Source organism: Paenibacillus phocaeensis, assembly GCF_900021165.1.
Taxonomy (GTDB): Bacteria; Bacillota; Bacilli; order Paenibacillales; family Paenibacillaceae; genus Fontibacillus; species Fontibacillus phocaensis.
The window spans coordinates 115,344-202,288 of the sequence record NZ_FCOQ01000038.1 but is presented as its reverse complement, the minus strand read 5'-3'; the positions used below and the strand labels follow the sequence as shown (position 1 = coordinate 202,288).

The window sequence follows — 86,945 nt, the reverse complement described above, 5'->3', positions numbered from 1 at the left end:
GCCAGCGCCGCGGGGCGCGCGGACGACGGGGCTGCCGTCGTCGTGCGGCCGACGCTCGGCATGGCCGAGCCTTGGCGCTACCGCAACAAGGCGCAGGTGCCGATCGGCGTCACCGACGGCGCGCTGGTCGGCGGCTTCTACGCGCGGGGCAGTCACCGCATCGTCGATATGGAGACGTGTCTGATTCAGCACGAACATAACGACGATGTCGTATCCCGCGTCAAAGCGATCGGCCGTCAGCTCGGCGTCACCGCCTACAACGAGGAGACCGGGCGCGGTTTGTTGCGCCATGTCGTGGTGAAGAAGGCGTTCCGCACGGGCGAGATGATGCTGGTTCTCGTCACCAACGGGCGTGAGATTCCGCATGCCGATGCCTGGATCGGCCTCATTCGGGAGCAAATCCCGCAGGTGGTTAGCATCTGCCAAAACGTAAACACGAAGCAAACCAACGTTATCTTCGGGGACGAAACGCGCGTCCTGTGGGGGCGTGACGTGATATATGATTATATCGGCGAGGTGCAGTTTGCGATCTCGGCGCGATCTTTTTACCAGGTGAATCCGGTGCAAACGGAAGTGCTGTACGGCAAAACGGTGGAGTACGCCGGTCTGACCGGCCAAGAGACGGTCATCGACGCTTATTGCGGCATCGGTACCATTTCCCTGTTTCTGGCGCAACATGCCAAGCGCGTGTACGGCGTGGAGATTGTCAAAGAGGCGATCGAAGACGCCCGCGTTAACGCTGAATTGAATGGGATGAATCATGTCACCTTTGAGGTTGGCGCTTCCGAAGACGTCATCCCGGCCTGGAAAGAACAGGGCATCGAAGCCGATGTCATCGTCGTCGACCCGCCCCGCAAAGGCTGCGACCCGCGCCTGCTGGACACCATCCTCGAAATGAAGCCGGAGCGCGTGGTGTACGTATCGTGCAACCCCGCCACTCTAGCCCGCGATCTGCGTATTCTGGAGGATGGCGGGTACCGGACAGTTGAGGTCACTCCGGTCGATATGTTCCCGCATACGGTGCACGTTGAGACGATAATTATGATGACGAAATGTGGTCGAGACAAGTAATAATGGGGTACGACCACAATATGTTGTGGTTTTTCAGCCCAATTTTTTGGGGTGTTTTATAGATGACATTGTATATGTAGTGCAAGTGCAAGCCAAGAGTGGTCAATGTCCACCATATATCCGTATTACTTATAACCGAAGCAACCTTCTGGGAATGGTACCAGTTGATGTATTCTATTCATGAAAAAGCCCGTGATGAATGGAAAAAAGGAGATAAGCATAATGTTTGAAAATAAGACGCTAGAATATTTGGGTTGTTCTATTTTCTATCGTATAGAAATAAAAGAAAATGCGGATAAATGGGTCGTTTTCTTGCATGGTGCGGGAGTTGACCACAGAATGTTTGACGAACAAGTAAAAATAGTGCCTAAAGAGTATAATATACTCATGTGGGATGCCCGTTCACATGGGAAATCTGTGCCGAATACAGGGAAATTCTCAATGAAGCAGCTGCTGGATGATTTGCTTAAGATAATGGATGCAGAAAAAATCAATAAAGCAGTGTTTATCGGGCAGTCCATGGGCGGTAATCTTGCTCAGGATATTGCCTACTATTATCCGGAAAAAGTTCTTGGTCTTGTGTTGATAGATTGTACGAATAATACAGCAAAATTGAGCCGAACAGAAAAACTAATGCTCTCTTTTACTAAACCAATGTTTACGCTTTATCCATGGAAGACACTGGTCAAACAGAGTGCAGATGCATGCGGTCTACGACAGGAAGTAAAAGAATACGTTGCAGAATGCTTTTTAAAGGTTGGAAAGAAAGCTTTGATTGAGATATTAATTGAGGTTACAAAATGCTTACACGAGGATGCTGCATATAAAATTAAAGTTCCATTTCTGTTGCTGTGCGGTGATAAAGACGCATCTGGAAATATACGTAAGATAGCAAAACCATGGGCAGATTCAGAACTAAACTGTACATTTTATATGATATCAAATGCAGGTCATAATTCAAATCAAGATAATCCGGATGAAGTAAATGCACATATAAATAACTATTTAAACAACCAGTAGTTATTTTTATTGACATGTAGTCTAATTAGACTATAAATCTCAAGTTATAAGCAGTTCCTATTGAGTTCGTGTAATTGCTTAGAATGGAGCGTACGATGATAAAATCTTTTTTGATGATAGGGCAATCCAATATGGCCGGTAGAGGCTTTTTGCACGACGTACCCCCTATTATAAACGAACGGATACAAATGTTGCGCAATGGCAGATGGCAAATGATGATGGAACCTGTGAACTATGATCGGCCTGTTTCTGGCGTAAGTTTGGCGGCTTCATTTGCAGATGCATGGTGTTCAAAGTATCCGGAAGGTACGATTGGCCTAATACCATGTGCCGAAGGTGGAAGCTCGCTAGATGACTGGTCTGTTGACGGTGAGCTTTTTCAGCATGCCATCAGCGAAGCCAAATTCGCCATGAAACATAGCACCTTGACAGGTATTCTGTGGCATCAAGGAGAAAGTGACAGTTCAGATGCCAAATACAAAGTGTATTATGACAAGTTATTGGTAATCGTACAAGCGCTTAGAGATATTCTTAATGTTCCGGAAATCCCCTTCATCATTGGCGGCTTAGGGGACTTTTTAGGTAAAACAGGATTTGGGCAGTACTGCGTCGAGTATGATCGTATAAACGATTGCCTTCAAAAATTTGCTTTTGAGCAAGAACATTGTTATTTTGTGTCTGCGCAGGGGTTGACAGCGAACCCAGATGGTATTCATGTGAATGCATTATCTCAAAGATATTTTGGTCTGCGCTATTTTGAAGCGTTCGATAAAAAAACTCACATTTTAGCACCACTAAGTCACGAGGCTGAGCTTTTGGATAGACTTATTGCAAGAAAGCATACACCAAATGAATTGATGTTTGTGAAACAGATGGACTTTGCGCTTGGGAAACTTTCTTTCGAAAAACTTATCAGCGAATAGTGAGGCATAGAATGATTCCATTACTGATTTTAGGACTATTAATGCAAAATCCGGGATCCCATGGATACGAGCTCCTGACACAAATGGAAGAAAGGCACTACAAATATATTGTAAATTTCACGAAGGGGTCATTTTACTATAATCTTCAGCAGTTGGAAGAGAAAAATTTAATTAAGCAGGTTCTTCAGTCGGAACAAAGCCGGGAAAGTCACCATTATGTTATCACAGAACTTGGGAAAGCCGAGTTTCAAAAATTGATGTACCAGTACGGCGCAAAAACGGAGTATGTTAACCTGTCCTTTTATGCAGCACTTTTATTTGCTAAGGAATACAAAAGCGATAATATGGTCAAGCTTATTAAAATTCAAATTGAGCAGACTGAAGCGAAAATTCAATTATTAAAGAATGCCTTGGAAGGTGAACATCAACACCCACTATATTTTAGAAAGATGCTAGAGAACTCGGTTTCACACCATTTGGTAAATTTAGAATGGTTTACTTCACTCTTAGAGGATATGGATTGTACCCAGTAATTTTAACCTGAGTGTTTACTAGGGATTTCTAAAGTGATACCAATGTTTGATAATAGTGAAACAGAGATTTGAAGGGAATTATGGCATACTCGAGGGTCGCTCCGCTTGGCGCGGCGCAAGCGATTCAAGAGAAAGGCCTGCAAGGCCAAGTGGCGCTCGTCGGCGCCCGCCGACCGAATTTACGAAGGAAAACGTCGAACAATTTAATTTCTAATGAGCAAGCAGAAGCGGATCGCCTGACAGTTGGCGGTCCGCTTTTTAACATTTTAGTCTGAGGCGTTATCCGCTTCCTCGATGATCGAATTTTCACGAATCATTAACCTTTTGTCGATATAAGTCGATAAAATAATCAGGGCCTATATACATAAATTCCTATATTAGAACATACCTGGCAGTGAATTTGAGCCCTGGCGTAAAATCCTTATCTAAAAAACAAAATTCATTACGGGAGGTAAGCAGTGGTGAGAAAGAGAACAGGCATTAGATTTTTAGTTGTAATTATGGTGGTTTATGTATTTACTTTTCATCTGGGTGGGGAAACTGTAAAGGCAAATTCCGTATATTATGTTTCTACAACGGGGAATGACATCACTGGAACGGGTACATTATCAAATCCATGGAGAACCCTACAAAAGGCAGCGGATACCCTGACAGCCGGAGATACCTGCATCATACGAGGCGGTACATACCGGGAAACAGTAACACTTCATACTTCCGGGACTTCTGCAAATCCCATAAACTTTAAGGCTTATCCAGGAGAGGACGTAACGGTATCCGGTGCTGATCCGGTTACGGGGTGGAAAAATTACTCCGGATCCATCTATTATGCAGAAATGGCGGATTCCCTTGGAACAAAGGATCAGATATTTGTTAATAAGCAAATGCAATTTGAAGCCAGATGGCCCAATTCACCAACACTTGATCCCTTAAATTCAACATATGCAACGGTTGATTCCGGTTCCACTACAACCATCAAGGATGGGGACTTAACTCAGGCACCTGGATACTGGGTTGGCAAGATGGTTTGGAGTGTTCCGGGAACAGGCTACAAATCTTATAAAAGTACTATCACCGGCTCAAGTAATGGCTCAATAACCTTTGATCAAATGGCTACTGCAGCGACAGGCGGTAACAGCTATTATATTACTGGTAATCTTGAAGATCTTGACAGTGCGGGAGAATGGTATTATGACAGCACGACCGGCAGACTTTACTTATGGGCACCTGGTGGAGTTGATCCGAATACTTTGACAGTAGAAGCAAAGAAGCGGATTTATGCATTTGATTTAAGTTCCCGCTCTTACATAAATATTACCGGAATTAATATCTTTGCCTCCAGCATTAAAATGGCCGATTCTAATTACTGTAAAGTTTCTAATATGATTGCGGAATATGTCAGTCATGATACGGATGTCACCAGCCAATACAGTACAGGAATATTTATGTCCGGTACCCATAATGAGCTTAGAGATAGTACTTTGACCTACAGTTCCGGTAATCTGGTAAGTATACAAGGAACAGGAAATAAGGTAATTAATAATCTTATTCATGAAGCCAATTATTCGGCAGCGGATATTCCGGCAATCTATCTTTTGGGGGCAAACCATCTAATCAGTCATAATACGGTGTATAACGCTGGACGTCATCTGATCTTTATGCCTACCCAAAACAGCCGGATACAATATAATAATCTGTACAATGCGGGAAAGCTGACAAAAGACTGTGGAATACTCTATGAATTTGCCTGGGATGGGCAAGGGACGGTAATTCATCATAATTACATCCATGATAATCTAGCAAAGAATTATTCCGGTACTGGGATCTATCTGGATAACGGGAGCAAGGGCTATATTGTGCATCATAATGTTGTATGGGGAAACTATACAGGGATAAGATTGAATACGCCCAGTAATTTTAACCTGATTTATAACAATACCACCTACAGTAACGGTAATGTAGGGCATTGGGGAAGTCATTTTCAGTCGGATATGTATGGCGACCGAATTTTCAACAATATCTTTACTACAGACTTTACACTGCCTGGTACTCATATCGAGGGAAATAATATGACGTCAGAAACCAATCCGTTATTTGTGAATCCGAAAGCATATGATTTCAGATTGAAGTCTGCTTCTCCAGCTATTAATGCAGGGATTGTAATCTCAGGAATCACGGATGATTATGTTGGTGCGGCACCGGATATTGGAGCATATGAGTTCGGTGGAACGGACTGGACTGCCGGTCACAATTTTTCTTCACCTCCGGACCCGGTTTTTGAAACCGTCAGCTTACTTTATGTTAATAAAGTAAGGCAATCTGATTTTGAGAAAGGAGTAGTCTCACCATGGGCAGCAACACATTCGGAAACTGCCGCCAGTGTATCGGTACCAAGAAGCGGCTCTAAGAGTGCTAGATTGGGACCCGGAGAAGATGGGATCGAGCAGGTCCTTACGGGGCTAAGTTCTAATACCAGCTATGTGTGTACCGCTTGGGTCAAGGCAGACATAGGCGAGCAGATTCAGATTGGCGTTAAGGACTTTGAAGGAACGGATGCATCTGTAACTTCCGACAGCACAACCTGGACAATGGTAAACATTCCTTTTACAACCGGAGCAGACGCGACCAGGGCAACGGTGTATGCTTACAAGAATCCTGGTACAGCATATGTTTATGTGGATGATTTTGGGGTAGTTGAGCAATAAATTATTTTACTGGTTTTATGTTTGCCCAAGTGAGCCCGTGAGGGGTTGAATTGAGGGACTATACAAAAAAATTGGCGACTATACAGCATTGAACAATCTTTCGCTTTTCTCTTATTTAGACGTTCAAAAATGAGCGTCTTTTTTTAACCCTGAAATTTGGTATAGAAATGATTCTATATTAGGAAATTCTTAATAATTTCTCATGCTAAAAATGATAAATAGGAAAGACTACTTTGATACAATAATAGGATACCTTGGGTCTATTTGAAAGGAGGAACCTATGATGAGTGATCACATTCTTGTTGTAGATGATGAACACGATATAGCGGATTTGATAGAAGTCTATTTGCAAAATGAAAATTATACAGTATTTAAGTTTTATTCTGCAAGTGAAGCCCTTGCTTGCCTAGAAACCACAGAGCTTGACCTTGCGATTCTGGATATTATGATGCCCGAAGAAAATGGATTTGCCCTTTGTCGCAAAATTAGGGAGAAGTATACTTTTCCCATAATTATGCTGACTGCCAAAGATGAAGAAACAGATAAAATCACGGGATTAACTTTAGGGGCTGACGATTATGTGACAAAGCCATTTCGACCACTTGAATTAATTGCCAGAGTAAAAGCACAGTTACGTCGGTATCAGAAATACAATACTTCTAAGCAGGAAACAGAAACAAGAACAGTTTGGTCTTACAGGGGATTAGAAGTAAACACGGAAACATATGAATGTCTATTAAATGAAAAGCCGATCTCATTAACACCCACGGAATTTGCTATACTTCGTATTCTGTTGGAGAACAAAGGAATTGTTGTAAGCTCCGAGAAGTTGTTCCATGAAATATGGCAGGACGAATATTACAATAAAAGTAACAATACGATTACTGTACATATCCGGCATTTGCGTGAAAAAATAGGCGATACCGCAGACGAAGCCAAATATATAAAAACAATATGGGGCGTGGGATATAAAATTTAGTTTAGGCGGTAACAGATGGAGGGCTGTGTGGCTGTTATTCAATTAAAATCCTGTAAGGATAGAGATGATAACTTTGAAGAAAAACGATATAGAAAAGAAATTGAGGATGAAACTTTACATCACCTTAATTCTTTATACCTTGATTGGTTATATCTTGGCAATGATATTCGACTATGGATTTAGTCAATTTTCAAATACATTTTTTCCGTGGCTTCATCTTAGAATTGAGGTTATCTATTTTTTATATTTGGTCGTTGGCCTGTGCTGTATCTTTCATCATTACTGGAAAAAACCTTGGGGATATTTACAGGAGGTCATCAATGCGACTAAAACCATATATCAGCCAAACGACAGCACCATTGAATTGTCGGAACCGCTCAAAGATATGGAAAAACAGATGAACCAAATTAAAATGGCTGTCCTGCTTAGCCAGCAAGCCGTAAATGAAGCAGAAAACAAAAAGAACGAATGGGTCATGTATCTTGCACACGATATTCGTACGCCGCTTACCTCCGTAATCGGCTATTTGAGCTTACTTGATGAAGCGCCGGATATGCCCGTAGAACAGAAAGAAAAATATATCAGAATCGCTTTGAAAAAATCTATGCGGCTGGAGAAGCTGATTAACGAATTTTTTGAAATCACAAGATACAATACGCAGCAAATTAAACTGACAAAATCAAAGGTTGACTTGTATTATATGCTTGTGCAGCTCATTGATGAATTTTATCCTGCCTTATCTGCTAAGGGGAATTCCGCTATCCTTAACGCAGATGATAACCTGACAGTCTACGCCGATTCTGAAAAGCTGGCAAGAGTGTTTAATAACATTCTCAAAAATGCGGTTGCATATAGCTACCCCAATACCGAAATTATGATTTCTGCAAAAGCGGACAAAGATACAACTACGGTTACATTTGAAAATCACGGTCCAACGATCCCGTCTGTTCAACTATCCTCTATTTTTGATAAATTTAACCGTTTGGACGATGCACGTAAATCAGACACCGGCGGAGCAGGACTTGGGTTGTCTATCGCAGATGAAATCATCCGTCTACACGGTGGCGAAATTTCCGCTCAAAGTGAAAATGATACCATTACATTTACTGTAGCATTGCCGGCATTATCATAGGAAAACCTCAATTGGATCTTAGGATTTCTTAGGAAATTATCCTGTTCCTATTAAAGTTTAAAACGTCCTTGTTCAGTACACTAAAACTGAACAAGGACGTTTGTCGTTGTAGTTTAGAAAAAGGAGAAGTGACATGGAACTGACCATTACAAACCTTAAGAAAAAGTTTAAGGATAAAACCGCAGTCGATGATGTTTCCTTCAGCCTTACACCAGGCGTATGGGGATTGCTTGGAGCAAACGGAGCGGGTAAGACAACACTCATGCGTATGATTGCGGATATTCTAAATCCAACCAGCGGAACCATTTCTTATGATGGCAAGGACATTCATATGATGGGGGAAGCCTATAGAACTCGATTTGGATTTTTACCGCAGGACTTTGGCTTCTTTCAAGACTTTACGGTAAAAGATTACTTGGAGTATGTTGCTGCACTGAAAGATGTTCCGGCAAGGGAAACCAGAAAAAAGATAGATGGCTTGCTGGATACCCTCACCCTTTCCAATGTGAAGAGTAAAAAAATAGTTAAGCTGTCGGGTGGAATGAAACGGAGGGTAGGAATTGCACAAGCAATGCTGAATGATCCTGAAATTCTGATGATGGACGAACCGACGGCGGGTCTTGACCCCGGGGAACGGGTGCGCTTTCGCAACTTTATTTCCGAATTTTCACAGGGGAGGATTGTACTCATTTCAACACATATCGTGTCAGACATTGAGTATATCTCTACCCAAAATGCCATTATGAAAGCCGGAAAGATTCTTGATGTAGGCACAACCGATGAATTGGTAAAACAAGTTGTGGGAAAAGTTTGGACTTGCGTGGTTCCTGCCGAAAAAATGCCCATGTATGAAATGCAACTGAGGATTATCAATCAACGCAGCGAGGGGGATCATCAGGTATCTATCCGCTATCTGGCAGAGGAAGCGAAAACAAGTGATTCTGTAATGGCTCCTCCCCGTTTGGAGGATTTATATTTATGGTTGTTCCCCCAAGAGGAAACCCGTGAGGAGGGAAAATAATCCATGCGTATTTATTTGCTTGAAGTAAAGCGCGTGCTTAAATCACGTCGTTCCATCATTTTATTGCTTATCGCACTGGTAATATCTGCGGTCATGGCATGGCTGCCCGTTATGTACGAGGACATCAATCAATATGACCCCAATGGCAACAAAGTCGCCGAATTAAATGGTTTGGATGCGATCGCTTATAAGAAGTCGCTACGCTCTGCGAATAACGGAGTGGTTACCCCGGATAAGCTCAAAGAAGCTTTAACCCTCTATCAAAGTGCTGTTCAGCCTTATGGAGAAGACAGTATTTACAGCGGAGAATTTCCGATAAAGCTTTACATGGAAAAAGTATTTCCGGTAGAAGCGCTTTTAGGCAGACTGCCCGAAGCCTATTCTGACCCCAAAACGGGTCAGGGAACGAGTTTAATGAAGATTTCTCCCGACAAATTAGACGGTTTCTATGAACAAACCGTACAGCACTTGAAAGACATTATGCAGATGGAGCAAAAAGGACACCCTGCTGCACAGAAAGCATCCCTGCAAAAATATACGGAGATAAAAACGCCCTTTCAGTTTTATCCCGGGTATTCAAGGGACGCCTTTGACTATATTGTTCTTTTAATTTTTATCCTTGTTATTCTATGTACCGCTGCCGCTACCCCGACGTTTTCCAATGAATATCAAACGGGTTCGGATAGTATCCTGCGCTGCACCAAGTATGGGCGTTCCCGATTGGCAACTGTAAAAATAATGGCTGCGCTGACCATTTTCACTGCAACGTTTATCATATGTATTTCGCTGCATTTGCTCATTTCAAATCTTGCATTTGGAACAGAATGCATGAAAACATCGATGCAGATGTTGTTTTCCGTTATCAGCCTGCCTGCATTTAATTTAGGACAACTTCAAATTGCCTTGGCAATCGGAGGACTTATTTCTTTGCTGGCAACCCTTAGTTTTACACTATTTCTATCAGCCCAATTCAAGGATCCCCTTTCGGTTATCCTGATTGCTATTGTAATGTGCCTGCTCCCAATATTTACCTACTCAGCCGGAGCCAATTGGCTTACCTTTCTCTTACCCTCAGGGGGAATCGGTATGCAGAACAGTTTGCTTTATCAATTGACAGGTTTTACTTACCTGCATCTGGGTCAGGCAAGTATATGGTCGCCTTATGTGACATTGGCAGCAGCAATAATTGAAATTCCTGTTTTTCTGTTCCTTGCTGTACGTACTTACTGCAAGCATCAAGCTCTATAAAAATAAAGGTGGACCGCCCTATGCGTTGGATCGAGCAGCCGTCCATTTGGGCGGCTCTTTTGGTCTAGCGGATTTCACGAGAAGCCAGCGGTTAATGACGGAGGATCCCCTCATCCTATTTTTCTTAAAATAGCGACATTTTGAATTTTAAATGATAGAATTGATCCAAAATCCGAGTCATAATTGCTCGAGTCAAGGAACAATTTATCCCAAATCAGTCTGATTCAGAGAGGGGTCATCCGGTTTGTACCAAAGAAGAATGAGAAAGTTAGGGTTAGGGCTTTTGATACTAGGACTGTTGTTGCCTTGGAGCCTAACCTCTAGAGCTTATGCCGCTTCGATAACGGCCACGATTGAACTTACGAAGAGCAGTTTGAAGCGTGGCGATCTTGCCACGGTGACAGTCAGATTCTCGGAACCTGTAACGGGACTTTCGATTAGCAACCTGTCAGCGACAAACGCTGACCTGAGGGACTTAGCTACCGATGACAACACGGAATATACCGCAACCTTAATCCCACATCCCAACACCTACGCCCCCACGAATAACATTACCCTGAACCATGCGGGAGTTGAACCTGCCCAATCCAACAACTATATCGTCGATACGGTTCAGCCAACGGTGCTGAGTGTGTCTGTTCCTGCCGCTGGCACCTACGCTGCAGGACAGGTCTTGACTTTTGCCGTGCACATGAGTGAGTCTGTAGACGTTACAGGGACTCCGAGTATGGGGTTGATTATTGGAGCAACGACTGTTAAAGCCCCCTATGCAGGCGGTTCGGGGAGCGATGAGTTGCTCTTCAGCTATACGGTGCAAGCAGGTGAAATGGATGCAAACGGGATCGCTGTTGGAGCCCTGTCACTGGATGGTGGGGCTATCACGGATGGCGTAGGAAATGACGCGGATCCAACGTTAAACAACATGAACAGTACCTCGGGCGTATTGATCGATGCTGTTGCCCCGACCATTACCGGTTACACTTTAGGGGCGAATAATGCCTATTTAGATTTAGGGTTTAGTAAAGGGATCTATACCGAGAGGAACGGCGCAGGTCCGGTGACTCCGAGCGACTTTCGGTTGAACTTCCAGCGGAATGAAGGAAGTGCTTCCGCCGTTTCGATCGGTTCCATCAAAAGAATGGATGACGGAGAGTTGACCGGAGGGGAAAATACCATTCGAATTACCCTGGATGTAACCGGTATTCCGGATGGGAATGAGACCTTTGAAATCCTGCCGGCAGACGGTGCATCCCTGTATGACCAGGTAGGGAATGCCGTCGATGCTTCACAATCGTCCGGAACGGTAACGCTAATCGATCAGCGTGTGCTAAATCCGACAAGCACAAGCTTTGACAAATTCGCCGGAGCCGCAGCGAATCGTGAGGTTACAACAACCATTATGCTGGTCGGCAACGCGTTGACCCGCATTGCTAACGGCACAGTGGCGCTAACGGAAGGAACAGACTATAACGTCGCGGGGAATGTGGTGACGATCCAAAAGTCTTATTTGGCGGAACAGCCGACGGGAACAACGAATTTAACGTTTACTTTCAGCGGCGGGGTGACGCACACGCTCGCGATCACCGTGATCGATTCCACACCGGCGCCAACACCAACACCGACACCGACACCAACACCGACACCAACACCAACACCAACACCAACACCAACACCAACACCAACGACGTCACCACCAACTACAACAACAGCAACTCCAGCGGCATCACCGCCTGACGTACCGATGATTGATCGGAACGGCGTGTTGATGGACCCGGCTTCCATCGATCTTACGAAGCCGTCTGTCGAGATTGCGATGACGCCAAGGGACGGCGTGGTTTATATGAGCATACCGGCCAGCGTTTTAAGGAGCTTTGAAGCGAAGAACGCGACATTTTTCTTTGAGATCCATGCGCCGTACGGCAGCTATCATATCCCGGTAAATTTGGCCTCCTTGATTCCGGGACTGCAGGATATCTTGGTCAAGAACAACTTGAACACTGCGGACATAAGCTTCAAAATCACTTTGACGGACAAGTCCGGCGACAAGAACATGCAATCGGCGCTTGCAACGGGGCTGCCTAACGGCAAGATGATGGGGGCGATGGTCGATTATCACATCGATATCCTAAGGACCCAAACAGGCCAATCGATTGGAACCGCAGAGAAGTTCAGCCAGGCGCTGACTCGGGTGATCCCAATGCCTAAAGACATCGTGGACATGCCGGAGCAATGGGGGGCCTTCCGCTTCAACGAAGCGGCGAAACGGTTCGAGTTTGTCCCTGCCAAGTCAGTACAGATCGAAGGCGTGTGGTACACGTGGATCCGTTCGTTCTCCAACAGCCCCTATGTTGTAGTTGAGAATAAGATGAGCTTTACCGATATGCAGAAGCATTGGGCGAAATCCTCCGTTGAACTTGCCGCGGCCAAGGGGCTTATAGATGGAGTCGGCGGAGCTAAGTACGATCCTGACCAAACGGTGACAAGGGCAGAGTTTGCCGCCATGCTGGTTCGCTTGCTTGGCCAAGGTGCACCATCCGGCAGTACGTCACCTTATGTCGATGTGAAGCCTGGCGCTTGGTACTTCGACGAGATCGCCAAAGCGAAGGAGCTTGGCTTACTGGACTTTGTTCCTAACGAGAGTTTCAAGCCGGACCAGGCGCTGACTCGTGAGGAAATGGCCAGCATGCTGGCGGGAGTGGTTGAACATGAGAAGTTGCCGATGACCCGGGAATGGGTTAGTCTGGATGGCTATAAGGATCTCGGGAACGTGGATGCGGCCCGTCTGGAGGACGTTCGCTTGATGGTCAAGCTGCAAATCTTGACCGGAACCGATCCCCATTTATTAAGCCCGAAAGCCGAAACGACGCGGGCACAGACGGCGGTTGTGCTCATTCGGATGCTGCAAGCCTTAGGCATGACGGATGAATCATGAACGGCATCCTGTCATGATCAATTCGTGAAAGTTGGCAGGCCCCCGGAATCTTCGCGGGGGCTTTCTTCAATGTGCTCCCTTAGAACCTGCCGGAAACTGGGGATGCTTAAGCAAGAGGGAGCCATTATAATAGAATGAGGTACAACAAGAGGATTGGAGTTTGAAAATGAACCATAATTTTTGGCGTGAGTTGCCACGACCTTTTTTTATACTTGCCCCGATGGAAGATGTGACGCATGTCGTGTTTCGTCATGTCGTCAGTAAAGCCGGAAGACCGGATGTCTTCTTTACGGAGTTCGCCAATACGGAGAGCTATTGTCACCCGGAGGGGAATCACAGCGTACGGGGGCGTTTGCTCTTTACCGAAGACGAACAACCCATAGTGGCCCATATCTGGGGCGATAAACCGGAGTATTTTGCCAAGATGAGTATGGATATGGCGAAGATGGGATTCCAGGGGATCGACATCAATATGGGATGCCCGGTCCCTAATGTGGCCATCAACGGGAAGGGGAGCGGCTTAATACTTCGCCCGGAGGTGGCCGCTGAAATCATCCAAGCCGCAAAGGCGGGGGGATTGCCCGTAAGCGTCAAGACGAGACTGGGGTTCCATCGGGTTGAGGAATGGCGGGACTGGTTAACCCATATTTTGAAGCAAGACATTGTGAATCTGTCGATCCATTTGCGTACGCGGGAAGAAATGAGCCAAGTGGATGCGCACTGGGAATTGATTCCTGAAATTAAAGCGCTTCGCGATCAGGTGGCGCCGCAGACGCTGCTTACGATAAATGGCGACATCCCGGACCGGCAGACAGGCCTGAAGCTGGCTGAACAATATGGGGTGGATGGAATCATGATCGGACGGGGGATTTTCAAGAATCCGTTTGCCTTTGAGAAAGAGCCGAGAGAACATAGCAGCGAGGAACATCTGGATCTGTTAAGATTGCAGTTGGATCTTCATGACCGGTATTCCGAACAACTGGAGGCGCGTCCGTTCAAGGCGCTCCATCGTTTCTTTAAGATCTATGTCAAAGGGTTTCGAGGGGCAAGTGAATTAAGAAATCGGTTGATGAGCACCACGTCTACTGATGAGGTGCATGGGCTTCTGGATGAATTTACCCAGCAGATGGATGAGGCATCAGAGTGTTAAATAAGGCCGCTTGTTCGATATCTTCGTGAAACGAGTTTCGGTATTGTACCGGGGCTCGTTTTTTCGATCTTTTCTCTATCCAAAAGTTCAAAAAAACGTCAAAAAAAGTAGGACCAAGGCACTATTGGAATTTTTTTCATGCTTCTGTATCATTTAAATTGTAATATTTTGTTTTATTCATCAATATATGAGAGGGTTGGGATTTGATGCGGTTACAAACTGCGGTTGGTCTAAGGACGAGTCGCAGTCAATAATTCAAAGGAGGCATAATAATGATGAGTAGAAAGGTCTCTTTTAAAGCCACAGCCTTGATGGTAGTTTTAGCCGTAATCCTGTCCACATTTAGCGCAGTTCTTCCGGCGAGCGCAGCGGCAAGAGGAGCATGGGCGCCTAATACCGCCTATGCAGTAAATGACACGGTCACCTATAGCGGAAGCACGTACACCTGTCTTCAAGCACACACTTCCCTCGTAGGTTGGGAGCCGTCCAATGCACCTGCTTTATGGCAGAAAGGCGGCGGCGGAACGACACCCCCCACACCGCCAGCTACAAACGGAGTCACCTTTTATGCAGATATAAACTATGGCGGAAAAGCAGTCACCCTTGGAGTTGGAAATTATACATTGTCTCAGTTGAATGCCAAAGGAATTCCGAATGACTGGATGTCGTCGCTTAAGGTTCCGAGCGGTTGGACAGTTGAAGTTTATCAGAATGATAACTTTGGAGGCACCAAATGGACTTATACTTCAAGTTCCTCCTGGGTTGGCGATGCCGCTAATGACAAAATGTCATCCGTCAAGATTTACACGGGTTCCCCTTCTACAGTAACGAAACCTGGCGAAGTTCCCAGCCATATCTGGAACTATGTGATGAATGTGGACAAAAAATTTAATAAAGGCGGAGATTTTGCCTTATTGCTAAGTGCCGTGATCAAGAAGGAAAGCAGCTTTGGAGCAGGCTTGCCAGGCAGTCCGTCAGCCGGGGATGGTTTGATGCAGGTAGAACCCAACACACGTAATGCTTATTTATCTCAATTCAGCTCAACCTATGGCCGCGCATATAATCACAGCAGTGAACAAGACCAGGTATGCATGGGTGCCATGATTTTAAATGAAAAGATTGCTAGATTCGGCAGCATCTATAACGGCTTACTCCACTATAACGGAGGGGACAACTGGTACCCGGGAGCCACGGACTCCTATGGCCGTCCGATCCTGGCCGATCAATACGCCAATCAAGTTTACGCTCAGTATAAGAGCTATGGCGGCAGAAACTAAAGAGTGGATGATAAGCAAGACCCATCAACGTCAGGTTGGTGGGTCTTGTTTTTTTCTTTTTTTCTTATTTTGTTGCAAGCCAGATCGTCCAAGCGTCCTTCTCTACGATTGGCGGCTTTACGTTCACTTCTGCTTCAACAGCGGTAAAACAATCTCATCCACGATCAAATGACAGGCCAGAATCAAATCCATACCCAAGCGGCGCTGAATACGGCTTATAATCATACCTTTATGTGGTCGGTGGGCTTCACGATTGTATCCCTTTTGTTTATTGCTTTCTTGCCTCATAAGAAAAGAGCTTAATCGCTAAGAAGATACCCGGAATCTCCCGTTTGAGAGTTTTTTGAGAGAGATGTGTGATATTTTGATAGTCGAAATAGGAACTATCTATCAAAATGTGGTGGTCACTAAATGACAGACGGGAGAGGCTAATGAAGAAAAAAATCATTTCAATGGCAGTGGCGTTCATGTTAACGATCACGAGCATGCCCATGGCGAACGCATTATCGTCGGTAGCGGAGGTTTATTACAATAACGGAACGAGTCCTTATGAGTCCGTTAATTTTGAAAGCAAGCTGAACGACGCAATCAAAGCCAAACTGGAAGCGGAAGGGATCAACCCCAAATATGTATCGATTATGGATGCGAGCGCGGATCCCGCTTCTGTAACGGATACGACGTACAATTACGTTCATTCCGGTTATGACAGCTGGTACATTGGAATCACGCCGGAAGTGGAAACGGCCGATTATAACCACGTTCAAATTTCCAACAACGGAAAGGCGTTAACCTTCTACGGTTATACCGCGCCGGGGTACAAGGATTTCATGCTCACGGAGGGAAGCCCTTCCGGCAAGAAGGTGATCACCTTTGACATGGATGAATCCAAGGTGAATTATCACAGTATGGAAGGCGGAGGCTTTCTATTCAATACCCGTATCGATAGGGATAATCAGCTGAGCGGTTACGCGATTTTGTACGTTTCGGGAGCCGTCAAGGTTTATGAGCTTAATCATGTTGACGTAACAACGCTTCACGATGACAGCGATTTTTACTTGCAAGATATCTCCGGCGTTTCCTTGATCAGTTCTTTTTCAAAGGGATCTGCCCAACAGCACAGCATCAAAATCGTCGCCACGGACACAACGTTAAATATGTGGGATAACGGGGAGCAATTGATCACCGATTTAGTCCTCGCGAATGTTTATGGGGATGAATTTGGTCCTATTGTCAGCCATATCAGCCACGGCTGTCAGATTATTTCCATTTTTGCTTATGATAACATGAAGCTGTTCTCGACTTCGGAGAAGAAATTGGATCGGGCGGTAAATGAAATTGTTTGGGAACCGCATGCTCCGCTCCGTTATCTGGTGAACCTTAATAATGAAGACCCTAGCGACATTTTGGTTCAACCTGAAGTAAGGCAGTTGTTTAGTGACAGAGATGTTCAATATGTCGGGGTAACTGACGCAACGTACAAGGAAATCGATGAAAGCTTCATTGAAGACCTCGGAAACGGCGGACTTCACATTGATTCCGGCGGATCGGTTGACGATATTGTGGAGCAAATTGCCAATCGTATCGTAGAGAACGTTAAGCTTTATAAGAATGACATCGAAGCAGTTGAAAGAGCCGAGGCAGAAGTTCAAATCGACTATGCTTCCGGTGAAACCAAAAGCGCGGTAAAAACGGATGTCTCGCTGATTCCAAATGATGACTCCGATGTGGTGTGGTCCTCCGATCAGCCATCGATTATCGCGGCAGATGGAACCGTGACGAGACCGGTTATAGATCAACAAGGAACCTACGTTAACTTGACGGCGACAATTACTAAAGGCGAACTGACCAGCGAGAAGACATTTACCGTGTATGTTCTTGCGGCGGATCCTGCTCCGTTGACGACGTTGTCGGCCGCGCCGGGGAATAGTCAAGTGACCTTGAGTTTCCCGCCATTGAGAGGCGCAGTAACCGGTGATATTGGAGTCGAGATATCGACGGATGGAGAAACTTTTGCGGCTGTCAGCCCGGCAGAAACTTTGGATGCGACCTCTACGAGTGCGACCGTAACCGGCCTAACGAATGGCACCAAGTACTATTTCCGTTTAAATATCGGATCGGGAAAATACCCTGGCATCTCCAATGTGGTTTCGGCAACGCCGATCGCCCCTGTTGTGCCGACTCCATCAACACCATCGACTCCATCAACACCATCAACATCGGAGCCTTCTGCACCATCGACACCGGCAGTAGAACAGCCAACCCTGAAGACGGACGTCATCGTTTCCGATCCAGCGAACGGGGGGAAAGTCGTTCAGGACAAGATTACGAAGCTCGTTGGAGACCAATTGAAGGTATCCGGAAGAATCAAATCGGCTGACGGTAAAGAATTGAATCTTCCGACGATCGTTATGAACCCGGATGGAAGCTTTAATTTACCGAAGGTTCCGCCAGGCGAATACAAACTGGCGCTGAACGTAATCGCGCCTAACGGAGAGAAGCTGGCTGGCCCCGCTGGTAAGCTTGTCGTTGACAACACAGGAAAAGCCAAATTGTCGGCAGATTTGGTCGATCCCTACGGAACGATCCTGGACACCGTAACTGGACAACCTGTTTCGGGTGTCAATATGCAATTGTATTGGGCGGATACGCAGCTGAATCGTTCCAAAGGCAGAACGCCGGGAACCGTCGTCGAGCTGCCTGAGCTGCCGGACTTCGCGCCGAACAAGAACCACAACCCGCAAACTAGTACGGACAGCGGTCAATACGGCTGGATGGTTTATCCGAACGGGGATTATTACTTCCTGGGCGAGAAAGACGGTTACGTTGTATTCGACAGCCGTAAAGACTCGCGTGAAGAACGTTTTGGAGATGACAGCTACATTAAAGACGGAATGATCCATGTGGGAGATACGATAGTAAAATTCAGTTTCTCCGCACAGCCGGAAGTTAAAGATGCAGGCGACCATGGCGCCTATATGGTAGGGTATCCGGACGGAACTTTCAAAGCAGGCCGAGGGATAACGAGAGCGGAAGTTGCTGCGATTTTGTCCCGACTATATCAACCCGAAGCGAGCGCCAATAAAGTAACGTATTCGGATGTGAGTGCCGAGTCCTGGGCCGCAAATGCGATTGCGATGGCAACGAGCAACCAATGGATGGTTGGTTTCGGCAATCAGAAGTTCAAGCCGCAAAACCAAATTACCCGCGCAGAATTCGCACAGATTCTCATGAATTTGTACAAGTGGGAAGCCGCAACGGGAAGCAATTACTCGGACGTAGCCGGACATTGGGCCGAGAAGGCGATTACTGCGGCTGAGAAGCAAGGCGTGCTTTCTGACTTCACGGAGCAGGCGTTTCATCCGAACCAGCCCATTACGAGATTGGAAGTTGTGCGTATCTTCAACGAACTGCTAGGCCGCAAACCTTGGGATATCAAGATTGCGCCGAAGTGGACCGATGTTCCGGAAAATCACCTGAATTATTCGGACATTATGGAAGCCTCGACTCCGCATTCATTTGAACAATATGAGACCGGAATTGAAGATTGGAAATAATCGGATAGATCCTTGACGAAAACCCGCTCCTGGAGCGGGTTTTTGCTTTAAATAAAATTTTATTAAAACGCTTCTTTTTGTACCTGAGGAGAGAAGGAGCATGCTATAATGACTTTGTCGTATTTTGTCGTTATTTAACCTTGTTGTGGGGAGAAAGCAGAGGGGCCGACGTTGATCAAGAATCGCAATCGCAACATCTTCATGATATTACTTGGGGTTGGAGTGATTGCTTTTCTCGCTCTTTATTATACTGGCCAAGCTAATATCTCCCGCAGTCATAACCCCAAGGTACAACAAGGCGTCATAGATTTGACCGGGTGGGATTTCACTAAAGACGGATCCGTCAAATTGCAGGGTTCATGGGAATTTTATTGGGATCAGCTTCTTTCGTCCGGTATGGAAGGGAAGTTGACGGGTTATATGGATGTTCCCGGACAGTGGAACAAGCGGCACTTCCCGGTTTTCGGCACAGCAACCTATCGTTTAGTTATTAAAGTTAATCCTTCCTCAATGATGTACGGGATACGCATCTCCAATGTGCAAATGGCCAGCGCTGTATATGTGGATGGCGTGAAGCTGGGGCACAGCGGCCGGCCTGCGATGACCAGGGAGGCATACGTTCCGGAGAATGCGCCCTATACCTTCTATTTTCCTATCCACGGAAATACGGCGGAGATCACGCTTCAAGCTGCCAATTTTGATTTTATCAACGGGGGCATCACGAACAATATTCATTTCGGAAGCATGAAGTCGATCGGCAACCTGGACAGAACGATTACAGGCATGGACATTGTGGTTGTTGTGGCGCTGGGAATGGTCGGTTTGTATCACTTGGGGGTATTCTTGAAGCGGAGACAAGATCAAAGCCTGCTTTATTTCGGTGCCTATTGCATCGTGGCGGGTTTTTCCTTTATGAGTCTAAGCGAACGGCTGTTCACGCAGCTGTTTTATACGCTGCCTTTCGAGCTTTCCCACAAGCTCCAACTGGCGGCGATCTACGGCTCCATGATTATCATTACATTATTTATTAAAACGATATGCTCCGGCCTATTTCCGGCATGGTTTTTCAGGATCGTATTTATGCTTTTCGGTTCCTTCATCCTGTTCGGCTTGATCTATCCTTTCTATACTTATTCTCACCTTACTTTCATCTTTAGCACGCTGCAGGTCCTTGTATATCTGGTTGTCGTTTGGAAATTATCCGTCTCCAAGGAAGAAAGTTACGGGAATTTTAGCAGACAAAGCATCATTATTTTGATTCTGGCCTTTTACTCCCTATTGATTTGTCTGATCGACAACTCCTTCTATGTTTTGGGACAGCTGCCCAACAATTATTTAGGCATCGTCAGTATGATGCTGTTTGCAATCCTGATTTCTTTGATGTTGTCTTTTCGCTTCTCCGATGCCTATAGAACGATTGAGTTGATGTCCCTGAGATTATTGGAGTCGGATCGGCTAAAAGACGAGTTCCTGATAAGAACCTCGCATGAGTTACAGACACCGTTAAACGGCATTCTCAATATATCTCAGTCCATGCTGGAGGGGGCGCCGGATCCTGTTCATGCCAGCGACAAGCAGCGGATGAATCTGATGGTGATTCAGGAGATGGCGAGAAGGTTATCGTCGCTGGTGGGCGATATCCTGGACATGGAGAGAATTAAAAGAAATGATTTGCCCTTGCATTTAACCGCCGTCGACCTCAAGGTAACGGTATCGATCGTCCTGGAGGTGTTGGACTATCTAGCTTCCGGCAAAGAGATTGAGATCATGAACCGGATTCCGAACGGGCTTCCACCGATTTATGCAGATGAGAACCGTCTGAGTCAGGTCCTGATGAATTTAATAGAAAATGCCATCAAGTATACGGAGCGTGGAAGGATCGAGATCCGAGCCGAACAAGCCGCCGACCAAATCAAGGTGGTTGTTGAAGATACCGGTATTGGCATTGATCCTTTCGACTGGCAGCGAATCTTCGAACCCTTCACTCAAGCAAATGGAGAAAGGGCGCAAGGATATGGCGGCGTCGGCCTGGGCTTGAGCATTTCCAGCCGGCTCGTCCAAATGATGAAGGGTCGCCTATTTATTGAAGAGTCCACGCCGGGACGGGGAACGAGAATGGCATTTACATTACCCGGCGCCCGTGAATCGAAGGAGCTATCCGCGAATATGCGGATGTCCCGTAGACAGGGGGCACTTGTCCAGGACTACGCGAGAACCGAAGCCGCGAACTCGAAATCCCCTGGGCCGTTAGGATTCACGCTGCTCGCCGTCGATGATGAACCCGCGAATTTGCAAGTGCTGCAGAATCTGTTTCCAAGAGGGAAGTACAACCTCCTTACCGCGACTCATGGCCGTCAGGCCCTCCGCCTGTTAGAGGAGAATCCCGATATTGACCTGGTTCTGCTGGATGTTATGATGCCGCAGTTATCGGGGTATGAGATCTGCCGGGAAATCCGCAGTCGCTATACGTTATTTGATTTGCCCGTCGTGATGTTAACGGTGCGAAATACGCCGCAGGATATCGCGGCCGGCTTCGCGGCCGGAGCCAACGACTTTATTGCCAAACCCTTTCATACGCTGGAGGTTAAGGCAAGAGTGAAAACCCTGCTTGAGCTGAGAAGATCCGTTCGCGAAGCGCTGGATGCGGAGACGGCTTTCCTGCACTCCCAGATCAAGCCTCATTTTTTGTTTAATGCCTTGAATGCCATTCTTTCAGTGGGGTATACCGACAGCCATAGGGCGGCGCAGTTGATTAACCATTTGAGTCAATATTTAAGAAGCAGCTTTGATTTCTCAAGCCATGACCGGTTTGTCAGCATTCGTGATGAGCTTAAGCTGGTGAAATCCTACGTGGAAATCGAGAAGGCTCGGTTCGATGAGCGGTTGGAAGTTGAGTATGACATCGACGAGACGCTGCTGGAGAGCCGGATACTGCCCTTAACGATTCAGCCATTGGTGGAGAACGCGATCCGCCATGGCATTATGCAAAGAAAGCAGGGGGGCAAGCTCCAACTGATCATCCGCAAGGGCACCCCGCACTCCTTAGCCAGCTCCAATCCGGCAGAGAAGATGATCAGCGTAGAGATCCGGGACAACGGGATCGGCATGAGTGAGAAGAAAATCGCGGAACTGCTCGATCTTCATCAGTACCGGGCGAAGCGCGGAGTCGGATTGATGAACGTCCATCGACGGCTGCTGTTGTTTTACAGGGAAGGCCTGCGCATTGAGAGCCTCGATGGGGAGTGGACGAGTGTGCAGTTTCAATATCGAGCTTCAACGTCAAGCGAGTCAGTTTCTTAGTGGGGTGTGGGATGCGCGATGCTAAAAGTAGTATTGCTGGATGACGAAAAACCGGCATTGAGGGTGCTTGGCCAATACATCGGGGACCGGAACGATGTGCAGGTTGTCGGTGCTTACACCGACCCTACGGAGCTGCTGAATGAGGTGAAGCATCTAATGCCGGATCTCGTTTTTCTGGATATTGAAATGCCTGAAATGAATGGGCTGGAGATGGCTGCCCGCCTCAGGGAGCTTCATGATGACATCGATATCGTATTTGTTACAGCCTATCAGCAGTATGCGTTGGAGGCCTTCCGGGTCAATGCGGTGGATTACTTGCTGAAGCCGGTAGACTTGGATAGGCTGCATCGTACCCTTGATCGGATATGGAAACGGAGGGAGCGGCGTACTCCTGAGCCGGAAGTCCGTTCTAAATCCGGGATCGTTTGCTTTGGGGGGTTTGAAATTTTCAAGGAACAGCGAAGCCCCATTCGTTTTCCGACCGCCAAAGCCGAAGAGCTCTTCGCTTATATGCTGTTACACCGGAATACTACGATTTCCAAATGGACGATTTGCGATCGCCTTTGGCCGGACATTCTCTCCCCGGAGAACGTGAAGCATAAATTGCATGTGACCATGCATCGAATGAAGAAAACCCTGCACGAGGGAGGGATTCAAGTCCGTATCTCTTCTCTAAAAGGATACTATCGGATGGAATGTGACGAATCCTGCGATTATATCCGGTTTGAACAAGCCGTTGCCGAGGCATTGAACGCCGATCAAGGGAACCCCGAAGCTTTAATGAAGGCGCTGGCTCTCTATAAAGGCCCGCTTTTTGCCAATAGGGATTATCCTTGGTGCGAGGAGGAGCGGGAAAGAATGTTCCGGTACTTTGCCGCAGCCTCCAAAAGATCAGCCCGATGGAATCTGGAAAGAAACCGATATCAGCAGGCATCCGAAGTTCTGCATTCCCTGATCTTTTACGATCCGGTGGATGAAGAAGCCCATGAGATGCTCTTGCGAATTTATCAGGAGCTTCAAGATAAGACCTCGTTCCTCATGCACTATGAGAAAGTGAAAAAAGTTTTCAGGGAAGAGCTGGACACCGTCCCTCCTGAAGCCTTAAGACGCTTGGCTGAGCACCTGCGTTAAATGCGGTGTTCATTTTGTTGGTGAAAAATGTCATATCCCTATTTGCTGACATTTTATTTATAATAATAAGATGTATAAAAAAACTGGGGGATCAACATGAAAACAACGCAAAATAATCTGGGCCAAGGCCGGAATGAAAGGTTTTCTTCTGCCGGTTTTATCTTGGCCGCCATCGGCAGTTCCGTGGGACTGGGGAATATGTGGAAGTTCCCATATATTACGGGGGAACACGGCGGGGCTGCTTTCTTCCTGCTATTCATCATCTGTTTAATCCTGATCGGATTGCCTCTGCTGTTAGCGGAGTTGGCCATTGGGCGGGCGGGCCGAGGCAGTGCGTCGACGTCCTTTGTGAAGGCCGGCGGGCCAAAAGTATTTGGCCGCCTCGGGTTGCTGCAAGTGATCGCACCTTTTCTAATCCTGAGCTTCTATGTCATCGTCGCCGGTTGGACGCTGCACTATGCTGTACAGTCCTTCGGTGGAGATCTGTATGCCAATTCCGACTACAGCGGGCAATTCGCCACGTTTACCCAAGGCTACCTGCCGCTCGTATGGCAAGCGGTCGCCGTGCTGATTACCGGCCTCGTGGTGGGGAAAGGGATCTCCGGCGGCATCGAGAAGTTCAACAAGGTGCTGATACCGGGGCTGGTTGTTCTGCTGATCATTTTGATGATTCGGGCTTTAACACTACCTGGTGCCGGAGCGGGCGTATCCTTCTTCCTTCAACCCGATTTCTCGAAACTCAGTCCGGAAGCGGCCTTGGTTGCCTTGGGACATGCCTTTTTCTCGCTGTCGCTGGGGATGGGGATTTTGCTGACCTACGGTGCTTATGTGGACAAGCGCCAATCCCTTGGCACGGCTACCCTGGCCATCGGGGCAGGGGACCTGATCTATGCGTTTATCGCGGGGCTTATCATCTTCCCGACAACCGCTTCGTTCGGGTTGGAGCCGGATGCGGGACCGTCTCTGGTTTTCATCGCGCTTCCTGCCGCGTTCTCGGCGATGCCGTTCGGGGCGTTCTTCGGCGGGTTATTCTTCATTCTGCTGGCGATAGCGGCTTTGACCTCCGCGGTTTCGTTGCTGGAAGTTCCGGTCTCCTACGTCATGGACCGCTGGGGATGGGGCCGCGGAACATCCGTGACGATCGTCAGCGTACTGGTCCTGTTGGTCGGGTTGCCTTCGGTCTTGTCCTTTGGTGTCGTACCGGCATTCACGGATATGGGCGGAAAGAACTTCTTCGACTGGCTCGATTTCATCACCTCGAATATTTTGCTGCCGCTGGGCGGCCTGATTACTACCGTCTTTGCGGGATACTTCTGGAAGAATGCCGCGGATGCCGCGGGCCTCAAGTCCGGATGGTTCCGGATCTGGCTGTTTATGGTACGGTATATCGCTCCGGTACTTGTCGTGCTCGTGCTTCTGCACACTACTGGGGTCATCAAGTTTTAAGAACGAGAAAACACCTGAGTTGCCTCAGGTGTTTTCTTTTTGCCCAAGCGGGATAAGCGATACGAACGGGAGAACAAAAGTTAAAATTTGAACATTTGCAAGCCAGCCCCTGCATAAAATGAATGCGAAGCGCTTACATATATTGGGTGATCTTCAAAGTTCATCATTTGGAGGGTGAAGTATGGGTGCGAAAGCCGCGAAAGGTGCAAAAACGGTGAAGGCTGCGAAAGGGAGGAGCTACACCGAGGTGTGGCATTCCGCCAAGTTCAAGACGTTGATCTCTCACAAGAAAAGGTTCATTATCCCGTCGACCGTGTTTTTTCTGCTGTTTTACTTTGCGCTTCCGATCATGACTTCGTATTCGGAGGTGCTGAATCGGCCGGCGATCGGCCCGATTTCCTGGGCATGGGTGTTTGCGTTTGCCCAATTTGTCATGACATGGGCGCTCTGCATCCTGTACTCGCGTGTGGCGAGACGGTTTGACCGCTTGGTCGATGAAATTCGACGGGAAATGGGGGCGTAACGATCATGGCGTTCACCTTATTTTGCGCGATTGTGTTGCTGACGTTGGTCATTACTTTTTTTGCCGCGAAAAAAACGAACAACACCAGCGAATTCTACACCGCCGGCGGCGGGCTGAAGGGCTGGCAGAACGGGACCGCCATCGCCGGCGACTATATGTCGGCCGCGTCGTTTCTCGGCATCGCCGGGTCGATTGCCTTGGTTGGCTTCGACGGCTTCTTCTACAGCATCGGGTTTCTCGTCGCTTACCTCGTGGTGCTGTATCTCGTCGCCGAGCCGCTCCGCAACCTGGGTAAATATACGGTCGCCGATATGATTGCCGCCCGCTTTGCGAACAAGGAAGTGCGTGGCTTCGCGGCGCTGAATACGATTGCGATCTCAATCTTCTACATGATTGCGCAGCTCGTTGGCGCGGGGGCGCTGATCAAGCTCTTGCTGGGGCTCGATTACGTCACCTCGGTGTTGATCGTCGGAGTGCTCATGACCATCTATGTCGTCTTTGGCGGGATGCACGCCACGAGTTGGGTGCAGATCACCAAAGCGGTGTTGTTGATGGGCGGCACCTTCGTCATTTCCGTAATGGTCTTCGCGAAGTTTGATTTCAGTTTGACCGGCATGTTCGAGCAGATGAAGACGGCAACGCCCTTGATGGAAAACTACTTGAACCCGGGCAACAAGTACAAGGTTCCGCTGGAGACGATATCGCTTAACTTGGCGCTGGTACTGGGCACCGCCGGGCTGCCGCATATTTTAACCCGTTTCTTTACGGTCAAGGATGCTCGTACGGCCCGCAGCTCCGTTGTCTACGCCACCTGGATCATCGGCATCTTCTACGTCATGACCATCTTCCTCGGATTTGGAGCCGCCGCGTTTGTGGGCACCGGGGAGATCACCGCCGTTGACAAGGCCGGCAATATGGCCGCTCCGCTGCTGGCCAAGGCGCTTGGCGGCGACTTCCTGTTTGCGTTCATCTCGGCGGTGGCGTTCGCGACGATCCTGGCCGTCGTCACCGGTCTCGTTCTGTCTGCCGCGTCGGCCTTCGCGCACGACTTCTATGGACAGATCGTTCGCCGAGGCAACGCGACCGAACGGGAGCAGCTGCGCATGGCTCGCTGGGCTTCAATCGGTGTATCCATCATCTCGATTCTGCTCGCCTTGTTCGCCCAGAAGATGAATGTGGCCTTCCTCGTTTCCTTGGCTTTTGCCGTCGCGGCAAGTGCCAACCTGCCGATCATCCTGTTCACCGTCTTCTGGCGAAGATTCAACCGCACGGGGGCGATCTCCGGCATGCTGGTCGGCTTGTTCAGCACGGTCCTTCTCGTAGCCTTAAGTCCGAACGTATGGGACCCGGAACCGGGCAAGGCGATTCTGACCGGAACGGCGCTCTTCCCGATGACGAATCCGGGCATTATCTCGATTCCGCTCGGCTTCCTCGCCGCATTTGTCGGGACCCTGCTGTCCCGCGATAAAGATGAAGCGAAATACGCCGAGGTGCTCGTCAAGGCGAATACCGGGGTGTAATGGCGGCCCCCCTCATAAGAATACCAACCAATCAGACGACTCCGCTGGGGTCGTTTTTTATTTTTTTCCCTCATGATTCTATTATTCTATGAAAAAAACAAGATAAATCCTTTAATTTGCGAAGTGAATTGTATGCGCTTTCCTTCTATAATTTTCTAACAAAGGGGGTGATAGTTAAATGTTTCTAGTTTATGACACAGGGTAGGTGATGCCCCGCAAAAACAAAAGTCGCATCTCGGTAAGAAGCAGAAGCAGGGAGAAGAAACGAAAGACGATTCTAAAAAAAGTGTTCTGAGGAGGAATTGGTCATGAAGTTGAAAAAGAAAATGTTTACAATACTCCTGGCGGCTTCGATGAGTTTCGGTTTGTTTGGGGCAACCTCAAATGCAGCAACGGATTATTGGCAAAATTGGACGGATGGCGGCGGGACGGTGAATGCGGTCAACGGATCCGGAGGCAATTACAGCGTCAATTGGTACAATACCGGCAACTTCGTAGTTGGCAAAGGCTGGACCGTCGGTTCTCCCAATCGGACGATCAATTATAATGCCGGCGTATGGGCTCCTTCGGGGAATGGGTATTTAACGCTCTACGGATGGACAAGAAACTCGCTGATCGAATATTATGTCGTCGACAGCTGGGGCACGTACCGGCCGACCGGTACCTATAAGGGTTCGGTGAATAGTGACGGAGGTACCTACGACATCTATACGACGATGCGCTACAATGCGCCTTCGATCGACGGCACACAAACGTTCCAACAGTTCTGGAGCGTTCGTCAATCGAAAAGACCAACCGGCAGCAATGTCGCGATTACCTTCAGCAATCACGTGAACGCGTGGAAGAGCAAAGGCATGAATTTGGGAAGCAGCTGGGCTTACCAGGTCCTGGCGACGGAAGGTTATCAAAGCAGCGGCAGCTCCAACGTAACGGTATGGTAATCGGTTAATCGCTGAACATTGTGACTGGGGCCGTTCGGTACACTGCCGGCGGCCCGACTGATCCTTCATTAAAAGGAGAGCTAACCATGAGGAAGCGATTCATGTTACTGTTTATCCCCATGCTGTTGCTGGTCTCGGCCTGCTCGCAGGTTGCTACGGGGAAGTCGGAGCGGCTGAACGATCACTTCGTGCTGGTTCAAGGCGGGAGTGTAGTGAACACCCTGTCCAATTACTACGGCTCGAATATCACGCTGGCTGATTTTTATATCGGAAAATATGAAGTCACCCAGAAGGAATGGGTGGAAGTGATGGGAAGCAACCCATCCCAGTTCCAAGGCAGCGATTTGCCGGTGGAAATGGTAAGCTGGTACGACGTCATTGCGTATTGCAATCAGCGGAGCATAAAAGAGGGTTTGGAGCCCTTTTACAATATAGATCAGAGTAAAATCGACCCGAATAATCAAAGCGAACACGATCAAATGAAATGGCTTGTCTCGATTAATCCGGAGGCGAACGGGTACCGTCTGCCAACGGAGGCGGAGTGGGAGTATGCAGCTGGCGGCGGCCAACAGAGCAAGAGCCACAAATACAGCGGAAGCTCCCGCGCGGATGATGTAGCTTGGTATTGGCGGAACGTTGGGGATAAGTATCTGACAGGAGATTGGAACTGGCCGATCATCGAAAGCAATCATGGTCAACCTAAGCCCGTCGGCGGCAAGAAGCCCAACGAGTTGGGGATTTACGATATGTCCGGCAATGTGAGGGAATGGTGCTGGGACTGGTACGGGGACGATGTGAATCAGGAGCAGGAACGCGGGGCGTTTCGGGTGGTGAAAGGCGGCGGCTGGATCGGCGATATCAGCAGCAGCGAGGTGGCGTTTCGCGGCAAGTTTGAAGCGAACGGCTTTGGTCCGGATCAAGGATTCCGCTTGGCACGAAGCAAGTGAAAGGCGGGCAGGGGCTTGACCGGATTGGAATTTGAATCAAACCCTTCAGACGTAGTAAGCTAGACGATAGAAACCAAGCGGGATGAAGGGAGCGGCTTATGATGGAGCTGGAAACGGTAATGCAGGAGCTTGAGGCACTCGGCAAAGAACGGCTGAAGAAGATGTATCTTGGAAACGGTGCGCGGGAACCGCTGTTTGGCGTAGCGACAGGGGAAATGAAGCCGTTGTTCCGGCAGATCCGGATCAACCAGCCTTTAGCCGAAGAGCTGTATGCGACGGGGAATTACGATGCCATGTACTTTGCGGGGATCATTGCCGATCCGAAAGCGATGACGCATGCGGATTTCGAGCGTTGGATCGAAGGGGCTTATTTCTACATGCTGTCGGACTATGTGGTGGCCGTCACCCTGGCGGAGACGGACATCGCCCAAGAGGTTGCCGACAAGTGGATCGCCAGCGGGGACGAGCTCCGAATGTCGGCGGGCTGGAGCTGTTATTGCTGGCTATTGGGGAGCCGGCCGGACAGCGAATTTGACGAAGGCAAGCTCGCCGGCATGCTGGAAACGGTGAAGGACTCGATCCATCATGCGCCCGAACGAACGAAGTCCGCGATGAACAACTTTGTTTACACCGTCGCGGTTTCTTACAAGCCGCTCCACGTCCAGGCGGTGGAAACCGCCGAGGCGATCGGTCCGGTCGAGATGAAGCGGGAGAACAAGAAGAGCACCTTCCTGAACGCTTCGGGAAATATTCAAAAAGCCCTGGATCGAGGACAATTGGGCTTTAAGCGGAAATACGTGCGGTGTTGACGCGTCTCGCGGATCGTTGGGCAATGCGCCTTATCGGGGGATTCCGGGGATTCCGGCAACATGTATTCGAAAAATCATACAGAATTGGGCCCGTTGCGGCTGAAATCGAGCAATGTGTATGAAAAATCGAATACAATGCGCCGAATCCGGGGATTCCGGCCATATGTATTCGAAAAATCATACAGAATTGGGCCCGTTGCGGCTGGAATCGAGCAATGTGTATGAAAAAACGAATATAATGCGCCGATTCCAGGTGATTCCGGCGATGTGTATTCGAAAAATCATACAGAATTGGGCCCGCTGCAGCTGAAATCGAGCAATGTGTATGGAAAATCGAATACAATGCGCCCAATCCAGGTGATTCCGGCCACATGTATTCGAAAAATCATACTTTTTCGCAGCTACATCGGCTTCCCATTCAACGTCGGCGGAGCCTCCGGTCTCATCTCCGGACCGAATTCATCCTTCGCTGCGGCGGGGTTGCCGTCCTGGTTCCAGGCGTCTTTCGTCAAGAAGGCGCCTTTTCGACCTTCATCGGTGGAATCCTTGGCTTTGGCCTGTTCCAACCGTTGCTTTGTGTTGTTCTCCTGATCGCTCATGTAGGAGCACACCTCCCTTGGGCTTCTTATGTGGTTGCTTTTCAGTATTTCCCAAAGTCCTCTCATTCATAGGCGGCAAAAGAAAACCCGCCAAAGCTCAAACTCCCTGGAGTCCAAGCCCTGACGGGTCCTTACATAGCGGTCGTCCGCTTATTGCCCCTTCACGAACTCGGCCGCCTTAACGCCGGCTTGGCGGCCGAAAATGATGATGTCGGCTACGGAGTTGCCGCCGATCCGGTTGTCCCCGTGCAACCCGCCGGTCACTTCGCCCGCAGCGAACAAGCCGGGGATCGGGTTGCCGTCTTTATTCAACACCTCCGTGTTGGTGTTGATTTTTACGCCGCCCATGGTGTAGTGGATGCCGGGAGCGATTTTGATGGCATAGTACGGCGCGCCGGACAAATCGTGATCCATCCCGGTCGTTCTGCCGAATTCGGCGTCATTTTTATTCTGAACGGCTCCGTTCCAGGTTTCCAACGTCTTCGCCAAAGCCTCTGCCGGTACGCCCATCGCCTCGGCCAAAGCTTCGATCGTGTCGCCTTGAAGCACGAAGCCCATCTTCTCGTATTGCTGGATCGCCTTCGCCCGGGATTTCACGCCGGAATCAAAAACAAGGTAAGCCGACTTCTCGGGAAGGGCATTGATCGCGGCGGTCACCTTATCCCGCGTATCCATTTCATTATGGAAACGATGGCCTTCACTAGAGACGAGGATCGCCCCTTCGCCGCGCACGGCTTCGCCGATCAGATACGATTTCTCTTGTTGAACCGTCGGGTGAACCTGGATCTTATCCATATCAACCGTAACGCCGCCCAATTTCTCAATCATCGTAATGCCGTCGCCGGTGCTGCCCGCTTGGTTCGTCGTGACGTATCCTTTTAAGTCCGGTCTAAACTGGGTGATCATCTCCGGATTAGCTCCGTAACCGCCTGTTGCCACGATGACGGCTTTGCCGGTAATCGTCTTTTCTTCGGTGTCGTTCAGGACGACCTTCACGCCGTGAACCTTGCCGTCTTGCTGAATAATCTCCTTGACATTGGCGTTGACGAACAACGGAATGCCTTGCTCTTCAACGTTTCGGACCAGACCGTCCACCAGGTATTGCCCCACGGCGGAGCCGTCTTCCGGACGATGCGTGCGTTTTTCGCTCATGCCGCCCGTGATTGTAAGGTTATTCAACCGGATTCCGATGGAATCGAGCCAATCGATCGCACCAGCGGAATGGTCAACGAAGAAACGCAGCAGGTCGGGATCATTGGTATTGTGGCCGCCTTTGAACGTTTCTTCATAGAATTTGTCGTTGCTGTCTTCAATACCTTGTTCCTTTTGAAATTTCGTCTGTGAGGCATTCATCCCTGAGGAGGATTTCGTTGTATTACCGCCGGCTACCGGCATTTTCTCGAAAATCACCGGGTCCATGCCGTTGGCTTTCGCTTCAAGCGCCGCGGTCATGCCGGCTCCCCCTGCACCGATGATAAGGATATCGTAGCTGTCCTTTAATTGATCATAAGGCGTATAGCTTTTTGCGGATGCGCCGGATACGGCTTCGTTCTCTGGGGACTTGTCCGTCTGTTCGCTAGCTTGCGTCTGGTTCTGACCTTGCGCCTGGTTCTGAGGCGCATTCCCGTTGTTACCGCATCCCGCAATGACGAGCATCAGGGATAAGACGAGAATCAGTGCTGCTGTTGCTTTCTTGTACATGATTTACCCTCCACTAATAACTTTATAGGGGAGCGATTTCTCTTTTTTTTGTTCCCCCTCTGAGAGGATAACATAGGTTCTCATTAGAATAAGTGAATCATTTCACAAAAGGACTAAGGATTTCCAGTGGAAAAGAACAGCATTTTCTAGATAAATGACATGAAGCCTGTTTTTTAGTCTATAATGGAGTTATAGGTACATCCCTAGGGTGATATATAACAAACGGCGAAGTTATCCGGCACCGTTTCACTCCAATCGAGTGAGCGGTGCTTTTTGGTTGTAGTGTCCAGGTTAGAGGCTCTCACGAGCACCACAGTACAAGGGAGGAAGGCACATGTTTGCGGTAAATGAGTATGTGATCTACGGAAGCAACGGGGTTTGCCAAATCAAGGACATTTGCACACCGCCGGGCGTCGAGGGGGACCGTAAGTATTATCTGCTCAACCCGGTTTATCTGAAAGGGACTACCATTTACACGCCGGTGGACAATCTTAAAGTGATCATGCGGAGCATTCTGTCGCGGGAAGAATCCGAGCGTCTGATCTCGCGGATTCCGAGTATTGATGCGACCTGGATCAGCAATGATAAGGCACGGGAAGCCAGTTGCAAGCAAGCGATCAACACAGGGGATCATGTAGAATGGATCAAGGTGATCAAGACGATGCGGCAGCGCAAAACAGAACAAAATAGCCTGGGCAAAAAACTGCGCCAATCGGATGAGCGCTTGCTATGTTCAGCCGCCGAGAATCTGCACGGCGAGTTGGCTGTCTCCCTAAACATCCCCAAAGAAGAGGTTGAAGAATACATCCAGAACCGGATCGGCCCAAGCAAATAACGGACGGAAGACCATACGCCGAAACGTTCACCAATAACCAAAAGGCAATTCCAGAGTCATGCAGCATGACTTTGGAATTGCCTTTTGTGTTTTTTTGCTAAACGGCTTCCATCTTCTGTGCGGTATACAAGCGGTAGTACAGACCGCGTTTAGCTATCAGCTCGTCATGCGAGCCGGACTCGGCGATCCCTTTGTCCGAGACGTACATGATACGGTCGCAGTTCTTCACGGTGGACAGGCGATGCGCGATGATAAACGAGGTACGGCCTTTCAGCAGCTCGTTCAAGCCTTGCTGGAGTAAGCGCTCCGTCTTGGCGTCGATGGAGGAGGTCGCTTCGTCCAGAATCAGGATGCGCGGATCGGCCAGCAAGGTCCGGGCGAACGAGATGAGCTGCCGCTGGCCTTGGGACAGCTTGGAGCCGCGTTCGTTCACCTCGGTGTGGTACCCTTGCTCGAACTCGCGGATGAATTCGTCGGCGCAGACGGTTTTCGCTGCGGCGATGATCTCCTCTTCCGTCGCGTCCAGCTTGCCGTAACGGATATTGTCCATAATCGTGCCCGAGAAAATAAAGCTGTCCTGCAGCATAATGCCCATCTGGCTGCGCAGCGACTTCAGCGTCACCTGGGAGATATCGTGACCATCGATCAGAATCGCGCCATCGCTCACATTGTAGAAGCGCGAGATCAGGTTGACCACCGTCGTCTTGCCCGCGCCTGTCGGTCCGACGAGCGCGATGCTTTCCCCGGCTTTCACGTCGAAGTTCAGATGCTCCAGAATATTAAGCCCTGGATCATAGGCAAACGTGACATCGTCGAACTTGACGTTACCTTTCACCGACGGCAGTTGCGTTGCATCCAGCACATCGCTGACCGTTACCGGCTCATCCAGCGTTTCGAAGATCCGCTCGAGATAAGCGACGGCGTTAATAAAGTTATTATACAGTTGCGACAGGTTGAGAATCGGCTGCCAGAACCGCGCCGCGTAACTGCTCATTGCGAGGATAACCCCGAAGGTCACGCCTTCCGGACCCATCGCCAGCAAGCCGACCAGGTAGATGAGCGTTGTCACGATCGTCGCCAGGTTGTCAACCGTGAACGGGATCAGGGCGTTGTAGCGCAGCGCCCGCATCCACTCCTTGCGGTAATTGCCGGCCAGGCGGGTAAAGATCCCTTCGTTATGCTTCTCGCGGGAGAAGATCTGCGTCACGCCGATCCCGCTGATGCTCTCCTGCAAATAGGCGTTCATGTTGGAGCTTTTGTTCGATACAGCCTGCCAGGCTCGGCGCTGCCGGGTTTTGATGAGCAGCATGACGCCGAGGAATACCGGCAACCCGGCCAAGGTGACCAGCGACAGCCGGACATCGACCGCAAACATAAAGGCGGCGATAAAGAGCAAGTTGACGATCTCGAGAATGAAGTTGATAATCCCGTTGGACAAGACATCCGATACGGCGTTGACATAGTTGACGACGCGGATCAGGATTTTCCCTTGCGGGCGGTCATCATAATATTTAAAAGGCAGCTCCTGCAGATGCTTGAACAAGTCCGTGCGGATATCGAAGATGATATCCTGCCCGACCCGGGTCATGATCCGGGAGCGGATGGTCGCCAGCACGACGCTGGCCACGATCGTGATCAGCATGAGCGCGGACCACCCGATCAGGGCTCCGAAAGCCTTCTCCGGAATCGTCACGTCGACGACGTGTTGAATGATGAGCGGTGCCGACAGCGCGATCGCTGCCGACAAGGCGCTTAATACGAAGGCGACGATCATCGGCTTCTTCTGTTTCTTGATGTACACCATGGCACGTCTAAAGTGCTTAATGTCAAAAGGCGATTCCAGGTTCTCGTCGACATCGAATTTATTCCTGGCCATGAGCGCTCACCGTCCTTCCGATCCCTTCGTTCTGAAGCATAAATACTTCGTAATAATAGCCGCGTTTGGCCAATAATTCGGCATGAGTGCCTTCCTCGATCAGACGGCCGCCGTCGAGAATCAGAATGCGGTCAGCTTCAGCTGTCGTGGACACACGCTGGGCAATAATCAGCTTCGTGCACGGGAAGTCCAGCTCCCGTAAGCTCTTCTGAATATGCTCCTCCGTTTCGAGATCCACCGCGGACGTCGTATCGTCGAGAATCAAGATCGGGCGGCGTACCGCCAGGGCCCGGGCCAACGCGATCCGCTGCTTCTGACCGCCGGATAAGCCGACGCCGCGTTCCCCGACGATGGTGTCATACCCTTCGGGCATTTTCGTAATAAAATCATGCGCCGCGGCCAACCGGGCATACTCGACCGTCTGTTCTTCCGGCAGCTCGGGATCGCCGTAAGCGATGTTCCCGTCGATCGTATCGGAGAACAGCAGTACGTCCTGGGTCGCGATGCCGATGTTGCCTCGGAGCTCGTCGAGCTCCAGCTTGCGTACATCGACGCCGTCAACCCGTACTTGCCCGCCGGAGACGTCGTAGAAGCGCGGGATCAGGTTGACGAGGGACGTCTTGCCTGAACCCGTCGAGCCCATGATCGCAACGGTTTCCCCGGGGCTAACCGAGAAGCTGATATCATGCAGCACTTCGCCGCCATCGTATTTGAAGCTGACGTGGTCGAATTCGATCCGTCCTTCGTAACGGCGTTTATCGCCCGCGTTGTGCTCGTTTACGATACGGGGTTTGGCATAGTAAATTTCTACGATTTTACTTAAGCTGGCGAAGAAACGCTGAATATCGTTAATGATAATCCCGATGTTGCGCATAGGGTTGGATACGGCCCAGATAAGCGCGGAGAACGCGGAGAATTCCCCGAACGTAATCCGTCCCTGCATGACGAAATAACCGCCGGCCAGCATCAGGATCACGTTAAACGCCTGCGCGAACGTCTCCAGATACGGGAAGTAGTCCAGCCACACGAGCGCCGCCTTTTTGTTGGCTTGGGAGAAGTGGATGTTCTTGTCCGTGAACTTCTCGATTTCAAATTCCTCGCGGGCAAAGGCTTTAACGACGCGGTTCCCCGAGATATTCTCCTGGGTGATCGTGTTCAGTTGGGAGAGCCGCTCGCGCAGGTCGATGTACATGGGACGGACCTTTTTCGCAAAAATAAAAGCTACGACGAAAATCGGCGGCGCCAGAACCAGCAGCCACAACGTCAATACGGCATCAATCGTGAAGAAGTAAACGACGGCCGCAATGAAGATCGTCACCGATTCGATGATCGTCTTGATAATCCACGCCATCGAGTGCCGCACCATGTCCAGGTCCCCGGTCATTTTGGTCATTAAGTCCCCGGTCCGGTTATGGTCGTAATATTCCATATCCTGGCCTTGGATCTTGTTGTACAGATAGATGCGGACCTTGTACAACATATTTTGCGAAGCCTGCTCGTATTGCATCGTTGTCAGATAAGCAAGCCCCGTGCGCAGCAAGGAGAAGCCGATCATGCCGAGACAGAGCATGATGAGCAGCCCTCGTTCCTGCGTTAAATTTTGCACCGCATTCTCACCCGTGATAAACGTGTCGACAATGCGTTGGCCTATGTACGGATTGATAATCATGAGCGAAGAGCCCACGACGGAGAGCACTAGCGCCGTAATGTACCTGGCCCGGTTGCCCTCCAAATTCTGCCATAGCCATTTGAGTTCGAACATCTGATCACCCGTTTCCGTTTGTTCTTGCATGCAAAGCTGCTGGATGGACCTCTTTTTCGCAAATCATCGTGATTATACCACAACCACCCACAGGTAAAACCCGCGTATTCCAGCTTGTTGTGACGTATGTTTGCGTTTTCTCGGAGGGATCGCCCCTTTGCTTTTATTTCGGTAAAATCTTTAGAATATGAAGTGAATATCTCGGCTTTTGCAGTAAGACTCGCAAAAATGTGAAGGAGGATTGCAATGGTTGAAGATATCGTCATCGTTCCCTTAGTTCACGCAGATCGGGAGGGGGCGTGCCGGGTGTTCGAGCGGACTATCCCGGAGGCGTTCGCCGGGGAAGGGCTTGAACATTTAATAGAAGAAATCCGCGAAGAAATCGAAGGGAAGAAGAGGCTAGTGGACGCGGCGCTTCGGATCGCCGCAGGCTTGGATCCGCCCCAGCCTTGGCATCAAGCGGCGGAAGAAGCCGTCTTTTTCCTGGTTGCGAGGTCGGTTCGGGAGGTGGTTGGCACGATCTCCTTTGGTCCTTGCGGGAAGGAAATCGCCGAATGTACCCGGCACGCTCTGGACGACGTTGGCGAACTGGGAAGCTTGTACGTGCTGCCTGCTTATCAAGGTCAAGGCATCGGGGCGGCTTTGATCCAGGCGTTGGCGGAAGAGCTGAAGGGGCGGGGCATCGAGCGGTTTTGCCTCGACAGCGGCTATAAGAGGGCACAGCAGAAGTGGCTTCGCAAGTTCGGCGAGCCATATGCCGTGGCCAAGAACTACTGGGGGCCGGGGCAGGACCATATGGTTTGGCTGTGCAGCGTGGGGGATTACCTGGGTGGGCACGGATTGATGAACGTTAAGTGGTCCCCGGTCCCCGGTCCCCGGCCGCACTCGGCGGATATAAGGGTAAAAAGTGTCCTTATTTCTCGAAAAAGCCACGTGTTGCGGTAAATAGGGACATAAAATGGCCTTATTTGATTCGGAATCGGGTAGAAGCAGGACATTTTAGTCCCTCAACCTAAAAATAAGACCCTAAAATGGCCTTATTTTCTGCATGGAGGGCAGCAAGGTGGAAAATAAGGCCAAAAAACGGCCTTATCGGAATGTCTAGTCCGCTCCCGATTTGCCGGGGCATCCGCGCCGTGTTATATTGATATGATCGGTGACCGTATACGATGGCCGCCGAAATTAGCGATTTTCGGCAAGGAGTTATCATGTTATTTAAAGAGTTGAATTTGATCCCCTCGATCTTAAAAGCATTGGAACAGGAAAACTATACGGCACCCACGCCGATTCAACAGCAAGCGATCCCGCCCATTCTGAGCGGCAAGGACCTGCTGGGCTGCGCGCAGACCGGTACGGGGAAGACTGCGGCGTTCGCGATTCCTACGTTGCAACTGTTAAATAAGGATTATCCCGCTCAGTCCGGGCGGCGCAACATCCGGGCGTTGGTGATCACGCCTACCCGCGAGCTGGCGCTGCAAATTCACGAGAACTTTTGCGCTTACGGCAAATATTTGCCCCTGAAATGCGCCGTCATTTTCGGAGGAGTCTCGCAGAGACCTCAGGAGATTGCGCTGCAAAAAGGCGTAGACATCCTGGTGGCCACGCCCGGCCGGCTGAATGATTTAATCCAACAGAAGCTGGTGGACTTGAAGGACGTGAAACTGCTGATTCTGGATGAAGCGGATCGCATGCTGGATATGGGCTTTATCCACGACGTCAAGAAGATCATCGCCAAGACGCCGTCCCAGCGGCAAACCCTGCTCTTCTCTGCAACCATGCCCGGGGCGATCGCCCAGATGGCCGATTCCATCCTGAGGAACCCCGTCAAGGTGGCGATTACGCCGGTATCCTCCACGGTGGATGCGATTGGTCAGCAGTTGTATTACGTGGACAAGGGGAATAAAAAGGATCTGCTGCTCCATCTCCTGAAGGACAAGTCGATTGAATCCGTCATCGTCTTTACGCGGACCAAGCATGGGGCCGACCGGTTGGTCCGCCACTTGACGAAAGCGCAGGTCAGCGCCAAAGCCATCCATGGCGACAAGTCGCAGGGGGCTCGGCAAACAGCCTTGCAAAACTTTAAGAATCGCACGTTGCGCGTCCTGGTTGCAACCGATATTGCGGCGCGGGGCATTGACATCGATGAATTGTCCCACGTCATCAACTATGAACTCCCGAACATTCCCGAAACGTACGTTCATCGAATCGGACGAACCGGCCGGGCGGGACAGAGCGGCGTCGCTATTTCGTTCTGCGATTTCGATGAGAAGGAATACGTTGCAGCGATCGAGAAGTTGACGGGAAAACGGATGAAGGTCGTCAAGGATCACCCTTATCCGATGCAACAAACGGCCCCGGCTCCTAAAGTGGCGCCTCCGGCAAGGGAGCCTCGAAATCGGCCGAAGGTAAAGAAAATATGACACCGTAGGATAACGAGAAATTCATCCGGAAGCAGTCCAATGCTTCCGGATTTTTTTGCATTTCACAAAAATATCTTTCCCATCATTTAGGAGATGGAAGGCATGGTTTTACACAGGGCTAACAGTGAGGACGGAGGTGACACGAGACTTACGCCAGCTGTAAGGGAGAATTTGTGAAAGCGATTAACACCAATGCGGTTACGAAAAGAGAAGTCTGAAAATCCAATCTCCCGCCTTGCTCAAAACATCCATATACACCCATTTGATTACAAATAAAAGGAGAAGTGGGATTATTAAGATGTTGTTAATCTGCTCCTCGATCGGAAGGTCCGGACAAGCGTTCGGGACATTTACAGAAATTTAATTTTCCCTTAACGGTAGATGAATTGAAGGAAACACGGACAAATCGTATGATGTCCTACAATGTCAACACTTCATAATCCAGAGGAGGGACCTAGGGAGTGAAAAGAAAGATTGCACCGGCAAGACGAGTGCTTGCGGCGGTGATGTTGTTGTCCATGCTGTTTTCGGCGGGATACGTACCGATCCAGCCCGCGAAAGCGGAGCCGACGGCGGATATCAACGTATTTGCCGCACCGGGGGTAACGGCAACGGCCATTGGGGAAATCGCGGGCGGTTTCGTCCCGTCCCAAGCGGTTGACGGCAATGCCGCAAACAGCAAATGGGCATATGAAGGGAATACGCAACCGCCGGATGCCCAGAACCCTTATTGGTTAAAGATTGACGCGGGCGCCGAAGCGACGGTGCACAAGTTTGTGCTGGCCCATGCGGGTTCGGCAGGCGAGGCGGATGCATGGAACACCCGTGCATTTTCCATCGAGACAAGCCAGGATGACGTGACCTGGACGCCCGTTGCAACGGTGACGGACAATACGTACGGCGTCACGACGCATGAATTGGCCGAGCCGGTAACGGCCCNAGATGGTTATAAGAGACAGGTGCACAAGTTTGTGCTGGCCCATGCGGGTTCGGCAGGCGAGGCGGATGCATGGAACACCCGTGCATTTTCCATCGAGACAAGCCAGGATGACGTGACCTGGACGCCCGTTGCAACGGTGACGGACAATACGTACGGCGTCACGACGCATGAATTGGCCGAGCCGGTAACGGCCCGTTATTTTAAGCTGAACATCACCGATCCGGGAGACATTAACGATAACGGGAACTATCAGGCGAACATTTATGAGTTTGAGGCCTACGGTACGATGGCGGCCCCATCGGAATCCGATCCGGAGACCCACCCGGAGCTCGTTCCGGTCACCGGCATCACGCTGGACCAGTCCAGCCTGGAGCTGGCTGTCGGGGAAACGGCGCAATTGAGCGCTGCTGTATTGCCGGAGAATGCGACGGATGCAACCTATGCCTGGACAAGCGATGACTCCGGGGTGGCAACGGTCAGCCCGGACGGTTTGGTCACGGCCATTGGATCCGGCACGACGGGCATTACGGCAACAACGACGGACGGCGGCTACAAAACCTCGGCGCTGGTCACGGTCGTTGATCCCGCTGCGGCCGCGGCGCTGGCCGACCCATCGGCGTTGATTCCGCGAGGCAGCGAATGGAAGTATCTGGACAACGGTTCGGATCAAGGAACGGCTTGGCGGAACAACGGTTTTGACGACAGCGGCTGGAATCGAGGGGTTGCCTCGCTGGGTTATGCCGGCAGTACCAAACCTCAGCCGACGTCCGTGATCGGCTATGGGCCGGATGACCGCAATAAATATATTACGACCTACTTCCGTAAGGAATTTGAAGTATCGGACGCTTCGGCGATTCGAGAATTGGCGGCGACGCTGATCCGCGACGACGGCGCGGTGGTTTACTTGAACGGGGAGGAAGTCTTCCGGACGAATATGCCGGGCGGTTCGATCACTTATACGACCCGGGCTTCCGGCAACGTCGCAGACCAGCGGGAGGAGTATCCGTTTGCGATCGACCCGTCTCTTCTGGTCAACGGGGCCAATGTACTGGCGGTCGAAGTGCATCAGGATAGCGTCACCAGCTCCGACTTGTACTTTGACCTGGATCTCAAAGGCGAAGCAGCAGGGCCGCCGGTGAGCGGCAGCGAACAGGGTTTGCTCGCGCAATACTACACGGGGAACAGCGATTTCAGCTTTGGCGAACTCCAATCGACCACGGTGGATACGCAAATCAACTTTTCGAACCTCGATCCGGTCCTGCAAACTTGGACCGGCGGGCAAGATCACGCCAACGTGCGCTGGACCGGCCAAATCCTGGCGCCGGAAACCGGCGACTACACGTTTTACATGACGGGCGACAACGGCTTCAAAGTGTGGATTGACGATCAAGTAGTGATCGACCACTGGGTGAACGATTGGGACGTAGAGCAGACCAGCGCTCCGATCTCGCTGCAGGGCGGGGTGAAATACAGCTTCAAGGTCGAATATTTCGAGGACTTCGGCGGTTCGAACCTCTATTTGCGCTGGGAGACACCGAGCCGGACTAAGGAAATCGTACCGTCGTCCGCCTTTTTCCTGCCGCCAAACTACAACGGGCCGGTCGCGGGAACGGTAGCGGCGAGCGGCCTGGAAGTGACACTGAAGCTTAAAGCTGAATTGGCTGACGCACCTATCGGGCTAAAGGATCATCTGCGCGTTCAATCCGGGGGAAGACGACTTGCTGTGGCGAGTACGGCGATCGGCGCGGACCGCTCCGTATTGGCGTTGACCTTAGCAGAAACAGTCAAATCGAATGAAATCGTCAACGTGACGTACGACGGCCAAGGAGGTTTGGCCTATGCCACGGGCGGAGCGGTTTTGAACGGCTTCACGTTCAGTCCGGCGAATCGAGCGGGAAAATATGCGCCGATCGCGATCGCGATGTCTTTTTATAAGGACCCCAAAACGAAACGCTCTTTCGCCTGGTACACGAATTACGACAAACCGGAGAACGCTCCGGCGAACGCGACGGACAGCATTGTGGAAATCGTTCCGGCTGGACAAGCCTTCGGCTCTCCGGGCGTCATGCGCTTTGTGGGCAAACCGGAAGATACGCGAATCTTGAACCTGAAAATCACGAACTCCACCAACGGCTCGTTCATCAGCCATAAGGTGCTGGCGGAGGGCCTCATGCCAGGCACTTCCTACCAGTTTCGGGTTGGCAGCGACGGGAACTGGAGTCAAACGGGGACGTTTACGACCGAGGGGAACCAGGAGAATTCTTTCGAATTTCTGTATTTGACGGATTCGCAAGGTGCGAATACGCATGACTACGAGGTCTGGGCGGATACGCTCGGCCAGGCGATCAACCATTACCCGAAGTCTAAATTCATGATTATGACCGGCGACCAGGTCGATGCCGGCGCGCTGGAAAGCCAGTGGCTCGATTACTTCGGCAAACCGCAGGATATGCTGATGCACCTACCGATCATGGCCGCCGTCGGCAACCATGAAGGGCCATATAACGATAACTATTATTATCATTTCTATTATCCGAACGATTCCATCGACGATCCGCTCCCGCCGGGCAGCGTATACTCGTTCGATTACGGCGATGCCCATTTCATGGTCATGAACACGATGGACATGGGTTGGGACAACCGGCAACGGGAATCGTTCAAGCAGCAGATCGAGTGGCTGAAGCGGGAAGTAGCCCAGACGGACAAAAAATGGAAAGTCGTCGCTTTCCACAAAGCGATCTACTCCGTCGGCGGTCATTCCGCAGAAAATGAAATTTATGAGCTTCGGGACATGTTGGTTCCGGTGTTCGACGAGCTTGGCATCGACGTCGTCTTGCAAGGTCACGACCACACTTACATGCGGTCGTATCAGATGTACAACGACACGCCGATCAAGGATCCAAAACGCGACGAGAACGGCAACTCGCTCAATCCCGACGGCACGATGTACATCGTCAACAACGCGGCGGGCACGAAGTATTACGACGTAAATAATAATATTGACAAATATTATGCGGCGTATTTTGAGCAAAAGAAAACCCCAATCTACTCCGGTATCCGGATGACGGAAAACAGTTTTACGATCGATTCGTACCGCTCGGGCGAGCAAAACCCCTTCGATACGTATACGATCGTGCGGACGGACACGAAACCGAATCCGGTAAAAGGCCTAAGCGCCGGCAAGACCGGAAACGGGAAATGGGCGCTGACCTGGACGAAGCCGGAGAGCGGCAACGCGGACGACGAAGTCCGGGGCTTCCGGATCTACGAAACGAGCGGCAAGCTGGGCATGAACTGGAGCGTCTACGTTTCGGCGGAAAAAGGCAAGGACATGTACCAGTATGTCGTTGAGAAAGCCGATCCTTCGTCCGTATATGAATTTGCCGTCAAAGCCGTAGATAAACGGGACAACTCGGAGGCTGTGACCGTGAAAGCGGAAGGCAATGCGGCGGCGTCGCCATTGAACCCGATTGTGGATGATGCAGCGAATACGTTTGGTTGGACGAATGCGCCAGGCTTCACCGCCCCTTCCGATTACGAGTACAGCGTGGACGGCGGGGCAACTTGGCAAGCGGTCGAGGCGAATCCGCAACTGATCGGGGCGGGCGAATATCCGGCCGGAACGGTCAGCGTGCGCGTGAAAGCGAATGCCGTTCCGGGCATCGAAGCGGGGGTACCGCTGCCGTCGGACCATGCCTTTACCAACGACACGTATTCGCTTTCCGGCAAGCTGACCCGCGACGGCAAATTGAAAGTCGATGTCACGGTGAAGCAACTGGACGATTTCAGCGGCGAGGCGAACGTTGTGTTCCAATTGCTGCAAGGCAATACCCCAGTGTTGATCAACGCGATTCCGATCAAGCCAAATCAATTGCAGGTCTCCCAATATTTCAACGTGAGCGGAGACAATTACAAAGTGAAGGTGTTTGTCTTCGACCGGTTTGACAGCGATCCGAACGTGCCTGCCGGCCTGGCCAGACCGTTGGTGCTTGAGTAATGGATAGAAAGAAGGGACATCACTCCGTGAAAAAAACTTTGGCAGCCTTGCTGGTGTTGTGGTTCGCGCTTGGGCCGGCATCCGTCTTCGCGGCGGATACCTTTACGCTGAGGTTAAGCGCGAAAGAAGTTCGCCGCGGCGGGGAGCTGACGCTGTCCGGCACGATCCCGGGCGAGACGGGCGGAAATGTGACCGTCAAAATCGTCAGCCCGGCGCAAACGGTCTTGTACGTGGATGCAATTCCTGCGGTGAGCGGCAGCTATTCCGCAACGGTCGGCATTCCGGCGAGCGAGGATCTTGCTCCGTTGGGCCGATACACCGTTGTTGCCGGGAGCGGGAGCGAAACGAAAACCGATACGTTCTCCATCGTAACGGGCGGGGGAACCTCGGGAGGCGGCTCGATCGTGAGTCCGACGCCGACGCCTCAGGCGCCTCCGACCGATGCGAGCGACATCCCGGCGGGAGCAGGACGGGCCAGCGGTTCCATTGCCCGGCCGGAGCTTGCCGCGGACGGGCGGTACATCGTCGGCCGTGACACGCTGGCGGAGGCCGCGCAGCAAACCGAGAGCGGCGAGGCCGTAACGATCGAGCTCCCGGCGGCGGCCGGGGAAGCAGGTACCGCTATGGAGCTGCCGGGACAAGCTTTAAGCAAGCTTACGGAAGAGGGCAAGGGCCTGATCATTACAACCGGTACCCGGACGGTGGAGTTTCCGGCAGGCGCTTTTGCGTTATCGGGCGAAGCCTCGTCGAGAGTACGAATCGTGCTCAACGCGGCATGGTCCGCGGAAGCGAAATCGACGGTGGAGCAGTCCATTCGCGCCGATGCCGATTATAAGCCGACCGGTGTCGTTCTTTCGGTGATCGTCCAAGTCATCGTAGGCGACCAAGTAAAGGAAATCCATCAGCTCGATCGGCCGGCTACGGTGAGTATTCGACTGACGCCAGAGCAGGCGAAGCTGATTTCGAATGAGCTGGCCGGCGTATATTACGTGAACGGCCAGGGGGCTAGATACGTGCCGGGCAAACTGGAAGGCGGCGTATTCACTTTTACGGCGGAGCATTTTTCCTACTACGCGATTTTGGAATATAACAAGACGTTCCTGGACTTGGCCGGGCATTGGGCGGAACAAGCCGTGAAGGCGCTGGCGGCGAAGCATATCGTCACCGGCGTGGATCCCAAGCATTATGCGCCGAACCGTAGCATTACCCGCGCGGAATTCGTGACGCTGGTTATGCAGACGGTCGCTGAGGTTCAAACCGCAAACGGAGAAGGCAATCCGCCGAGCGTCGGGTCCGAGAGCCCGTTTAAGGACGTGGCTCCGGGGTGTTATTACGCTGAGCCGGTCGCTCAAGCCGCTCGGCTTGGGATCGTGTCGGGCTACAACGGAGCGTTCCGGCCGAACGACCCGATTACGCGCGAGGAAGCCGTCGTTTCGCTAGTAAGAGCGGCGGAAACGATGAACACGGCAGCGGCCGCAGACGAGCAGAAGCCGCCGGCTTTTGCCGATGCGCAAGACATTTCGGCATGGGCCGCGAAAGCGGTGGATCAGGCTTGGTCGCAGGGCTGGATCCAGGGCGACGGCAGCCGCTTTAATCCGCGTCACGACTTGACCCGGGCGGAAGTGGCCGTCATGCTCCGGCGGTTGTTATGACCAAAGCGGATGGTTCATGGACTAGACGAAAGCGAGGGGGACAAAAAGCGATGGGGAAGAGGATTGTCTCGGTATTCATGACTGCGATGCTGCTTTATGGTTTGGTGGAATCGCTGTTTGCCGGCGGCGCCGTTTCGGCTGCGGACCTGCGGGCGATTTCCGCCGCGGCGGGGGGAGGATCGCCGACCCGGAACGTGGCGTTAAACGCCAAGGTAACGGCTTCGGGCCAATGCAACAGCAGCGAAAGCGCCAAATTTGCCGTGGACGGCAAAACCGATACCAAATGGTGTGACAACTCGGCGGCCAAGATCAAATGGATGAAGCTCGATTTGGGCAAGCCGTATACCATTAACGAGTGGGTCGTCCTAAACGCCGGCATCAACGAAACCAACAGCAGCCCGTTTTGGAACACGAAAAATTTTCGTTTGCAAAAAAGCGCCGATGGCGTGACCTGGATGGACGTGGACGTCGTGCAAAACAACGCGCAGACGATCGTCGACCGTTATTTGCCGGAACCGTTTACCGCTCAGTACGTTCGGTTTTACGTCAGCCAGGGCGCTTACGATTCCAATACGGTGCGTCTTTACGAGCTTGAACTCTACGGGGTGGATGCGGGGCAAACGCCGGCTTATCCGCCGGTGAACCTGGATCCGGTTGATTACGTCGATCCGTTCATCAACACGCTGGGCGACAACGGCCAGACGAATCCCGGGCCAACCATGCCGTTCGGGCTCGTCTCGCTCGGACCGGACAGCGACGGTGGGGCCTTCAGCGGGTATTATTATCAGGACAAGAACCTGAAGGGATTTTCCCATCTGCGGTTTAGCGGCGTCGGCTGCAGCGGGGCGGGCGGCAGCATCTTGATGATGCCGGAGACCCGCGACTTCACGAACAACAGCAACGAATACAAGCAGCCTTACGACAAAAGCAGCGAGCAGGCGTCCGCCGGCTATTACGCGGTAACGCTGAACTCGGGCGTAGGAGTTGAGTTGACCGCGTCAGATAACGTGGGCTTCCACCGGTATACTTTCCCGGAGAACGCCTCAACTACATCTGTTCTGGTCGATCTAAGCAATAACTACAACGGGGCTCCGCTGGATACGAGCCTAACGGTGGAGAACAACCGCGAAATCTCCGGCATGGTCAAAGCGCAAAACGTGTGCGGTAACGGATACTACGTCATGTATTATTCCATCCAGTTCGACCATGATTTCAACTCGTATACGTCTTGGCAGGGCGATGCAACAGGAACCGTGGCTACGCGGACCGGCCCGAAGACCGGCGTATGGGTCAACTTCGAGAACGCCGCGGGCCAAGCCGTGCAAGCGAAGGTCGGTTTGTCTCCGATCAGCGTCGAGCAGGCGAAATACGAACGCGACCACGATATCGCCGGATGGGATTTCGATGCGCAGCACGCGAAAATCCGCGGGGCCTGGAGCGATTTGCTCGGCAAAGTGGAAGTGACGGATGCGGACGAAGAGAACAAGAAGATCTTTTACACCCAGCTGTACCATACGTTTCTCCACCCGAAAAATGTGACCAGCTCCGTCGGTACCTTCAAGGCGGGACGGGACGAAAATACGATCCGCCAGGCTTTGGAGCTCGGCAACGACTTCGAGTATTACAACGGCTGGACGACCTGGGACGATTTCCGTAAATACGCCCTGTTTTCCGTGCTGACGCCAAAGGAATACAACAACATGGTCAAATCGTTGGCCGATTTGTACAAAACAAGAGGCACTTATACGCAGTGGGGCAGCGGGTACTGGCCAAGCCCGACGGTACGGAACGAATTTAACGGGGCGGTTGTTCTGGACGCCTATGCGAAAGGGTTCAAGGACTTCGACGTGTACACGGCGCTGCAAGGGATGGGCGTCGACGCGGACAATTTCGGAGATCAGGACAAAGTATCCGGCCAACTGGAAAAAGCGCGAAGCGGCTATTTCCCGATGAAATTAGCCGAACTGGTCGGGGATAAAGCAACGTACGAGAGATACAAGCAGGTGGCATTGTCCTACCAAAATTTGTGGAATCCGAAACAGGCCGACGAGAAAGGCCGGAAGATCGGCTTCTTTACGCCGAACGGGATGGACGTGAGCGGAGCGGACGTCACGGCGGTGGACCGATACGCTTACCAAGGCAACCTGTGGCAATATCGCTGGTCCGCGATGCAGGACATGGAAGGACTGGCCGAACTGATGGGCGGCAAAACGGAAATGGCCAAGCAACTGCTGGACTTTTTCGAGCGGGACGAATATATGGCCATCAACGAAACGGACCTGGATGCCCCGTATCTGTTCAATTACCTGGGGTACCCTTATCTGACCCAATATTACGCCCGGGAGTTCACGACGGAAGTGGTTACGCAAAAATATCACAACCACGGGGCTTACTCCTATCCGCTCAAATCGCGCGTGTACCGGGCAGACCCGGAAGGATACTTGCCATCGATGGATGACGATGCGGGCGCGATGGCTTCCTGGTTCGTCTATAGCGCATTAGGCTTGTTCCCGGCCAATCCGGGCGATGCCGCTTTCCTGATCGGATCGCCGATCTTCTCGGAAGTCAAGCTGCACTTGGACGGCGGGAAGACCTTGACGATCAAGGCGAACAACGTTTCCAGCCAAAATCGCTTCATCCAATCGGCGCAGTTGAACGGCAAGAAATTCGACCAGGCCTGGATCAGCTACGAAGCGATCATGGCCGGCGGCACGCTGGAGTTCGACATGGGTTCCCAGCCGAATATGGCATGGGGGGCTATGGCCAAATCGGCTCCGCCGATGACCGATTTCGGCGCCGGGGTCGACGATGCGCTGAGCCGCCAGGAGCTGATCGCCCTCGGCTCGGAGTGGAAGTATTTCGATAAAGGACAACCTCCGGGCGGCAGCTGGCAGGGCGCCGGATTCGACGACAGCGCCTGGAATACGGGAGCGGCTCCGCTCGGCTACGACAATAAGGGGTACGCCAAAACGGTCGTCAGCTATGGACCGGACGGCAACAACAAGTATCCGACGACCTATTTCCGCAAAACGTTCGAAGTCTCGAACAAGAAGGATATGCTGGAGCTGGACGCCAAGCTGGTTCGCGACGACGGGGCCATCGTGTATTTGAACGGGCAAGAGATCTTCCGTACCAACATGCCGGCCGGCCCGGTGAGCTATAACACGTACGCCAACGCGACCGTCGGCGACGAGCGGGACCGGGTCTCTTTCCGGATCGATCCGTCGCTGCTGGTTGCAGGAACCAACGTGCTGACGGCGGAGGTTCACCAGGTGAATGCCACCAGTTCGGACATCGCCTTCGATTTCGGCCTGGAGGCCGTGATGCGGATGACGGTTCCCCCTGCGCCGACCGTACCGGTCGTCGATGACAAAGCCAACACCTTCGGCTGGACCTTTGTTCCGGGATTCGAAAGTGCGACGGACTATGAATTCACGACCGACGGCGGGAAAAACTGGTCCGCAGCCAGCGCCAATCCGCAAATCGTCGGACCTGGCGCGTACGAAACGGGCCAGGTGCAGGTACGGGTTAAAAGCGACGCAAGCTTAGGGAGAGCTCCCGGCGAGCGATTAGTCTCGAAGCAAACCTATACCTCCGATATCGTGTGGGACGTGTTCGATCTGAAGGCGGACGTGAATCGAAAAGGCAATATGGTTGTAAGCATCGACGGTAACTTGAAAGGCACCTACGTCGATGAGGCGGTTGCCGTCATCCAACTGATGAACGGCAGCGGCCAGGCGATGTTGTCCAGCGCCGTGCCCGTGGAGACGGGAGCGTTCGATTTGTCGCAGACGTTTAACGTCAATTCGAGTCGTTATCAGGTGAATATCTACCTTGTGGACGATTATAACGGCAATATCTACGAATCGGTTTGGCTGGCTGAACCGATTATCTCCCAAGCTGAGCCTGCCCCGGAACCTCCGGAACAGCCGGGTGATGATGGACTGCCCGAACCGATTCCGGTTCCGGTCAAAACGCCTGACGTGCCGGAGCCTGCCGTGGAACCGGAACCGCCGGCAGTTGATCCGAAAACGATCGAATTCGAGAGTTATACGGCTATGTCCCCGGACGTGAATACCTTTAACAACAAACCGCTTGGAACAGAAGATGGAAACAATGGAATCGTGGTGAAAAATACGTTTAACGGCGCGTGGTTGTCGTATAAGGACGTGGATTTCGGTACGGAGGGAGCCAATCGGGTCACTGTGGAGTATACGGCACCATCGGATAAGGCTCCGACCGATGCGGCGTTGGAATTCCGTCTAGACGGTACAACTGGAGAGCTTGTTGGCGCGGTGACGTTACTAGACACCGGAAACGGCTGGGATAACTATGCGACCGTCACGACCGCGTTCACCAAAACGGTCACCGGCAAACACGATCTTTACGTCGTGATGAAAGGGAGCACGACCAGCAGCCGGCCTTATATCGGGAACTTCGACCGCTTCACATGGGGGTATCAGAAGACGAGGAACGATTTTGCTCCTCTGGAACTTGAAAAATTCGATGCATGGTCAACGGATCCCCACCCAGTGAAAGGAACCCCGTTAAAGGTCGAGGGGGCATCGGGAGGGATCAACAGCCAGCAAGTCGCCAATACGTTTAACGGGGCCTGGTTAGCTTATAAAGGGATGGATTTCGGCGTGGTTGGCGTAAACCAAATCTCCATCACATACGCGGGGAATACCGGAAACACGGCCGCAGACGCAAAGGTAGAAATCCGGCTCGGCGGGGTGAATGGGGCTTTGGTCGGCACGGTGGAAACACCGCCTACAGGAAACGGCTGGGGGACCTACAAGACCGTAACGGCCGACTTGAACCAAACGATTACGGGAGTCCAAGATCTTTACTTCGTTTTAAAGGGAACTATAGACGGAACGTACAGTTACATTGGCAATTTCGAAAAGGCTGCATTTTCCATGAAGCCTCAAACGCCGAATTTCGAGCCGGTCGACGGAAAGCTGTCGATCGATTTCGAAGCCAGAACCGAATGGACCTCCGCCTTGAATACGTTTAATCAAGGCGGGCTCGGTACGGAGCCGGGCAATGGAGGAACTGTCGTCAAGAACACCTTTGACGGGGCTTGGCTCCTGTACCGCAACGTCAATTTCGGGACGGCGGGCATGAACCGAATCGAAATAGTTTACGATGCGCCTGCAAATCGGGTTCCGGCCGGGGCAAGGGCAGAGATCCGACTGGGTGAGGCGGACGGCACTCTGGTCGGGACCGTGGCGCTTCCGAACACCGCCAGTAGCGGATGGGGGACTTACCGCACAGCTGCGGTCAACCTGGATACCACGGTGACTGGTTTGCAGAACGTGTATATCGTTCTGAAAGGAGCCACGACCAGCTCATTGCTTTACATCGGCAACTTCGACAAATTCGCGTTCAGCAAAACCCGAAGCGATTATGGCAAATTAGAGCTGGAGACCTTCGATGCCTGGTCGACGGCCAACAACCCGGCCAAAGGTACGCCGCTTAAGACGGAAACCAGCAATGGTCGAACTCAGGTCGCAAACACATTCCAGGGCGCCTGGCTCGCTTATAAAGGGTTGGATTTTGGCAGCGACGGCGTTAACCAGTTGTCAATTGAATATTCCGGTAATAGCAACAGCTGTCCGCCGGATGCCGCCATTGAGGTACGCCTGGGCGGGGGCGACGGTACGCTGGTTGGCACGATTCCGGTTCCACCGACGGCCGCTTCCTGGACCACTTATAGGATCGCATCCGGCGATCTGAACCAGAACTTGACCGGAGTTCAGGACGTATATTTTGTTCTGACCGGTACGTCGGACGTGAAGTATATCTACATCGGCAATTTCGATAATGCTTCCTTCACCAAAAAGTAAGACAATAGAAAGAGACGTCCTGGCAGACGTCATATCTTACGACATGGGTGTATATTCTTGAAGGTGTTTTAATTTGTCTCACGCTAGGGGGTCAGTCCCCAGAACTAGGACGGCTCATTGTTTACGTTTTGGGTCATTCCCCGCCCGACAGCAACTTCAGCAGATTCTGCGGGATGTTGAACTTCTGGTTATCGATGAGCAATTGGAATTCCTCGGAGGCTTCGGCTTGGTGCGCGTGCTTGATCTCCTCCATTTCCTGCTGGAGCTGCTCCATTTTCAAATCCAGCTCGTAGGCGGTGTCTGCGGCGTTCTTGAGATCTTGCAGCAGCCGATCCGGTACCGACTCGTTATATTTGTAGAAAATTTTGTGCTCCAGGCTGGCCCAGAAATCCATGGCGATCGTGCGGATTTGGATTTCGACACAGACCAGCTCCTCGCCGTCCGACATGAACACCGGGACCTCGACCAGCATGTGCAGGCTTTTGTACCCATTGGGCTTGGGATGTTTGATGTAATCCTTCACCGTGAGGATGTTCAGGTCCTTCTGGGCTTGCAGCATTTCGCTGATCCGGTAAATGTCCGAGATGAACGAGCAGGTGATGCGAATGCCGGCGATGTCTTGGATATTTTGCTTGATGTCCTCGAGCGAAGTGGCTCCGCCCTTACGATACAGCTTCTTCATAATGCTTTCCGGAGATTTGATTCTCGATTTCGTGTGCTCGATCGGATTATACTCATGCAGAAGCTGGAATTCCTCCTGCAAGATTTCGATTTTGGTCTCCACCTCGTGGAGCGCAAATTTGTACATCATAATGAACCGCGTCAGCTTTTTTTGCAACGCCTTCATCTGCTCCAGAGGGTTAACATAGGAATTATCGATCATAGGGATGGGTTCCGTCCTTTATCTTTAGATGTGAATAGAGTTGCCTACTCTATTATACCTTAGGGGGAACCGGGGATGCCAGAAACGGGCGCCGAGCCGCTCAGACACTCTTCTGCAGCAGAGGCAGCGCGAGGCGGTCCCGAGCTGAACCAAGAATTGGCAGCATTGTATTCGATTTTTCGCATATATCTGTGGCGTGCCCCAAAAGAGCAAAAAAGCAAAAAGCTTCCCGCATCCGTTAAGATTGCGAGGAAGCTTTTTCGCGTGCAATCGCCGGTGAGATCCTCAGCTGCCGAGCTGCGACTTCACTTGTTGCACTTCCTGGTCTTGTGCCATCATCGCAGGCTGGTAGAAGCCTTTGGACTCGGCCAGCCTGAACAACTCGTATTGGGATTTCTCGCAGTTATCCCGGATTTGCTGAACGGTTGATCTCAATTGGAGATTGGCGCATTCCGAAATGACGCTGCTGTACGTGTTCAGGCTGCTTTTGACCATGGACAACGCGTCGTTCACCATTTCTTTATCCTGCATCATCGTGTAGAGAACCTCCCTAATTTAAAAATGACATCAGCTGTTGCTTGGTGTTCTGCGCGTCCTGGGCCGATTTTTGGAAATAGGCTTTGACTTGCGGGTCGACGGACTGTTGCGCGTAGGCGAGCATTTTCTGATGTGCGGTTTCGTGGGCGCCGATCAGGTGCCGCAGGCTTTGCAACTCCTGTTGGTTGATTTGGGCCATGCCATCTGCTCCTTTCATCTGGTATTCACTGGTTATTGTTTGCGGAACCGGGACAAATATGCGGCAGATTCCACTTCCCCCAGAGATTGGGGCGGATTGGTGAAGGAATTGTGACTTGGATAACCCGTGTCCGGCGTTTTGGGGGTTGTACTTAATGTCATTAGGACGAAGGGACTCTCTTCCACCTTATGTAAACTATTAAAATAGTCACTGTGATATTTTTGATTTTAGATAAAATAGGAAGGCAGCTTCATTTGTATTTATTGACAATGAACATGTGCTGCCGCAGTGCTTCAATAGGTGAAAATTCATTCAAAAGGTGGAATACTTATGCCCAGGCTAGGCAATCCCTTCCGAAGGATTAAGAGACGCAGATTCCGTTCGCTTACCGGCAAGCTGGTGGGATTGATCGTGTTGTTGATCTCGTTATGCGCCGTTTCGTTTACGCTGATCTCCTATTACGAAGTGCAGCGATCGATGACCAGCCAGATGAAGAGCGACGGGACTACCCTGGTGACGAATATCAAACGCGAGATCGTGAGCAGCGAGCTGATGGACATCAGCCAACTGCAGAAGGCGTTCCAGACGATTAAAGAGGAAGGGGAAGGCAATATCGTTTACATCTCCCTCTCCGATGCGCAAGGCAATTTGATTGTGGCCGACGATAGCCAACTCGGCGAGGACAGCCAAAAGGAGGCCACCGACGCTACCGCTTCTGCTTCAGTCGCAGCGACGAACCTGGATTTGAGCACCGTCATTGCCAATCAGGAAACCCAAGGCAGCATCCTGGAAACGGCAGGTGGTGAGCGAGTCTATAACGTCTCGACGGATTTTGCTTACAGCCAGGAGCTGTCCGGCGCATTGAATGTCGGGATCTCGCTGGAGAGCATGCACGATCAGATCGGGGAGGCTCTGATCGAGACAATCGTCATTTCGCTCGTCATTCTGCTGCTTGCGGTTGCTTTGGGCTTGCTTATGGGACACCGGATCATCCGTCCGATTACGATGATGTCCAAACGCATCAAGAGCTATGCTGGCGGGGATTTCACGGGGGAATTCAGCCATAACAGCCAGGATGAAATCGGCAAGATGGCGGAGGATCTCGCCCAGATGCGCAGCAAGCTGGGCGGGATGATGGAGAACATCCAGCTTCGCGCCGGTCAGGTCACCTCCGGTTCGCAGCAGCTGTCGCTCATGATCGGGGAGAGCTCGCAGGCGGCCAAGGAAATTTCGACAGCAACGGATGCATTGGCGGCGGGGTCGGGAGACCTTGCGGGAAATGCACAGGAAGGGCTGGAACGGCTCCAGAGCTTGGCGAAGGAGATCCTTACGCTAACCGCGCGGGCGGATCAGATGAAAGCCAGCATCGAAGAATCGCAGGAAGCGAACCGTACAACGATGAGCAGTATGAAAGAGCTGCAGAAGGCGATCCGCGAGAACGCGGAAGTGAGCATCCATATCGAGCAGCAAGTTAATGATCTCAGCGACAAATCGGAAGCCATTACTCAGGTCACAACAGTCATTAAAGCTATCGCCGAGCAAACCCATCTGCTGGCCCTGAACGCTATGATTGAAAGTGCGAGAGCCGGCGAACAAGGAAGGGGCTTCGCGGTGGTGGCGGAGCAGATCCGCAAACTGTCGGAGCAAACGACAGGCTCGGTTCAGGGCATTGAGGATATGGCGCGGGAAGTGGCTGTCGCCGTGGCGAAGACCCGGGAGTACATGCAGCAAGGAGCCGAGGTAATCACTCGAACGAGTGAGGTGTCACGGGAGACCGGCCAAGCGTTTCGCTTAATCGATCAGACGATTCACCACATGATCTCGGGAATGCAGGAGCTGATTCACGGCATCACCCAAATCAACCAGGACAAAAATGAGGTGATCGGCGCCATCGAAAACATCTCCTCGATCGCCCAGGAATCCACGGCTTCGACCGAGGAAATCTCCGCTTCGACCGAGCAGCAGCTGGCCAGCATGGAGCAGGTGTCTGCCTCGGCGGTTGAGATGAAGGGGATTGCCGACGATTTGAATCGGATGGTGGGGCAATTCAAATTTTAGGTATATCCAATACACGACACCCCGTTTTCCCTGCGAGAGCGCGGTTCCGTTCGCGGAGGCGGAGATGCGGGAAATAACGCCCAAATAGGGCGCTATTTTCAAGAACGAAGGGGACTCGGCCGAAATAGAGGAACTTTTGGGCGTTATTTTCGTCGGAAGGGCGTAAAAAGCCGGGTTTTGTGGGAGCAGCGGACAAATAAGACCATAAATTACCGCTATCTTCGCGATAGAGGGGATGATTTCCGAAATAACGCCATTTTGTACCGCTATTTCCGCCAAGGAGGCAGAGGTTTGCCAAAGAAACCGCCAGAAACTTCTTCTTCTGGCGGTTTCTTTCTTTTAGTCGATAAAGCCTGCTTCTTGCAGCAAACGTTGTACCAATACAGCGCTCTCTCCTCGAGTGAGGGAGTTCCGCGGCTGAAGGCCTGACGCCGAGCCTTGCAGAATGCCGAGCTTCAGCAAGGCTAACGCGGCGGGTTTGGCCCATTCGGCCAATTGGTCCTGATCCTTAAATTTCGCCAAAACCTCGCCGGATTCCGCAGCATTCAAATCGCCTTCGATGTGCAGCAACGTCAACGTACGGGTGAGCATCGCAAGGGCTTCTTGGCGCGAGACGACCTCGTTCGGCCGGAAAGTCCCGTCCGCATAACCTTGCAGGATGCCGAATTGCTTGGCTGTGGCTGCCGCGTCGGCGTACCATTCCCCAGGGACCGTGTCGGCAAAGGCCGCCTCCGGCTTCGAGGCCCCTCCGCCAAGACCTAAAGCGCGAACCAGCAGCACGGCCAATTGAGCCCGGGTCACGCGGTCATTCGGACGGAACTCGCTCGCGTTGTCCGCCTCCCCGGCCGGGGGCGCGGTGTCGCCGGCAAATCCGCCGAGCATCAGCCGTCCGGCTAAATCTTCGACAGCTTGTGCGGCGAAATGATCGGCAGGAATGTCGGCAAAGGCCGACGGCTTGCGGATTAACACCAAGTTTCCTCCGGCCATGCTGCGGAGGACGGCGACGAATTTCCCCTCGGCCTCCCCAATCCGCATCGCAACCGGCACGAAAGAACCGTCATCCAGGATGGCCACCGCTCCCGTAATGTCGGACGGTGCGATTCCCTGATCCAAAGGGATATTCCGCTCCACGTACGACTTGAACCCGTCCAGCAGTTGGATCTTGCCGGCATCGTAACTTGCGGTAATCCGGAAATCGACGGGGGGCTGGACCAGCTCGAACCGTTGTTCGAGCGCCGCCGCCTCTGCCTTCCGAAGGGCTTCAGCCGTGTTTCTGGCAATCTCCACGATCATCGTCAGCCGTCCTTCGGCAACGTTGGCAGGCGGCTCTTGTCCGTTCATCGCGGCTGCTTGCCGCCAACCGATTTCCTTCGCCGGCAGTTTGATACTTCCGGCAGTCGAACGGATCTCAACCCATCCCCCAAGATCCTCCAACGCCTGAATAGTGCTTCCCGGCAACTCAACGGAGACATCGTCCGCCTCTTGTTGCAGGGTAATTGCGAGGACAGGCGGCTCTGCCGTCGCACCTAACAACCCCGTCAATTGTTTCGTATCCAGCTTCACTTCGATCCGTCGCCGTCCGTCCATTTCCCGAACCAGCGCGGTTCCCGCTTGCTCGAGGGCCTGTCCGCCAAGCTCCACCTTGACCGCGGTTGTTGCCGGACGGTTTGGACTAGGGGGCGGAGCGGATCCTCCGGCAGTCGAACTAGCTTCACGATCCAGCGGTTCCGGTGTCACAGGAGGTTCTGCAGGGGGATTGGGATCTTCCGCGGTTTTACGCTGAATCATCACCGTGTACTTGTGCGGGGCCCCGTTCTCCGCAATAACTTCGAGCTCGATCCGGTTGCTGCCCGTCTGCAGCGGGAGAGCGGGCCCCGCTTCGCCTGGAACGAGCGGGACCGGGCCAAACGTCAAACGGGGGCTTGCGCCTGCATCGTCGTATACGCTGGCCGTTACCGTTGCCCCGCTTTGGTAGACTTCCGCGGTTACAGTCACCGCCGCCGCAGCATGGGGAACGACGGCCGAATAGCCGAATTTGTCCCTGGAGAAAGCGGGGGTTAAGGCAACCGGCGCTCCAGACTCGGAATAGACGGAGAGGCTGCTTAATGTGGTATCCGGTGCAGTGGGCTCGTCGATGCTCATCCACTTGGCGTACAGTACCCGATTCTCCGCATCAAAGGTCAGGAAGCTGCCCGCCGGATAATCCGTCCCGCTGCCGTCCGGTGCCGTATTCCAGCCGGCGAAGACATTCCCTTCGCGGCTTAAGCCCGTCCCGTCCAGGACAAGGGCCGTATCTCCGGGCGCATAGAGCGCCGGGTCCACCGGCGCTTGCCCGTCGGTTTGGCCGTTGCCGTCATACGTCAAAGTATAAATCGCCGGCCATTTGGTAGTGGCGGACTGCATGGCATACGCGCTTTTATTGCCTGCCCCGTCTTGAACGATCACGTTAAAATAGTAGGTCGTTCCTTCGGTTAATCCCGTGACGAGCTGGGTACTCTTGTCCGGTTCGAAGCCCCCGTACGGTATCCCGTTCTTCTCAATCCGGGAAACCGTACCCAGATCCCCCACCTCGGACACATAGAGCAGGTACGTCAACGCTTCCGAAGCCAGCAAGTTATCGCTTGCCTTGGTCCAACGGACCGTTGCTTCCGTGGCGGTGATACCGTTGATGCTCAGCTTGCCGTCCGTGATCTGCGGAGGGGTCGTGTCCAGAACCGCCTTTGTGATTACGGGAACGGTTTTACTTTGCCTCGTACCGTCCCCCAGCTCGCCGTAGCCGTTGTAGCCCCAGCCCCAGACCGTCCCGTCCTTCTTCATGACGTGGCTGCTATATCCACCTGCCGTGATTTGCATAACGTCATGGAGGCCGTCTACTTTCAGCGGCGTGTTGGTGGAGGAGATGCCCTCCAGGCCTAACTGCCCTTGGCTGTTGTACCCCCAGCTCCACACCTCTCCGTTATCATCGAGGGCAAGGCTGTGGTAGCCGCCTCCGGCGATCGCCACAACCTTCGCCGGAATGGCAACTTGCACCGGCGTGTTCCGGCTTGTTCGCGTTCCGTCACCCAAAGCGCCGTATCGATTATCGCCCCAGGCCCAGACGGTGCCGTCTTCCCGGATGGCAAAAGCCTGGGAACCGCCGACTGCGATGGCCGTCACCTCGCTCAATCCGGCGACTTGAACGGGCGTTGTTCGCCGCGTATGGGTGCCGTCCCCGAGTTCCCCGGTTCCGTTGTAGCCCCAGGCCCAGACGGTTCCGTCGTTTTTGAGCGCCAGGCTGAAATAGCCGCCTGCCGCAATTGCCTTAACCTCCTCCAGCCCGACAACCTGCACGGGAAGAGTTTGCTGCATCGTCGTTCCGTCGCCCAATTCGCCGTCATCGTTTTTTCCCCAAGTCCAGACGGTTCCATCTTGACGCAACGCCATACTATGGTAGCTTAGTCTGCCGGACACGGCCGTGACGCCGGTCAAGCCGGGAACTTGTCCGGGCGTTGAGGAATTGCTGGTAGATCCATTTCCCAGTTGACCGTTGCTGTTGCTTCCCCAAGTCCAGACGGTCCCGTCTTGCTTGATGGCGATGGAGCCTCGGACCCCGGCGTCGATATCAACCACATCACTTAGGTTCTTGCCCTTCACGGGGTAATACCTGTAAGCCGTCGATTCGTTGCCTAACTGACCGTGGTCGCCCCTTCCCCAGGACCAAACTTCTCCGCTGCTGGTGAGCGAAACGGTGTGGTAATAACCGGAGACAAGCTTGGGTGCAACTGCGGGATCGGGACCGCTATCCGCATATGCTGGCTTAGCTTGCATGATGGGCGATGCCAATTGGATCGCCATCATCAGGCAAAGTACGGCTTTGCCGAAACTTCTCATCGTTTATCCCCCTTCGATACACCGGACTGCCGCTGAGCTTCCCGCGTGCTTGAATAACAACGACATCCTATCAAAGGACCAGGCGGAATACGATTGACAAACGTTAACTTTCCAAGCACTTTTTCGACGAATTTTATATAATGGAATTTAAATAGTTTGCTAATGCGAGAGGATTATCGGATGAAGATGATAGAAAGCTCCGCCGATTCGTATATTCTGAAAATGAAAATCACCCGCCCCTTGCCCAAAGAGAATTGGGTGGCGCGGGACAGGCTGATCGAGGCGATTCAGGAGGGAACCCAAGGGAAGGTGACCGTCGTCAGCGCCCCCGCCGGTTTCGGGAAAACCACGCTTCTCGTCCAATGGGCTCACGTCAGCGGAAGAGCGTGCTCCTGGATTGCGCTTGATGAGAGGGATAACGATCCCGTCCGTTTTTGGCGTTATGTTGCACATGCTTTGGCTCTCGGTTGCCGCAGGCCGCAGGCGGAGCGTTTGCAGCGGCTGGCCGCCTTGATGCCGGGCTTGTCGCGGGACTCGTTCTTGGATGCGCTGCTTAACGAGCTATTCGAGCTGCCGGAAGATTTGACTCTGGTTATGGATGATCTGCATCTCATCACGGATGAAGGGATTCATGACGGACTTGTGTATTTCATCGATTATTTGCCGCCGCAAGTCCATGTGGTGATCGCTACCCGCACGGAGCTTCCCTTCTCCGTGATCAAATGGAAAGCCCGGGAGGAGAGCCGCAACATTTCCGCAGCCGATTTGCAGTTTACGGGCGAGGAAGCCTTGGCCTATTTCGGCCAGGTTGATAACGCAGCGGCGGCGGTGTTGCCGTTAGCGGCGGAAGCCCGAACCCGGCGGCTGGCGGAGGCGGCGGAAGGGTGGATTGCGGGGATGCAGCTCATCGCTATCTCGCTGCGTTCGGGAACGCCGGATGAATCGTGGCTGCTGGAGCCGGTTCAAGCCGGAAGTTCCGCCAATGTGACCGAATATTTGCTTCATGAGGTCGTCTCCAGGCTTCCGAAGGAGATTTATCGTTTTTTGCAGAGCAGTGCGGTATTATCCCGGATGAATGCCACGGTTTGCGATGCCGTCACCGGCAGAGGGGACAGTGCGGAGAGGCTGGAGCAGCTCCAGCAGTTAAATTTGTTCCTGGTTCCCCTGGATGCAAGCCGGGAGTGGTTCAGATATCATCATCTGTTTGCCCGGTTTCTGCAGGAGCGGCTGCGTAATGACCTTCCGGAGGAGTGGATTCGGCTGCACCAAAAAGCGGCGGAATATTTCACTCGGCAGGGAGATCTGGAGGAAGCGATCTTTCATGCTTTGGCTGCAGGCGACTTCGCACGGGTCGAATCCGGCCTGCGAACACAGGCACCCCTTCTGCTGGAGCGGGGCGAATTTGCGACGCTGCTGGGCTGGTTCGAAGGGTTCCCCGCAGATTACCCGTTGTCCTTGGAATTAGCCTTGATTCATGCGTTTGTACGCGTATTGTCGGGGGAGTTGCCGCAGGCCGAACGGATGCTGGCGCGAGTCGAGGCGGCGTGCGGCGAGGTGGCGGACCCGGTGAGGCGGGGGCAACTGCAAAGCGGCTTATTGTTCGTACGCTCCAACTTGGTGTTTCTAAACGGCGATTTCGCTCAGTGGTTTAGGTTCAGCGAAGGCATCCTGCAGGATATTCTTCCGGACGATCCGTTGTACTACAATTTCGATTACAATTGGCAGGAAGCCTGGGTTCGGCGTACCCCGTTCGGCATGCAAGGAGTACTGTCCAAGGAGACGGAAATGATCGGCCGCCGCTTTACCGAAGTGCTGGAAGCCCACGGCTGGAAGGGTTCGCTGATTCATTTGTATGTGAAGCAATCGCTTTGCGAGGGATATTACGAATGGAACCGCCTGGAGGATTGCCGCCGTCTCCATGACGAGATCGGACAGGCACCGGCAAGCGCCCGGGTTCCGGGCCTTCTGATTCCGCACCGGCTGGTGGCCGTTCGGCTGGATGTGGCGGAGGGGAAGCTCCCGCTCGCGCTCGATCGGGTGGAGGAGGCGATGGCGGAGGTCGAAGCGATCCGTGCGGAGGAATGGCTTCCGGCGTTATGGGCGATGCGGTGCCGCATTTATATCCGGGAAGGCAAGCTGGCGGAAGCGAAAAAAGACATTGCCCGCCTGGGCGTTACCGTAAAGGATCGGCCCATGTACAACCGGGAGTTCCCTTATCTGTCCCTGGTGCGCTTGCTGGCCCGGCAGCGGAAGGAGGAGGAGGCGATGCGCCTGCTTGAGCTGCTGAAGCCGCAAGCCCGGCGGGAGGGGCAGTTGTCCAGCATCGTCGAACTGTCGCTGCTGCAGGCGATGCTCGAATTCAAACGGGGCCGGCGTTCCGCGGCGCTCGGGTTCCTTCACGAGGCGCTGGTGCTGGCCGAGCCCAACGGCTACATCCGCAGCTTCCTGGATGAAGGGCCGGAAATGGCGAAGCTGCTGCAGGCCTACCGCACCGGCCTGAAGGAAGGCGCTCTGCCCAAGGAAGCCGAGTTCGGTTCGGTATCCGAGGTTTACCTGGCGAAGCTGCTGGCATTGTTTCCACCCGGCAACGGTGTAACGAACCGGCATGCCGGTTCGCAGCAGGCTGGCAGCGGCAGGGATTTGGCCGAGCCGCTGAACCGCCAGGAGGTGGAACTGCTTGAGCAGCTTCGGCAGGGAGCGACCAACAAACAAATCGCCCAAGCGATGGCCTTGTCGGAAGGCACCGTGCGGATTTACCTCTCCCGGCTGTATGGAAAGCTGCAGGTGTCTTCCCGCACGCAGGCTTTAATCGCCGCGCAGGAAATGGGATTGTTTAACGAATAAGCGAAGAAGGCGGTAATGGAGCTTCAAATGAAAATAAGCAACCTCGAGTCTGAACAGACCCAAGGTTGCTTCTTCGTGCCGTATCGTCCTTGCGGTTACGGCAAAATATTGCCCGCCGCACGGTAAATTTCATACCATTCCTCACGGGTCAAGCGGATTTCGCCGGCCCCGATGCAGTCCTTCAAGCGATCGATATTCATCGTGCCGATCACCGGCTGCATTTGGGCCGGGTGACGCAGCAGCCACGCGACGGCGATGGTGGTGTTGGTGACGTTGTATTTTGCAGCGATTTCGTCGATCTTCTGATTCAACTCCGGGAATTTCTCGTTGCCGAGGAAGACGCCTTCGAAAAATCCGTATTGGAACGGCGACCACGGTTGGACCGTGATGTCGTTCAAACGGCAGAAATCGAGCACGCTGCCGTCGCGGTTGACGGCCGCTTCATTTTCCATATTTACATTAATGCCGGCTGAAATCATCGTGGCGTTCATAATGCTTAATTGCAGCTGATTCGCAACGATCGGTTGTTTGACGTATTTTTGCAGCAGTTGGATTTGCATCGGATTCTGGTTGGAGACGCCAAAGTGACGTACTTTGCCCGCGGAATGCAACTGATCGAACGCTTCAGCCACCTCTTCGGGTTCCACCAGGGCATCCGGCCGGTGCAGCAGAAGCACATCGAGATATTCGGTTCTCAGACGTTTCAAAATGCCGTCCACCGAAGCTAAAATATGCTCTTTCGAGAAGTCGAAGGAGCCTTGGCGAATGCCGCATTTCGATTGAAGAATGATCTTCTCCCGAATCTCCGGGTTCATGTGGATCGCATCGGCGAAAATCTCCTCGCAGGAGCCGCCTCCATATATATCCGCGTGGTCAAAGAAGTTAGCGCCTTCTTCCAGAGCGGTTTGTACGAAACGTTCCGCACCGGCTTTGTCCAGCGAATTGATTCGCATGCAGCCGACGGCGATGACAGGGACTTCCAGCGTGCTCGTTCCAAGCTTGATGGTCTTCATTAGTCGGATCCTCCTCAGTCGAATAGGAATAGATGAATGGTCACCCGGGCCGCTATGTAAATGGAGCCCCCATCATTGTGACATAGAAGGACAACGGTTTCAAGAGCAGTGCGGGAACTGGGGGACGAGTTTGTCATGCGGGGGAAAAGTCACTTGTGCAACCGGACCCTGAGCGTATAATAGTTACTGTGATTTTGATAGCCCTAAATTCTAACGAAAAGGACTGCGAGCGAACATGAATCTGATTGAGAAGAAACGCGCCGAGGATTGGCTGAATGCTTTTGTCGGATCGGACGTGTACCTGCATAGTGAAGCCACATCCTATCTGTTTGTCCGCAACTTCAAGGTGAAGTTGACCCATGCCTTTATTGCCGGAGAAGGACCGTATCGCGCGGCCTTGCGGTTTGACGGCCAGGGGTGGCTGCGGATCGAAGGGCTGACACATATGGAGCTTGATACGCAAGGACGTCTCCTGCTGGAGGGCTTTGACGATCGGGGACGTATGGAAGTCGCCTTGCATTTGGGAAAGGAGCCGTTTCCAGAATGAATAAATTAAATGCACAAACAACGACGGGGCGCAAGCTGCTGGCGGTATTCGCCCACCCTGACGACGAGTCGTTTATCTGCGGGGGCACGCTGGCCAAATATGCGGCCGAAGGTGTGGAGGTCACGGTGGTGAGCGCTACCCGCGGCGAAATGGGGCGGCGGATGGGCAATCCGCCCTATTTGAACCGGGAGACGATTGCGGCCGCCCGAGAGGTCGAGCTGCGTCAAGCGTGCGAGGCTTTAGGGGTGCATGACTTGAAGTTTCTCGATATCCGCGACAAAACGGTGGAGTTCATTGACGAGACGCTCCTGATCGGACGGATTGAAGCATTGATGCGAGAAATTCAGCCCGATGTGGTGCTCACGTTCCACGAGACGTTGGGAGGACACCCGGACCACTGCGCGATCGGCCAAGCAACCACTGCCGCCTTTCGCCGGTATGGGGAAGGTTTGCTGTATTTTGTCTCCTTCGGCGACATGATGCTGCAGCCGGACGAGTACGGCTATACTGCGGACGACATCGCTCGTGTGGACGTCCAAGAGCATCTGAAGGCCAAGCTGGCCGCCTTCCGCGCTCACCGCTGCCAATCGGAGCTGATGGAGTGGGTATGGCAACGGGATGATAAGGCGATGCGGAGCCTCGGACGTTATGAGTATTTCATCCGGGGCAGCCAGTCGCAGTCGGGGACGGATTCTTTGTTTGCTTAAGAACAAAACAGCAATCCGGCTATATTTTCGATAATAATGATTTTCATTCTCAATTAGATATGGTACGATGGTTCCATCTTAGTGAAAATTCACTTCTTCAGCGCGATGCGGATGATAAAGGAGAGGTTGCGACGATGGAACAAAGGGTATATGATGTCACGATTATCGGAGGGGGACCTGCCGGATTGTATTCCGCCTTCTACAGCGGCTTGCGGGAGATGAAGACGAAGCTGATCGAGTATCAGCCGTTTCTTGGCGGCAAGGTGAATGTCTATCCGGAGAAAATGATCTGGGACATCGGCGGTCTGACGCCGGTTACCGGGGAGCAGCTGATTCGGCAGTTGATCGAGCAGGGGCTGACTTTTCAGCCGGAAGTCGTGCTTGGGGAGAAGGTGACTTCGATTTCCCAAAATGAGGACCGTATTTTTACATTGCATACGGCTTCGGGAGCCCGACACTTTTCCAAAACGATCATTCTCGCCATTGGCGGCGGGATCCTCAAACCCACGAAGCTCGACATCGAGGGAGCGGAACGGTTTGAAGTGACCAACCTTCACTATACGGTGAAATCGCTGGGGCGGTTCAAAGGGAAAACCGTGTTGATCTCCGGCGGGGGGAACACGGCCATCGATTGGGCCAACGAATTGGCGCCGATTGCGAAGAAGGTGTATTTAACCTATCGCAAAGAAATGCTGAAGGGCCACGAAGCGGAAATCTCGAAGCTGATAAAGAGCCGGGTGGACTGCCTGCTGAATACCTCGATTGTGAAATTGACCGGGGCGAAAGGCGGGGAGGCCATCCGGAGCGTATGGCTGCAAAATCTGGAGGACGGCGCCATCGTCGAACTGGAAGTTGATGAGGTCGTCGTCAGCCACGGGTATGAACGGGATAAAGCTCTGCTGGAGAACAGCGAAGTGCCAATCGTGATGGCGAACGAATACGGCATCGCCGGCACGGCCCTGAGCGAGACCTCGGTGGCGGGGATCTTCGCGGCGGGGGATATTTTAGCGTACGAAGGCAAGCTCCATTTGATCGCCGGGGCTTTCCAGGATGCGGCCAACGCGGTGAATCGGGCCAAACAATACATCACGCCTGAAGCGGAGGCTTACGGAATGGTCTCTTCGCATAATGATCTGTTTATCGAGAGGAATCGTGAATTGAAGAAGCAACTGTTCGCGGCAATGGTAGACTAGAAACCAAACCTCTCAAATGGATACGCTTACCTTATATGGGTGGGCGTATTTTTTTTATCCTATTTATTCTTTCTTACCATGAAAATGGGAATATATCGAAACCTCACCAATAGATATAAAGGTATCAGCTTGTATAGGCTCCTTGAAAACGATGAATGGTGAGGGAGATGAGAGTTTGAGCAAGAGAGTCGTCGCAGGAATCTTAAGCTTCATCCTGGCGTTTACGCTGCTTCTGCCGGTGGCAGGAGCAGAAGGCAACGCTTTGGCTGAATCCGATGGAAGGAGGGACGGCGTTCCCCGGTTGAATCAGGATGCGGTTACGCAGGACACGCTGCGTACAAGTGTATCGGACGTTCAACTGAATGGTAGAGAGAAACGGGAAGCATCGGGTCAAGCCTCACCCGTGGACAATGGGCTCACCCTGGAGCGCCGGGACGCCGAGGCGGCTGCGGTTCAGCCGCAGAACTTCGTTCCGCTTACGGATGGCAGCGAACCCACAACGGTGATCGTCGAGCTGCAGGAAGCGCCTGTCAAGGTGTTTGAAGCATCGCAGAGCAAGAACCGGGTGAGCTCGTCGCTGAGCTCCCACAGAAAGGCGATCGATTTGCAGCAGCAAACGTTCAAGATGCAAGCGGTCGACAAGTTGAAAGCGAAAATTCATCGCGAGTACGAAAATATTTTCAATGGATATTCGCTGACGATTCCGGCAAACGAAGTAGAAGACCTGCTGAAGCTTCCGGGCGTCAAGGCGGTTTATCCGAACGAAACGGTCTATGCCACGGAAGAGGAAGAAGCTCCGGCAGCGCCGCAGGACAGCGTGTCGTTTATCGGCAGCGGACAGTTCTGGGAGAACGGGGTGAAGGGCCAGGGGATTAAGGTCGGCGTGATTGATACCGGCGCGGCCAAGGACCATCCCGATCTGGCGGGAGCAATTCCTGACGGATATTGGGGTTATGACTTCGTCAATGAAGATCAGGAGCCGTATGAAACCACGTACGATGATTTCTTGAAGTCCGGACAACCCGAATTCAACTCGGACGGCAGACCTTACTATACCTCGCACGGCAGCCATGTGTCGGGCATTGTGGCCGGACGCGGGATCGGGAAGGACGAACTGGCGGGTGTCAAAGGGGTTGCGCCTGAAGCGGAGGTTTACGCTTATAAGGTATTAGGACCTTACGGCAGCGGTTCGACAGAGGACGTCATCGCCGGGATCGAGCGGGCGGTTGAGGACGGCATGGACGTCATTAACCTGTCGCTCGGTTCCGAGACGAATAACCAACGCTCCGCCGATTCGATTGCGGTGAACAATGCGATGAAAGCAGGCGTTGTGGCTGTTGTATCGAGCGGTAACTCCGGTCCTGGAGGAGCCACCGTCACCGATCCGGGCAGCTCGGAGCTGGCGATTACCGTTGGCGCTTCCAAGCCGCCGCTGATCACGCCGATCCTGCAGATTGCGGAATTGGGCGAGGAAGGCTTCTTTATGGATACGTTCGACAGGTCAGCCGGGATCGAGGATCTGACCGCGTCTTACCCGTTGATTGATGTTGGACTCGGCAAGCCGGGGGATTATACGGGGAAGGATTTGACCGGTAAAATCGCCTTGATCAAGCGCGGCGAAATCTCCTTCGCGGAGAAGGCACAAAATGCCCAAGCTTCAGGGGCGGTGGCCGCCATCGTGTTCAACAATGCACCGGAAGCATTGGAAAGCGGCACGTTGGGGGATGCGGAGGTGAACATCCCGGTTTACGCGTTGTCCGGCGCTTATGGTGAACGAATTCGGGCCGCTTTGCAGAGTCAGGAGTTGACTGCCGAATTCAGCTCGACGCTGGAAGAGGATATTATGGCAGGTTTTAGCTCGCGGGGGCCAGCCAAACCGGGATATGACCTCAAACCAGACATCTCCGCGCCGGGGATGAGCATCCGCTCCAGCGTTCCGGAGTATGAGGGCTGGTATGAAGCCCAGAACGGCACCAGCATGGCCGCGCCGCATGTTGCGGGGGCAGCGGCACTTGTCGTGCAGAAGTATCCGAACCTGACGCCTTATGAAATCAAGTCCTTACTCATGAATAATACCGTGAAATTGAGCGATCGAAACGGCGACCGCTATACGCACATGGATCAGGGAGCCGGTCGGATTGCGTTGGATCAGGTGATCGAGGCCAAAGCGGTAGCGATGACGGAGGATTCGACGACTTACGTTGATGGAGAGGTTCCAGAAACTTTTTACACGGGCAGCCTATCGTTTGGGTATGTCGGTAACGGCTTCTCCGCCGAACAGCAAGTCATCGTGAAGGACATCGCAGGAGCGTCCTCGAACTACACCATCCGCTCGCAGTGGTACGGGAATTCGCCGATTGATCTGAACCTGTCAGCGGCTGAGGTGGCGGTAAGCGCCGGCGGGGAAACCAGCTTCGACGTTGAAGTTGAGGTGCCGGAAGAAGCGGCAAACCAGCGGTACGAAGGCGAAGTGATCCTGACTGAAACGGCGACCGGGCATGTGATCAACCTGCCGGTTTCGGTCTATGTCGGCGATACACCGCAGTTGAATGTGGTGACGGACGTGAAGTTGTCGAGTAATCCGCTTTCGCCGAATGGCGACGAACTTTTCGATACCACAGCTATCGCGTTTACGGTGAACGAATACACGGAATATCTCTCGCTGGAAGTACATGATATGAACGGGAATTGGCGGGGCGTGGTCTTTGAAACGGAGGAGGGGGTTGATCCGGGCAGCTATACTTTGGACGGATGGGATGGAAGTATTGGCGAGGTAGCGGCTCTTCCCGATGGCGCATACCTGCTTGTCCCTTATTCCGGTCCGTCCATGTTCGAATCAGTTCCTTCGGAAGACTCGGCTTACGTCTTCTTCATCGACACTTCGGCGCCGGTCTCCAAGCTCGCCGAACCGGCACTCAAAGTGAAGAGTTCCGGCCAGACCGGGGTGATCTCCGGGGAAGTGACGGAGGATATGCTGATCAATTATCTGGTGACCTTCGGCGGGCTGGAGATGAGCGAGGTGATCGGCGTCGAGGCGTTGTTTGAGAACGCGGCCGGCGATGTCGAATTAAGTCAGGGGACCCTCGATAACGAGGGGAACTTCAAAATTGACGTTCCTGTCGTACCTGGAGATAACTATTATGAAGTTTACATTTACGACTTGGCCGGGAATGGATATATGGAACCGGCTCATGTTGTAGAGTACAATCACGTTGCGCAGGCGGAACTGCGGGTGAACCCGGAAACGCTGACGCTTCAAGCCGGCGAGAGCCAGACGCTGGCTGTGACCTATAAAGCGGTAGACGGCACGGAAAGCGATGTAACGGCAGCGGCGGAATACCGCGTAGCGGACCCAACCGTCGCGACCGTTGACCAAGGCAACGTGACGGGGGCAGCCGAAGGGATAACGACGATTGAGGCGGTGTACGGGGGTCTCGCGAAACTCGTTAACGTCACGGTCATCGTCAACGTCCCTGAAGAACCGGGAGAGCCGGGAGAACCGTCGTTAACCGTCACACCGGCTTCCCTTTCCTTAAAGGCCGGGAACCATGCGCAGTTAACGGTTATTTATAAGGATGCGGAAGGCAGCGAAACAAGCGTGACGGATGCGGTTTACGAATCGCAGAATCCGCAGGTTGCTGCCGTTACAAATACGGGCTTGGTCACAGCAGTGAAAGCAGGCTCTACTGCGATCAACGTGACCTACCAAGATGTGACGGAGCGCGTGCCCGTCACGGTCATTCCGGCAGACCCGCCTAACAACGGCGGCGGTGGTGGGAATGGCGGCGGCAGCAGCGGTGGTGGCGGCTCTAGCTCATCGTCAACACCTGCGCCAACGCCGCCTGCTCCGCCGGCAATACCTAAAGATGCCGTGGCTATCAAGGCAGGCGAGCCTACAGAGGTGAAGCTGCCGGACGGATTTACGTTGACGATTCCCGCAGGCGCAATTACAACGCCGGAGGCTGCCTATGTTCAGGTCGCGCCGGCCACCGAGGAAGAGACGAAGAAACTGCTGGAAAGCTTGAAGCTGGCGGCGGGGATCCAACCGTTTGGAGTCTACTATGATATTCGTATTTTGACGAAGGACGCGAAACCGCTGGACAATATCACGCTGAGCAAGCCAGCTGAAGCAGCGATTCCGCTTAAAGCCTTGAAACCCGGGGCGATCAACGGGGAGAAAATCAGCTTCTTCAAGCTCGGGGACAAAGGGGAACTAACCCAGTTCTTCGGACGATTGAAGGAAGGGAAAGTGGTCGCTAGTTTGTACGGCTTTAGCCGGTATATGTATCTGGCCCAAAACGTAACCTTCTCTGATGTAACCCCGGCGAAGTTCCCGTGGGCAGTGGATGCCATCGAAGTCCTGGCGTCGAAGGACATTCTCGCCGGATCAGTTGGGAACAGCTTCCAACCTGAATCGCAGGTGACCCGCGCCGAGTTCGTCTCCATGCTTGTACGAGCGCTGGAATTGAAGGCTGATCCGGGTGCAGCCGGCGCGGTAACTTTCAGTGACGTTTCTGCGGGAAGCTGGTACGAGGAGGCGGTGAAGATTGCGACATCGAAAGGCCTCATCAGCGGCTATGCCGACGGTGTTTTTGCACCGGATCGACCGATTACCCGCGGTGAAATGGCGGTTGTGTTGTCCAAAGCGCTGAAAGTTTTGGGCCAATCCGTATCCGCAGGGGCAGCCGGGGAGTCGGTCGCCTTCGCCGACCATGCTCGTATTCCAGCCTGGGCCACCGAGGCGGTAGCCAATGTTACGGGGCTTGGCATTATGAAAGGCAAGGCGGGGAACCGCTTCGAGGCCAACCTGCCAACAACCCGGGCTGAAGCCGCTGTCGTAGTATACCGGGTCTTCAAGGATTTGACCGAATAAGATTTTGATCCAACCGCTGTCGGTGCGCATGATGCCGACGGCGGTTTTCATATACATCAGGTAAGGTTTTGATCTTACCGAAGGAGTGTGGCCCAATGGAACAGAAGGTGCGTCGTTATCACGAACTGAAGCAGATGCAGAAAGAAACGGAGCAGGAGTTAGCTGCTTTGCGCGAAGATATTTTGGAACATCTTAGGGAACAGGGCATTTCCGAGCTGGACGTGGAGGGCTACCGGGTAAGAACCATCCATCAGGAACGGAAAGAATATGATGACCATAAGCTTTACGAAGCGCTCCCCGATCCCGGCGTGTGGCGGCTGATTTCCAAGACGGATGCCCAGAAGGTAGCCGGACTCGTCAAGCTGAACGTGATTCCCGAGGACAAACTGAGGGATACATTCACAGTCAAGAGCATTACGCTGCTTCAGGTGGATAAGAAGTAGAGGCAGACGCCAAGCCGCTCAGCAAGCCGCCCAGCAACCCGCTACAATAGGAATGTGGGTTGGCAAGGTGTTGACAATCAACGGCTTTGAAATTATATTGAGTATACAGTCATTGAGTAATAACTCAATGGAATGAAATTAGTTTTGCAATCCGGAGAATGAAGTCGGGTTGCGAGACGAGGGAAAGGGAGAAGGCGGCGAATGAACAAACTAACCGATTCAAAGAAAAGGACCGAGCCCGGTGAAGGCGCCGCCTTGATACGCGAGGACAACGGGCAGCCGGCCAGGACGCAACGGCAGCAGCAAAAAGAGCAAACGCGGTTGCGGCTGATTGAAACGGCGCTGTCGCTGTATGCCCGGAACGGGCTGCTGGCGACCCGGACTGCGGATGTCGCCCGGGAGGCGGGCGTATCGCACGGGACCGTGTTTGCCCACTTCGCCACACAGGAGGCGCTGTTGGACGCGGTCATCGGGGAGTTTGGCGCACGGGTGACCGTCAGGCTGCATGAGCTTGCTTACCGAGGGGGCAGCTTGCGCGAAGTGCTGCAAGCCCATTTGGCCGGGCTTCGAGAAGCGGAGCCCTTCTACGCCCGGCTGGTCAAGGAAAGCCGGCTGCTGCCGGACGGTGCGCGGTATGTCTTGACCGCGATTCAATCGGTCGTCTCCCATCATCTTTGCGAGGCTGCCGTACGGGAGATGGAGGCCGGCACGATCCGGCCGGTGCCGCTGCATTTGCTGTTCAACACCTGGGTCGGATTGCTTCATTATTACCTGGCCAACGATGATCTTTTTGCCCCGGAGGGCTCCGTACTGGAGCGTTGCGGGGAGGAACTGCTGGAGCATTATTTAAGCTTGCTCGCAAAGTAAAATCCATGATGACGAAGGAGCGTTGAACATGAAAACTTGCATTGCCTGCGGCATGCCGCTGCAGGAGCCGGGTGAATACGCCATGGGCGACACGAGCAAAGATTATTGCGTGCATTGCTCTCGGCCGGACGGCTCGATGCAGTCGCTTGAGGAGAAGCTGGACTCCATGACCGCTTTTATTGTCCGGACGCAAGGCCTTGACGGGAGCGCGGCCAAGTCCGCCGCCCGCAGCATGATGTCGCGGCTTCCGGCCTGGCGCGATCAACTGCGGGAAGGATAGGGGAGCGCGATGGACGAACTGGACAAGCTCCCTAACATCGGTACGGTCGCCGCGCGCAAGCTGAGGCAAGTCGGCGTGGAAACGCCGGAGCAATTGGCGGAAATGGGCAGCCGCGAAGCTTTTATGAGATTGAAGCTGCTGGATCCCGGGGTTTGCTTGCATATGCTCTATGATTTGGAGGGGGCCGTTCGCGGCGTCCGCAAAAATCAGTTATCCGATGAGACTAAACGGGAGCTTAAAGGCTTTTTTGAATCGTTAAAATAGGAGGAGTATACGGTGCAAGTAAGTGATTCGTACATGACGTTTGCCCAAGAAGCGCCCGAGCAGTACGCCGAGTGGCAGAATATGGCGGTAGCGATGGGGGCGGCGAACCCGCTGGATGCCAAAACCCAAGCGCTCGCCTATTTGTCCGTATTAGCGACGGCTCGGCTGCATAGCGGCATCCCGTTCCACGTGCTTCAGGCCAAGCAATCCGGCGCGTCGAGGGAAGAAGTGATCGGCAGTATTTTACTGGCTCTTCCGGCGGCCGGAATGGCTGTGCTGCAGGCTCTGCCCATCGCTCTGAGCGCGTTTGATGAAGAGGAAACAGCGGCGGAAGATTCCCGTTAACGATCGAGAGACCATCCATCCTTGGGGGTGTTCCTGGAAACCACGGAAGATCAGCAGCAAGCTATCGGCATGTATACCAAGGCGGGATACGGGATTCGTCAAAGTCGCGGAGCATCCGAACGACGCCTGGGGCAAACCTTTGCTGGAAAGGGCGGATGTTCCTCGCATCCTGCAAAGCAGGTCAATACCGTGCCATCCGGCATCTTTGCATACCATCCGGCGGCTTTGCGTGATTATCCCGATGGATCAGGTTAGGTTAAGAGCAAGAGCCAAACTCGTAGGAGAACGAAGCAACTGGATGATAGATCTCGATTGTTAGATTGGTTATGGAGTAATTATGTTGGTCAGCAAACTTCCCCCCTGCGAACACGAATCCTTACTCTTAGGCTGCAAGCGAAAAGGGGTTATTCGGTTGGCATGCGACCAGGTGGGGGTAAGGGATCGTCGGAGTCGCCACACACATGTGCAGCAATTTCCGGTGCATCGTCTCTTGCGCCCCAGACAGGTGCAGACGCCGGCGCACGGTGTACTCGTTCAGGTACGCCTGAAGATACTTCTGTCCCAAGGCTACATAGGTACTCGTCAGTGATTTCCGTGCCTCTCTCACCACTTTCCGCAAAGGCAAATACAGCCGATAGGCCAGAGGAAACAATTGCACTTCAGATGTGCACACCTCCACATGATTGGTGACGAACTCGGCAAGGTCGCGGCGGCTCGCCCTTCTTCTGTCCCCTCTATCCTGCGGCACCAAACGAATTTTGACCTGCTCCGGCTCGCCCGTTTCCGTTACCGCGCATCCCGCCACAACCGTTAAGGCATAGGGATCCGAAAAATATCCCCTGGACGGATCGAACCTATACTGATCGCTGTTCACCTTCACCTCTCCGATTAACAGCTCCCGTGCATCCGTTTCCCCAATGGCATGGCGAATTTTGTGCAGCACCAGCCATGCGGTCTTGTAGGTGACCCGGATCACCTGGCACAGCCGCGTCGCCGAGATGCCATCAGGAAGTAGGAACAGCTCCAGCGCCTGAAACCACTTCAATAGAGGCAGATGCGTTCCTTCAAAAATTGTGCCGACCAAAGCCGAAGTTTGATGTGAGCATTTACCGCACTCGAACAAGGGGAGTCGCCGGGAAGTCACACGGCTGCAACGCGTATAAGCGCAACGCGGGCAGACAAAGCCGTTTGGCCACTTCATCGCAATCAACGCCTCCATGCATTCCTCCTCGCTAGAATAACGTCCGCCGAATGGTTGAAGAATCGATTCCGTAACTGCCGCCATAGTTCTTCCCTCCCGAAAAGATCTCGAACATATGTTCGACTCTTGCTAAATTATACCAAACAAACGTTCTCTTTTCAAGTCATTTATTGAATTTTTTGATTATCCCACACCTATGAGGGGCCCCTGAGCGAAGGGGATAATCGTGCAAAGGCGGGCGGGGAAGGGGCCGAGAGCTAGCTTATTTCTTCCGCCAGGCCAGAAGGTACAACGGGCGTTTCCCAAGAACCGAAGGGGTATGCAGCCACTTGACGATCCGGGTGGACAGCCATTGGCAGAGCAGGGCTTGGATGATGATTTTCCAGTCGATAACAATCGCTGTAAGGAGGAAGATTCCGCCGTTCATCCAAAACAACGCAGAGCCGGGGTTAAAGTGCTTCCGCTTGGCGATGGCGAGCGCCACGAAGCCGATTCCGCCGTTTGTCACCCGTTCCCTAAACAGGATTGATATTCCGATGCCGAGAAACAGGGAGCCGGCGAGCAGGTTGACCCATACGCTGGCAAAGGGGGTATGAATGTACACTTCGAAATAGTTGACGGAAACGGAGGTTACCGTAATCACCATAATTGTACCGATCGCGCTGATCCGCCCCAGATAGTGGACAGCAAACAGGAGAAAAGAAATGTTGGTCAGCCATAACCCGAAGCTCATGGGCAGCCCGAACCAGTAGTTCAGCAGCACGGCGATGCCTGCACCGCCGCCGGAAGGAATCGAATGGGGAAATAGAAATACGCCCATGGCAAACCCCTGGATCAGGGAGCCGGCGAAGATATGGGAGCTCTTTTGCCACAAACGGCGCAGAAAATAAGCCCGGTGCGGGGAGCGTTTCAACGACACAAGAATCATCCTTCAAAGAAGATAGATTGGCAGGCTAGTCCTGCTTCTACAGCCTATGCGCCGGAACAAGCAGGCATGCCAAAGACGCTCCGCATTCCACGTTTTATTGCCGGAGAAAAAGGGTTTAGAGGGTGAAATATGGAATTAAAGGATAATACATAACAGGGTGTAACCCAATCAGCCGATGAAGGGTGAGCGCACATGACCATTCTTAAGGATATTATTCTTCAGCTGTTTTTTGCCCATATGCCGTTCGTCATGTTTAGCGTATACTACCGCGATCAATCCCGGAACTACACGCAGAAATTTATTGTATTTACCAGTATGCTTTGCTTGTTTCTATCGATGACTTTTGGGACCAGTGTGGTTGATGGCTATTTTTATGATATTAGGTATACCATCATGTTTTTCGGCATGATTTTTGGCGGGTTGCAGACCGCGTTCGCCCTCTTGGCGGAATTTCTTTTATACCGTTTATATATTGGGGGCGACGGGACGTTCAGTGCAATGATGATCATGCTGGTGACGTTTCCGGGTTCGTATTTGCTGTACCGGATCTACCGGAAGTCTGAACGGAAGTCGCTGCTTTTATTGCTGGCGGGGGTGTTTTTCTCTGTGACGCCGCTTCTCATCGTGTATCTGGAAAATCCGGAATCGGTCATCCGTAATTTAAGCTTTCATCTGGTGGTTATTCCGATGCAAAATCTGGTTGGCTGCTGGTTGCTGATTACTTTGTTTCGAAAGGCGGTCACGGATAAGGAGCTGTTCATCAGTTATGGTCAAAACGAGCGGGTGCGGGCGATCAGTCATGTTGCGGCTTCGCTGGTTCATGAGGTGCGGAATCCGTTGACCGCGGTCAAGGGATTCCTTACGCTGATTCGCGATGGGGCTGCGGATCGGGGGCGAATTGAACGCTACATTGAAATTTGTATGAGCGAGATCGCCCGGACGGAATACATTCTGTCCGAGTATCTGGCCATCTCCAAGCCGATCGGGGATAAGCAGGAGCCCACCGATCTCGAGGAACTGCTGCGGATTACCAAAGATGTCATGAGCCCGTATGCCAACATGCATAACGTGCTGCTCGAAATCAGCCACCCGCCGGAGCCGGTATGGATACTCGCCAATCCCGATAAAATGAAGCAGGTGCTTGTGAATTTCATTAAGAATGCGGTGGAAGCCTGCGCTGAAGTGCCGCATGTCCGGGGCAAGGTCACTTTACGACTGCAGATGGCTGCGCGGAAGGTTACGTTAACGATCCAGGATAACGGGGTCGGCATGACCGAGGAGCAGGCCAAACGGCTGGGTTCGATCTATTTTTCCACCAAATCTTCGGGAACGGGGCTAGGTATGACCTTCTCCTATCAGGCCATCCTCTCGTTCGGCGGTACAGTGAACGTACAAAGTGAACCTGGAGCAGGGACGAGGTTTACGATCAGTTTGCCGATTTATACCCGAAATGAAGAGGAAAGGGGGAGGATTGAAGCATGAGCAAACGAGGCGGAGAGCTTGCGGTGAAAATCATATTGTACCTCCTATTATCCGGAGTGATTTTGGTTGTTGGTTTTTTTGCCGGTGTGATCGTCTCCTTGTCGGGCGGGGCGATTTTCTATGCGCCCTTGGTATTGGCGGTATCGGCCGCAGGGGTCGTCTTTCTTGCCCTGTTCCTGTTCTTGCCAAGACGTCACCGGCGCAAGTTGTATATGACGCTTCTTGTCGTCGTCATTCTGGGAGGGTTAACGACGGCGGCTTACGAGACTCGGGAGGCCTATCGTAACCGGATTCCCGTCGTAAGCGACCAGGAGGTGAATATGGAACCGTATCAGCCGTTTGGAGATACGGGCAAGCTGGCGGTGCTGCCGGAACCATCGGAATTGACGTTCCTGAAGGAGCTCCCGCGGCTTGACGGGGCAACGGCCCTTTATCCGCTTTACGCCGCGTTTGCGCAGGCGGTATATCCGCGTCAGGAATATGACCTTTATCAAAGTGAGGTCATGGTGAATACGACGCCCGTGGCTTACAAGAACCTGATTGAAGGTCAGGCGGACATTATCTTCGTCGCTGCCCCGTCAGAAGGGCAAAAGGCCGCCGCTCGCAAGCAAGGCAAGGAGCTGAAGTTCACGCCGATCGGGCGCGAGGCATTCGTCTTCTTCGTCAATGCGTCGAATCCGGTGACCGGGCTGACAACGGAGCAGATCCGCAGCATCTACTCGGGGGAAATCACGCGCTGGAGTGAGGTGGGCGGCGGCAATGAGCGCATTCGTGCGTTCCAGCGTCCGGAGGACAGCGGCAGTCAGACGATGCTGGAGCGAGTCATGGACGGTCTGGGGCTGGCTGAACCCCCGAAGGAAGATGTCGCTACCGGGATGGGCGGCATTATATCGCGGACCGCAGATTATCGTAATTACAAAAACGCGCTGGGTTACTCCTTCCTCTTCTATGCTACCGAGATGGTCAGGAACGGAAATATCCGCCTGCTGGACATCGACGGGGTGAAACCGGAACGATCGACGATCGCCAGCGGCGAATACCCGTTTGCGGCGGAGTTTTACGCGGTGACGGCGGGCAGCGACAACCCGAACGTGGAGCAGTTGATCGAGTGGATTTTATCCCCGCAGGGTCAGTATTTAGTAGAGCAAACGGGATATACGCCGATCTCCCCATAGAACGTATTGACACTCGATGGGAGGATCGATAAACTAAAAAATAGGAATTAGCACTCTGTCCTTCAGAGTGCTAATATATTGTTAGACAAGGATTTCAAGCGGTGAAAGGAGACAGGTTTCATGGCGAAAAAGCAGTTTAAAGCCGAATCGAAAAGATTGCTGGAAATGATGATCAACTCGATTTATACGCAGCGGGAAATTTTCCTGCGCGAGCTGATCTCGAACGCCAGCGATGCCATCGATAAAATTTATTATCGGGCGTTAACCGATGACCAGCTGGTATTTAACAAGGATGATTATTTCATCAAGATCAAGGCGGACAAAGAGGCCCGCACCTTGACGATCTCCGATACCGGCATCGGCATGACGAAGGATGAGCTGGAAAATAACCTTGGCATTATCGCCAACAGCGGTTCGTTTGCGTTCAAGAACGAAACTGAGCTGAAGGATGGGCATAACATCATCGGACAGTTTGGGGTCGGTTTCTACTCTGCGTTTATGGTCGCGGATAAGGTGACCGTCCTCAGCCGGGCGCTGGGCTCGGATGAAGCCTACAAGTGGGAGTCCAAGGGCGCTGACGGGTATACGGTAGAGCCGTGCGAGAAAGCGGAGGTCGGCACGGAGATTATTTTGCAGATCAAAGCGAACACCGAAGACGATCAATATGACGAATTCCTTGAGGAGTACCGGTTGAAATCGATTATTAAGAAATATTCCGATTTCATTCGTTATCCGATCAAGATGGACGTCACAAGCAGCCGGCCGAAGGAAGGCAGCGAAGGGGAATACGAGTCGTATACGGAAGAGCAAACCATCAACAGCATGGTGCCGATCTGGCGCAAAAACAAGTCCGAGCTGACGGACGAGGATTACGAAAACTTTTACATGGAAAAACGCTACGGGTTCGACAAACCGGTTTCGCATATCCACATCAAGGCGGATGGGGCGGTCGTGTACAATGCGATTCTGTACATCCCCGAGAAAACGCCGTTTGACTATTACACCAAGGAATATGAGAAAGGGCTGGAGCTGTATTCGAACGGCGTGCTGATCATGAACAAATGCGCCGATTTGCTGCCGGACTATTTCAGCTTCGTCAAAGGGATGGTGGATTCCGAGGATCTCTCGCTCAACATTTCGCGGGAAATGCTGCAGCATGACCGTCAATTGAAGGCGATCGCGAAGAATATCCAGAGCAAGATCAAGAGCCAGCTGCAGACGCTGCTTAAGGACGACCGCGAGAACTACGAGAAGTTCTACGCCTCGTTTGGCCGCCAACTGAAGTTCGGCGTTTACAACGACTACGGCATGAACAAGGACGTGCTGCAGGATCTGCTGCTGTTCACTTCGTCCAAGGAGAAGAAGCTCGTTACGCTGGATGAATACGTCTCTCGGATGCCGGAAGATCAGAAGTATATTTACTATGCTGCCGGCGAATCGGTGGAACGGCTGGAGAAGCTGCCGCAAACCGAGCTGGTGTTGGACAAAGGGTATGAAATCCTGTATTTCACCGACGATATTGACGAATTCGCGATCAAAATGATCCTGAAATACAAGGACAAGGAATTCAAGTCGGTGTCGAGCGGCGATCTGGGGATCGAAGCCGAGGCCTCTGAAGAGAAGGCCGATGCGGATGAGAACAAGGAACTGTTCGCTGCGATGAAGAACCTGCTTGCGGGCAAGGTGAAGGAAGTCAAGGCGTCCAAGCGCCTGAAATCCCATCCGGTCTGCCTGTCGACGGAAGGCGAGCTGACGATCGAGATGGAGAAGGTGCTGAATTCGATGCCAGGTGCGGACGGCCAGTCGGTTAAGGCGGACAAGGTGCTGGAGCTCAATGTGAACCATGAGGTATTCCAGTCCCTGAAGAAGGCTTACGACAGCGATAAGGAGAAGTTGGCCTTGTACACGAACCTGCTCTACAATCAGGCGCTGCTGATCGAAGGGCTGCCGGTCACCGACCCGGTTGAGTTTACGAACGATATTTGCAAAGTGATGGTGTAAGCGGGCAGGAGCCCGAGAAGACGAGAACCACCTTCTTCCGAAAAACGCGGGAGGGTGGTTCTTTTATTTTTGGCCTGGAATATGCCATCATGAGGATGGGGGCGATACAGGATGTTTAATGAGTTTAAGCTCGCGGCCGAGACGCCGGTTTATGTGCAGGTGAAAAATTATATCAAGCGGCTGATGATGCAAGGGGCTCTACAGGCCGGGCAACGGCTTCCCTCAACGCGAGAGCTGGCGGAGCTGCTGGGCGTCAGCCGGGGCAGCATCATCGCCGCTTACGAGGCTTTGAATGATGAGGGGCTCGCTTATGCCGTCACAGGTAAAGGAAACTTCGTCGCCGAGGTGTCAGCGCCGGGGGCGCATACGATCCCGACCTGGCGGATGGATTGGCGCGAGCGGATGAATCGGCAAGCCCGGCTGTCCGTAGAGCTCGACCATATGAAACGCGATCGGCCCGGCCTGCAGGCGGGCCAAGGCAAGATTTGGTTTACGAGCATCGCCCCTGATGAGCAGCTGTTTGATTTGGAGAACGTGAAGCGTGCATTTTTGGATCGGATGGCGGTGGAGGGCCGCGTTCTATTGAACTATGGTTACGCCAGAGGGTATAAACCGCTAATTGAGTTCTTGCTCAAATATATGGAACGCAAAGGCGTCGATCTGACGGGCAAGGATATGCTGATCACCAGCGGGTTTACGGAAGGGTTGGACATCGTGCTGTCGGCCATTGGCCCCGATGGCGGCAGTATGGGCGGGAGGATGTTGTGCGAAAATCCGACGCACCAGACCGCGATCAAAAACCTGCGGCGGCACGGGTTCGAGATCACCGGCATTCCGATGGAACCGGATGGCCTGGACTTAGCCGCATTGGAGCATGCGCTTAAGGAGCAGTCGTTTGACGGGGCATTTCTGGTGCCCTCCTATCATAATCCGACCGGCATCGTGACGTCCGCCGAGAAACGTCTGGCTTTGCTGGAGCTGCTTGGCCGCTACCGGGTACCGGTTATCGAGGATGGATTCAATGAGGAACTCCGGTATTCCGGTTCCCACGTCGCCCCGTTGATTGCGATGGCGGGGCAGGGGAACGGAGTGGTGTACCTGGGAAGCTTCTCGAAGGTGTTGTTCCCGGGCATTCGCGTTGGCTGGGTGCTGGCGGACCGGGAGCTGATCGAGGTGCTGGAGAGCGTCAAGCGGGCGCGCAGCATTCATACGTCAACGCTGGATCAGTCGCTGTTGTATCAATATTTGCTGAACGGCAACCTGGAGAAGTATCTGAAGCGAGCCCGAGCCGAATATCGCCGGAAGTACGAATGGACGAAGGCCTGCTGCGAACGTTATGTGCCGGATGCCCGGTTGTCGGGCGGCGGGGGGCTGCATCTGTTCCTGGAGTTCCCGAAGGGCTTCGATACGGCGAAGCTGCTCGAGCGTTGCGCGGAGCAGGGCGTATTCTTTACACCGGGGGATATGTTCTTCGTCGACGGCGGGGGACGGAACACGATGCGCATCGGATTCTCGCGCGTGCCCGAGCAGGACATCGAGCAGGGGATTCGCGTCATTGGCGAGATGGCGGCGATGCTGCTAGCGGATAAGCGTTAGCCGCGGATGGTTGGAGGGCGGTTTGAATTTAAACTTGAATTTAAATAAGGGTTGAAGGAGAGGAATCGGATGAAGGTGGGCGTGATTATGGGCGGTGACTCCTCGGAGCGCGAGGTGTCGCTAATGACGGGCAAGGAAATCGTGAGCCGGCTGGATCGGAGCAAATACGAAGTGGTGCCGATTGACGTGACGAAGAGGGAAGAGCTGATCGACCAGGTGCGGGGCCTCGATTTCGCTCTGCTTGCGCTGCACGGCGCGTTCGGCGAGGACGGCACGGTGCAAGGGGTACTGGAGACGCTGGGCATCCCGTATTCGGGCAGCGGCGTGTTGAGCAGCAGCTTGTGCATGGATAAGAACCTGACGAAGCGGCTGCTGCGGGCCGAGGGGGTTCCGACGCCGGACGGTGTATATCTGGATCAGGCCATGTTCGTTGATGGAACTTGGGAAACCGAGGTAACGGGGCTGGCGTATCCGCTGTTCGTCAAGCCCAATGCAGGAGGCTCGAGCATCGGGGTGCAGCGTGTCGACCGGCCCGAATGGTTGCGCGAGGCGCTTGCGGAGGCGTTCCGCTGGGACGTGTCCGTGGTCGTCGAGTCGATGGTCTCCGGCCAGGAGATCACGTGTGCGATCCTGGGCGGGGAGCTGCTGCCGGTGCTGGGCATTCGGTCGAACGGGGCGGAGTGGTTCGACTACGAGGCCAAATACAGCGACGGCGGGGCGGAGGAGCGCCCGATCACGCTGCCGCCCGATGTGGAGGCGCGGGTACGGGGGGCGGCGCTGGCCTGCTACCGTCTGCTCCAATGCTGCGTCTACGCGCGGGTCGATATGATCCTCAAGGAGGGAGTCCCTTACGTGCTTGAGGTCAACACGTTGCCGGGGATGACGGCGAACAGCCTGCTGCCGCGCAGCGCCGCGGCGGCAGGCATGAGTTACAGCGACCTGCTCGACCGGATCATCGAGCTGTCGCTGGCTGCGCGGCGCGGGGACGGCGCGAGGGACGGCGCGAGGGGCGGCTCGAGGGACGGCGTAAGGGACGACGCAAGGGACGGCGTAAGAGACGGCGTAAGCGAAGCCGGCCGCGTGGTGCTGGCCGCGCAGGAGTAGCGCGCTCCGCGAAGCCGGGGCGCCGGAACGGTCGAACCGAGAAGGGGCCGCGGATAGAGGGGCCGCCAGGCTCACGAAGATGGAGGAAGGAGGTCGGCTGGAGCTGTCGGCGATGGGATGCCAGACCGAAATGTTGCATTTTGTGCAGCATTTTGGGCTGCTTCCCCACCACAAGCGGCAGATTGTTGCATTTTGTACAACAATTTACGGACTCTGAGGCTTTAAGCCTCAAAAATGTTGCACAGAACTCAACAATTGTGCCCATGACGGCTAATTTCGCGGGAAAATGTTGCATGAAATACAACAATTTTCTACGTTCCCCAATTAAGGCGAGCTGCACGTGAGCAGATAAGTGTCTGATTCCGGACAACGAGGATGAAGCGGAACGGGATTCGTTATGCGCGGAAAACGGCAAAGTTACTATAACGAGTCCGGGTACTCCATGCGTATGCTCGGGCGGAACTTGAACCTAGTCACCACAGCAGCACCGGCGGCAGGCGGCACAAAAAAAGAGGTCCGCATATGCGGACCTGCAGAGGGAACTGCAGAAGGGGACCTGCATATGCAGACCCGCAGAGGGAACTGCAGAAGGGGACCTGCATATGCGGACCTGCAGAGGGAACTGCAGAAGGGGACCTGCATATGCGGACCTGCAGAGGGAACTGCAGAAGGGGACCTGCATATGCGGACCTCCAGCGGGAACTGCAGAAGGGGACCTGCATATGCGGACCTGCAGAGGGAACTGCAGAAGGGGACCTGCATATGCGGACCTCCAGCGGGAACCGCAAGAGGCGGCCCGTACATGCAGACCCGTAGAGGGAACCGCCCATGCGGACCCGCAAAGGCGGGGCGGTGCATTACTATGGATCGGCTCGCCTAATTGGCGAGGCCGCGAGCCGGCTCCAAATCCAGCGCTTGCTCGACGGGGACGTACTCGTAGTGCAGGTCCCGGGCGACGGAGGCGTACGTGACCGCACCGCCGGCGATGTTAACTCCCTTGCGCAGGGCCGCCCGCTCACTAAGCGCCGTGTAAAGGCCCTTTGAGGCGATCTCCAGCGCGTAGGGCAGCGTCGCGTTGGCCAGCGCCAGCGTGGAGGTGCGCGGCACCGCGCCAGGCATATTCGCGACGGCGTAATGGACGACGCCATGCTTCACATAAGTCGGATCGGAGTGGGTGGTGATCCGGTCCACCGTCTCGAAGATGCCGCCTTGGTCGATGGCCACGTCCACGACGACCGAGCCGGGGCGCATCGCCTTGACCATGCTTTCCTTGACCAGCTTCGGCGCTTTGGCGCCGGGGATCAGCACCGCGCCGATGACCAGGTCGGATTCCCCGACCGCCTCGGCGATGTGCTGCGGATTGGACATCAGCGTCTGCACGCTTGCGCCGAAGATGTCTTCCAACTGCCGCAGGCGATCCGCGTTCAGATCGAGGATCGTCACGTCGGCGCCCAGGCCGATCGCCACGCGGGCGGCATTCGTTCCGACGACGCCCCCGCCGATGATCGTCACCTTGCCGCGCTTGACGCCGGGCACGCCGCCGAGCAGGATGCCTTTGCCGCCGTGCGGTTTCTCCAGAAACTGCGCGCCAATCTGCACGGACATCCGCCCGGCAACCTCGCTCATCGGCGTCAACAGCGGCAGCGTTTGGTTCACTTCGACCGTTTCGTACGCGATGGCGGTTACGCCTTGGTCTTTTAACGCTTGAGTCAGCTCCGGTTCCGGTGCCAAATGCAAATACGTAAACAGGATCAGACCTTGGCGAAAAAAGCTATACTCCGACAGCTGCGGTTCCTTGACCTTCATCACCAGGTCCGCCGACCACGCCTCTGCGGCGCTGCCAACCACTTTGGCCCCGGCGGCCGTATATTCCAAATCCTCGAAGCCGCTGCCGGCTCCCGCCTGGGTCTCCATCCACACTTGATGCCCTGCATTGACCAGGGAGTAGGCGCCCGAAGGGGTCAGGGCCACCCGGTTTTCATTGTTTTTGATTTCTTTAGGGACTCCTACGATCATAAAGCTTCCTCCTTCGTCAATTTAGCTGACGCGAATTCCGACATAAAGCCTATTTTGTCCAGAAATCGGCCGAACCTGTCAATAGATTTGACATCAGTATAGGACAGGAACGGCAGGTTTTGTTTGTGGAGTTCGAAGAAAATAAAAGACCGCGTTTGTGAAATTTCACAAATCGCGGCGGCTGCCGAAACGCTCGGCTTTCAGGTCCAGGTACAACGTGACTTTCTGCTCCATACTGGCCAGGTCAATCCGGCCGATCTCGGCGATTCGCTTCAGCCGGTAATTCAGGGTATTCGCGTGAATGTGCAGCGCATCGGCGGCCGTCTTGGCATTGCTGTCATGGGTCAAAAAGACCTCCAACGTATGCAGCAACTCGCTGTGGTGCTCCAGATCGTACGCCCGCAGCCTGGCCAGTTGGCTGTTAACGCTGCCGTGCTTCCGCATCTCCTGCCAGATGAGCGGCAGATAGCGGTAGTAGCCGAGATCGCCGTACATTACCAGATCGCCCGTTTCCGAAGGAAACTGACGTTTTACCTGAAGCAGGAGCAAAGCTTCGCGGTAGCTGTCCTCCAGCCGACCGTATTCGGTATAGAGGCAACCGCTGGCCAGCTCGTCATAATCGGTTTTGAAAAAGGAGCGCAAGTTCCGCTGGAGAAGCAGGAGCTGGCCGGCCATCCCCACCGTCGTATCCGGCACGACCGGGGCGCACAGCAGGATCAGCTGGTTCTTATCGACGGCGCGCAGCACGATCCGGCTGTAGCTGCAGACGGAGGCGAATTTCTCCAGCGCCTGCCGCTGCCACGTTTCTTTCACCTCGGCGGCAAACTGCAGCACGACCACGTGAAAAGAAGCAGGGAGCGGCAGTCCGATGCGGTTCGCCTGTTCGCGGATCGCGGGTTCGCCATGGAGGTGACCCGTCAGCAACTGCCAGAAAAAATCCCGATGCGCCTCGTCTTCTTTATGGCGCTGGAGCTGCCATTGTGCCATTTTCGTGCGGACAGCTCGCGCAGCTTTCATTAATAAGGTCATTTCCCGGTCTGAAAAAGGCCTATCGGTCTCCAGCACCCAAATGAATCCGACAACCCGGGTGCCCGACCGGATCGCGGTCGCGACCCGTTCGCTCAGCCCCACCTCGCGGATCGCGGCGATGCGGATCGGCGTTTCGCTCTCCAGCAGGCGGGGGATGACGCCGTCCCGCCACAGGCTGCCGATGACCTGATCGGGCACGCGGCGGCCGACGATGGTGGCCAGCCGCGCCGCGTCGGTCTCCGGTACATGCGAGCTGTAGGCGACCAGCCGGTGATTGGCGTCTTCGATCGTGACCGGACGCCCCAGCACGTCGCTGATTTTTTCCGCCAGCAGTTCCAGATTGTCGGAGTAAGGTTCGAACGGATCGTCTTGATCTTCTCGCATAGGGGCACCTCCGATACAGATGTTGTGCGGCTGCACAAGAATGTTGCGCATTTTTAGGTGAAGAAAGACAAACCCCGGCCGGATCGGCCGTTATATACTTAGTTCCAAAATCAAAATCGATCACGGAAAGAGGTTAGACGCGATGACGACAACGCAAACGAGGGAATTCTCATCCATCGGGTACCGCGAGACCTGGGCGGACATCTCGCTGGACGCGATCGCCCATAATGCGGGCCTGTTCCGCAAGCAGGCCGCCGAGGGCTGCCGGGTAATGGCCGTGGTCAAAGCGAACGGGTACGGGCACGGAGCCGTACAGGCGGCGCAAGCGGCGATTCGCGCCGGCGCCGACTACCTGGGCGTTGCCCTCGTCGATGAAGCGCTGCAATTACGGGCAGCCGGCTTATCACAGCCTATTCTTGTGCTCGGCTATACGCCACCGCGCGGGGTGGAAATGGCCGTCCGGCACGGAATAACCCTAACGGTTTATACCGAAGACGTACTGCGGGAGGCGATCGCTTGTGCGAAAAAGCAACGGCGCGAGGCTCGCATTCATTTGAAATACGAAACCGGGATGACCCGGATCGGCTTGCCCTCCGTCGAGGCGGTGATCGGGATGGCCGAACAAGCCAAGGCCGCCGCGCCTTATGTCGTGCTGGAGGGGTTGTTCACGCATTTTGCCGATGCGGACGGTCCCGACCCGTCGTTCACCCGGGAGCAATTCACCCGGTTCGGTGAATGCGTTGATGCGCTGGAAAATCGCGGCCTGCACATCCCGATCAAACATTGCTGCAACAGCGCGGCGGCGATGCGTTTTCCGCAGATGCATCTCGACATGATCCGGGTAGGGATCGCATTGTACGGATTATATCCATCCGCTCTGCTGCGGCTGCCGGAATACCCGCTGCGACAGGCGATGCAACTGAAGACGAAGATCGCCTCGCTCCAGGTGATCGAGCCGGGCCGCACCGTCAGCTACGGCCGGACGTACCGCGCGGCATCGGAACGGATCATCGCCACCATCCCGATCGGGTATGCCGACGGCCTGTCGCGGGCGTTGTCCAATCGCGGCTGCGCATTGGTGCATCGGCAGCGGGTCCCGATCATCGGCCGGATCTGCATGGATCAGGCGATGCTGGACGTGACGAGGGTGGAAGGCGTCCGCGCGGGCGATGAGGTCGTCCTCTTCGGAGGGACTCCGGCGGAGGCTGCGATCTCGATCGACGAAGTGGCCGGATGGATGGATACGATCAACTATGAAGTTGTTTGTTTGATCGGGTCAAGAGTACCGCGCGTTTATCACGATGCTTCGGAATCGA

General features: G+C 53.1%; 58 protein-coding genes (1 of these 58 only partly in view). 45 read left to right on the top strand and 13 right to left on the bottom strand.

Annotation, left to right across the window (positions count from 1 at the left end; genetic code table 11):
• The 22 genes from rlmD to BN3795_RS24195 form a co-directional block, all read left to right on the top strand.
• Nucleotides 1–1,071 (top strand): 23S rRNA (uracil(1939)-C(5))-methyltransferase RlmD (gene rlmD / locus BN3795_RS24300; protein WP_068787242.1); only part of this gene is annotated, 1,071 nt, incomplete at its 5' end.
• A 222-nt stretch (nt 1,072–1,293) separates the two neighbouring features.
• The gene (locus tag BN3795_RS24295; protein WP_198524827.1) at nt 1,294–2,091 is read left to right on the top strand and encodes an alpha/beta fold hydrolase; all 798 of its coding nucleotides are present in this window, start codon (nt 1,294–1,296) and stop codon (nt 2,089–2,091) included.
• A gap of 95 nt (nt 2,092–2,186) precedes the next feature.
• Nucleotides 2,187–3,014 (top strand): sialate O-acetylesterase, encoded by an 828-nt coding sequence (locus BN3795_RS24290; RefSeq protein ID WP_068787241.1) that lies wholly within the window; start codon nt 2,187–2,189, stop codon nt 3,012–3,014.
• A gap of 11 nt (nt 3,015–3,025) precedes the next feature.
• A complete protein-coding gene (locus BN3795_RS24285; RefSeq protein WP_068787240.1) occupies nt 3,026–3,547 on the top strand; it encodes a PadR family transcriptional regulator in 522 nt (173 codons plus the stop codon).
• Between the two features lie 80 nt (nt 3,548–3,627).
• The gene (locus BN3795_RS24280) at nt 3,628–3,822 is read left to right on the top strand and encodes a hypothetical protein (RefSeq protein WP_068787239.1); all 195 of its coding nucleotides are present in this window, start codon (nt 3,628–3,630) and stop codon (nt 3,820–3,822) included.
• 186 nt (nt 3,823–4,008) lie between these two features.
• On the top strand, nt 4,009–6,249 hold the full coding sequence (locus BN3795_RS24275; protein WP_068787238.1) for a right-handed parallel beta-helix repeat-containing protein: 2,241 nt from the start codon (nt 4,009–4,011) through the stop codon (nt 6,247–6,249).
• Nucleotides 6,250–6,532: 283 nt separating this feature from the next.
• Nucleotides 6,533–7,228, top strand: a complete 696-nt coding sequence (vanR, locus tag BN3795_RS24270; RefSeq protein ID WP_068787237.1) for a VanR-ABDEGLN family response regulator transcription factor — start codon at nt 6,533–6,535, stop codon at nt 7,226–7,228.
• Nucleotides 7,229–7,301: 73 nt separating this feature from the next.
• Nucleotides 7,302–8,360 (top strand): sensor histidine kinase, encoded by a 1,059-nt coding sequence (locus BN3795_RS24265; protein WP_456319982.1) that lies wholly within the window; start codon nt 7,302–7,304, stop codon nt 8,358–8,360.
• 133 nt (nt 8,361–8,493) lie between these two features.
• The gene (locus BN3795_RS24260; RefSeq protein WP_068787236.1) at nt 8,494–9,381 is read left to right on the top strand and encodes an ABC transporter ATP-binding protein; all 888 of its coding nucleotides are present in this window, start codon (nt 8,494–8,496) and stop codon (nt 9,379–9,381) included.
• A gap of 3 nt (nt 9,382–9,384) precedes the next feature.
• The gene (locus tag BN3795_RS24255; protein WP_068787235.1) at nt 9,385–10,629 is read left to right on the top strand and encodes an ABC transporter permease; all 1,245 of its coding nucleotides are present in this window, start codon (nt 9,385–9,387) and stop codon (nt 10,627–10,629) included.
• Nucleotides 10,630–10,912: 283 nt separating this feature from the next.
• Nucleotides 10,913–13,561, top strand: coding sequence for an S-layer homology domain-containing protein (locus BN3795_RS24250; protein ID WP_198524826.1), 2,649 nt, complete (start codon nt 10,913–10,915; stop codon nt 13,559–13,561).
• 166 nt (nt 13,562–13,727) lie between these two features.
• On the top strand, nt 13,728–14,711 hold the full coding sequence (locus BN3795_RS24245; protein ID WP_068787263.1) for a tRNA dihydrouridine synthase: 984 nt from the start codon (nt 13,728–13,730) through the stop codon (nt 14,709–14,711).
• A 272-nt stretch (nt 14,712–14,983) separates the two neighbouring features.
• A complete protein-coding gene (locus BN3795_RS24240; RefSeq protein ID WP_068787233.1) occupies nt 14,984–15,988 on the top strand; it encodes a carbohydrate-binding protein in 1,005 nt (334 codons plus the stop codon).
• A gap of 431 nt (nt 15,989–16,419) precedes the next feature.
• The gene (locus BN3795_RS24235) at nt 16,420–19,542 is read left to right on the top strand and encodes an S-layer homology domain-containing protein (RefSeq protein ID WP_068787232.1); all 3,123 of its coding nucleotides are present in this window, start codon (nt 16,420–16,422) and stop codon (nt 19,540–19,542) included.
• A 171-nt stretch (nt 19,543–19,713) separates the two neighbouring features.
• Complete coding sequence (locus tag BN3795_RS24230) at nt 19,714–22,842, top strand: ATP-binding protein (RefSeq protein WP_068787231.1); 3,129 nt, start codon at nt 19,714–19,716, stop codon at nt 22,840–22,842.
• An 18-nt stretch (nt 22,843–22,860) separates the two neighbouring features.
• Nucleotides 22,861–23,973, top strand: coding sequence for a response regulator (locus BN3795_RS24225; protein ID WP_068787230.1), 1,113 nt, complete (start codon nt 22,861–22,863; stop codon nt 23,971–23,973).
• Nucleotides 23,974–24,069: 96 nt separating this feature from the next.
• Nucleotides 24,070–25,419, top strand: coding sequence for a sodium-dependent transporter (locus BN3795_RS24220; protein WP_110945372.1), 1,350 nt, complete (start codon nt 24,070–24,072; stop codon nt 25,417–25,419).
• A 181-nt stretch (nt 25,420–25,600) separates the two neighbouring features.
• Nucleotides 25,601–25,942, top strand: a complete 342-nt coding sequence (locus BN3795_RS24215; protein ID WP_068787228.1) for a DUF485 domain-containing protein — start codon at nt 25,601–25,603, stop codon at nt 25,940–25,942.
• A gap of 5 nt (nt 25,943–25,947) precedes the next feature.
• Nucleotides 25,948–27,462 carry a solute symporter family protein gene (locus BN3795_RS24210; protein WP_068787227.1) on the top strand — a complete coding sequence of 505 codons (1,515 nt, stop codon included), beginning with the start codon at nt 25,948–25,950 and terminating at the stop codon, nt 27,460–27,462.
• Between the two features lie 308 nt (nt 27,463–27,770).
• Entirely contained in the window at nt 27,771–28,403 is a 633-nt protein-coding gene (locus BN3795_RS24205; RefSeq protein WP_068787226.1) for a glycoside hydrolase family 11 protein, read from the top strand.
• A gap of 86 nt (nt 28,404–28,489) precedes the next feature.
• Nucleotides 28,490–29,350, top strand: a complete 861-nt coding sequence (locus BN3795_RS24200; RefSeq protein ID WP_068787225.1) for a formylglycine-generating enzyme family protein — start codon at nt 28,490–28,492, stop codon at nt 29,348–29,350.
• A 101-nt stretch (nt 29,351–29,451) separates the two neighbouring features.
• Nucleotides 29,452–30,159, top strand: a complete 708-nt coding sequence (locus BN3795_RS24195) for a DNA alkylation repair protein (RefSeq protein WP_068787262.1) — start codon at nt 29,452–29,454, stop codon at nt 30,157–30,159.
• Nucleotides 30,160–30,560: 401 nt separating this feature from the next.
• Here the strand turns inward: BN3795_RS24195 and BN3795_RS24190 are convergent, their stop codons facing one another.
• Complete coding sequence (locus BN3795_RS24190) at nt 30,561–30,758, bottom strand: hypothetical protein (protein WP_068787224.1); 198 nt, start codon at nt 30,756–30,758, stop codon at nt 30,561–30,563.
• Nucleotides 30,759–30,908: 150 nt separating this feature from the next.
• The gene (locus BN3795_RS24185; RefSeq protein ID WP_068787223.1) at nt 30,909–32,459 is read right to left on the bottom strand and encodes a flavocytochrome c; all 1,551 of its coding nucleotides are present in this window, start codon (nt 32,457–32,459) and stop codon (nt 30,909–30,911) included.
• Between the two features lie 334 nt (nt 32,460–32,793).
• Between BN3795_RS24185 and BN3795_RS24180 the strand changes: the two genes are divergently transcribed.
• On the top strand, nt 32,794–33,294 hold the full coding sequence (locus BN3795_RS24180) for a CarD family transcriptional regulator (RefSeq protein WP_068787222.1): 501 nt from the start codon (nt 32,794–32,796) through the stop codon (nt 33,292–33,294).
• Between the two features lie 97 nt (nt 33,295–33,391).
• Here BN3795_RS24180 and BN3795_RS24175 read toward each other — a convergent pair whose 3' ends face one another.
• Nucleotides 33,392–35,170: an ABC transporter ATP-binding protein gene (locus BN3795_RS24175; protein WP_068787221.1), complete on the bottom strand. Its 1,779-nt coding sequence runs from the start codon at nt 35,168–35,170 to the stop codon at nt 33,392–33,394.
• Nucleotides 35,157–36,962, bottom strand: coding sequence for an ABC transporter ATP-binding protein (locus BN3795_RS24170; protein ID WP_232730034.1), 1,806 nt, complete (start codon nt 36,960–36,962; stop codon nt 35,157–35,159). The genes BN3795_RS24175 and BN3795_RS24170 overlap by 14 nt, the downstream gene beginning before the upstream one ends.
• A gap of 216 nt (nt 36,963–37,178) precedes the next feature.
• Between BN3795_RS24170 and BN3795_RS24165 the strand changes: the two genes are divergently transcribed.
• The 5 genes from BN3795_RS24165 to BN3795_RS24145 all read left to right on the top strand — a co-directional run bounded on the left by BN3795_RS24165 (nt 37,179) and on the right by BN3795_RS24145 (nt 51,790).
• Nucleotides 37,179–37,877 (top strand): GNAT family N-acetyltransferase, encoded by a 699-nt coding sequence (locus BN3795_RS24165; RefSeq protein WP_110945371.1) that lies wholly within the window; start codon nt 37,179–37,181, stop codon nt 37,875–37,877.
• A gap of 263 nt (nt 37,878–38,140) precedes the next feature.
• The gene (locus BN3795_RS24160) at nt 38,141–39,352 is read left to right on the top strand and encodes a DEAD/DEAH box helicase (RefSeq protein ID WP_068787260.1); all 1,212 of its coding nucleotides are present in this window, start codon (nt 38,141–38,143) and stop codon (nt 39,350–39,352) included.
• A gap of 506 nt (nt 39,353–39,858) precedes the next feature.
• On the top strand, nt 39,859–44,289 hold the full coding sequence (locus BN3795_RS24155; protein ID WP_456319983.1) for a PA14 domain-containing protein: 4,431 nt from the start codon (nt 39,859–39,861) through the stop codon (nt 44,287–44,289).
• Between the two features lie 26 nt (nt 44,290–44,315).
• The gene (locus BN3795_RS24150; RefSeq protein WP_068787219.1) at nt 44,316–45,941 is read left to right on the top strand and encodes an S-layer homology domain-containing protein; all 1,626 of its coding nucleotides are present in this window, start codon (nt 44,316–44,318) and stop codon (nt 45,939–45,941) included.
• Nucleotides 45,942–45,991: 50 nt separating this feature from the next.
• Nucleotides 45,992–51,790, top strand: a complete 5,799-nt coding sequence (locus tag BN3795_RS24145) for a glycoside hydrolase domain-containing protein (protein WP_068787218.1) — start codon at nt 45,992–45,994, stop codon at nt 51,788–51,790.
• 133 nt (nt 51,791–51,923) lie between these two features.
• Here the strand turns inward: BN3795_RS24145 and BN3795_RS24140 are convergent, their stop codons facing one another.
• The 3 genes from BN3795_RS24140 to BN3795_RS24130 all read right to left on the bottom strand — a co-directional run bounded on the left by BN3795_RS24140 (nt 51,924) and on the right by BN3795_RS24130 (nt 53,409).
• Nucleotides 51,924–52,673, bottom strand: a complete 750-nt coding sequence (locus BN3795_RS24140; protein WP_068787217.1) for a GTP pyrophosphokinase — start codon at nt 52,671–52,673, stop codon at nt 51,924–51,926.
• Nucleotides 52,674–52,958: 285 nt separating this feature from the next.
• The gene (locus tag BN3795_RS24135) at nt 52,959–53,207 is read right to left on the bottom strand and encodes a spore coat protein (protein WP_068787216.1); all 249 of its coding nucleotides are present in this window, start codon (nt 53,205–53,207) and stop codon (nt 52,959–52,961) included.
• A gap of 16 nt (nt 53,208–53,223) precedes the next feature.
• Complete coding sequence (locus tag BN3795_RS24130; RefSeq protein WP_068787215.1) at nt 53,224–53,409, bottom strand: hypothetical protein; 186 nt, start codon at nt 53,407–53,409, stop codon at nt 53,224–53,226.
• Nucleotides 53,410–53,739: 330 nt separating this feature from the next.
• Between BN3795_RS24130 and BN3795_RS24125 the strand changes: the two genes are divergently transcribed.
• Nucleotides 53,740–55,467, top strand: a complete 1,728-nt coding sequence (locus tag BN3795_RS24125; protein ID WP_068787214.1) for a methyl-accepting chemotaxis protein — start codon at nt 53,740–53,742, stop codon at nt 55,465–55,467.
• A gap of 339 nt (nt 55,468–55,806) precedes the next feature.
• On the opposite strand, the gene BN3795_RS24120 is transcribed toward BN3795_RS24125, so the two are convergent.
• The gene (locus BN3795_RS24120) at nt 55,807–59,337 is read right to left on the bottom strand and encodes an RCC1 domain-containing protein (protein ID WP_068787213.1); all 3,531 of its coding nucleotides are present in this window, start codon (nt 59,335–59,337) and stop codon (nt 55,807–55,809) included.
• A gap of 180 nt (nt 59,338–59,517) precedes the next feature.
• On the opposite strand from BN3795_RS24120, the gene BN3795_RS24115 reads away from it, so the two are divergent.
• The gene (locus BN3795_RS24115) at nt 59,518–62,181 is read left to right on the top strand and encodes a LuxR C-terminal-related transcriptional regulator (RefSeq protein ID WP_068787212.1); all 2,664 of its coding nucleotides are present in this window, start codon (nt 59,518–59,520) and stop codon (nt 62,179–62,181) included.
• A 95-nt stretch (nt 62,182–62,276) separates the two neighbouring features.
• Here BN3795_RS24115 and BN3795_RS24110 read toward each other — a convergent pair whose 3' ends face one another.
• Nucleotides 62,277–63,194 carry an aldo/keto reductase gene (locus BN3795_RS24110; protein ID WP_068787211.1) on the bottom strand — a complete coding sequence of 306 codons (918 nt, stop codon included), beginning with the start codon at nt 63,192–63,194 and terminating at the stop codon, nt 62,277–62,279.
• 235 nt (nt 63,195–63,429) lie between these two features.
• On the opposite strand from BN3795_RS24110, the gene BN3795_RS24105 reads away from it, so the two are divergent.
• From BN3795_RS24105 to BN3795_RS24065, 9 genes are all read left to right on the top strand, one after another.
• Entirely contained in the window at nt 63,430–63,741 is a 312-nt protein-coding gene (locus BN3795_RS24105; RefSeq protein WP_068787210.1) for a DUF1806 family protein, read from the top strand.
• Nucleotides 63,738–64,448 carry a PIG-L family deacetylase gene (locus tag BN3795_RS24100; RefSeq protein ID WP_068787209.1) on the top strand — a complete coding sequence of 237 codons (711 nt, stop codon included), beginning with the start codon at nt 63,738–63,740 and terminating at the stop codon, nt 64,446–64,448. Before BN3795_RS24105 ends, BN3795_RS24100 begins: the two co-directional genes overlap by 4 nt.
• A gap of 134 nt (nt 64,449–64,582) precedes the next feature.
• Nucleotides 64,583–65,641: an NAD(P)/FAD-dependent oxidoreductase gene (locus tag BN3795_RS24095; RefSeq protein ID WP_068787208.1), complete on the top strand. Its 1,059-nt coding sequence runs from the start codon at nt 64,583–64,585 to the stop codon at nt 65,639–65,641.
• A gap of 175 nt (nt 65,642–65,816) precedes the next feature.
• Entirely contained in the window at nt 65,817–70,514 is a 4,698-nt protein-coding gene (locus BN3795_RS24090) for a S8 family serine peptidase (protein ID WP_068787207.1), read from the top strand.
• Between the two features lie 95 nt (nt 70,515–70,609).
• A complete protein-coding gene (locus BN3795_RS24085; protein WP_068787206.1) occupies nt 70,610–70,957 on the top strand; it encodes a gp33 family protein in 348 nt (115 codons plus the stop codon).
• Between the two features lie 201 nt (nt 70,958–71,158).
• Nucleotides 71,159–71,824: a TetR/AcrR family transcriptional regulator gene (locus tag BN3795_RS24080; RefSeq protein ID WP_110945368.1), complete on the top strand. Its 666-nt coding sequence runs from the start codon at nt 71,159–71,161 to the stop codon at nt 71,822–71,824.
• Nucleotides 71,825–71,852: 28 nt separating this feature from the next.
• Nucleotides 71,853–72,104 carry a zinc ribbon domain-containing protein gene (locus tag BN3795_RS24075; RefSeq protein WP_068787205.1) on the top strand — a complete coding sequence of 84 codons (252 nt, stop codon included), beginning with the start codon at nt 71,853–71,855 and terminating at the stop codon, nt 72,102–72,104.
• Between the two features lie 9 nt (nt 72,105–72,113).
• A complete protein-coding gene (locus tag BN3795_RS24070; RefSeq protein WP_068787204.1) occupies nt 72,114–72,368 on the top strand; it encodes a TfoX/Sxy family protein in 255 nt (84 codons plus the stop codon).
• A 12-nt stretch (nt 72,369–72,380) separates the two neighbouring features.
• Entirely contained in the window at nt 72,381–72,713 is a 333-nt protein-coding gene (locus BN3795_RS24065; RefSeq protein ID WP_068787203.1) for a carboxymuconolactone decarboxylase family protein, read from the top strand.
• Between the two features lie 382 nt (nt 72,714–73,095).
• On the opposite strand, the gene BN3795_RS24055 is transcribed toward BN3795_RS24065, so the two are convergent.
• Both BN3795_RS24055 and BN3795_RS24050 read right to left on the bottom strand, forming a co-directional pair.
• A complete protein-coding gene (locus BN3795_RS24055) occupies nt 73,096–73,998 on the bottom strand; it encodes a transposase (protein ID WP_068787201.1) in 903 nt (300 codons plus the stop codon).
• A 178-nt stretch (nt 73,999–74,176) separates the two neighbouring features.
• Nucleotides 74,177–74,833, bottom strand: coding sequence for a YitT family protein (locus BN3795_RS24050; protein ID WP_232730033.1), 657 nt, complete (start codon nt 74,831–74,833; stop codon nt 74,177–74,179).
• A gap of 201 nt (nt 74,834–75,034) precedes the next feature.
• Here BN3795_RS24050 and BN3795_RS24045 point away from each other — a divergent pair, with 201 nt between their 5' ends.
• The 5 genes from BN3795_RS24045 (at nt 75,035) to BN3795_RS24025 (ending at nt 82,200) form a co-directional block, all read left to right on the top strand.
• Nucleotides 75,035–76,324, top strand: coding sequence for a sensor histidine kinase (locus tag BN3795_RS24045; protein ID WP_068787200.1), 1,290 nt, complete (start codon nt 75,035–75,037; stop codon nt 76,322–76,324).
• A complete protein-coding gene (locus BN3795_RS24040) occupies nt 76,321–77,499 on the top strand; it encodes a substrate-binding domain-containing protein (RefSeq protein ID WP_068787199.1) in 1,179 nt (392 codons plus the stop codon). Before BN3795_RS24045 ends, BN3795_RS24040 begins: the two co-directional genes overlap by 4 nt.
• Nucleotides 77,500–77,619: 120 nt before the next feature.
• Nucleotides 77,620–79,500 carry a molecular chaperone HtpG gene (htpG, locus tag BN3795_RS24035; RefSeq protein ID WP_068787198.1) on the top strand — a complete coding sequence of 627 codons (1,881 nt, stop codon included), beginning with the start codon at nt 77,620–77,622 and terminating at the stop codon, nt 79,498–79,500.
• 111 nt (nt 79,501–79,611) lie between these two features.
• Nucleotides 79,612–81,096 (top strand): aminotransferase-like domain-containing protein, encoded by a 1,485-nt coding sequence (locus BN3795_RS24030; protein ID WP_068787197.1) that lies wholly within the window; start codon nt 79,612–79,614, stop codon nt 81,094–81,096.
• Between the two features lie 69 nt (nt 81,097–81,165).
• Entirely contained in the window at nt 81,166–82,200 is a 1,035-nt protein-coding gene (locus BN3795_RS24025; protein WP_110945366.1) for a D-alanine--D-alanine ligase, read from the top strand.
• Between the two features lie 876 nt (nt 82,201–83,076).
• On the opposite strand, the gene ald is transcribed toward BN3795_RS24025, so the two are convergent.
• Complete coding sequence (gene ald / locus BN3795_RS24020; RefSeq protein WP_068787196.1) at nt 83,077–84,216, bottom strand: alanine dehydrogenase; 1,140 nt, start codon at nt 84,214–84,216, stop codon at nt 83,077–83,079.
• Nucleotides 84,217–84,381: 165 nt separating this feature from the next.
• Nucleotides 84,382–85,629, bottom strand: coding sequence for a PucR family transcriptional regulator (locus tag BN3795_RS24015; RefSeq protein WP_068787195.1), 1,248 nt, complete (start codon nt 85,627–85,629; stop codon nt 84,382–84,384).
• A 142-nt stretch (nt 85,630–85,771) separates the two neighbouring features.
• On the opposite strand from BN3795_RS24015, the gene alr reads away from it, so the two are divergent.
• Nucleotides 85,772–86,945 carry the 5' portion of an alanine racemase gene (alr, locus tag BN3795_RS24010; RefSeq protein ID WP_068787194.1) on the top strand. 5 nt of this gene lie beyond the right edge of the window, so 1,174 of the gene's 1,179 nt are visible here — the first part of the coding sequence; the start codon lies at nt 85,772–85,774; its stop codon lies beyond the right edge, outside the window.

What these genes read in the sequence shown, in the direction of transcription:
- BN3795_RS24295 (WP_198524827.1), top strand. Translation starts at nt 1,294, where the DNA reads ATGTTTGAAAATAAGACGCTAGAATATTTGGGTTGTTCTATTTTCTAT.
- BN3795_RS24290 (WP_068787241.1), top strand. Translation starts at nt 2,187, where the DNA reads ATGATAAAATCTTTTTTGATGATAGGGCAATCCAATATGGCCGGTAGA.
- BN3795_RS24285 (WP_068787240.1), top strand. Translation starts at nt 3,026, where the DNA reads ATGATTCCATTACTGATTTTAGGACTATTAATGCAAAATCCGGGATCC.
- BN3795_RS24280 (WP_068787239.1), top strand. Translation starts at nt 3,628, where the DNA reads ATGGCATACTCGAGGGTCGCTCCGCTTGGCGCGGCGCAAGCGATTCAA.
- vanR (WP_068787237.1), top strand. Translation starts at nt 6,533, where the DNA reads ATGAGTGATCACATTCTTGTTGTAGATGATGAACACGATATAGCGGAT.
- BN3795_RS24260 (WP_068787236.1), top strand. Translation starts at nt 8,494, where the DNA reads ATGGAACTGACCATTACAAACCTTAAGAAAAAGTTTAAGGATAAAACC.
- BN3795_RS24255 (WP_068787235.1), top strand. Translation starts at nt 9,385, where the DNA reads ATGCGTATTTATTTGCTTGAAGTAAAGCGCGTGCTTAAATCACGTCGT.
- BN3795_RS24245 (WP_068787263.1), top strand. Translation starts at nt 13,728, where the DNA reads ATGAACCATAATTTTTGGCGTGAGTTGCCACGACCTTTTTTTATACTT.
- BN3795_RS24240 (WP_068787233.1), top strand. Translation starts at nt 14,984, where the DNA reads ATGATGAGTAGAAAGGTCTCTTTTAAAGCCACAGCCTTGATGGTAGTT.
- BN3795_RS24235 (WP_068787232.1), top strand. Translation starts at nt 16,420, where the DNA reads ATGAAGAAAAAAATCATTTCAATGGCAGTGGCGTTCATGTTAACGATC.
- BN3795_RS24225 (WP_068787230.1), top strand. Translation starts at nt 22,861, where the DNA reads ATGCTAAAAGTAGTATTGCTGGATGACGAAAAACCGGCATTGAGGGTG.
- BN3795_RS24220 (WP_110945372.1), top strand. Translation starts at nt 24,070, where the DNA reads ATGAAAACAACGCAAAATAATCTGGGCCAAGGCCGGAATGAAAGGTTT.
- BN3795_RS24215 (WP_068787228.1), top strand. Translation starts at nt 25,601, where the DNA reads ATGGGTGCGAAAGCCGCGAAAGGTGCAAAAACGGTGAAGGCTGCGAAA.
- BN3795_RS24210 (WP_068787227.1), top strand. Translation starts at nt 25,948, where the DNA reads ATGGCGTTCACCTTATTTTGCGCGATTGTGTTGCTGACGTTGGTCATT.
- BN3795_RS24205 (WP_068787226.1), top strand. Translation starts at nt 27,771, where the DNA reads ATGAAGTTGAAAAAGAAAATGTTTACAATACTCCTGGCGGCTTCGATG.
- BN3795_RS24200 (WP_068787225.1), top strand. Translation starts at nt 28,490, where the DNA reads ATGAGGAAGCGATTCATGTTACTGTTTATCCCCATGCTGTTGCTGGTC.
- BN3795_RS24195 (WP_068787262.1), top strand. Translation starts at nt 29,452, where the DNA reads ATGGAGCTGGAAACGGTAATGCAGGAGCTTGAGGCACTCGGCAAAGAA.
- BN3795_RS24190 (WP_068787224.1), bottom strand. Translation starts at nt 30,758, where the DNA reads ATGAGCGATCAGGAGAACAACACAAAGCAACGGTTGGAACAGGCCAAA.
- BN3795_RS24185 (WP_068787223.1), bottom strand. Translation starts at nt 32,459, where the DNA reads ATGTACAAGAAAGCAACAGCAGCACTGATTCTCGTCTTATCCCTGATG.
- BN3795_RS24180 (WP_068787222.1), top strand. Translation starts at nt 32,794, where the DNA reads ATGTTTGCGGTAAATGAGTATGTGATCTACGGAAGCAACGGGGTTTGC.
- BN3795_RS24175 (WP_068787221.1), bottom strand. Translation starts at nt 35,170, where the DNA reads ATGGCCAGGAATAAATTCGATGTCGACGAGAACCTGGAATCGCCTTTT.
- BN3795_RS24170 (WP_232730034.1), bottom strand. Translation starts at nt 36,962, where the DNA reads ATGCAAGAACAAACGGAAACGGGTGATCAGATGTTCGAACTCAAATGG.
- BN3795_RS24165 (WP_110945371.1), top strand. Translation starts at nt 37,179, where the DNA reads ATGGTTGAAGATATCGTCATCGTTCCCTTAGTTCACGCAGATCGGGAG.
- BN3795_RS24160 (WP_068787260.1), top strand. Translation starts at nt 38,141, where the DNA reads ATGTTATTTAAAGAGTTGAATTTGATCCCCTCGATCTTAAAAGCATTG.
- BN3795_RS24145 (WP_068787218.1), top strand. Translation starts at nt 45,992, where the DNA reads ATGGGGAAGAGGATTGTCTCGGTATTCATGACTGCGATGCTGCTTTAT.
- BN3795_RS24140 (WP_068787217.1), bottom strand. Translation starts at nt 52,673, where the DNA reads ATGATCGATAATTCCTATGTTAACCCTCTGGAGCAGATGAAGGCGTTG.
- BN3795_RS24135 (WP_068787216.1), bottom strand. Translation starts at nt 53,207, where the DNA reads ATGATGCAGGATAAAGAAATGGTGAACGACGCGTTGTCCATGGTCAAA.
- BN3795_RS24130 (WP_068787215.1), bottom strand. Translation starts at nt 53,409, where the DNA reads ATGGCCCAAATCAACCAACAGGAGTTGCAAAGCCTGCGGCACCTGATC.
- BN3795_RS24125 (WP_068787214.1), top strand. Translation starts at nt 53,740, where the DNA reads ATGCCCAGGCTAGGCAATCCCTTCCGAAGGATTAAGAGACGCAGATTC.
- BN3795_RS24120 (WP_068787213.1), bottom strand. Translation starts at nt 59,337, where the DNA reads ATGAGAAGTTTCGGCAAAGCCGTACTTTGCCTGATGATGGCGATCCAA.
- BN3795_RS24115 (WP_068787212.1), top strand. Translation starts at nt 59,518, where the DNA reads ATGAAGATGATAGAAAGCTCCGCCGATTCGTATATTCTGAAAATGAAA.
- BN3795_RS24110 (WP_068787211.1), bottom strand. Translation starts at nt 63,194, where the DNA reads ATGAAGACCATCAAGCTTGGAACGAGCACGCTGGAAGTCCCTGTCATC.
- BN3795_RS24105 (WP_068787210.1), top strand. Translation starts at nt 63,430, where the DNA reads ATGAATCTGATTGAGAAGAAACGCGCCGAGGATTGGCTGAATGCTTTT.
- BN3795_RS24100 (WP_068787209.1), top strand. Translation starts at nt 63,738, where the DNA reads ATGAATAAATTAAATGCACAAACAACGACGGGGCGCAAGCTGCTGGCG.
- BN3795_RS24095 (WP_068787208.1), top strand. Translation starts at nt 64,583, where the DNA reads ATGGAACAAAGGGTATATGATGTCACGATTATCGGAGGGGGACCTGCC.
- BN3795_RS24085 (WP_068787206.1), top strand. Translation starts at nt 70,610, where the DNA reads ATGGAACAGAAGGTGCGTCGTTATCACGAACTGAAGCAGATGCAGAAA.
- BN3795_RS24080 (WP_110945368.1), top strand. Translation starts at nt 71,159, where the DNA reads ATGAACAAACTAACCGATTCAAAGAAAAGGACCGAGCCCGGTGAAGGC.
- BN3795_RS24075 (WP_068787205.1), top strand. Translation starts at nt 71,853, where the DNA reads ATGAAAACTTGCATTGCCTGCGGCATGCCGCTGCAGGAGCCGGGTGAA.
- BN3795_RS24070 (WP_068787204.1), top strand. Translation starts at nt 72,114, where the DNA reads ATGGACGAACTGGACAAGCTCCCTAACATCGGTACGGTCGCCGCGCGC.
- BN3795_RS24055 (WP_068787201.1), bottom strand. Translation starts at nt 73,998, where the DNA reads ATGGCGGCAGTTACGGAATCGATTCTTCAACCATTCGGCGGACGTTAT.
- BN3795_RS24045 (WP_068787200.1), top strand. Translation starts at nt 75,035, where the DNA reads ATGACCATTCTTAAGGATATTATTCTTCAGCTGTTTTTTGCCCATATG.
- BN3795_RS24040 (WP_068787199.1), top strand. Translation starts at nt 76,321, where the DNA reads ATGAGCAAACGAGGCGGAGAGCTTGCGGTGAAAATCATATTGTACCTC.
- htpG (WP_068787198.1), top strand. Translation starts at nt 77,620, where the DNA reads ATGGCGAAAAAGCAGTTTAAAGCCGAATCGAAAAGATTGCTGGAAATG.
- BN3795_RS24030 (WP_068787197.1), top strand. Translation starts at nt 79,612, where the DNA reads ATGTTTAATGAGTTTAAGCTCGCGGCCGAGACGCCGGTTTATGTGCAG.
- BN3795_RS24025 (WP_110945366.1), top strand. Translation starts at nt 81,166, where the DNA reads ATGAAGGTGGGCGTGATTATGGGCGGTGACTCCTCGGAGCGCGAGGTG.
- ald (WP_068787196.1), bottom strand. Translation starts at nt 84,216, where the DNA reads ATGATCGTAGGAGTCCCTAAAGAAATCAAAAACAATGAAAACCGGGTG.
- BN3795_RS24015 (WP_068787195.1), bottom strand. Translation starts at nt 85,629, where the DNA reads ATGCGAGAAGATCAAGACGATCCGTTCGAACCTTACTCCGACAATCTG.